Annotated in this window: 87 protein-coding genes and 11 pseudogenes (2 of these 98 running past the window's edge); 42 read left to right on the top strand and 56 right to left on the bottom strand. The window is 58.3% G+C overall.

Annotated elements, in window-relative coordinates:
• The 3 genes in view from MAFF_RS25330 to MAFF_RS25340 are tightly spaced (at most 8 nt apart) and all read right to left on the bottom strand, a layout consistent with a single transcriptional unit that may run on beyond the window.
• On the bottom strand, nt 1-311 hold the 5' portion of the coding sequence (locus MAFF_RS25330) for a Mov34/MPN/PAD-1 family protein (protein WP_244420607.1). 166 nt of this gene lie to the left of the window's left edge; 311 of the gene's 477 nt are visible here — the first part of the coding sequence; the start codon lies at nt 309-311; the stop codon falls past the left edge of the window.
• 8 nt (nt 312-319) lie between these two features.
• On the bottom strand, nt 320-937 hold the full coding sequence (locus tag MAFF_RS25335; RefSeq protein WP_010913845.1) for a putative metal-binding protein: 618 nt from the start codon (nt 935-937) through the stop codon (nt 320-322).
• Nucleotides 930-1214, bottom strand: coding sequence for a DUF2604 domain-containing protein (locus MAFF_RS25340; RefSeq protein ID WP_044549170.1), 285 nt, complete (start codon nt 1212-1214; stop codon nt 930-932). The genes MAFF_RS25335 and MAFF_RS25340 overlap by 8 nt, the downstream gene beginning before the upstream one ends.
• A gap of 723 nt (nt 1215-1937) precedes the next feature.
• Between MAFF_RS25340 and MAFF_RS25345 the strand changes: the two genes are divergently transcribed.
• From MAFF_RS25345 to MAFF_RS25365, 5 genes are all read left to right on the top strand, one after another.
• The gene (locus MAFF_RS25345) at nt 1938-2897 is read left to right on the top strand and encodes a DUF1403 family protein (RefSeq protein ID WP_010913847.1); all 960 of its coding nucleotides are present in this window, start codon (nt 1938-1940) and stop codon (nt 2895-2897) included.
• A 2-nt stretch (nt 2898-2899) separates the two neighbouring features.
• Nucleotides 2900-3622, top strand: coding sequence for an SMC-Scp complex subunit ScpB (scpB, locus tag MAFF_RS25350; RefSeq protein ID WP_010913848.1), 723 nt, complete (start codon nt 2900-2902; stop codon nt 3620-3622).
• A gap of 77 nt (nt 3623-3699) precedes the next feature.
• Nucleotides 3700-4284, top strand: a complete 585-nt coding sequence (locus tag MAFF_RS25355; RefSeq protein ID WP_010913849.1) for a DUF7686 domain-containing protein — start codon at nt 3700-3702, stop codon at nt 4282-4284.
• 781 nt (nt 4285-5065) lie between these two features.
• Nucleotides 5066-6391, top strand: a complete 1326-nt coding sequence (locus MAFF_RS25360) for a DUF4365 domain-containing protein (RefSeq protein WP_044551271.1) — start codon at nt 5066-5068, stop codon at nt 6389-6391.
• Entirely contained in the window at nt 6388-7842 is a 1455-nt protein-coding gene (locus tag MAFF_RS25365) for an argonaute/piwi family protein (RefSeq protein ID WP_044549173.1), read from the top strand. The genes MAFF_RS25360 and MAFF_RS25365 overlap by 4 nt, the downstream gene beginning before the upstream one ends.
• A 539-nt stretch (nt 7843-8381) precedes the next feature.
• Here MAFF_RS25365 and MAFF_RS25375 read toward each other — a convergent pair.
• A pseudogene (locus tag MAFF_RS25375) lies at nt 8382-9577 on the bottom strand (vitamin B12 dependent-methionine synthase activation domain-containing protein); the annotation flags it as partial.
• 542 nt (nt 9578-10119) lie between these two features.
• Entirely contained in the window at nt 10120-11460 is a 1341-nt protein-coding gene (locus MAFF_RS25380) for an MATE family efflux transporter (RefSeq protein WP_010913855.1), read from the bottom strand.
• 1354 nt (nt 11461-12814) lie between these two features.
• On the opposite strand from MAFF_RS25380, the gene MAFF_RS25385 reads away from it, so the two are divergent.
• Both MAFF_RS25385 and glnT read left to right on the top strand, forming a co-directional pair.
• Complete coding sequence (locus MAFF_RS25385; RefSeq protein WP_010913856.1) at nt 12815-13924, top strand: histidine decarboxylase; 1110 nt, start codon at nt 12815-12817, stop codon at nt 13922-13924.
• Nucleotides 13925-14108: 184 nt separating this feature from the next.
• Complete coding sequence (gene glnT, locus MAFF_RS25390) at nt 14109-15506, top strand: type III glutamate--ammonia ligase (protein WP_010913857.1); 1398 nt, start codon at nt 14109-14111, stop codon at nt 15504-15506.
• A 338-nt stretch (nt 15507-15844) separates the two neighbouring features.
• On the opposite strand, the gene alr is transcribed toward glnT, so the two are convergent.
• Complete coding sequence (gene alr / locus MAFF_RS25395; protein ID WP_010913858.1) at nt 15845-17038, bottom strand: alanine racemase; 1194 nt, start codon at nt 17036-17038, stop codon at nt 15845-15847.
• A gap of 860 nt (nt 17039-17898) precedes the next feature.
• Nucleotides 17899-18171, bottom strand: a complete 273-nt coding sequence (locus tag MAFF_RS39320) for a hypothetical protein (protein WP_157866076.1) — start codon at nt 18169-18171, stop codon at nt 17899-17901.
• A 967-nt stretch (nt 18172-19138) separates the two neighbouring features.
• Between MAFF_RS39320 and MAFF_RS25400 the strand changes: the two genes are divergently transcribed.
• Entirely contained in the window at nt 19139-20479 is a 1341-nt protein-coding gene (locus MAFF_RS25400; protein WP_010913862.1) for an MmgE/PrpD family protein, read from the top strand.
• A 77-nt stretch (nt 20480-20556) separates the two neighbouring features.
• Nucleotides 20557-21714 (top strand): M24 family metallopeptidase, encoded by a 1158-nt coding sequence (locus MAFF_RS25405; protein ID WP_244420608.1) that lies wholly within the window; start codon nt 20557-20559, stop codon nt 21712-21714.
• Nucleotides 21715-22479: 765 nt separating this feature from the next.
• Here the strand turns inward: MAFF_RS25405 and MAFF_RS25410 are convergent.
• From MAFF_RS25410 to MAFF_RS25430, 6 genes and pseudogenes are all read right to left on the bottom strand, one after another.
• Nucleotides 22480-23271, bottom strand: a pseudogene (locus MAFF_RS25410) (transposase); the annotation flags it as partial.
• 131 nt (nt 23272-23402) lie between these two features.
• A pseudogene (locus MAFF_RS40845) lies at nt 23403-23570 on the bottom strand (ATP-binding protein); the annotation flags it as partial.
• Nucleotides 23571-23574: 4 nt separating this feature from the next.
• Complete coding sequence (locus tag MAFF_RS25415; RefSeq protein WP_010913867.1) at nt 23575-25680, bottom strand: recombinase family protein; 2106 nt, start codon at nt 25678-25680, stop codon at nt 23575-23577.
• Nucleotides 25681-26137: 457 nt separating this feature from the next.
• Nucleotides 26138-26847, bottom strand: a pseudogene (gene istB / locus MAFF_RS25420) (IS21-like element helper ATPase IstB); the annotation flags it as partial.
• Complete coding sequence (istA, locus tag MAFF_RS25425; RefSeq protein WP_010913869.1) at nt 26844-28358, bottom strand: IS21 family transposase; 1515 nt, start codon at nt 28356-28358, stop codon at nt 26844-26846. The gene istA (MAFF_RS25425) and the pseudogene istB, both read right to left, overlap by 4 nt.
• 190 nt (nt 28359-28548) lie before the next feature.
• Nucleotides 28549-29098: pseudogene (locus tag MAFF_RS25430) on the bottom strand (transposase); the annotation flags it as partial.
• Between the two features lie 828 nt (nt 29099-29926).
• On the opposite strand from MAFF_RS25430, the gene MAFF_RS38225 reads away from it, so the two are divergent.
• Entirely contained in the window at nt 29927-30703 is a 777-nt protein-coding gene (locus tag MAFF_RS38225; protein WP_010913871.1) for a class I SAM-dependent methyltransferase, read from the top strand.
• 567 nt (nt 30704-31270) lie between these two features.
• Here MAFF_RS38225 and MAFF_RS25435 read toward each other — a convergent pair.
• The 13 genes and pseudogenes from MAFF_RS25435 to MAFF_RS25495 form a co-directional block, all read right to left on the bottom strand.
• Nucleotides 31271-31558: pseudogene (locus MAFF_RS25435) on the bottom strand (ATP-binding protein); the annotation flags it as partial.
• Between the two features lie 118 nt (nt 31559-31676).
• Entirely contained in the window at nt 31677-32705 is a 1029-nt protein-coding gene (locus MAFF_RS25440; protein WP_010913873.1) for a site-specific integrase, read from the bottom strand.
• Complete coding sequence (locus MAFF_RS25445; protein ID WP_010913874.1) at nt 32702-33679, bottom strand: tyrosine-type recombinase/integrase; 978 nt, start codon at nt 33677-33679, stop codon at nt 32702-32704. Before MAFF_RS25445 ends, MAFF_RS25440 begins: the two co-directional genes overlap by 4 nt.
• Nucleotides 33672-34241, bottom strand: a complete 570-nt coding sequence (locus MAFF_RS25450) for a tyrosine-type recombinase/integrase (RefSeq protein WP_197535286.1) — start codon at nt 34239-34241, stop codon at nt 33672-33674. The genes MAFF_RS25445 and MAFF_RS25450 overlap by 8 nt, the downstream gene beginning before the upstream one ends.
• A gap of 125 nt (nt 34242-34366) precedes the next feature.
• Nucleotides 34367-34900 (bottom strand): hypothetical protein, encoded by a 534-nt coding sequence (locus MAFF_RS25455; RefSeq protein WP_157866077.1) that lies wholly within the window; start codon nt 34898-34900, stop codon nt 34367-34369.
• A gap of 42 nt (nt 34901-34942) precedes the next feature.
• Complete coding sequence (locus tag MAFF_RS25460) at nt 34943-35551, bottom strand: ATP-binding protein (protein ID WP_010913877.1); 609 nt, start codon at nt 35549-35551, stop codon at nt 34943-34945.
• The gene (gene istA / locus MAFF_RS25465) at nt 35551-37056 is read right to left on the bottom strand and encodes an IS21 family transposase (protein ID WP_010913878.1); all 1506 of its coding nucleotides are present in this window, start codon (nt 37054-37056) and stop codon (nt 35551-35553) included. The genes MAFF_RS25460 and istA (MAFF_RS25465) overlap by 1 nt, the downstream gene beginning before the upstream one ends.
• Before the next feature lie 96 nt (nt 37057-37152).
• Entirely contained in the window at nt 37153-37434 is a 282-nt protein-coding gene (locus MAFF_RS40850) for a helix-turn-helix domain-containing protein (protein ID WP_044549182.1), read from the bottom strand.
• 404 nt (nt 37435-37838) lie between these two features.
• Complete coding sequence (locus MAFF_RS25475; RefSeq protein ID WP_341872705.1) at nt 37839-38993, bottom strand: GlxA family transcriptional regulator; 1155 nt, start codon at nt 38991-38993, stop codon at nt 37839-37841.
• A gap of 29 nt (nt 38994-39022) precedes the next feature.
• Complete coding sequence (locus MAFF_RS25480; protein ID WP_010913880.1) at nt 39023-39547, bottom strand: sarcosine oxidase subunit gamma family protein; 525 nt, start codon at nt 39545-39547, stop codon at nt 39023-39025.
• Nucleotides 39540-42506 (bottom strand): sarcosine oxidase subunit alpha, encoded by a 2967-nt coding sequence (locus tag MAFF_RS25485; protein ID WP_010913881.1) that lies wholly within the window; start codon nt 42504-42506, stop codon nt 39540-39542. Before MAFF_RS25485 ends, MAFF_RS25480 begins: the two co-directional genes overlap by 8 nt.
• Nucleotides 42506-42781, bottom strand: a complete 276-nt coding sequence (locus tag MAFF_RS25490; protein ID WP_010913882.1) for a sarcosine oxidase subunit delta — start codon at nt 42779-42781, stop codon at nt 42506-42508. The genes MAFF_RS25485 and MAFF_RS25490 overlap by 1 nt, the downstream gene beginning before the upstream one ends.
• Before the next feature lie 18 nt (nt 42782-42799).
• Nucleotides 42800-44050, bottom strand: a complete 1251-nt coding sequence (locus MAFF_RS25495; protein WP_010913883.1) for a sarcosine oxidase subunit beta family protein — start codon at nt 44048-44050, stop codon at nt 42800-42802.
• Nucleotides 44051-44144: 94 nt separating this feature from the next.
• On the opposite strand from MAFF_RS25495, the gene MAFF_RS25500 reads away from it, so the two are divergent.
• Nucleotides 44145-45134 carry a GlxA family transcriptional regulator gene (locus tag MAFF_RS25500; RefSeq protein WP_010913884.1) on the top strand — a complete coding sequence of 330 codons (990 nt, stop codon included), beginning with the start codon at nt 44145-44147 and terminating at the stop codon, nt 45132-45134.
• 479 nt (nt 45135-45613) lie between these two features.
• On the opposite strand, the gene qhpR is transcribed toward MAFF_RS25500, so the two are convergent.
• The gene (qhpR, locus tag MAFF_RS25505; RefSeq protein WP_044549184.1) at nt 45614-46669 is read right to left on the bottom strand and encodes an AraC-like transcriptional regulator QhpR; all 1056 of its coding nucleotides are present in this window, start codon (nt 46667-46669) and stop codon (nt 45614-45616) included.
• 571 nt (nt 46670-47240) lie between these two features.
• Here qhpR and tnpA point away from each other — a divergent pair.
• From tnpA to tnpC, 3 genes are all read left to right on the top strand, one after another.
• On the top strand, nt 47241-47693 hold the full coding sequence (gene tnpA / locus MAFF_RS25510; RefSeq protein WP_010913886.1) for an IS66-like element accessory protein TnpA: 453 nt from the start codon (nt 47241-47243) through the stop codon (nt 47691-47693).
• Nucleotides 47690-48043, top strand: coding sequence for an IS66 family insertion sequence element accessory protein TnpB (gene tnpB / locus MAFF_RS25515; RefSeq protein ID WP_010913887.1), 354 nt, complete (start codon nt 47690-47692; stop codon nt 48041-48043). The genes tnpA and tnpB overlap by 4 nt, the downstream gene beginning before the upstream one ends.
• Before the next feature lie 64 nt (nt 48044-48107).
• The gene (gene tnpC, locus MAFF_RS25520; protein ID WP_044549186.1) at nt 48108-49760 is read left to right on the top strand and encodes an IS66 family transposase; all 1653 of its coding nucleotides are present in this window, start codon (nt 48108-48110) and stop codon (nt 49758-49760) included.
• Here tnpC and MAFF_RS25525 read toward each other — a convergent pair.
• From MAFF_RS25525 to MAFF_RS25565, 10 genes are all read right to left on the bottom strand, one after another.
• Complete coding sequence (locus MAFF_RS25525) at nt 49730-50362, bottom strand: hypothetical protein (RefSeq protein WP_044549188.1); 633 nt, start codon at nt 50360-50362, stop codon at nt 49730-49732. The genes tnpC and MAFF_RS25525 overlap by 31 nt on opposite strands.
• Nucleotides 50332-50811: an MFS transporter gene (locus tag MAFF_RS39800; protein WP_162034362.1), complete on the bottom strand. Its 480-nt coding sequence runs from the start codon at nt 50809-50811 to the stop codon at nt 50332-50334. Before MAFF_RS39800 ends, MAFF_RS25525 begins: the two co-directional genes overlap by 31 nt.
• 59 nt (nt 50812-50870) lie before the next feature.
• Entirely contained in the window at nt 50871-52835 is a 1965-nt protein-coding gene (locus tag MAFF_RS25530; protein ID WP_010913891.1) for a primary-amine oxidase, read from the bottom strand.
• Between the two features lie 616 nt (nt 52836-53451).
• Nucleotides 53452-54324 carry a glutamine amidotransferase gene (locus tag MAFF_RS38230; RefSeq protein WP_080511940.1) on the bottom strand — a complete coding sequence of 291 codons (873 nt, stop codon included), beginning with the start codon at nt 54322-54324 and terminating at the stop codon, nt 53452-53454.
• 452 nt (nt 54325-54776) lie between these two features.
• Nucleotides 54777-56132 carry an MmgE/PrpD family protein gene (locus MAFF_RS25540; RefSeq protein WP_010913893.1) on the bottom strand — a complete coding sequence of 452 codons (1356 nt, stop codon included), beginning with the start codon at nt 56130-56132 and terminating at the stop codon, nt 54777-54779.
• A gap of 206 nt (nt 56133-56338) precedes the next feature.
• Complete coding sequence (locus MAFF_RS25545) at nt 56339-57049, bottom strand: gamma-glutamyl-gamma-aminobutyrate hydrolase family protein (RefSeq protein WP_010913894.1); 711 nt, start codon at nt 57047-57049, stop codon at nt 56339-56341.
• A 15-nt stretch (nt 57050-57064) separates the two neighbouring features.
• Nucleotides 57065-58198, bottom strand: a complete 1134-nt coding sequence (locus MAFF_RS36680) for a M24 family metallopeptidase (protein WP_010913895.1) — start codon at nt 58196-58198, stop codon at nt 57065-57067.
• 95 nt (nt 58199-58293) lie between these two features.
• Entirely contained in the window at nt 58294-60096 is a 1803-nt protein-coding gene (locus tag MAFF_RS25555) for an ABC transporter permease subunit (RefSeq protein ID WP_010913896.1), read from the bottom strand.
• Nucleotides 60093-61253, bottom strand: a complete 1161-nt coding sequence (locus tag MAFF_RS25560; protein ID WP_157866198.1) for an ABC transporter ATP-binding protein — start codon at nt 61251-61253, stop codon at nt 60093-60095. The genes MAFF_RS25555 and MAFF_RS25560 overlap by 4 nt, the downstream gene beginning before the upstream one ends.
• Before the next feature lie 411 nt (nt 61254-61664).
• Nucleotides 61665-62780 (bottom strand): ABC transporter substrate-binding protein, encoded by a 1116-nt coding sequence (locus MAFF_RS25565; RefSeq protein ID WP_010913898.1) that lies wholly within the window; start codon nt 62778-62780, stop codon nt 61665-61667.
• Nucleotides 62781-63588: 808 nt separating this feature from the next.
• Between MAFF_RS25565 and MAFF_RS25570 the strand changes: the two genes are divergently transcribed.
• On the top strand, nt 63589-64425 hold the full coding sequence (locus tag MAFF_RS25570; protein ID WP_063825845.1) for an IclR family transcriptional regulator: 837 nt from the start codon (nt 63589-63591) through the stop codon (nt 64423-64425).
• 211 nt (nt 64426-64636) lie between these two features.
• Here MAFF_RS25570 and MAFF_RS25575 read toward each other — a convergent pair whose 3' ends face one another.
• Nucleotides 64637-64888, bottom strand: coding sequence for a hypothetical protein (locus MAFF_RS25575; RefSeq protein ID WP_044549192.1), 252 nt, complete (start codon nt 64886-64888; stop codon nt 64637-64639).
• A 269-nt stretch (nt 64889-65157) separates the two neighbouring features.
• Between MAFF_RS25575 and MAFF_RS25580 the strand changes: the two genes are divergently transcribed.
• Complete coding sequence (locus tag MAFF_RS25580; RefSeq protein ID WP_010913901.1) at nt 65158-65370, top strand: cold-shock protein; 213 nt, start codon at nt 65158-65160, stop codon at nt 65368-65370.
• Nucleotides 65371-65615: 245 nt separating this feature from the next.
• On the opposite strand, the gene MAFF_RS25585 is transcribed toward MAFF_RS25580, so the two are convergent.
• Both MAFF_RS25585 and MAFF_RS25590 read right to left on the bottom strand, forming a co-directional pair.
• Nucleotides 65616-66065 carry a MucR family transcriptional regulator gene (locus MAFF_RS25585; protein ID WP_010913902.1) on the bottom strand — a complete coding sequence of 150 codons (450 nt, stop codon included), beginning with the start codon at nt 66063-66065 and terminating at the stop codon, nt 65616-65618.
• A 189-nt stretch (nt 66066-66254) separates the two neighbouring features.
• Complete coding sequence (locus MAFF_RS25590) at nt 66255-66551, bottom strand: hypothetical protein (RefSeq protein WP_010913903.1); 297 nt, start codon at nt 66549-66551, stop codon at nt 66255-66257.
• Between the two features lie 656 nt (nt 66552-67207).
• On the opposite strand from MAFF_RS25590, the pseudogene scpB (MAFF_RS25595) reads away from it, so the two are divergent.
• Nucleotides 67208-67553, top strand: a pseudogene (scpB, locus tag MAFF_RS25595) (SMC-Scp complex subunit ScpB); the annotation flags it as partial.
• 30 nt (nt 67554-67583) lie between these two features.
• Here the strand turns inward: scpB (MAFF_RS25595) and MAFF_RS25600 are convergent.
• Complete coding sequence (locus MAFF_RS25600; RefSeq protein WP_244420610.1) at nt 67584-68888, bottom strand: DUF5623 domain-containing protein; 1305 nt, start codon at nt 68886-68888, stop codon at nt 67584-67586.
• 401 nt (nt 68889-69289) lie between these two features.
• Here MAFF_RS25600 and MAFF_RS38235 point away from each other — a divergent pair, with 401 nt between their 5' ends.
• Nucleotides 69290-69937 carry a helix-turn-helix domain-containing protein gene (locus MAFF_RS38235; protein WP_010913907.1) on the top strand — a complete coding sequence of 216 codons (648 nt, stop codon included), beginning with the start codon at nt 69290-69292 and terminating at the stop codon, nt 69935-69937.
• A 121-nt stretch (nt 69938-70058) separates the two neighbouring features.
• Nucleotides 70059-70367, top strand: a complete 309-nt coding sequence (locus MAFF_RS25610) for a hypothetical protein (RefSeq protein ID WP_010913908.1) — start codon at nt 70059-70061, stop codon at nt 70365-70367.
• A gap of 20 nt (nt 70368-70387) precedes the next feature.
• Here MAFF_RS25610 and MAFF_RS25615 read toward each other — a convergent pair whose 3' ends face one another.
• From MAFF_RS25615 to MAFF_RS38245, 6 genes and pseudogenes are all read right to left on the bottom strand, one after another.
• Nucleotides 70388-70879, bottom strand: a complete 492-nt coding sequence (locus MAFF_RS25615) for a hypothetical protein (protein ID WP_010913909.1) — start codon at nt 70877-70879, stop codon at nt 70388-70390.
• Between the two features lie 453 nt (nt 70880-71332).
• A pseudogene (locus MAFF_RS38240) lies at nt 71333-71485 on the bottom strand (citrate/2-methylcitrate synthase); the annotation flags it as partial.
• Between the two features lie 216 nt (nt 71486-71701).
• Nucleotides 71702-72337 (bottom strand): dethiobiotin synthase, encoded by a 636-nt coding sequence (gene bioD / locus MAFF_RS25620; protein WP_010913911.1) that lies wholly within the window; start codon nt 72335-72337, stop codon nt 71702-71704.
• Nucleotides 72334-72459, bottom strand: a complete 126-nt coding sequence (locus MAFF_RS41195; RefSeq protein WP_280112123.1) for a hypothetical protein — start codon at nt 72457-72459, stop codon at nt 72334-72336. Before MAFF_RS41195 ends, bioD begins: the two co-directional genes overlap by 4 nt.
• Complete coding sequence (gene nadC / locus MAFF_RS25625; RefSeq protein ID WP_010913912.1) at nt 72456-73334, bottom strand: carboxylating nicotinate-nucleotide diphosphorylase; 879 nt, start codon at nt 73332-73334, stop codon at nt 72456-72458. Before nadC ends, MAFF_RS41195 begins: the two co-directional genes overlap by 4 nt.
• Complete coding sequence (locus tag MAFF_RS38245; RefSeq protein WP_080512101.1) at nt 73331-73501, bottom strand: hypothetical protein; 171 nt, start codon at nt 73499-73501, stop codon at nt 73331-73333. Before MAFF_RS38245 ends, nadC begins: the two co-directional genes overlap by 4 nt.
• A 160-nt stretch (nt 73502-73661) precedes the next feature.
• On the opposite strand from MAFF_RS38245, the gene MAFF_RS25630 reads away from it, so the two are divergent.
• The 4 genes and pseudogenes from MAFF_RS25630 to MAFF_RS25640 all read left to right on the top strand — a co-directional run.
• A complete protein-coding gene (locus MAFF_RS25630; protein ID WP_010913914.1) occupies nt 73662-75269 on the top strand; it encodes a Mu transposase C-terminal domain-containing protein in 1608 nt (535 codons plus the stop codon).
• A gap of 6 nt (nt 75270-75275) precedes the next feature.
• Nucleotides 75276-76154 carry a TniB family NTP-binding protein gene (locus tag MAFF_RS25635; RefSeq protein ID WP_010913915.1) on the top strand — a complete coding sequence of 293 codons (879 nt, stop codon included), beginning with the start codon at nt 75276-75278 and terminating at the stop codon, nt 76152-76154.
• A complete protein-coding gene (locus MAFF_RS41500; RefSeq protein WP_010913916.1) occupies nt 76151-77032 on the top strand; it encodes a TniQ family protein in 882 nt (293 codons plus the stop codon). The genes MAFF_RS25635 and MAFF_RS41500 overlap by 4 nt, the downstream gene beginning before the upstream one ends.
• A gap of 115 nt (nt 77033-77147) precedes the next feature.
• Nucleotides 77148-78213: pseudogene (locus MAFF_RS25640) on the top strand (IS256 family transposase); the annotation flags it as partial.
• A 48-nt stretch (nt 78214-78261) separates the two neighbouring features.
• On the opposite strand, the gene MAFF_RS37035 reads toward MAFF_RS25640, so the two are convergent.
• Nucleotides 78262-79695, bottom strand: coding sequence for a DDE-type integrase/transposase/recombinase (locus MAFF_RS37035; protein WP_157866078.1), 1434 nt, complete (start codon nt 79693-79695; stop codon nt 78262-78264).
• A complete protein-coding gene (locus tag MAFF_RS39325; RefSeq protein ID WP_010913921.1) occupies nt 79607-80158 on the bottom strand; it encodes a hypothetical protein in 552 nt (183 codons plus the stop codon). The genes MAFF_RS37035 and MAFF_RS39325 overlap by 89 nt, the downstream gene beginning before the upstream one ends.
• Before the next feature lie 112 nt (nt 80159-80270).
• On the opposite strand from MAFF_RS39325, the gene MAFF_RS41200 reads away from it, so the two are divergent.
• The 3 genes from MAFF_RS41200 (at nt 80271) to MAFF_RS25660 (ending at nt 84548) form a co-directional block, all read left to right on the top strand.
• Entirely contained in the window at nt 80271-80393 is a 123-nt protein-coding gene (locus MAFF_RS41200; RefSeq protein WP_010913922.1) for a hypothetical protein, read from the top strand.
• Between the two features lie 646 nt (nt 80394-81039).
• Nucleotides 81040-83652: an AMP-binding protein gene (locus MAFF_RS25655; protein WP_244420611.1), complete on the top strand. Its 2613-nt coding sequence runs from the start codon at nt 81040-81042 to the stop codon at nt 83650-83652.
• Nucleotides 83653-83705: 53 nt separating this feature from the next.
• Nucleotides 83706-84548: an L-proline cis-4-hydroxylase gene (locus MAFF_RS25660; protein ID WP_010913924.1), complete on the top strand. Its 843-nt coding sequence runs from the start codon at nt 83706-83708 to the stop codon at nt 84546-84548.
• Between the two features lie 78 nt (nt 84549-84626).
• On the opposite strand, the gene MAFF_RS25665 is transcribed toward MAFF_RS25660, so the two are convergent.
• Nucleotides 84627-86273 carry an MFS transporter gene (locus MAFF_RS25665; protein WP_010913925.1) on the bottom strand — a complete coding sequence of 549 codons (1647 nt, stop codon included), beginning with the start codon at nt 86271-86273 and terminating at the stop codon, nt 84627-84629.
• Nucleotides 86274-86444: 171 nt separating this feature from the next.
• Nucleotides 86445-87680 carry an NAD(P)/FAD-dependent oxidoreductase gene (locus MAFF_RS25670; protein ID WP_010913926.1) on the bottom strand — a complete coding sequence of 412 codons (1236 nt, stop codon included), beginning with the start codon at nt 87678-87680 and terminating at the stop codon, nt 86445-86447.
• A gap of 146 nt (nt 87681-87826) precedes the next feature.
• On the opposite strand from MAFF_RS25670, the gene MAFF_RS25675 reads away from it, so the two are divergent.
• From MAFF_RS25675 to MAFF_RS25695, 5 genes are read left to right on the top strand one after another with little or no spacing between them, the layout of a single operon-like run.
• Nucleotides 87827-88843, top strand: a complete 1017-nt coding sequence (locus MAFF_RS25675; protein ID WP_010913927.1) for a dipeptidase — start codon at nt 87827-87829, stop codon at nt 88841-88843.
• Between the two features lie 53 nt (nt 88844-88896).
• Nucleotides 88897-90747, top strand: a complete 1851-nt coding sequence (locus MAFF_RS25680; RefSeq protein WP_010913928.1) for an ABC transporter ATP-binding protein — start codon at nt 88897-88899, stop codon at nt 90745-90747.
• 37 nt (nt 90748-90784) lie between these two features.
• Entirely contained in the window at nt 90785-92380 is a 1596-nt protein-coding gene (locus tag MAFF_RS25685) for an ABC transporter substrate-binding protein (RefSeq protein ID WP_010913929.1), read from the top strand.
• 29 nt (nt 92381-92409) lie between these two features.
• Nucleotides 92410-93354 carry an ABC transporter permease gene (locus MAFF_RS25690; RefSeq protein ID WP_010913930.1) on the top strand — a complete coding sequence of 315 codons (945 nt, stop codon included), beginning with the start codon at nt 92410-92412 and terminating at the stop codon, nt 93352-93354.
• 11 nt (nt 93355-93365) lie between these two features.
• Nucleotides 93366-94208, top strand: a complete 843-nt coding sequence (locus MAFF_RS25695) for an ABC transporter permease (protein ID WP_010913931.1) — start codon at nt 93366-93368, stop codon at nt 94206-94208.
• A gap of 107 nt (nt 94209-94315) precedes the next feature.
• On the opposite strand, the gene MAFF_RS25700 is transcribed toward MAFF_RS25695, so the two are convergent.
• The gene (locus tag MAFF_RS25700) at nt 94316-95023 is read right to left on the bottom strand and encodes a GntR family transcriptional regulator (RefSeq protein ID WP_244420612.1); all 708 of its coding nucleotides are present in this window, start codon (nt 95021-95023) and stop codon (nt 94316-94318) included.
• 164 nt (nt 95024-95187) lie between these two features.
• Here MAFF_RS25700 and MAFF_RS25705 point away from each other — a divergent pair, with 164 nt between their 5' ends.
• From MAFF_RS25705 to MAFF_RS25725, 6 genes are all read left to right on the top strand, one after another.
• Nucleotides 95188-96096, top strand: coding sequence for a dihydrodipicolinate synthase family protein (locus MAFF_RS25705; protein ID WP_010913933.1), 909 nt, complete (start codon nt 95188-95190; stop codon nt 96094-96096).
• A 103-nt stretch (nt 96097-96199) separates the two neighbouring features.
• Nucleotides 96200-97777, top strand: coding sequence for a M81 family metallopeptidase (locus tag MAFF_RS25710; protein ID WP_010913934.1), 1578 nt, complete (start codon nt 96200-96202; stop codon nt 97775-97777).
• A gap of 730 nt (nt 97778-98507) precedes the next feature.
• Complete coding sequence (locus tag MAFF_RS25715; RefSeq protein ID WP_010913935.1) at nt 98508-99731, top strand: ATP-grasp domain-containing protein; 1224 nt, start codon at nt 98508-98510, stop codon at nt 99729-99731.
• A 164-nt stretch (nt 99732-99895) separates the two neighbouring features.
• Nucleotides 99896-100750 (top strand): glutamate 5-kinase, encoded by an 855-nt coding sequence (proB, locus tag MAFF_RS25720; protein ID WP_010913936.1) that lies wholly within the window; start codon nt 99896-99898, stop codon nt 100748-100750.
• 185 nt (nt 100751-100935) lie between these two features.
• Nucleotides 100936-101610: a GntR family transcriptional regulator gene (locus MAFF_RS38255; RefSeq protein ID WP_010913937.1), complete on the top strand. Its 675-nt coding sequence runs from the start codon at nt 100936-100938 to the stop codon at nt 101608-101610.
• A 71-nt stretch (nt 101611-101681) separates the two neighbouring features.
• Nucleotides 101682-102383: an IS6 family transposase gene (locus MAFF_RS25725; protein ID WP_044549200.1), complete on the top strand. Its 702-nt coding sequence runs from the start codon at nt 101682-101684 to the stop codon at nt 102381-102383.
• Nucleotides 102384-102408: 25 nt separating this feature from the next.
• Here the strand turns inward: MAFF_RS25725 and MAFF_RS25730 are convergent, their stop codons facing one another.
• The 3 genes and pseudogenes from MAFF_RS25730 to MAFF_RS25740 form a co-directional block, all read right to left on the bottom strand.
• Nucleotides 102409-102591 carry a hypothetical protein gene (locus tag MAFF_RS25730; protein WP_010913939.1) on the bottom strand — a complete coding sequence of 61 codons (183 nt, stop codon included), beginning with the start codon at nt 102589-102591 and terminating at the stop codon, nt 102409-102411.
• Between the two features lie 323 nt (nt 102592-102914).
• Entirely contained in the window at nt 102915-103742 is an 828-nt protein-coding gene (locus MAFF_RS25735; RefSeq protein WP_244420613.1) for a DUF3800 domain-containing protein, read from the bottom strand.
• Nucleotides 103743-103913: 171 nt separating this feature from the next.
• Nucleotides 103914-105209 (bottom strand): annotated as a pseudogene (locus MAFF_RS25740) (DUF2130 domain-containing protein).
• A gap of 191 nt (nt 105210-105400) precedes the next feature.
• Here MAFF_RS25740 and MAFF_RS38260 point away from each other — a divergent pair.
• The 4 genes from MAFF_RS38260 to MAFF_RS25760 all read left to right on the top strand — a co-directional run bounded on the left by MAFF_RS38260 (nt 105401) and on the right by MAFF_RS25760 (nt 109594).
• Entirely contained in the window at nt 105401-106021 is a 621-nt protein-coding gene (locus MAFF_RS38260) for a poly-gamma-glutamate hydrolase family protein (RefSeq protein WP_010913943.1), read from the top strand.
• Nucleotides 105928-106833, top strand: coding sequence for an MBL fold metallo-hydrolase (locus MAFF_RS25750; RefSeq protein WP_044549202.1), 906 nt, complete (start codon nt 105928-105930; stop codon nt 106831-106833). Before MAFF_RS38260 ends, MAFF_RS25750 begins: the two co-directional genes overlap by 94 nt.
• Before the next feature lie 22 nt (nt 106834-106855).
• On the top strand, nt 106856-107692 hold the full coding sequence (locus tag MAFF_RS25755) for a S1/P1 nuclease (protein WP_010913945.1): 837 nt from the start codon (nt 106856-106858) through the stop codon (nt 107690-107692).
• 72 nt (nt 107693-107764) lie between these two features.
• Complete coding sequence (locus MAFF_RS25760) at nt 107765-109594, top strand: phospholipase D-like domain-containing protein (protein ID WP_010913946.1); 1830 nt, start codon at nt 107765-107767, stop codon at nt 109592-109594.
• A 395-nt stretch (nt 109595-109989) separates the two neighbouring features.
• On the opposite strand, the pseudogene MAFF_RS38265 reads toward MAFF_RS25760, so the two are convergent.
• Nucleotides 109990-110344 (bottom strand): annotated as a pseudogene (locus MAFF_RS38265) (IS6 family transposase); the annotation flags it as partial.
• Nucleotides 110345-110753: 409 nt separating this feature from the next.
• Between MAFF_RS38265 and MAFF_RS25770 the strand changes: the two are divergent.
• A protein-coding gene (locus MAFF_RS25770) for a Ulp1 family isopeptidase (protein WP_157866200.1) crosses the window boundary here: on the top strand, nt 110754-115343 show its 5' portion. Its footprint extends 621 nt past the window's final position; only the first 4590 of its 5211 coding nucleotides appear in the window; the start codon lies at nt 110754-110756; its stop codon lies off the right edge, out of view.

Here is a 115343-nt window from a genome sequence, read left to right on the forward strand (position 1 = left end):
GCATCGTCGGTCGTCGAATGGTAGGCTCGGCCCGGATGGCTATGGATCTGGGCCAAGAGTTTCAGGCCGCTATTGTAGAGCCAGACATTAAGCCGGTGCAGTTCCTCGGCCGGAACCATCACGCAAACACCATCGCCCGTCCGAATGTGACGCTGCGCCGGGAGCACGGTCTCTGTTACGGCAAAATGCTGGTCTTGCTGAACGCCGACCCAGAGCGCCATCCCCTCATTGCCTTCGCGACCAACCGAGCGCAGATGCGCATGCACAGTCGAGATGCAGTGGCGCGGGAGCGTCACGGTCGTTACATCCATCAAAACGCTCATTCCGGGATGGCGGATGGGGGTACTACCATCGCTCCCACTGAGATTTGGAACTGATACTGTATCTGCTCCACGGGGCCGGTCCCGTACTTGATGATCTTGTCCAGGATAAAGGCCAAACAGCCTTCGCCAGAACCCCGGTGGAGAAGCCATGAGTCACCTGAATGGGCTGGATTGTCGTGGTATTCCCGGACGCCTGCCATGCACAGGAATGGCGTATGTTCCGCACTGTTGGCCTGGAGGAAGTCCGCTAGCGACAGAGCTTTCTGCTGCATGAGGACCGAAATCATATCCGGTGGGGTTCCGGGTAGATGCGGTCGTCTGAGCATACTTAGCAGTAAATCCTTGCGGGCAACCGGCCGGCGGGTAAAGGGGTCGACGAAGACTACCGACGGAGGTCGGAGGTCGTAATTGGAGAAGTCGATCTCGACAGCTGCACCGATTATCTGTGGCCTTATCTTGGGCGGTGCGAAGATGAAGAAGGCAGTAGGGAATCTCGCCTCGATCAGGAAACAACCCTGAGCCCGGTAAGCGCCCGCTTGTGTTTGGAACCAGCCGATCTGCCGATCGAATTTCGCTCGCGAGACCGCAGGGTCCACAGTCTGGATTTCAGGCACCTGCTACACCCGCCTTCAGGCTGAGGAACAGGGTCACAATGTTCGCGAAACCGAAATCGCCAACTTTTTTGTCAACGTCGAGCAGGTTGCCGGCCTCATCCTTGAATTCCCAATTCTCGGCCGGCTGGGCGACGTTCTGCGTGTTCTCAAGGGCTTTGGCACGAACGACGTGAAGCGGCTGGTTGGGATTGGCTTCGACCTGCGTGGGCTGGCCGTTCACCACCACCGTGATCTCGATCTTGCCGCCGTGATCGCCCTTACCCGAATCCTTCGACATTTGTCCTACTCCTGTGGCTTGCCAACCGGCCCCAGGCGCTTGTGCCCACCTGCTAGTGAGACCGGCGATCTTCAATCGTCCACTCGGCGCCACGGGCCGCGAGTACGCAAAAGACAGGGGATAAGCTACCGAATCGGTGCTACCTTCTTTTATGCGTGACTTGAGCGGCAAGTAAACGGGCTGAAATTGCGCTTCACAACTATAATCGATTAGAGCAATACGAAAATATTGGCGATACACCTATTTCATGTGCTCTTTCACGCGCCTGCTCCACTGACAGCCCCCGTGCAAGTCCGCCTGCCGGTATGATTTCAGGTTCGATTGGGCGGGCGCTGTGACCGTTTGGCTGCGGCGGCTTCTAGCCGCTGCAATCTTGACGGAGGGTTTATCGAATAGGCAATCACGTGGAGCTTTAGAGCTGGTGATCCGAGCTCGGCCTATTCGAAAGGTGGCTCGGAAGCAGGTCGCCGTGACCAACTCCGGGTACCGGGATAGTCGCGACGAGAAGACGGGACTGTCCGGATTGACGTGAGTGGCTGCACCGAACCGTCGTCCGGGTGTGCCCGAAGAGTGATGTTATCCAGCTAACTTGTTGCGAGTGGAAGAGTAGAGTTAAGCAACTGATAATGCAACATTATCATTCGTTTCGTGAGTCCGACAGGCTGTGCGTTTCGATGCGAAAATCATGGCATAAAGCGCACGCGGGCATTATCCTCGAAAATCATGATTCGCCTCGATCCCGCGACCGCCGAGTCCAACCCAACGGCGCCGCCGACCGTGCCTGCGTGGGCGCTCGCCGCCACCGATGCGCTCGGTGACGTCGAAGCCGCCTTCCAGGCCGGCGCCGCGCTGGGTGCGCTCGACGGTCTCGCCCGGGCGCAGCCCAGCTGGGCCGGCGCTTGGCGCCAGCGGCTGGCGGTGAAATCCGCCACCGCCAGCATGCGGCTCGCCGGCCGCGCCGAAGACGAAGCCGCCCTGCGCGACGCCTGGCATCTGCGCCCGCCAGGTGCAGACCCTGGGCCCGCCGGCACGATCTTTGGTGCCTGGCGGCAGCTGGCCGTGCAGCCGCCCGTTGCCAGCCCCGAGCGGCTCGAAAAGATCGTCGACCAGCTTGGCCTTCACTGGGACCGTGCCGCGGTCGCCGACCTTTGCACGCAGATCGAAGAACTCGCGGCATCCCAGCGGCCGGCGCCATTCGCCGCGGCGGCAATCGTCGCCCACGTTGTCGCCATGCGCCCCGATGCCGAGCTTTTCGGCTGGTGGCTCGCCGACCTGGTGCTGGCGCAAAGCCTGCGCTGGCCGCGGCCTTTGCCGCTGTTGATAGCCCAGGCTTTTGGCCCGGTCTTCCGCGCCGAGGGCGGCGGCACGCGCATCCGACCCGGGCAAAAAGGTTTTGAGCGCGCTGTCTGCGTCGCGCTGGTTCAGGGAGCGGCCGAGGCCTGTCGGTTGGCGGCTGAGTTGTCGCGCCGCGCTGAAAAACTGCTGGCGGTGGCGCCAAAACTGCGCGCCAAGGGCGCCGGCGACGTGATTTTTTTGCTCCTGAATGAAGATGCCGTGGCCGGATCGCTTGTGACGAAGACCCTGTCGCGCTTTGCGGCGCGACGGCTGTTCGAGCGGCTGCAACACCTCGATGCCGTGCGCGAGCTGTCGGGCCGCACCAGCTTCCGGCTGTTTGGGCTGTAGCGATGAGCCAAGCCTCCGTTCGCCGCAAGCCAAACGAGCAGCCGGCGCTGCTCGACACCGAGCTCGAGCACCTGCCGCCGGAATTGCGCTGGCGCGAGTGGATGGGGCGCGTCGAAGCCGTGATCTTTGCGGCAAATGAGCCGGTGCCGCGCGAGATGCTGGCGCGCGTCGTGGGGAAGAACTGTAATCTCGACCTGGTCATCGACGACATCCGCACCGAGCTTGCCGGCCGCCCTTATGAGCTGGTGTCGGTCGCCGGCGGCTGGCAGCACCGAACCAAAAAGGTGTTTGGCGACGTCATCCACGCCGCCTTCGGCCAGCAGGGCGCCGACGGGTCAAAAGAACTGTCGCAGTCGGAGGCGCTTGTCCTCATGTGCATCGCCTATTTCCAGCCGATCACCCGAGGCGAGCTGTCATCCTTCTTCGGCAAGGAGGTGTCGCGCGATCTGATCGGCGTGCTGCGCGCGCAGGAGCTCATTGCCTCGGGGCCGCGCAGCCCGCGGCCGGGCGCGCCCTACACCTATGTGACGACCAAAAATTTCCTGTCGCAGTTCGGGCTCGACACGCTGCGGCAGCTGCCGGATTTCGAGGCGCTCGAGGATGCTGGCCTGCTGTCGAAGGAGAAGTTGTTGGCTGGCGGCATCCCGGCACTTGCCGCGGGCGAGGATATCGCGGACGACGAGGCTCAGTCCGATGATGAGGCTGAGATGGTGGACGAGGGGTAGGTCGCCGCCGTGACCGACCTGCCAAAGAAAGGTTCCAGCACTACGCCGCATTCATCGCGGCCAGAAGTTGAGGCCCCATGCGGAAGACAAAATGCGTAGGCTGCGGCCGCCAGGCGCCGAGCTTCGAGATCGTCGAATACGGCTCGACCGAAGCCGGATATAAACGGCTTTGCCGGCGCTGCTTTAATCGCGAGGCAGCCGCGGCAGCTGGCCTGGACAGCTTCGAGCATGTCGACTTTGATCAGATCCGGCTGAAAGACGCCGACGGGAAATTCCACGAATTCCACTTCACGACATTCCTGTTCGGCACGGGCGTCGCCTTGGACGCATTCGAGCTCCGCAACGGCGACCCAGGGGGCTACCGGTTCCAGGTGATTGCAGAACCCGACGAAGACCCTCTCGCCATGCTCGGCCGGCTGATCGCGAAAATACGGCGCGCCCTGGCCGTAAAACATCTCGAGGACGGTGAGTACGGTTTGCAGATCGGACAGGCCGGGGTCGTTCGGGGCCTGATCGATTGGGACGCCGCGCAAGATGGACATCTGCCCCTCCTTGTCATCGATGGGCGGGAGATTTCTTGGGATGATTTCGGCCGCTGCCTGATGACCTTCGAAGGAGCTCAATTCAAATTGGAGATTAGAGACAAGAGTGAGGAACTTTGACATTCCTCATTTGAGGCTGAGATGAAAGATCGCGATGAGGCTTTGATAAAGCCCGACCTCCAGCACACGTCGATAGGCCGCCAGCAAATCGCAAGACTAGCTGCAATTCATGCTACTTCGTCCGGCTCACCGATACCATGGTGTGTCGGTCTTTCGGTTCGGTATTTGGGGCCAGAACTGGAGGACTTTGTGGCGACCCCGCACAAACGTATCGTCACCATGCGCGTCCACAGGCATTGCCGACTTCGGACGCCGTCGCCGCTTGCCACCGAGCGGCAGCCGGTACTTGACTGTGGTTTCGGGACCACGTCGCGAGGGCGCCTTTCGTTGGACGTCTTCGCACGCTTCGCCTCGGCCGCAGCCCTCTCTCCCGGCGTTACAAAACGAGCGTGAGCATCGATGGCGACCCTGTCACAATTCTCGGGCCGATCGGCTTGCGTACCGAGTGTCCCAGTCCTAGACCTCGATAGGCCGAGAGGGGTGGCGGTCCATCATGAACGGATTTAGTGGAATTGCGACCTGGTGGGCACGGTCGTTCCACAGGGCAGGAGATGGCATTTCAGGCGTCATGATCGTCACCATGGCGGGTGAGGCCGGCTCCCGAAACACGCTTTACGATTGCAGATCCAGCCTAGCCCCATCATCGCCCCAATTGACGCCGCAGCCGGTGCCCCGGGTTTAAGTGATTCAGAGCAATCGCGCGGGCCCTGGTCCTGTGCAAAGCGGGAACAGGGATAAGAATCCCATGGGGTCCGTTCGCATCCTGTTCTATGATGCACACATGGCAAAAACCATAACTCCGAATCAACTGCTTGGGCAGATTGGCGAGATCGCCGTTCAATTGCGGTTCCTCACCATGGGCTTTCAGTTCGACGTGCGCTCGCGCCTCGAATCTGGAATCGATGGGATCGCCGAGGTAATGATCGAAGGTCAGCCAACCGCGCGAATGATCGCGGTGCAGGTGAAAGCGACCGACGCCGGTATCTACGCGGGCGAAGATGCCAGCGGCTTTACCTATCTGCTGCGCAGTGAAGACCTCGCTTACTGGCGCGGGTCGAACCTTCCCATCATCATCGTCCTCTTTCGGAAGAGCGACGAGACCCACTACTGGAAGGAAATTTCAAGCGGCACGGGGCCAGGCGAAAGGCGGCTCACCTTCGACAAGACGCTGGACGTGCTAGATGCGAGGGCGGTCGATCGGCTCGCGGCCCTTACTATTCCCAAGACAGGCTTCGGCTACTACGTTCCGCCACTCGGCGGCGGCGAAGAAGCGCTGGTGAACATCCTTCCAGTGCGCCTTCCCGATGAAGTGTTCGTAACAACAACGCCGTACACGGCAAAGCAGGCGACCGCGATGCTCCTCGACGCCGGGGCGCCTGCGCGCTTTGATTGGGCGATTAAAGGCAGCTCGTTCTGGTCTTTCCACGATCCACGCATTTCGTCGTGCGACCAGATCGTCGATCTGGATCAGGTCGAAGCGATCGAGGTCGAGCACTTGGCCTTCCATGAAGACCTCGACGAGCGGAACAACTTTGCCTTTCTCCTCAATCAGGCGCTTCGTCATCAGGTACGAAGCGATCTGGGATGGGACAAGGAAGGACGCCTTTTCCATTTCAGGGCACGAGCCGAAAACGAGTCCCGCGCATTCCACTATCAGTCAGCGAAGAAGAAGGCTGAAGCTGACGTCGTCAACGTCGTTCGCAATAAGACGGACCCGACCCGCGTTGAGTTCGTACGGCACCACGCCTTCGTGCCGAGGTTCGAACTCCTGTACGATCAGTGGTTCTTGGTGATCAACCCGACTTACTACTTCACCACCAACGGGTTCATTCCGCACTCCTATCCGAGCGCGCTGCTGGCCGGAAAGAAGAGGTTGGACAAAAGTGCATCGCTTCGCGGTCAGGTAATCATGTGGCATCGCTTTCTCACAGAGGAAGAGCGCAAGGCGGACGATTTGTTCGCTGTTGCCACCGCTGATCCGCGCCTCATGTTCGGCGAGCCTCCAAACGTCAAACTCCCCAAGAAGGTGCCCGAGGACGTGTGGGGGACGCCGAAGAAGTCGAACGAGGACGCCGATCCCAACCAAGAGCTGCTGAGGTTCGCATGAAGTTCGAGACCAAGATCTTCGATGAACCGCTTCTCGAGTTTGGAAACCAACACTACCATCCCGATCCGCGCCTCGGTCTGTTCGAGGCTGGGCCGCTCCAGACGCCGCTTGGTGATGTCATCAACATTGCTGTCGTAGGGAGTGCGAAGACCGTCAAGGACTCTCGCGACTTCCTTCAAGCCGCTGCGGTCGGATTCGCAGGAAAATCGGAAAAGCATCCAAACCTGCATCCGCCGTTTCCGGGCCTCGGAAATCAGAACCCTTTCCGCTGCCGGTTCGAGATTCCGGATGGCGCGGTTACCGCGATCCCCCAGGCGCGCATTGAACGTATCAGGAAAGAACCCCATCACGGCAAAGCAGTCGAGATGGCGGTCGATGAAATCATTGAGCAGCTACAGACGATCGATGAGGGCAGCTCACGGCCGGATGTCGCCATCATTGCGCTACCGGTTGAGCTGATCGAGCGCGTTTGGAACGCCAAAGTCGATTCTGACGCGACGTTGGAGGAGGAAGATAGCTCGGGCTCTGATGCCCCCAATTTCCGCGGCATGCTGAAAGCCAAGGCGATGCACTTTCGCTTTCCCATTCAGATCGTCTGGGAAGACGTGCTCGACGAGCGTGCTGTTATCCCTCTGAAGATCAAAGAGAGCAGCGCCCGACAAATTCAGGATCAAGCCAGCCGTACCTGGAATCTCCTAACCACCCTTTACTACAAAGGGTCTGGGCGTGTGCCGTGGCGGCGAGCGCCTCAAGAGGGAGAGTTTTCGGCCTGCTACATCGGGGTGAGCTTTTATCGCGAGGCCGGTGGACAACAGCTCTTCACGAGCGCAGCTCAGATGTTCGATGAGCGCGGAAGAGGCTTCATCCTTAAGGGTAAAGGCGCGCAGACGGAAAGTCGTGGCAGGCATCCCTATCTGACGCAGGACGATGCGAAGACTCTGATTGCCGATGCTCTCGCCGCCTACAAAAAGCATCACATGAATTATCCGGCGCGGGTCATAGTGCTGAAAACATCGCGCTTTCGCGACGAAGAAGCCGACGGGATTTTTGAAGCGCTTGATGAGGTCGGCACCGAACTGCGCGATCTCGTGTGGGTTCAGGAATCGTCGTTTGTGAAGGTATTCAGGGACGGCAATTATCCCGTCATGCGCGGCACGTTCGTGAAACTTGACGGGAAAGGCTTGCTCTACACCAACGGCAGCATTCCCTATTATGGGACATACCCCGGCATGTATGATCCGAAGCCGCTGTTGATCTGCCCCTACAAAACTAGTGATAGCACGGTCGCGCAGATCGCGAACGAGATCTTCGGTCTAACGAAAATCAACTGGAACTCCACACAGATGAACCAGAAGCTGCCGATCCCCATTCGTGCAGCACGCAAAGTGGGCGAAGTCCTTAAGTACATCACCGATGAGAAGGTGAGTTCCGACTACCGCAGATACATTTGACCGGAATCTGCCGTTGCCTGCCGCTTCGACAGGCACGAGCTGGGTCTATCTCGTGCTCGACTGTAAGCCGTGGGCGGGTATTCCTCTTATCCAACGCATATTCGTAACTTGTGCTTCGAAAGTTGTCTAATTGCGATGAAGAGGTCAACCATCTTCTAGCGTTTCGACGTCACTGCTGGTTCCATGGTTGTCTACGCGGTCGACACGAGCCGCCGCACGATGGGCTTCGCAGGGAGGAGCCTTCCAGTGTCGTATGCGCACACCACTTAATCAGCGTGCAACTTTCGAAGCGGAATGACTCTGCCCACGTCCCGGCAGCGACGTCTCCAGCGCTCGGACGTTGAACGCTATTCACCGAACTACCATGCTGCCGCGCCTCCTAGCAACCGATCAAAGCGCGCACAAAGGACGTTGTGACAGTCACACCAACACCAGGGATCGACATGAGGATTCGACAGGTCTGGCTTTGCCGTGCATGACAGTGTAGCGCGCAAAACACCAGCACTGTTAAAGCGAAGAGACGACAGAGCTTGCCGCCCCTATTCCGCCGCCTCGGCATAGTGTGCCGGCACACAGTTGAGAATGGGGCCGAGCCAGCGCTCGACCTCGGCCAACGGCATGGCCTTGCGGCGCGCATAGTCCTCGACCTGGTCGCGTTCGACCTTGGCGACGCCGAAATAATAGCTTTCGGGATGTGACAGGTAGATCCCCGAGACCGACGAGCCGGGCCACATCGCATAGCTTTCGGTCAGGCTCACGCCCGCATTGCCTCGCCGTCGAGCAGCCGGAACAGTGTCGCCTTCTCGGTGTGGTCGGGCTGTGCCGGATAGCCGGAGCCGGGCGGATGCCGCGATAGGTCTCGCCGATCAGTTCGTCTGGCGCCAGGCGCTCGGCGAAGGCCTCGGCGAAGCGGTCGGCCAGCGCCTTGACCATGATCGAGGAATAATCGTCGTGCGCCCGTTCGAAAACGCTCGGCGATCGCCACCTCGATACCGGCGGTGACGATGAAGCCGCTGATGTAGTCGGGCTTGCCGCCGTCCGACGGGGCAACGAAATCCGACAGCGCGACATTGGCCTTGCCGTCGCGCTTGGTCAGTTGCTGGCGCAAGGTGAAGAACGTCGCCAATTCCTGCGATGGCGCCTCGTCCGTAAACAGCCTGATATCGTCACCGACGGCATTGGCCGGCCAGAAGCCGATGACGCCGCGTGGCGCGAACCATTTCTCGGCGATGATCTTCTTCAGCATCGCCTGCGCATCCTGGAATAGCGGGCGCTCGGCCGCCAGCCGCGCTTCCTCGGTGTCGGCGTCGATGAATTCGGTGATGCCATTGACCAGCGCATGGCTGATGCGCTGTTCGACCGGCAATTCGCGCCAGGCGAGATCGCGCTCCCTGGCCTCCTGGCCTGCGGTGCCCTTGAAGCGTTCGGCGATCTCCAGCATGCGTTCGGTGGCGGTACCGCCGGCCTTGGGGACGCGGTTGAGCACGACATCCTCGCAGGCCTCCCGCAGTTCCGGCTCGATCGTGTCGTAGACCGCAAGCTGGCCGGCATTGACGATGCCCATGTCCATGCCGTGCTGGATGGCATGGTAGAGGAACACGGCGTGCATGGCCTCGCGCGCGGAACGAGAAGGAGAGGTTCGAGACGCCGCCGGAAATATGGACATGCGCAGCGTCGCGGTGATCTCGCCGGTCGCCTCGATGAAGTCGACGCCGTAATTGTCGTGCTCCTCGATGCTATCGCTTTCGACAACTTTAGCCGGAAATATTACCAGATTGATGCCGCCGGCATGACGCAGCGACGGAAATGCAAGATCTGGCTGGACCGCATCTGCGAGCCGGTTGGCTACCACGCGATCCAGAAGTTCGGCAAAGCGGTTATTATCCTGAGCCATCTTCCAGAAATTCACAAAACGGCAGACGAACTGAACATTGCCAATCGAACCGCCGCGGATGCGAATTCGAATGGCCAGAAGGTCGCCAAGACCTTGAAGAACAAGGAACTCCATTGTTCCGAAGCCCCACATGAAAGCTCATCATGCCAACCTCTACAAGCAGCAGAAGGGGAAGTGCGCCATCACCAGCCTTAATGATGCATCTGCATGGCTTGGACCCAACCGTTCTGTTCAGATCGTCACCTACCCCCTTGCAATGCGGAGAACATCCACACACGACCCCAACTTGGTCCACCGCGTCGATCTTCCACTGCAAACCCATTATTAAACTCTTTGCAACACAGCCCACATCTCCCTTAGCGACGGACGTCATATCGACTGGTCTACGCAAAGACGGTGCTGGCGCGGCGGCGCAGTACCAGCAACAAGCTTAGCCCTCGCAGCAGTTGAAAAATGTGAAAAGCGGCCCAAAGTCCGTGATTGCCGAACAACTGGCCGAATGCAAACAAAGTTGTGATAAAGGCCACGAAGGATAGGAGCATCATATTGCGCACGTCGAGCCACCAAGTTGCCCCCACGAAGACGCCGGTCATCTGAAGCGCGAGCGCGCCGCTCGGTGCCGCGAAGGCCGCCCAAGGAAGATAGAGAGCCGCCTCGGCTCGCACATCAGCAGCCTTTGTTATGGCGCCAATGAGGTGTTCACCAAACGCGAAGATCACAACGCTCGCAAGAACCGCAACCGCAAGTCCCCAGCCTGCGGTCAGCTTAATGGCTTGCGAAAATGCCGGCTGATAACGGGCACCAAGAGCTCGCCCGACGAGTTGCTCGGCCGCGGCTCCAAACCCATCAAGAAAATAGGCCGCGACCAGGAAGATATGCATCAGGACCGCATTAGTGGCGAGGGTCAGCGCGCCAAGCTGGGCGCTCTGTCTCGTGAACAGCATATAGGCACCCAGGAGCATGCAAGAAGGGGTCACTATGTCGCCGCTGACGTAAAGCATTCGCCCTATTGCCACCATGTTGAACGTAAGCTGTCGCGACATTTTCGGCATCGCGCGGAAGCGGACCAAGAGAATTGTCATTCCGGCGACCATGGCGACGCCTTCACTGAAGACAGTCCCCCAGGCGACGCCTGAAATACCCCAACCGAGATAAAGACATAGAAGGATCGAGAGGGCGACATTCATCCCGTTCAGGAGAAGTTGCATCAGAAGGCCGAGGACCGAATTGCCGCTGCCTAGGAGGTAGCCGAGAATTGTATAGTTAATGAAGGCAGCAGGTGCTGCGATAAGGCGGACGCGAATGTACAAATCCATCGCGGCGGTCACCCGCGGTTCCGTGTTCATGAACCATTCGCCTACCACGGCAATCAACGGCGAAAACAAGACCAGGCCCAGGCCAGAAATTGCAGCGATGACAAGCGCCCGCCAGAAGACCGCCTTCTCTTCCAGAGCGTCGTTTCTCCCGAAAGCCTGGGCGACTAGTGCTGTCGTACCGGAGCGCAAGAAATTGAAGGCTGCGAAAACGATGTCGAAGACCGCCGCTCCGGCAGCAAGACCCCCAACTAAAGCTGCATCACCGAACCGGCCAACTACGGCCGTACCAACGAGGCCAAGCAGCGGCGTCGTGAGATATGCGAGCGTCATCGGAATGGCAATTTCCAGTACCTGCCGATGGGTTACCCTGAATGGCGCGGAGCCTTGAATCGACGTCTTCTTTGCCACGTTCGGCTCCTGCTGGATTGATGCATTTTGATTACAATCGGTGTGCTGAGCGGCCCCTGGACAGTTTCCGCAACTTGCGATTCTTGGGAGGCCATTTCGACTTGCCTCATTCTTGCTTCGAGCGAATTGGCACTTGGCCCGATCTCTCAGCTGATGTCATCTAAAAAGACAATGGCGCAGCGAGCCATTGGGCGATTACACCACATCTACAGCTGCACTGTTCGATTGTGCCCCTTCGGTAGCAAGCGGCACCGCCTGAAAGACATCTGGCATCTGCGGATGCTAATACCTGAACAGTCGTATCGAAGTGGAACTGTCGGGCCATCCAATGCCCGGCGTCTTAGCCGTGCCGGACAAAAAGGAAAATGAACGTACCATTGTCGGCAATTGGGAAGTGCAAAGATCCCGCAAAATTATTTGAAGGTTTTTTGAAAAGAGGACTGGCCAGCCGCTGGGCACGCGTCAGAGGGGGACTGCCTTGCGGGCCAAGTGATGGTGTAGCTGACTGTTGGTGTGGATATCGCTTCTGAATGTCGCCAGTCACGTCGTCTCGAGATTGTTGGCACTGGGGCCGGCGCTGCTGGTCAGAGGAGGAGAAGCTGCGGATCGTCGAGGGCTATTCGGCTCCGCAGCAGGCAGCCGCGACAGCGCGGCGTCACGGGATTTCCAACCCACTTCTGGTTGCCTGACGCAAGGCTCGGAGCGCCACACCCGCAGGTATCCTTTTTGAGGCAGCAAAGATCTTGGCGGCGGGGCCTACGGCCGATCTGACGGCGCGGTCATTGTGAGCGATCGCCGACAGGCTGATCTCCCGCCAACAGGACGTCCGGCCCTGGGGACGCTAGCGGGGACATCGCATTCGTCATGGCGCAACCCGCCCCAACGAGAGCGTCGCCCTGTTGCGCGCGACTTTTGGCTCAGCGCCTGCGAGATCTCCAACCGCCGGAAAGCTTCGATCAACGGAAGAGCGCTCTCCCACATTTCGCTCGAAAGAACTGGAGGCAGAACCTCTACGGAGAACAGGTCTGGTGGTTGGTTCGACATCGTCTGCGCTGCATGATGATCGCCGGACCGGCGTAAATCGCTTTTGGAGAAGCCTACAGACGCATCTCACGGCCAGGTGGGCACAGAGAGGTCCTGATGCGAGGTCAATCAGACAGCGAGGATTTCGAACGGTTTGTCGCGAACGTGACATTGCGTCTCTCAAAACACGGGCATCTAGCGTTGCGCTCATTGGTCCAAATCTTGCTGGTTCGGTGATAGTGCGCTCAAGGCAGGAGCTTTGTCCGCACGTGAACAAGAACCCGACTAGTTCGCAGGGTCTGTTAACTCCGGGCCCCGGAGGGCGCTCATCATGCTGGAACCCCAAGATCAAAAAAAACTGGATGAACTATTCTCATCCATGCAGGAGGCAAATGGCTGCTTTCTAGGCTATCCGTTTGCGAAGGACTTCGATTATGAACCGTTGTGGCGGTTCATGAGCCTCACAGGCAACAACCTCGGAGATCCATTCGAACCAGGGACCTATCGCGTAAACTCGCATGCTTTCGAATGCGACGTCGTCGATTTCTTTGCCAGGCTGTTTCGGGCATGTTCTTGCGAAGTCTGGGGCTACGTGACAAATGGAGGGACCGAGGGGAACATCTACGGGTTGTACCTTGCCCGCGAGCTCTATCCAAATGCTGTCGCGTATTTTTCGCAGGACACTCACTATAGTGTGAGCAAAGGGGTTCGGCTGCTCCGGTTGGAACACTCTGTGGTGCGTTCGCAATCCAATGGAGAAATAAACTATGACGATCTAGCCCAGAAGGCTACTCGTTACAGAACTCGCCCAGCGGTGGTTGTTGCAAATATAGGCACTACAATGAAGGAAGGCAAAGATGATACGTTAAAAATTCGTGCGGTCCTTCACGATGTCGGTATCAGCGCGATCTATGTCCATTCCGACGCGGCACTATGCGGGCCATACGCGCCCCTCTTAAATCCCAAACCCGCCTTCGATTTTGCGGATGGAGCGGACTCCATCACGCTAAGTGGACACAAGTTTCTCGGCGCGCCGATGCCTTGCGGGGTCGTTCTCTCGCACAAACTTCACGTTCAACGTGTGATGCGCAATATCGATTACATCGGCAGCTCAGATACGACGTTGAGTGGATCGCGAAATGCCTTTACGCCGATCATCCTCTGGTATGCGATCCGTAGTCTGGGGATCGAAGGTATCAAACAGACTTTCCAACAATGCGAGCGATTGGCGGCCTACACAGCCGATGAACTTAACGTTCGCGGCGTCAGCGCTTGGCGTAATCCCAATGCGCTTACAGTTGTACTCCCTCCTGTCGAAGACAGCATCAAGACAAAGTGGCAAATTGCGACTCAGGACGTTAGCCATTTGGTGGTCACGCCAGGCACGACCAAGCAACAGGCCGATGCGCTAATCGAAACTATCTCAAATAGAAACAGATAAATTCGGAGGGGCAGCGGGCAACTGGGTCTTGGCACTAGTCAGGGCGTGAGTGCGATTGTTCGGTACCTTGCGGTTCAACAGTTCAGGTGCGACCTCTTGCGGGCGCTATTCCGGTCATGCCCCCAATAGGCAACTCGCCAGACACAGGGCAACATAGCGAAAGTCAACCAAAGGAGAAATCCGAATGCATCTCCCAAACGCGTGGACTGGCGCACTGCCAGCCCGGAGCCTTGCGACACCTAAGGAGTTAGACGTCGCAGGGGCTCAAGCTTTCCTGGAGCAGGCGGACGTCCGCTATGTACTCGCGCAATTCGTCGACCTATATGGGGTCGCGAAGAGCAAAGCCGTTCCGGTGCAACATCTTGATTGCCTTTTGACGGAAGGCGCGGGTTTTGCTGGCGGCGCCCCGTGCGGGCTTGGCCTCCTTCCTCATGAAGCGGAATATATGGTGGTCTGCGAACTTGATACATTGACGGTGACGCCATGGGCTCCCGGATACGCTCGCATGCTAGGAGTCGGTACCGTTAAGGGGGCGCCGCATCCGGTCGACACGCGTAACGTTCTCAAGACGCAAGTCGCGTCCCTTGCTGAGCGCGACTGGACGCTCAATACGGGGCTGGAGCCCGAGTTCCTTCTGCTGCGGCGGGAGCCAGACGGGAAACTATCGCCGTTCGACCGCACGGATACGCTCACCAAGCCCGCTTATGATTATCGCGGCCTCATGCGCGGGCGAAACGTCCTTGAGCGCGTAACGGAATGCTTACAGGCCGTTGGAATCGATGTCTATCAGATTGACCATGAAGACGCGAACGGACAGTACGAAATCAACTTCAAGTACGCCGATGCACTAAAGACGGCTGACCAGATCGTCTTCTTTAAAATGGCGGTCTCGGAAATCGCGCATGATCTCGGCGCCATCTGCTCCTTTATGCCAAAGCCGCGCAGTAGTTCGACCGGCAATGGCATGCATATCCATTGTTCTATCGCCGACGGGGACGGGCGGAATCTCTTTCACGATGACGCTGACCCGAACGGAATGGGCTTGAGCAAGCTCGCCTATCATTTCCTGGGCGGTGTGCTCGCGCATGCGAAGGGGCTAACAGCGCTTCTGGCGCCAACCGTGAACTCCTACAAGCGGCTGGTCGTCGGTGGCACTGTCTCAGGCGCAACGTGGGCTCCTGCCTGCATCGTTTACGGCTACAACAATCGCACTGCCATGGTGCGAATTCCCTACGGCAGGCTTGAGATTCGCACTGGCGACAGCAGCATGAATCCGTACCTCGCAACGGCCGCGCTTATTGCTGCCGGTCTCGATGGAATTGAGCAGAAGCTCGAGCCAGGTGCACCCAGAAATGTTAACTTCTACGGTCTCACGCTCGAGGCAATCAAGGAGATGGGCGTAGATCTGCTTCCGCAGACGCTAACCGAAGCGCTCGATGCATTAGAGGCTGATCAGTTGTTTGCTGGCACTCTCGGGAAGCCTGTCATCGAACAGTTCCTATCCCTGAAGAGATCAGAGTGGCTGGAATACCACTGCCACGTGTCGGACTGGGAAGTTGAAAGGTACCTCAATTTCTTCTGAACTCAGCCGTCGTCGGCCGACCTGCGAAATTGACCCCGCATTCCTAGTGTCGCTTGACGCTTTCGGATCTCGGCCATGAGGTTCCGCTGATCAGCCCTACGTCAAGTCCAACAAGAATGACCGGAATGACGTTGAAGCGATTTGCAAGGCCGTTGGCCGGCCGGCGATGCGTTTTGTACCGTCGAAATCGGGCCTATCGATTGGCAAATCAAGTGGTTCATAGCATTCGCAGCCGTCTGGTTGCAGATCGGGTCGAGCTCGTCAATCGGGTTCGTGGACCTTCTAGCCGAGCACTGCGCAAGGTTGGCAGCCGGGCGGCCTGCCAGATAGCCTAACCGCTAGATGAGCGCTTGCTTGTCCATCGGTCGGCTCTTTGCTCTCGATGGGTTACTCATCGCCTCCGTCGGGCGGTTTGCTGTGAACGCTGCAGATGGAGGGAATAAATTCAGATACTTCCGTGTGCACCCGGCACCAAGCCGCGTCAGTGCCTCCTGTGGACTAACCCCAGCGGCCGCTCCGAGGTCATTGACGGTGAAGTCTTCACTTAGCAATTCCGCAAAGGTGCCCGGGCTGCAACGTCTCGCCGGAACGTCCGTTATATCAATTATCATATATTCCATGGAGATTCTTCCTATTGAAGGCGCTGAATATTCCGCCAACCGAACGAATATCTTGTTCGCGCAGGACCATGGAAGCCCGTGCTTGTACCCGATCCCGACGATTGCTACTCGGCTGGCTCGGTCCGTACGAAACGTTGCACCATATCCAACGGCTTCCCCCGCCGGAACGCTCCGCACGTCAAGTATTCTTGCTCTGAGTTTGACCACGGGCTTCAGGGGATTTGTTTGCACGCCAGCGTTATGGATCCCGTACAGCGCCGATCCTACACGCACCATGTCAAAGTGGTAGGACTTTCCGAGCCATACACCGGCGGAGGCAGAGAGACTGCCGCGCGTGGGTTTAAGAAGATCATAGACTGTCCGAAAACGGTCCCTCTGCAATTGATTCATTGGGTCCGAAATGCATTCGCCGCATGCGAGGTGGCTGAGCACGATCGAAGGGCGATACCTTTCGAAGGTGCGTAGCAGATACTCGCGCTGGATATCGCCAACGCTGAGCCCAAAGCGAGAGAATCCAGTTTCCACATTGAGAAAGTATGATTGCGGCTCTCCGGCTGTGCCAACTGCATGCAATTCCTTGCAGTTGTTCACCACAGGTATCAGGCCATGCGACCGGTACCATGTGCCAAACCTATCAAACTCATCACGAAAGACCGCAATTGCAACTCGACTAAAGGAAGATCTTAGAAGCAGGGCCTCATCCAAATTGGCAACAAACAGTAGGTCGCAGCCGGCATCTATGAGCGTCCTGGCAATGTCTACAAGACCAAGTCCGTACGCATCACTTTTGACGACTGCAGCTACCTTCACCTTATCCCCAACAAGTGTCGAGATCTTCTGGAAATTCGCCCGAATAGCCGCTAGATCGATTTCCAATACGACGTCGACTGACCGCACTATGGACAACATCATCAACTCTCTAAAAACTGTCTAGAGTACAGTTTCTTATTTCGAAGCGCGGCGACGCGACCCATTGTTTGTCATGTTAGCAAACACCGGCTATTGTACCCCCTATCTCCGCCATGGGTTTGAGCGACTCCGCACCGATAATATAACATGCGTATCATTTTCCAGACGTAATTTATTATTAATATCATATTATGTCGCCGCAACATTTATGAAATATCATTTCACAGAACGAGTAAGCAATAATTTCAATATTGGAGCGCAATGTTTAGACTAGTCGTTCAATTTTCTATGGGCGATGGGCATCATCCCGTCGTGTTGCCTTCTGTGGTTGCCGTCCGTTGCGCAAGGAGTTTCTGACTTTCTGAACGTGTGATCGAGTGCGGTCTTCTGTTAGGCCTTTGAATACGGCCATCGAGATACCCTCCGCCTACGGGAGCGCTCGCCGGGAGCCTGCGGTGGATGATAGCGCTTAGCCACCTTCGCACCGTCGCGTTGCTTTTGGCAGCCAGTTTGAACGAAGGCTGGAAGAAGTTCACGAACAGCCTGGATGCTCCGTAGAGGCGTGTGATCGCCCTGGCTGCCGCCCAAGAGCTTCCGAACAGCCGCCCCATATTTCTGCTCTATCCACGCTTGGTCGTTCTTACGGTAAGGCCGCGCGCGGGCGAGTTCGATGCCGTGACCAATGCAATATTCGATCAGCCTGCTGTTGACGAACTCGCCGCTATTGTCCACATCCCAGTGCTTTCAGGGCAAAGGGCAATGCCGCGCGTATCCGGTCGAGTGTCTCGAGTAAGCACCACGATGGGCGCGGCCTCTGTCCATCTGGCTCGCGATATCGGTCAGAACCAGGCTGTGAGTGATAGCTACTGCGTTTTGACCCAGCCCGCAATGAGCGACCAGGTCCATTTCCATGCTGTCGGGAAGCGGCTCGTTCCAGTCGGCAAAGGTGCGCATTTTGATGCGCCGCCGCGGCTATGGCGCAGCCCTTGGCGGCTTTTTCCAAGGCATGGTGCGCCTTGGAGCATGCGGTCGATCGTCCTGGCGCTGATCGACAGGTTCTTGTGACGTATCTCCTCTTCGAGCCTCAAATGTCCATTGCGTTCCAGCGTCGGGAAGAGAATGGGCAGCAGTGGCATTGAAAACGGGCTGCACTGGGTCCTCGATGTCGTAATCGCGGCTGCGACACGACCACGGCGCCGAAAAGATGGCTCTCGCCCTCAACCTTCTGCGCACAATGCCCGCAAAGCACTCCATCAATGGTGTGTTGTGGGAAGTTTCCGATCGAGTTTGCGGTAAGCGACTCGACGCCCCAATGGACTCTGGCGGCCTCGGCACGTCACAAACGCGACAGTAATTGTGCGCCTTGCCTCATTGCCGACGCAAGTTTCACCGCCTCTCTCTCTCCACACCGGACACAAGGTATTTCGGTCTTGTCCGGCTTTCCAGGTATCTCATGCTCTCACATCATCCTGAGCGATCTCAGTGGACGGCACCGGTTGCAGACGACGAAGGTCTTACGTCGGCGTGCTGCCATCCGTTTGATCCATGTTGGTCGCTCTCTGCGGCCCGATCGATCCACTTTGCGACAAGCCGGGCTTTTTCCTTGACCGCGCTCCCGTGTGATGCCCAACGCTGTTACGGTGATTCCTCGATCCTCTACCTTAACACGCAGGCGGCTGTCCTCGACACGGCCTCTATTCGACCTGGGTTCCTGCTGTTTTCCCTTCAGTCCATTGAAGCACAAGCCGAAGGTCTTTTTGGGGCAGTGTTCCTGTCAATCGGCATGATTTTTGCTCGTCCTAGCGGTGAACGGTCGGAACTGCCGACCTGGATGTGGGTGACCTCGAACGAGGATAAGGAGGCAGAATGTCATGTCTGGGTCAAATCGCAATTTGACTTTGTTGGGACGGAGCGTCTCGGTGCGTCTCAAGGGCCTAACTATGGTTGCACAAAGGGCTGCCGTGTTCGTCTATACCTCGGTTCCGTGGCCTCGCGGTAGGGCAAACCCGAATGAAGCCCGCATGACTCGCACGACCCAGCGCGCGTGCAGTTTCACACGTGGGGCGCCTATCTCCGTAGCCAAAAGAAAGTTGGAGTGCCCAAGTGCGAGCCATATCTGAACTCGCCAACTTTGTTAGCAGCTACCCAGCCAGTGAACTGCCGGCGGCTACACGGCGTACAATCTCGTTGCTCATATTGGACCTCATCGGTGCCACCGCTGCAGGTGTGCCATCGCCGTTAGCTCATGCTGCCCGAAAGGCAGCACTGGAAGCCTACGGCGAAGGCCTGATCAGTATTTGGTTGACTGATAATCACTCTAGTGTCGTCGGCGCCGCGATGGCGAATAGCGCTGCAGCGAGCGCACTGGATATCGACGATGGTCACCGCGGCGCAGGGGGCCACCCTGGTTCCGGCGTCATTCCCGCCGCCTTGGCAGTGGCTCAGGCTGTCGACGCGTCAGTTTCTGAAACAATGGTTGCAATCGCGCTCGGATACGAAATCGCGCTGCGAATTGCGAGCTCTCGTCCCGTTGAAACAATCGATACATACGCGAGTGGACGCTGGGTCGGCTACGGCGCTGCGGCCGCAGCTTGCCGGCTGCTGGGCTTGGGTGCAACAGAAACCGCTCATGCGTTGGCGATTGCTGGATCCGAAGGCCCCATTGTCTTCTTAACTGCAACCTCCAAGTTCGAGGGCAGCACGATCAAGGAAGGGATCCCCCCTGCCGTGGTTGCAGGTATCACCGCAGCCTACCGCGCGCGGGCAGCCGCAACTGGACCTCTTGATCTTCTTGATGACAATGATCGTTTCACTCGCCATGTCCTGACAGACAATCTTGGGTCGTCGTGGGAAGTTCAAAAATGCTATCTTAAGCCATATGCATGCTGCCGCTACATCCACGCAGCGATCGATGCGATCCTTGCCATGCGTCGAGACGGGCAAGAGATCCGAAGGCTTCGCATCGAGACTTTCCCTCAGGCGATGCGCCTAGCAAACGAGCGCGCGCCGAGCACATTGGAGGGGGGGCAATACAGCTTCTATTTTAGTTGCGCGCTTGCCACTTTACACGGTCGCGAAGCTCTACAACCCGTTCAACTGGAGCGTCTTACTGACGCGCGCGTGCTCGACCTGGCGGCGCGCATTGAGCTTGAGCCGTCGCCTGATTTCGCTTCGTCGTTTCCAGCCGAAACGCCTGCCCGCGTTGTCATGGATCAGGGCAAAGGGCCCGAAGAAAGGATCGTACGACATCCCCTTGGGGATGTCGCAAGCCCTTTATCCGCCGATCAGGTCGCGGAGAAATTCAGAAGCATCGGCAGAGAGAACGTTCATCCGCGGTGGCAGGATGAGATCCTCTCGATGATCGGTAACCTCGAAACGACAGGCTTTCGGCCACTTCTAGCTACCCTGTCTTCTCATCGCATTCACAGTCGTTGTCTATGCTAGCGTAGAAGCGATCCGCCAAGCGGGTGAACGGCGAACAGACTTAGTTGAAGTAGTCAATAATGAAGGAGCCTACTACAGTGAGTGAGTCCGCGAACAATGGGATTGATTTCCCCGCTGAAGAATATCGTACACGACTGCAGCGCACACAAGAAGAGATGGCCAAGCATGATCTTCCCGTCTTACTGCTGCACCAACCGGAAAACATCAACTATCTGAGCGGTCTGGATGACATTGGCTACTTTTCCTATCACGCGTTGGCGGTTCCCAGTCGCGGTGACCCCGTGCTGATCGTGCGCGATATGGAAGTCCCCACGGCGCACAGCACCTCGTGGGTCAAGAACCATACGGTCTATGCAGACGCCGCCGATCCGATCCCCGCTTCGCTAGACGCGGCGCGAAGGGCCCTCGATGGTCTTGGGCTGGCAGGCGGGCGCGTCGGCGTGGACGAGCACTCATGGTTCTTGACCGTGGAACGCTGGAAGATGCTTCAGGCGCAGCTACCGAATGCAACTTTGGCCAAAGAGCCGCGCATTGTCGACCACCTGCGTCTGATCAAATCGCCGCGGGAAATAGAATATCTGCGCGGCGCTGCCCGCCAAGTCGAAGTGGGCATGCTCGCTGGCATCGAGGCCATTGCGCCGGGCGTCACGGAGCGAGATCTTGCTAGCGTAGTGTCAAGCGCATTTGTCAAGGCCGGCGCGGACATGCGGAGCGGTGGCATCATCACCTCCGGCAGTCGAACGAATCTCATACACGGAGGCTCTTCCAACCGGCGCCTCGAACGGGGCGATCCTGTCTACTTTGAGCTCGAAGGAATCCATCGAAAGTATTACTCACGCTTAATGCGCACCGCAGTGGTTGGTCCGGCGAGCGCTGAGCAGCAGCGTGTCGCCCAGACAATCATCCGTACCCAGGACGAGGCCATCGCGTTGATGCGTCCGGGCACGCCGGCCAGCGTGATCGACCGAGCCTGCCGCGAGCCGATTCTGACGGCTGGTCTGCGCAAGACATACACGAACCGCACCGGCTATTCGCTCGCTCTCTGTGAAAGCCCCTCCGCCGGTGAATTCATCCGTGAGTTCGTGCCAGGTGTGGAATGGGTTCTAGAGGCTGGAATGGTGTTTCATATGCTGATGATGGCGGCAGGCATGGGCTTTAGCGAGACGGTCCTAGTGACCGAACGAGGCCCGGAACGCCTAACTACCATGGAGCGCAAACTCTTCTCGCGTAATTGAAGTCCATCCACGATGGCCACGCTCATGCGAGCGGTCATAGTCATCGTCAGCGAATTCGATGGACTCTGTGACAAACCATATGTAGTCGCAATCGAAACGCCGGCGCAATACGGCTTCTATCTTAGTTTCTGCTTGTGCCGTCGCCTGATTTTGCTTCGTCGTTTCCTGCCGAAACGTCTGCCTGCGTTGTCATGGATCAGGGCAAGGGGTCGGAAGAAAGGATCGTTCGACACCCACTTGGGTTGCGCTCAACCCGCTGTTGAACCATTGGCTGAGGGCCGAGTGTGGTTGGTGTCGCAGTCACAGCCAGGCCATCTGTACTATCGTTCCTCTCAGCGCCCTGGCAGAGCGGTTCTGTCGATCACGAGCAGGGCATCTCAAAAGCAGGCAATCCGCGGGGCGTGGTGATGGAGCGCGCCATCATCGAGCCGGCCTGATCTGCAGCCAACCAAACCTCTTTCGCCATCTGACGGGGCCTGATCAGCCCGGGTGGATCCAAGTCGACGAACCGGCCTGGCATATGGTCTCGACAACTGCCCCCAAGAATGGTCACGCCCCCTGAGCCTAGACTAGTGCGCGTCCATAAACGGCTGTTTTCCCGGAGTTTTCAGGGGTCTTTGGCCTGCTGAAGCGATGTTTTGCGGACGCGTGATGGTACAAGGGCATGGAGGTTGCGGCCGGGGGTCGATCTGGCGGCATTGGGGTCATAGGGGTATCGGCCGGCGCTGGCCGGCGTGCTCCTGAACGCAGCCCGATGACTGGGGGTCAGGTCGATTTGAGGCGGGTGAAGAGGGCGAGATTGTAAGCGACCACCGAGGACCAGACGTAAGCCTTGAAGTGGTTGAGCCCGCGCCAGGTGCAGCGGGCCAAGCCATAGGCGCGCTTCAGGCAGGAGATGCTGGCCTCGATACCAGCGCGGAAGTTGCGCAGCTTGCGATAGACCCAGCGGCTGCTGACCATGTCTTCGATCCTGAGGGCGCTCTTCTTGTGGAACGCCATATCGCGCACGCCCCAAGCCTTGGCTTGGCGCAGATTGGCGCGGCTGGCATAGCCGCCGTCGGCCGCCGCCTGACGCGGCGGCTCGCCGTAAAACGCGATGTGGCGCTCCAGCATTAGCAGCAGACGCTCGCTGTCGGCTGGGTTGCCCGCTTCGATGACGAGATCGAGGATCAGTCCGCTGCGACCGGTGGTCAGATTGATCTTGTGACCATAATCGACGTCGCGGCTGCCCTTGACGATGATATCGGCATGCGGCTCGAACAGGCTCACCAGCTTCTCGCCGGCCGGGACCGGCTCGCCTGCCAGGACCCGCCGTTCGGTCTGGGCGATGATCCGCTCGATCAGCGGCCAGTAGTGGCGGACTTGGGCCTGCCACAGTTCAACGGCCGGGCTCGCCGCCAGGGTCGGTTGCTCAGCCGCCTGCTGGAGATAGCCCAAGGTGGTGCGTGTGATCCTGAGCAGCTCGCGGTAGTGCTTCACCCGTTTCGGGCGACCGCGGGTATATTCGATCGCCCGGGACCGCTTCTTCGCCGCGCGGCAGTGATCGTGCCATGGGATGGTATAGCGCGACAATCTGGGAGAGAAGCGCGCGACAATCTGGATGAGAATCTGGTGTCGCGGCGATGGTGATAATCTCGGCATTGATTGTCGCGCGCAAGAGGTTTTATCGGTTTGATTGTCGCGGCGCGTCAATCAGGAGCGACGTTTGCGGGCGTCGCATATGACGCCGGCCTGCCTGGCCCCCGCTTTCGCTCGATGGCCTCGCGCCGCCGATAGCTCTCGACATTCAGCTCGAAGATTGTGGCGTGATGGACGAGGCGATCCACCGCGGCGAGCGTCATGGCTGGATTCGCGAATGCTTCATGATGCACCTTTCCTTGATCGTCTGGTCCGTTGCAGTCGGCGTTGAAGTTGATCGATCTGGTCGCTGGAAAGGCTGATCTGCCAAGGCTGGCCTTTCGTGCTTTGCCGACCGTGGACAAGGCCCTGGGCGAGGTAGTCGAAGATGGTTTGAGCCGTCACGCCGATTGCAGCGGCTGCGCCCTGTACAGAGTAGGTTCCATCAGGCCAGCGCGGCGGATTGGCTGCGACGCCGTTGATCTTGGCTGTGGGGATTCCCCAACGGTGGCGTAAGAGCCAGATGTTCTCATAGCTGAACAGCTTGCCTCGCGCCGAGCGGACGCCCTCTTCATTCAATATTTTAGCGATTTGCCTGTCCATATCGCCCGCAGCATTGAGTTGCGTGATCCGCTCACGCACAAGCTCAAGTTCGCCATAGTCTCGATCGTAAGATTGAACTCGGCGTTGGATTTGATGTTCGCTGGTTGCGCCGGTCTGCCAAAGAATCCTGATGGCGACCTGGCCGCGTATCTTCTTCTGGTCGAGAACGACCTCCTGCACGATGAAGCGCAAGATACGTTTGCGGTCTTCTGGCTGGGTGGTTTCTGAGTGCCAGATAGCCGGCAAATTCTCGGCGAGTTCCTGAAGCGCCGCGTGATCCTGTGCCTGTAACACCAAGGGCTCTCGGTCTCTCCACCGACGATATTCCTGCTCGATCTCATCGACCAAGCGCAGCTTGTCTTCCCATGCCTTTTCCAGGGTTCTGGCGACGAGACGATTTTCCGGTTCCACGGTGTCGTATTGTCGTCGAGCCCGCTCGGCGTCATACCGCGCACGTTCCCGCCGTAGCGCCCATTGTTTCTCGAGGCTCCGCGTTTCCTCCGCAATCTCGTCGAGCGCAGCGATGGCGATGGCGATTTGGTCAGGTTCCAACGCCTTCAGGAGGATCCGGGCGACCAGTTCATCTACTGCGGGCGCCCGAACCTCCTGACAGAGAGAGCTGCCGGTCTGGTTGCGGTCCGCCAGGCAGCAGTAGACGGGGCATGCACTGTCGGGGCCGCTATAGCGCACGGTCATCCGCCGTCCGCACTGGCCGCAGACCGCTAAGCCCTGCAGCAAAGCAATGCCCTTGCGTGGCGCGCCGCGGTGGCCGGCCTCGTATTGATTGGTGTTGTCGGCGAGGCGTCTCTGATTGGCCATGAACTCCTCCCAGTTAATATAACCAGGGTGTGCGTCTTTGATGCAAACCTCCCAGTCGTCAATGGCCACCTTCGAGGTTGCGCGGTGCGAACCTGGACCTTGGCGGACCGCATTTATTCGGCGCCGGCCGTAGACATATGCGCCGGCATAGGCCGGGTTGTGCAAAATATGATGGACATGGGCGATGGTGGCGTCTCGCCACACCAGCTCATGGGGCGCCGGCCCGCGAAGCGGCCGCACCGGTACACGTAGGTCATGCGTGCGCAGGTAACGCATAACGCGTCGCGCGGTCCCAAGCTCTCTAAATTTGTCGAAGATCAGACGCAGCCGAGCCTGAACCTCTTCATCAGGGTTGAACACGATCTGGCCGGAGCGGTTGTAGGTCAAGCCACCTGGCAGCGGTATGCGAAGCTCGCCCCGCGCAGCCTTCTGCCGCTCCCCTTGATGCAGGCGGATGCGGATCTGGTGCAACTCCGCTTCACTCATGATCCCCGAGAGCCCTAACAGTAGGCGGTCGTGATAGGCGCAGGGATCGTAGAGGCGCTCGCCATCGGCGATGATAACGCCGAACAATGAACACAACTCGAGGAGTTGATGCCAATCCCGGTTGTTGCGCGCCAATCGAGATGCATCGAGGCTGACCACCAGACCGGCGTTGCCGAGCCCGATCTCGGCGATGAGCCGTTGGAAGCCGCCACGCTCGACTTGGCCGTTTCCCGATTTTCCAAGATCCTCATCGATGACGACTACACGGTCCGGCGGCCAGCCCAACCTGACGGCGCGGTCCACCAAGCTGTACTGAAGTTCGGTGCTTTCCTGATGGTGGCGCACCTGGTTTATCGAGGATTGGCGCACATACACGTAAGCGAACTTTGAACGCCGGACGGTCGTGAGCCGCTCGTCAGAACTGCTCGGAATAGCCAACATCAAACCGCTCCCTCGCCGCTGGCGCGTTCGGCGGCATCCGGCGGATCAGAGTCGCGAGCATCTGCGCGACTTGGTGCTGAGATACTGGTGGGAGATTGTTCCAAAGGCTGGGCGTATCTGGCTTGATCCTTACCAGTGGAATACTGGTCTCCGGTAGAGACACCGCAATCCGATGCGCCAAAGCATGAGCAACCATCGCAACTCGCTATTGAGTTACCAAAGGTGATTCGCGCATAATACACCAAAGGAAGCAAAGTCCGAACGGATATTACCTTTCTCGCTGCGCTACGATGTTCAAGATCATCATTGCTAGCAGGCGACAAATCCGTCACTGACCGGCGGATATTGCGTGACCGACCATCCGGAAGGCGGATGACAATAAAGGCAGGTCCGCGCCCCGACCGAAGTGATGCCACCTCAAACCGCTGTCCACAGAGCGCATGTCGACGGTCAACTACCGTGACATGAGACACCAACCGATCAACAACAGGGGTATCTTGCGTTGCTTGGGTCGGGGAAGACCTTTCCCCATTCGCCGAAGGGCTGATTGGCGGTGATCAGCAGGGAACGCCGCTCGTAGCGGGCGCTGATGAGCTCGAACAGCACGCTCGTTTCGGCCTGGTCCTTGGTGACATAGGCGAGGTCGTCGAGGATCAGCAGATGGAAGCGATCGAGCCGGTTGATCGCGGCCTCGAGGCCGAGTTCGCGGCGCGCGACCTGAAGCTTCTGGACGAGATCAGTGGTGCGGGTGAACATGACCCGCCATCCGGTCTCGATAAGGGCAAGTCCGATGGCCGAGGCGAGATGGCTCTTTCCGCCGCCGGGCGGGCCAAACAGAAGCAGGTTCGCTCCCTTCTCGAGCCAGCTGTCGCCGGCGGTGATGGCCATCACCTGGGCCTTGGAGATCATCGGAACGGCTTCGAACTCGAATGTGTCGAGGGTCTTGCCCGGCAGGAGGCGCGCCTCGGCGAGATGGCGTTCGATACGTCGCCGGTCGCGCTCAGCCAGTTCATGTTCAATGATCGCAGCCAGGAAGCGAGCGGCCGGCCAGCCTTCCTTGTCGGCCCGTTCGGCAAACTGCGGCCACATAACCTTGATGGCCGGCAGGCGCAGTTCGTTGAGGAGCAAGCCCAGCCTGGCGGAATCGACAGCGGGGTTCGTCTTCATGCCGCATCTCCTGTCAGGTTGGCGCCAAGCAGGGCTTCATAGGCGTTGAGCGGAGCAAGACGCACGACGACACTCGGCAGCCGGGCGGGATCCGGCGCGAACCGTTCCCGCAAAGCAGCCATGTTGGGCAATCGCCGTGCCTGTAGCGAGGCGGTCAGTTGATCAGCCAGTTCGCTCTCGCAGCCGCGCTCGTGCGCCATGGCGAGAAGCTCGACCATGGTGCGGCAGGCCTGCCGCTCAGGCAGTCGCTCTATGAGCACGTCGAAGGTTCGCCGGTAGGCCTCGCGGGGGAAGAGCTGGTCACGATAGACGAGGTTGAGCAGCGCCATCGGCTTGCGGCGCAGCGAATGGATGACATGCCGATAATTGACGACCTGGTCGTGCTTGCCGTTTGAAGAGGCGCGCCCGCGCGGCAGCGTCATGAGCTGCGTGCCGCCGATGAAGATATCCAGCCGATCATCGAAGAGCCGCACTCTGAGGCGGTGGCCGATCAGGCGTGAGGGCACGGTGTAGAACACCTTGCGCAGCGTGAACCCGCCCGATGACGTTATGCGCACGGTGACCTCCTCGTAGTCGGAAGTGCGCCGGACGGGCAGTTCCTGGAGTTCGGCCCGCTCGATGTCGATGCGCTTGGAGTTGCGAGCATTCACGCGGCTGACGATCTCGTCGACAAAGCGACGGTAGGCTGCCAGGTCGTCGAAATCGCTCGATCCCCGCATCAGCAGCGCGTCATTGATCGCCCGCTTGAGATGGCCGTGCGGGCCTTCGACGGAGCCGTTCTCATGCGCGATGCCGCGATTGTTGCGGGAAGGGGTCATGCCGTAGTGGCCGCACAGTTCGTCGTAGCGGCGCGTCAGGTCCTCCCGGGCGTCCTTGTCCAGGTTGCGGAACGCCGCCGACAGGCTGTCGCTGCGATGCTCGCGGGGAGCCCCGCCGAGCGACCACAGCGCGTTCTGCAGGCCTTCCGCCAGAGCGACGAAACTCTCGCCACCGAGCACGACATGCGCATGCTCGAAGCCGGAATAGGCGAGCCGGAAATGGTAGAGCCGGTGATCGAGTGGCTGGCCCGCGATCGTGACGCCGGCGGCTGCCATGTCGGTGAAATCCGACAATCCCATGCGCCCGGGTACGTGAACCTGCCGGAAGATGACCTCCTGTTCCTCGCCATGGACGGCGCGCCAGGCTCGGACGCGACGCTCGATCGTGCGGCGAATGCCGGCTCCAAGCTCGGGATGACGCCGGATCATCTCGTCGAAGATGGCGATCGCCCGAATGCCCGGAGCTGCCCTCAGCATGGGCGCGACCTCGGCTTCGAAAATATCGGCGAGAGGGTCGGCACGGCGCCGTTGCCGCGGCGCCTTCTTTTGTGACGGCAGTCTCGAATCCTTCTCGATGCGATAGGCCGTGGCGATACTGATCGACGCCTTCGCCGCCGCGACGGCCGTCGTATTGGTCTGCCGGAACTTCATGAAAAGCCTCATATGGTGATCGGTTACGTGGCGGCCGGGCACAAAGCGATTCCTCCCCAACAGGAAAAACCACCGGCATACCCGGTCGACCGTGATCACCAGACGAACGCTCCCGAAAAGGAACGCGCCGCCGGCGGATTGAAACTCCGGTCGGGCTACGCCCTCCCTGCGTTCCAATCCGCCGGCATTCTCATCCTGATTGACGCTGCGCACTCACGTTGATTGCCGCGCCGCAGGATGGCGCTGCCCAGTGCATCCGCGTGCTGCAACAGCCGCACCATCACCCGCACAGCGTCCCATAACAGGCTGCTGTCGCTCGGCTCGTGGACGAGCGCGGCGGTGACGGTGCTGTCCACGCGCACGACCTTGCCGCTTTCCAGCTTCTCTCGCCTGGCGCTTGCCAGCAGTACTTTGTTGATCTCTTCCCAGGTCGGCGCCCGGATCGCGCTGATCGTCTTGTGCAGGACTGATTTCTTTGGGCTCCACCCCCATGGCAGCCGGGCAAAAGCCCGGAACGAGGCGGAATCCTCCAAGTGAAAGGCCAGTTCCTGATAGCTTAGTTGGCGATGCTGCTTGAGCAGCGCGCAGCGCAGCACAGCCTCCGCCGGCAGGCCCTCGCGGCCGGTCTCCTTGAGACCGTGCCGGCGCAGGTCCCGCGTCACCAGGCTCAAAAGCTCGCGATGCTCGTCCAGCCATTGCGACATGGCTTTCAATTCACAGCCGATCTCGTGTCGGGCGAAAAGATCAAATACACTGGATTGGACGGTGCGTTCTTGGCGCATTGTCGGCTCCGGCGGTGGCAGAAACGCTTTGGAATCAGTGGCTTGATCTCGAAGTGTATCTGAAACCGCCGGGCCTTGCCTGCCCAAAATCAGGATTCATTCAATAATATCAGCAGCTTGCCGTTTATGGACGCGCACTAGACTAGCCGCCGTATGCGGGATAAGGGTGCAGCCGCAATAGAAGCACGCCGACAGGAACGGTGAGAAACTGCGGCGGACGCGGCCTACGCCGTTCGCCCCGTAACGCCGACGTGAGCATGTCGCTGCGGAAGCCAGCCGTAGCCGTTCCGTCCAAGACACTCACCTACCCCGATGCCTGGGACTCTTGAGCCCATGCTCACCACCACGGCTCTGTACCCCAGCAACTCCGACTGGTTGGGGGCTGTTCCTCAAAGCCGATGCCAAGGGACCCGCCCTCATCATCATTTTTCACGCAGAGTTCACAAGCCTTTACGATCCGCCAGGTCATTCCTGTCCTTGGACAATCTGGCAGAGAGGATTTCGCCGTGATTGTCAGTTCGTGCCGGAGCGATTCGTTCGCCACGCGCGTCCAGCACGGCGAGATGCACTTCGCTCCGGCGAACGATGAAAAACTCACATGCTCAAGGCCGATATACGTCGCCCGGTCCGAACCTTGGCGAGCTTAGAGAGCAGTGTCTCAAGAGGCCCAGTCCCGCCCGAGGCCCAATCTCGAATGCGGAAAGATCAATGAACTGTTGCGGAGATATTTAACAACGGTATGAAAATTTTCACAAATGTTTTCTTTCAATATTACCCGCCGTATGCAAAAATCGCTATAAATTGTAAGCTCATCATGAGGGCAGACACATGAATGACGAGGTCAGTAAAAACATATCACTGTCCGATTTTGAACCATACTTCAAGGAAGATTACTTTAGAGAGGATTACTTTTATTTTGACAATGCGGTCAATTCTCCAGAAACGAGTGATCGACAAGCAGGGGTAATTTGGAACCTGCTTTCCCTTGGGCAAGGCAGCTCAGTTCTTGAACTTGGATGCGGCTATGGGCGGATTACAAACCGGTTGGCAAAAAAAGGAGCGCATGTAGTCGGGCTTGATATCTCACCGATCTTGCTAAAAGAAGCCGAAACGGATGCGGCTGAACGTGGAGTAAAGGTTGAGTATGTCCTCGGCGACATGCGCTCACTTCCTTGGCGAGATCGATTCGACGCGGCTTTTCTGTGGTACACCACGTTTGGCTATTTCGATGACGCGGACAATGAGAGAGTTCTTCGTGAAGCCGCTTCTTCACTTCGAAAGGGTGGGCGTCTGCTAATCGATCACCCCAATCGCATCGATTTCCTGCGCCACAAGTCGCCTGTCTGTTACGTTACGCAGCGTAACAACGATGTAAGGATCGATATGTTTAGCAACGATGTGCTAAGCGATCGCTCGAACCTCGAAAGGCTTATCGTCCGTGATGGATGCGTTAGACGAACGCACCTTTCTTTCAGACAGTATGGGGTCTCTGAGTATGTTCGCATGTTGCGAAGTGCCGGGTTCGAGACCGTTGAAGCTTATGGGCAGGAAGGTGAAGCGTTTACATCAGATAGCTCGCGCCTCGTGGTTGTCGCATGCAAATAATACCAGCGGCCATGGGACAAGCTCCTGCTGATTATTTTCCGGACATGTCGCCCCGGGGGTCACTCGCTTCTGTCCGATAAATCGTCGGAATCTGCATCGAGAGCGCACCGATGTGGTCGGGGGACGCCCGCACAAAAACTATGGTCACGGCAAATCGGTTGAAGAATGAAGAATGGGAGGTTGTGCATCATGCTTGACGTCCCAAATATCTGATTGTATTGTATTATTTCGACTGCCATTGCAGACTGGTGCCGTTAATTGGGGTAGGCATCGAATGGGCAAATCGGGACCATCATTTCTGATCACCAAAGCTCCCGATGGGTCGCTTCGACGCACAACAAGCGACGCGGTTCTGTCCATCTGTAGCGCGACGATTAAGGAGACCGGTCGGCGGCGATAATGATGGCCGGTGGAAGGCGGCGCCGAGTGGTGTGATTTGGGTATCACCGGGTCGGTTGTCTGGCAACTGGCCGGCGACAATTATCGGAGTTGTAATTGTCGCTGGGGCATCGTGGCGGGCGGAAGGCGCCCCGCGGATCTGCGGCGAGTAATTGTCGTCAGCGGCAATTACGATGACCGGTTGGGCGGGTCCTCTGGTTCGTCGTTGGCGTTTTGCGTGCTGGCGCCGCGGGCGACGGCGGCTCGCTTACGATAGCTCTCACCATTCATCTCGATGATGGTGGAGTGGTGCACGAGGCGGTCTATCGCCGCGACTGTCATGGCGTCCGACCATCCGGAGAAAGGCTCGTTGGCGGTGATGGCGATGGAGTGTCGTTCGTATCGGTGAGCGATGAGCTCGAACAGGGCACTGGTCTCTAGCTGGTCCTTTCGCACGTAAGACAGCTCGTCGATTAATGTTGAGCTCAACATTAGTCGACTCATGTGCAGTACGCAGAGATGTGGAGTCGCCCTCACTGGGAGCCACTTTTGCGCGGCGCGTGGCGCGTTGAGCGTCGGACAACTCCACATAATATTAGAGGCGGCGCAGCCACCCGGTGATATCCTCCCCCCGGAAGACGAAGGCTCCGCCTTTCGGTGGCGCCAGTATCTCCGGGAAGACTTGGGCGAGAGCCTGTCGCTTCAGATCAATATCGGCGCGCGCATATCGCATAGTGGTATTCAGACTGGCATGCCCGAGCCATTGGCTGATCGTGACGAAGTCGACTCCGGCCTTGAGTAGGTGAATCGCCGTGGTGTGCCGGAGGGAATGTGGGTGGATCCGTTTGTCGCTCAGGGTTGGCGCAACTTCGGCGCCGGCGGCAACGCGTTTTTGGAGGAGGTATCGAACTCCGAACCGGGTCATCGGAGCACCTCGGCCGTTGAGGAAGATATGTTGGTCTGCCGGATCTTCGTCATTGGTCTGCTTTTGGATCAATTCCTTCAAAAGCTGTGCGGTGCGGGGCCAGATCGGACACAGGCGTATCTTGTTGCCCTTGCCGGTGAATCGCACCTGGTGGGGCGGCTCCAGGCGAACGTCCCGGACCCGAAGGTCGATGACCTCCTGGACGCGCGCGCCGGTGTTGAACATGAGCGAGAACATGGCGTAGTCCCGCCTGCCTGCCGGCGTCTTTCGATCGATGCCGGCCAGCAAAGCCTCGACCTCCGTGGTCTCCAGATATTCGATCGGAGCCACACGTGCGCCCCTCTTGAACGGGATTCCAAGCACTTGCTGGAGAGTGGCCATATGCTCCGGGGTCTCAGCGATCAGGAAACGGGCAAAGGTATGCAGCGCGGCCAGGCGAGTGTTCCGGGTCGCGATGCTGTTGCCCCGCTCGCTCTCCAAGGAAGCCAGGAAACGGCCGACACGGTCGGCGGTGATGTCGGCGATCGTCAGCGATTCGATCGGGCGCCGGCAATCGGTCGTGGCAAATCCCAGGAACAGGATCATGCCGTCGCGATAACTTCGGATCGTGTGACGGCTCATGCCACGCAGCGTCGGAAGGTATTCCTGGAAGAAGCGGACGATGGGTCGGCCAAGGTCTGTGGGCTGATAGGCCTTCATGGTTTCGCCTCCACCACGATGTTGCCGAAGGCGGCCTCGAAGCGGCTGCTGGCAAGTTCCCGCATCGTGGGTACGAAGTGGAGGTAGTGGGCGGTCGATACGACCGAGACATGGCCCATATAGATTGCCAGGCTGGGCAAGCAGGACTGAACATCGGCACCAGCGCGATACCAGCGTATCAACGCCTGGACGCCAAAACTGTGTCTAATATCATGGACGCGCGGCAAGCGACCTTCGCTGTCCCGCACGTCGGCAGTGACGAACAGACGATTGATGGCCTGTCCCAATCCGGCCCCGGTGTAGCCGCGTCGACCAGCTCGTCCGCAACACAATAATGCCGAGGATGGATCGGCATTGAATGAGGGCGCGAGACGGAGGTGTAGATAGGTGCGCAGTGCACCTGCCGCGTCCGGAGACAGCGGCACGAGCCGGGACTTGTGGAACTTCGATTGACGAATGCGGAGCAATCCGGATTGCGGCTCGACGTCGTCGAGCGTCAGACGTGCCAGCTCTCCACGCCGCAGACCGGCGGTGTATAGGATGATGGTGGCCAGCCGCATGACGGCCGGCAACAGCGGCGAGTTCGTCGTAGGCGCCAGGCCGTCGGCTGCTGCAAGCATCCGAGACACCTGAGCTGGCTCGAGAATGACCGGCCGCCGATACGGCAACTTGCGCGCGAAGTAAATCGAGTCCGGTACAAAGCAGCCTGGTTCCGCCCGTCTTCGGAAGAGACAGAGCTTGCGGACAACAAACTGTCGGCCACGCCGGGTCGTCGGCGACAAATGGCGAAGGGAAGCACACCAGCGATCAAAGCCCTTTTGGTCGAGATCGCCGGCCTCGCTTGACACGATGAATCGCCGCAGATGCCCGAGGATCCATCCTTCGTTGTCGTAGGCCCGACCCAGCGCACGTTGATGCGCCAGCCATGCGTCGATCCAGCGATCCAGTGGGGTCAGATGGAGGGTCTCAAGCATGATCGCCTCCCTCGACAACCATGATTCCCGGGACAGGCAAGGCGACCTTCCGCAACATGTCGACGTCGGCCCGCAAGTAGACACAGGTCGCTTCGAGGCTGCGATGCCCAAGCAAATCGCCGATCGCCTTGACATCGACACCGCGCCGAAGCAGCCTCATGGCGAAGGCGTGACGCAGCGAATACGAAGACACGCCACCGAGCGATAATCCACTCTTCTGCGCTCGATAGGTGAAGACCGTGATGACGCCGTAATGCTTGAGCGGCTTGATCGGGCTGCGGATTCGCAGGAATAACTGCGGCAAAACACTGTCCGGTCTGCCGACCTGGAGATACCGATGCAGGAGCCGTAGCGTTCGTCCGGCCAACGGCAGGACAAGGACCGATCGGGTCTTCCGTTGCTCGACCCGCAAGGTTCTCGCTTTCCAGTCGATCGAGTCCAAGCGAAGGGTGGCAACCTCCGACGGTCGGAGACCGTAGTACGCCATGAGATGCAAAATGGCGTAGTCGCGCCAATCCCGGGCAGCTCGCCGCCGGATCGACGCCAGCAGGCGGCGTACCATTGTCCAATCCATAGCCCGCGGCGGCAACTCCCCTCGATACACGCGCGGCATGTCGATGACATGCAAACCGCCAGCCGCCTCGCCGTGATCCCCGCAATATCGCAGGAATGCTCGTAGATGCGCGATCACATGTTGGAGCGATTGTTCTCCTTGCTCTTGAGCTGGACGAAGGCCTCGACGTCGGCTGCCGTTACGGCGGACAGGCAGTGGTCGGCTGGAACACCCCGTAACAGGAAATCTGTGGCCGTCTGTCCGTGATGATAGAGCGACTGCTCCGAGAGCCCCCGTACCTCAGCGAGATATCGATGATAGCGGCGACAGAGCTGGCTCGCCGGGTCCGACTGTTCGATCGGAATCAGGCGGCCGGTGGCAGCCAGGAACCGGGTGAAGATCCGTCCCGTGCACTCGCCCAGGTACTTCGTCTGCGCGGAAACTCCGGACACGACGAATGCCTGTCGCACATCGGCTTCGTGAAACACGGCCCCGGGCTGGAGGCGATCAGAACGACCCAACGCCTCCCGAACCCGATAGAGATGAAGGCGAAGCGGATGCCGCAGATGGCCTTGTTCCGTCAACCAACCGGCGAATGCCGCCAACTCGCCGCAGAACTGGGACTTCTCGTACCGTTTGTGGTGCCTTGGAAATAGATCACGCAGCATAGTGTCCTCCTTGTTGTGGATGGAGAACACGATACGGGTGGTTCACTTATGTTGAGTCGCTCGCGCCACGCGCCGCGCAAAAGTGGCTCCCAGTGAGGGCGACTCCACATCTCTGCGTACTGCACATGAATCGAGTACGATGAGGTCGTACTTGTCGAGTTTGTCGAGCATCGAGGGGAGACTGAGCTCGCGGCGAGCGGCCTGAAGCTTCTGCACCATCTCGGTGGTTGTGGAAAACAGGACGCGGCGACCGGCATCGATGAGGGCGTGGCCGATGGCGGCAATCACGTGAGTCTTGCCGGTGCCGCTCTGACCAAAAATGAGGATGTTGCCGCCGCTTTCGATCCAGCCTTCGCCCGTAGCCAGGGAAAGCAAATGGGGCTTTCGGATTCCGGAAGGGAAGTCGAAATCGAAAGTGGCGAAGGTCTTGCCGGCAGGCAAGCCGGACTGTTCGCGATGGCGCTGGATACGTCGAGAGGCGCGCTCGGCCATCTCGATCTCGAGCAGGCAGGCGAGAAGGTTGGCCGCGGGCCAGCCATCGCGATCGGCCGTGTCGGTCAGATGCTTCCAGTTGCGGCTGATGCTGGGCAGGCGCAGTGCCGACAGCAGGGTGGGCAGCACGGCGGCGGCCTGATCCTTGGTCCTGCTCATCACAGCACCTGTGCGTTGGCGAGCAAATGGTTGTACCCGGCGAAATCGGGCGGCGGGATGGTGACGTCGACACGGCTTCTGACCGTGGGCAGGAACTCGCTCTTCAGCTTGGCGACATTGGGGAGTTTGCCTCTATCGAGCGCGGCCTCGATACGCAGGGCCAGAGCATCGACGCAGTTGCCGTTGGCGGCAATATCGAGGAGAGCGACCATGTCGCGGCAGGCCTGCCGGGCATCGAGCGCGGCATCGAGCGCCTGCCATGCCCGGGTATAGGCATGGGTGGGGAACAAGGCATTGCGGTAGACCAGATAGCGCAGGGCCTGGGGCTTGCGCTTCAGGTTGCCGATGAAGTGCCGGAAATCGATATTGTGTCCTCGCTCCGCATGTTTGACGCGGACCCGGTCGGCGGTCATCACCTGGTCCGGCCCGAGGAAGAACTCAACCCGGTCATCATAGAGATGGGCATGGAGGCGGTAGCCGATGAGGCGCGAGGGTACCGAATAGGTGACACGGTCGACGCTGATGGTGCTGTTGCGCGTGACGTCTGCGCTGACCAGGGTAAAATCCGTGGTTCGCTTCGGCGGCAGCGACTTGAGTACGCGGCGCTCATCATCCACGAGCCTGGCCCGGCGTCGGTTCTGCTTGGCCACCTCCTGATCGACGAAGCGGCGGTAATCCTCGATGCTGGGGAAATCGCGGCTGCTCCGGCGGCGCAGGGCCTGATCGAGCCGTCGCTTCAGGTGGCCATTGGGAGCTTCGATTGAACCGTTCTCATGGGCGACACCTTTGTTGTTGCGCGTCGGCGTCATGCCATAATGTCGGCACAGCGCTTCATAGTTGCGGGTGAAATCACGCTGGGCGTCGGCGTCGAGGTTCTTGTAGGCGGCCGATAACGAGTCGCTGCGGAGCTCGGCGGGTACGCCTCCCAGCTTCCACAGCGCATCCTGCAGATGCTCGGACAGAGCGGTGAAGCTCTCTCCACCCAGCACGACCGCTGAATCCTCCCAGCCGCTGCTGGCGAGGCGAAAATGAAAGAGGCGATGGTCGAAGCGCTGGCCGGCGATGGTGACATGCAAATCGTCAGCGACGGTGAAATCCAAGAGGCCTTGCCGGCCGATCTCGTGATGCTGTGGGAAGAAGATCTCCTTCTCGCCCCCATTCAGGGCTCGCCACCGGGCAATCCGGCGCTCGAGGGTCCGCCTGACGCCATCGGGGACGGCGGCCTCCCCGAACTCGTCCTGCACAGTCTCGAAAATGGTGACGGAGAGGATGCCTGCGATCTTCAGCAGCTCCTCCACGCGTGGCCATATCTGTTCGAGGGGGTCAGGCCGGGTACGCCAGTGCCGCTCGCGCTTCTTCTGGGATGGCAGCTGCGGATTCTTGTCGATCCGGCGTGCACTACGTTCGCTGATACCGGCCTTGGCCGCCGCAACGGCCTGGGTGTGGTGACGACGCTGAGACATGTAACGATGTACCTGTTGATCGGTGATGTGGAGGCCAGGCATCGGTACCTATCGCTGCTATGCTCGATAGGTTCCGATACCACCACTCGACGCGCCCCGATCAGAGCCCCTCGCAGGGGCTTGTGTCGCGCCCGCCCGTCAGACCCGCTCTCCGGTCGGGGCTCCGCCCCTCCCTACGACCGGGCCCGACGGGCGATCCCACCGGCCATCATAGTCGTCGCTGGACCGGCCACCGTAGTTGTCGCCGCGCAGTCCATCCCAGGCATCAAACTCAGCGACTGGGTAGAGCACCGTTTTGCCGATCTTGACGAAGCTAGGCCCAACGCGCATTGAGCACCAGTTTCTCAACGTGCCGAGAGAAATCTCCCCACGATAGCGTTCTGCCATTTCGTCTGGTGTCAGAAATTTGACCGGATCCATGAGCTACTCCTCTGTAGCGGCCATGAGCCAAAGGCCCATGAACGCTGAACGCATGCCACGAACTGAGGTTCAGCGGTCGCGTCACGGCTTGGCCAGGAGACGAACAACTGCTCATGCTCGTTCACGGCATCAGATGGATTGCGGTCGGCTTTGATGGAAGTGCCCGCCGGTCATCGTCGTAATAGCGGACACAAAGGGCGGCAAATCGGTCGGGAGGCACTTGAGTGTGTCTTGCAAAGCGGGTCGGATGTACGTCAGGCGGTCTGTTTGCCGCAATGCGTGCTTTCGACCCGCTTCAAGCCCGAGGCTATAAACAATTGGCGCGATCCACATTGGCCAACAATGGCTTGTGATAGAAAGTGATTGATTGGGGGTGTAAGTGCGACTCCACATGGGCAACAAGATCAAGCGTTTTGAGCGTGTTTCCTCACGTGGCAGGCTGCAAGGCCGCCCTGAGCAACATTCCCAGTAGGTCGGGCGGCAGGCCCGTTCCGCCGGCGTTCTACGGCTTCCGAGCGAGCCTCCCTTGGAGTCATTCCATAATTCTCGCGATATGCCTTTGAAAAGTGTGAGGCCGAGATGAAACCACAGGCCATCGCGATCTCAACGACCGGGAGTTGCGAGTTCACGATCAGCAAGTGCGCGCGCTCAAGTCTCATCTCAAGATAGTATCGTGCAGGCGAACGTCCGATTTGTTTCGAAAAGATGCGCTCAACTTGGCGCCGAGACAAACAGTTCGAGGCAGCCATGTCTTCAAGCGCTACTGGCTCGTCGAGATTCCTCTCCATCTGCTCGATGATCTTCAACAGGCCCTCATGGTGAATGGCCGCGCCTGCATGCCGAGGGAGTCTCTGACGATCTCCAGGTTGACGGACCCTCATAGCGGCGGCCTTCTCGCACACCCGGCTGGCAATGGAGGTATCATAGTCCTCTATGACAAACTGCACGAACATATCGAAAGCAGCATCCCCACCTGAGCAGGAGTACGTGTCACCATCGATCTCAAAAGCAGATTGAACCGCAGTGACACCTGGAAATTGCTCGACGAATGAAGGGAACTGTTCCCAGTGCACTGCGCATCTTCGTCCATCTGCCAGACCAGTCTGCGCGATGCTGAAGACCCCGCTTGCGATTCCAACCAGACACAGTTTTCTAGCCCGGCAGTCCCGCAACCAGCTATTCAGGGCCCGATTAACGGCAAGGGGGTGGCTACCCCCGCAAATTACCGCGACCGAAGGGAACGAGCCCATTCTGCCACGAAGGCCGCGTTCCTCCTTGAGCGACGTATCGACGGAGATCGTAAGTCCGCTGTTCGATCTTACAGGGTGTCCGTCGTCAGATACAACTCGCCAAGCGTAGCTCTCTGTTTCAAGCACTTCGTTGGCGAGCCGTAGGGCCTCTACTGCAGACGAAAAAGCCTGTAGTGAAAATCCAGGCCACAGATAGAGACTGAACAGTCGTTTTGCCACCTTCATCTTTAGAATCTCAACGCCTCTCGGAGGGCCTGGAGCCCGTCCGACTTTGGTTCTGAGGCCCTTTGGGTCGAAAAGGCCTCGCATCAGATGCAACTCTTGCGACAGACGCTCACCTATCGAAACCCAGCGCTGACCCTTGTGAGATCATCCCAAAGGCTTTCCGCGAAGCTCCTGAGCACAATTAGTTCGAAGGAGTCGCTGCCGATGCGGGTGATGTGCGCGGCGATGTGGCCGATCAGGGTTGTTGCTGATTGGCCGACGCGAAAAGACTCGGCAGAAAGGTCGATGGCCGTACCCGTTGATAGGATGCGCTCGGATTGTCTGCCGTCGATGCGGATACGGACGCGGCCGCCGCTCTGGTCGACGCCTGTCGCGCGCGGTTCGAGCATCTCGAACAAGGCCTTCATAGAGGAATACGTCATCGGCTCGTCGCCAACGATAAACCACTGCCCTGGCGAAACGGCATGGACGTGGCCTTTGCCAAGTCCGACCAGGAAGGATGCCAGGTCCTGTTCTCGGGGCGCGGCAAGCACATGGACGATCGCGCCTTCGGGTAGCGCCTTCATGGCGAAGGCGTCTGAGCCCTGCAGTGGTTCGGTGCTGATCGCAGGGCGGTGGATGAGATCGAATTCAGACATGGAGCTTCTCGTTTGCTGGATCGAAGAAGACCGGATTGCACAGGCGTGCAGCGGTGAATTCCTTGCTCAGGCCATTCCACACCATCACCTCTTCGCCATGTCTGGCATGGCCGCTCTTCACTAGCGCCAAACCGATGGTAGAGCCGACATGCGGTGAGAAGCCACTCGACGAGACGTAGCCCTGGTCGTTCTCAAGGGTCGGCGCGGCGTCCTTGGCGAGAATGTGCGAGCCGGTGCGGAATGTGGTCGCGGGGTCGAGCGGCACGACGCCGACAAGGCTCGGACGATCCTGGGCCAACAGGCCCTCGCGACCGAGCATTGCCTTGCCGATGAAATCCGGCTTGGCCGTCGACACCATCTTGGCGAAGCCGAGATCCGACGGGATTACCGTGCCGTTGATCTCGTTATGCGTCACATGGCCCTTCTCGATGCGCAGCACGCTGAGGGCCTCGACGCCATAGGGCTGGATGCCATGTTCCTTGCCTGCCTTGAGAACGGCGTCGGCGACGCTCTCGCCATAGCCGGCCGGCACGGCAAGTTCGTAAGCCAGTTCGCCCGAGAACGAGATACGAAACAGGCGGCCATGCAGCCGGCCGCCGAACAGCGAAACTTCCCTTGCCGCAAGAAAGGGGAAGGCAGTGTTGGAAATATCATCATCGACGATTGCCTGCAGCGTCGCGCGCGCCTTTGGCCCGACCACCGACATCTGTGCCCATTGGTCCGTGACCGAGGCGAGCCGCACGTCGAGCTCCGGCCACAGCACCTGGGCGCAGAATTCGAGATGCGTCATGACGCCGGCGGCATAGGCGGTGGTCGTCGTCATGAAGAAGCGATCGTCAGCCAGGCGGCTCGTCGTGCCATCATCATAAATGAAGCCGTCCTCGCGCAACATCAGGCCATAGCGCGCCTTGCCGACCGGCAGTTTCAGGAAGACGTTCGAATAGACCCGATTGAGGAACTCCGCCGCATCCTTGCCGCAGACCTCGATCTTGCCGAGCATGGAGACGTCGCAGATGCCTACATTCTTTCGAACGTTCACGACCTCGCGGTCGACGCTCTGTCGCCAGTTAGTTTCACCCGCGCGCGGGAACCAAGACGAGCGGTACCAGAGGCCGGTCTCGACGAAGACCGCGCCGTGCTTCTTGGCCCAGTCATTTAGAGGCGACTTGCGCACCGGCTGGAAATGATGGCCGTGATGCGGACCGGTCAACGCGCCGAAGCTGATTGGGGTGTAGAAGGGCCGGAAGGTCGTCGTACCGACTTCGGCCGGAGAGACGCCACGCGCTTCTGCCAGCAGGCCTATTGCGTTGACATTGGAGAGCTTGCCCTGGTCGGTGGCCATACCGGACGTGGTGTAGCGCTTGGCAAGTTCGACATCGCCATAGCCTTCCTGAACTGCAAGGCCGAGATCCTTGCGGCCGACATCGTTCTGGAAGTCGACGAAGGCCTTGCCCTTCACGCCCCGGATATTCCAGAGTGGGCGGGCCGGTGGAGCAACGACGTCGCCATCGACAGGACCGGCCTCGAATGGCTGGGCGGCGAACCCAAGCTCTTGGGCGATGGCAGCGCCTCGCGCCGCACCCTCTGCGAAGCTTGCCGACAATCCGGTCGTGCCCGTGACAGCGCCTGCGAGCGCGAGGCCCCTTCCCTCCGGCGGCGCCAAGAAGGCGCCATGCGCATCCGACCACTGCGGCTTGCCGCCGCGATGGCAGGCAAGGTGGATAATCGGGCTGAAGCCGCCGGACATGGCGAGCGCATCCACTGCTATGGTTTCGGTGGCACCGTTTGCGGCCGTGAAATTGACGCTGGAGAGTGCCTTGCCACCCCTGGCGTCAGACACGACAGCGCCCTTGATAACGCGAGCCTTGCCGGTATAGGCGAACTGGGCGTCGGCGCGGCTATCGATGATTGCGGTAAGCTCGACACCCGCGGCCTCAAGATCGCTTGCGAGTGCATAGCCGCTGTCATTGGTGGTGAAGATGGCGGTGCGCTGACCTGGGGCCACGGCAAAACGGTTGAGATAGCTGCGCATTGCACTCGCCATCATTACGCCGGGAATATCGTTGCCGCCGAATACGAGCGGCCGCTCCTCGGCACCGGTGGCGAGCAGCGCCTTCTTTGCGCTAATGCGCCACATGCGCTCGACGGGCTTGTTTGGATCGGGGTTGCGCACATGCTTCTGGGCGCGCTCCGCAGCCCCGAAGACATTGCCGTCATACCAGCCAAAAGCGGTGGTGCGGGTCAGGACGCGCACATTCGGCAGCGTTTCAAGCTCGCCGGCCAGCCGCTTGGCAAATGCCGGCGCGCTTTCTCCGCCGACGGTCGCGGTCTCCGACAGCAACGATCCGCCCGCAAGGCTGTGTTCGTCGAGGATGATAACACGTGCCCCTGCACGGCCGACGATCAGCGCGGCGGCCAGCCCGGCTGGGCCGGCACCGATCACCAGGAGGTCGCAATGCGCCCAGCTCTTCTCGTACCGGTCCGGATCGGCCTCGTAGGTCGCCTTGCCGAGACCGGCGGCGCGTCGGATGAAGGGCTCGTAGAGACCTTCCCAAAACTTCGCCGGCCACATGAAGGTCTTGTAGTAGAAGCCAGCGGCGAGGAAGGGCGAGAGCAGGCCGTTCAGCGAACCGATATCGAAATTGAGCGAGGGCCAGCGGTTCTGGCTGCGGGCTTCGAGACCATCGTAAAGGTCCTGCATCGTAGCGCGGGTATTGGGCTCGGTGCGCCCTCCGCTGCCGATGGTCATCAATGCATTCGGTTCGGCGGCGCCCGCGGTCAGGATGCCGCGCGGACGATGGTATTTGAAGCTGCGGCCTACCAATTGGCGGCCATTGGCGAGCAGAGCGGAAGCCAACGTATCGCCGGCATGACCCGTGAGTGACTGGCCATCGAAGCTGAAGCCGAGGCGTGAGTGACGATCGATCAGGCCACCGCTGGGCAGTCGATAAGAGGTCATCAGAGCGCCTCCGCCGTCAGGTCGAGCACCGCGTCGCCGGAGCCCGAGATTTCATGCGTCGCCGTATTGCGGCTGACCACCAGCCAGCGCCGGCAGCCCGACGTATGATGCCAATATTCCTCATAGGCGCCGCGCGGATTGTCGCGCAGATAGACATAGTCGATCCACAAATCCGTGTCGGCATCGGGTGCCGGTCGGGCAACTGCCGCGCCCTTCACGGTGAATTCCTCTTTGGGTCGAGAGCCGCAATGAGGGCATGGGATAAGGCTTGCCATGTTCAGGTATCCTGGAAATCAGTGAAGGTTGGGCTGGGCGCCCTGGCCCTTTTCGTCGAGGATATGGCCACGCGCGAAGCGGTCGAGCCGGAAGGCGCGAGCGGTTTCGTGCGGCGTGCCCCGTGCGATCAGGTGCGCAAAGCAGAGGCCGGATGCGGGCGTGGCCTTGAAGCCGCCATAGCACCAGCCGGCATTGAGGTAGAGATTGTCGATGTGGGTGCGGTCGATGATCGGCGAGCCGTCCATCGACATGTCCATGACGCCGCCCCAGGAACGCAGCACACGTACACGGGAAATGCCTGGGATCATCGCCTTGCCCGCCTCGGCGACATGCTCGACGGTGGCGAGATTGCCGCGCTGGGCATAGGAATTATAGCCGTCGATGTCGCCGCCGAAGACCAGCCCTCCCTTGTCCGACTGCGAGACATAGAAATGCCCCGCGCCGAAGGTGACGACGCAATCGATGAAGGGTTTTAGGCCCTCGGAGACGAAGGCCTGCAGCACATGGCTTTCAAGCGGCAGCTTGATATCGGCCATTTCGGCAACACGGGAGGAATTGCCGGCAGCCGCGAGTGCCAGCTTGCCGCAGCCGATGAAGCCGCGCGTGGTCTCGACGCCAACGACCTTGCCGTTTTCCCGGCGGATGCCGGTCACCTCGCAATGTTGGATGATGTCGACGCCGCGGCTGTCGGCGCCCCGCGCATAGCCCCAGGCCACAGCATCATGCCGCACCGTGCCGCCACGCCGCTGCAGAAGGCCGCCCTGGATGGGAAAGCGGGCATTGTCGAAATCAAGGAAGGGCAGTTTGGCGCGCACCTCCTCGCGGTTGAGCAGTTCGGCATCGACGCCGTGCAGCAGCATGGCATTTCCGCGCCGCGTATAGGCGTCGCGCTGCGCATCGGAATGGTAGAGATTGAGCACGCCGCGCTGGGAAATCATGGCGTTGAAATTGAAGTCCTGCTCCAGGCCTTCCCAGAGCTTCAAAGACAGTTCGTAGAAGGGATTATTGCCCGGCAGCAAGTAATTCGAACGGATGATCGTCGTGTTGCGGCCGACGTTTCCGCCGCCGATATAGCCTTTTTCCAGTACTGCGACGTTGGTGATGCCGAATTCCTTGCCGAGATAATAGGCGGTCGCAAGGCCGTGGCCCCCGCCGCCGACGATGATGACATCGTAATGGGACTTCGGTTCCGGCGCGCGCCAGGCGGGGCCCCAGCCGGTGTTGCCGCGAAGGCCGTTGAGCAAGATCGAGAGAGCCGAGTATCGCATAGCTGGCCATATCCAAGCTGGGACTTGGGTCAACCTATGCCCGTCGACCAGATTTCAGTTCCACCTATGGGACGGTTTATTATATAGATCGGACATGACGCCTGAATTGGACAGACAAACTCAGCAGTTCGGTTTTCTGCTGCTACCGAATTTCGCCCTCATGTCCTACGCATCGGCGACCGAACCCTTACGCGCCGCCAACCTCCTCGCGGGCCGCAGCCTCTATGTCATCAGGCAGCTTTCGCAAGGTGGCCGTCCCGTGCAGAGCTCCGGCGGTATCGACATCGCCTGCGATGATATTTCGTCAGTGGGTGCGGAATTCCATACAGTGTTCGTCTGCGCGGGCGGCGATCCCGGCAACTGGGCGGAAGCGGACAGGCTGTTCAAAACGTTGCGGCGGTTGTCGCGCCTCGGCGTCCGTCTTGGCGCAATCTCGAGCGGCGCCTATCTCTTGGCTGCCGCCGGTCTGCTCGACAACAGAGATTTCACCATTCACTGGGAGCATGCCCCGATCCTGCGTGAGGCCTATCCGGCTTTAGCGCTCCGGCAAGCCCGTTATGTGATCGACGGCGATCGCATAACCTGCGGCGGAGGCGTGGCTCCGCTCGACATGATGCATGCGCTGATCGCCGAACGCATGGGAGCGCATTTCGCGAACCGCGTCAGCGACTGGTACCTTCACACAGCGATTGCCGACCCCTCAGACCCGCAACGCGGTTCTGCGGCCGAGCGATTTGGCACCCACAATCCGATCCTGCTGGCCGCGCTTGAGAAGATGGAAGCGACGATTGAAAATCCGCTCGATCGCGAAGCAATGGCGCATTTCCTCTCGATCAGCGCCCGTCATCTGGATCGCCTATTTACCCAGCATCTGAACGCCGGCTTCCTGCAAAGCTACCGCCGGATTCGGCTTGATCACGCGCGGCGGCTGATCGAACAGAGCCCGCTTGCGATCGCTGAAATTGCCTTCGCCACCGGCTTCTCCAGCACCGGACACTTTTCCCAAGCGTTCAAGGCCCAATACGGCAGGCCCCCTAGCTCTTTGCGATCCAATCGTCCCAAGGGGACAGGTCCCTTTGCGTGATAGAACGCTCACATCTATCGGGGAATTGCCGAAACACGCAGTCAAAAAGCTGCAGCGCGCGGGGTTCGGCCGCCGTTCCGAGCAGCCGGGTCCTGTTCAACTGGCGCTCGGACTGGAGAACCTCGGAAGCGACCCTTGCCCTAGAAGAGGGAAGAGGGAAGCCCTCCGCGTATTGAGAAGCAGCAGACCGAACGACCATCCCGGCGCAAGCCCCCGCCCGATCGTATGGTGCGTGAGGATGTCTACAACCGGTGCGGCGGCGCGCTACGTCTCATCGGCGAGAGCGTGAGCGAGATACTGGATTTGAGGCGCTCGATCTCACTATCTCACCCACCTTGGCGGTGTTGGGCGGCGGGGCAAAGCCCAGGATGTCTCAGTGCGACATGGCGCAAGCGATAAGACCATGATCGCGGGCCGTCTCGAGATGCGGGGACCAGACTTCAGCAACGGACCGAGACGCAAACACCTCTTGCTTTGCTTCAGCGGGCCTCTCGCCGGTTTTTCTTGGAATATGCGCGCGGAGATTGACCGGTCCACGTCTTGAATGCGCGCGACATGGTGGCCGTGTCTGCATAGCCAAGATTTCCCGCAACAACACCCAAGGCAATCCGTTCGTCTTTCAAGAGCACCGTGGCTGTGCCATGACGTTGTTGCTGAACGATCTCTCGGAATGTCCGACCCGTTGCAGCTAGCCGTCTTTGGAGCGTTCGTGGACCAATTCCAAGCCGCGACGCAACGAGTTCCAGCGTAACCTCTCCCCGTTTCATGCAACGCATGATTGCTTGCAGAACAGCGTCCTCAAAGGCTGGAACGACGCCATCTCCAATCAAATCGTTCAGGTGCTGCTCAATGATGGCAATTGCCGCTGGATTTGCGGACGCAAAGGGAAGATCAAGATCCTCAGTTCGGATCAGCATCCGATTTATCGGCTGATCAAATCGAATGACCGCTCCGAAGAAGTGGGCCATGTCGCGACCATTTGTCGGGGCAGAATGCTCAAAATGAATCTCCTCCGGCGCCCAACCGCGCCCCAAACGGCTACGCGTGAGCGCGCAGATAAGGGCTAGGGTAAACTCGGTGTCCTGACGCCTTGGCCAGATTGTCTGGTCCTCAATCTGATATTCAAGCCAAGTTGCGTCACCTCTCACCGAAAGGCCAAGCTTCGTGCTTCCTTGCAATGCTGGAAAGAAATGGCTGAACCGGACGATTGCAGAACGGAGAGTCTGCATCATTGTGTAGAGTACGCCAACAGGTCCCAAATCCTCGGCCTTGATCGCGTTCCCCAACCGTATCCCCAACATTGGCTGGCTGCTCATTCTTGCGGCGTCCTCGAAGAACGCCACATAATTCTTGAGAGACACCGGGTTATAAGGATCGTCCAAAGTCAGTCTGGACAGCCCATGCTGGGCCAGCAAATGGTCGGTTGAAACCCCCGTTGCCTCGAGCGCACCGACCACCACGCTTAGAACAGAGGAGCGGATACTGGCTATCGGCTGGGAGCTTGCCTCATAGGATTTGGTAAGACGAGGGACCATATCTCTCACCTGACGGTTCGGTGAAACCCGTAAATTGCCCCATTTTGCATCGGTATCGTCACGTTTTACAAATTTCGTGAGTAGCTACGCAGATTGCAAAATTGCGCAACAATTGCGCTGAAAATGGGGTCGCAATGACTCGAGCCTTCAAGCTGATTAAGATCGTGGTCCTCAGCTGATGACCGAGGCGGACACCTCGACGCGCAATGGCCGGCCGGGAAGGCCTGATAAGGTTCCAACCTCATGGGCAACCTGTGATTCAGGATAAGAAGAAATCCTGCCATGAGGCACAGAAGTCCGCCGATACCGAAGGCCAGAGGATTGAACGCGGGGTCGGCTGCACCGACCACGAATGTAGTGGCCGCTGCCGCTCCGTGATGGACCACCACCAGGATGGACATGCACGGTCCAATACGACGCGCACCAAAATGCTGCGACGCGATGCGCATAAGAGCAGGCATCGTTGCCGCCCAGTCCAAGCGTATGCGCAGCCCACACCCCATTGATTTCGCTTGTTTCTGAACATTGAGGTTTCTGCCAGAAGGTTTTCGGCAGGAGCTGGAGATTTGGCATGGCGGATGGCGAGGGATTTGTTGGGCGATGCGAAGTTGTCGAGCCTCGTCGTGGAAACCGACGATGGCCTAATGATCTGAAGGCGCGGATTGTCGCGGAGAGCCTTCAACGCGGTGCGCGGGTTGTTGATGTTGCGCGTCGTCATGATCTCATTGCGCATCAGCTTTCGGACTGGCGACGGCAGGCGCGTCAGGGTCTTTTGGCGCTGCCTGCGGAACTGATGCCGGTGCCTTGCGAGAATAGCGGCCCATTCGAGCCTGCCTTCGTGCCCCTGGCGATTACGACGGAGCCGAAGGAGGCTGCCGATGCTTTGCCGGTTCCGGAGCCGGTCGAGATCACTTTGGGGATCATGACCGTGGAAATAGGCGCAGACCTCGTGGTGAGGGTTCCCGGCGATGAGCCGGTTGACCGGGTTGCGGCCTTGGTGCGTGCGATGCGCGGGACGGCATGATCGTCGCGGGCCAACGATTGCCGATCCTGATCGCGACGCGGCCGGTGGACTTCCGCTGTGGCCATCAGGCGCTGGCATTGATGGTGCAGACCGAGTTGAAGCTTGATCCGCATTCCGGGGTCACCGTGATCTTCCGGTCGAAGCGCGGGAATCGTGTAAAAATCCTGGTGTGGGATGGCACCGGAATGGTGCTGACCTACAAAATCCTGGAACAGGGCAGCTTTGCCTGGCCCAAAGTGCAGGATGGGACGATGCGGCTGTCGCGGGGGCAGTATGAAGCTTTGTTCGAAGGTCTCGACTGGCGACGCGTGGTAGCGCGGCGGGTAGCGCCGCCCGCTGCGGCAGGGTGACTCACCCGTTCGGTTTTGGCGTTGTTTTATTGGGCTTTTTTGCTTCGATTTGCTACGAAGGCGCATGTCTGCGCCCATTGATCTCAGCCAGTTCCCGGACCTGCCTGCAGAGGTGGTGAACGCCTTTGCGGCCGTACAGTTCGAGCTGTCGGTCGAGCGTGCGGCCCGTCAGCATGAGCAGGCGGTGGTGGCTGAAAAGGACGCCTTCATCACCGAGTTGAAGGAACTGATCGAGAAGCTGGAGAGCCAGGTTCAGGACTACCGCCGCACGAAGTTCGGGCCGAAATCGGAAAAGCTCGATCCGACGCAGATGGAACTGGCGCTGGAGGACCTGGAGACGGCAATTGCCGAAACACAGGCCCAGATCGCCTTCGTCGAGGAAAAGATCGCGGCCAGCACAGCCAATTGCGAAAAGACTGCTTCACGCAGGCAACGCAAGGCGCGTGCTCTGCCCCAGAGCCTGCCGCGCGTCGAACAGGTGATCGAGCCTGATAGCATTGCCTGCCCCTGTGGTTGCGGCAACATGGTCCGGATTGGCGAAGACCGGACGGAGCGGCTCGATCATATCCCGGCGCGCTATCAGGTGATCGTCGCGATCCGCCCGAAATATGCTTGCCCCAAGGGGCGCACGGGAGTGGTTCAGGCCAGGGCGCCGGCGCATTTGCTGGAAGGTAGCTGGCCGACCGAAGCCCTCTTGGCGCAGATCGCCGTGTCCAAGCATTCCGAACACATGCCGCTGAACCGGCAGGCCGCGGTCATGGCCCGACACGGAGTGCCGATCGACCGCACGGTCCTGGCCGACTGGCTGGGTCGGACGGGCGCCGTGATCGCGCCGGTGGTAGACCACATGGCCATGATCCTGAAACAGGGTAGCTCACGACTATATGTCGACGAGACCACGGCTCCGGTGTTGGATCCCGGGCGCGGCAAGACGAAAACTGGCTATCTCTGGGCTATTCTGCGCGACGACCGCGGCTGGAACGGATCTGCGCCGCCGGGCGTGGTGTTCCATTATCGGCCTGGGCGTAAAGGTGAATATGCCGCAGGTATCCTCGACGGCTTCAACGGCACGATCCAGGTCGATGCCTATGGCGGCTACTCCCACCTCGCAACGCCAAAACGCACGGGCGGCGATCCGTTGAGGCTGGCCTTCTGCTGGGCGCATGGCCGCAGAAAACTGATCAAGTCCCAGCCGAAGAAGGGTTCGCCCATCGTCGACGAGGCGTTGTTGCGCATCGCCGCCCTCTACAAGATCGAGGACAGCATCCGAGGTTGTGACCCCGATCATCGCCGGGCTGTCCGCCAGCACCTGTCCCGCCCCCTGGTGGACGAGTTCTTCACCTGGCTGACAGTTCAGGGCGCGCGCGTATCGCGCAAGTCCGACCTCGGCGAGGCCATGGCCTATATGCTGAAACGCCAGGTCGGCTTCCGGCTGTTCCTGAACGACGGCCGCGTCGACATCGACTCCAATCTCGTCGAAAACGCGATCAGAAGTCCGGCCATGAACCGCCGCAACGCTCTCTTTGCCGGCCATGATGAAGGCGGCCGTAATTGGGCCCGTTTCGCCAGCCTGATCGGCACATGCAAGATGAACCGCGTTGAACCATACGCCTACCTGCGCGATCTCTTCATCAGCCTCGCAAATGGCCACCTCGCCAAAGACATCGACGCCCTCATGCCCTGGGCCTATGCGCAACGGATCAGCGCATCACAATGAGCACGTCCGGGATTCCCCAACGTGCTCATAGGACCAGCTGCAAGCGCTCCACCTGACCGTTGCAACAAGAAAATCAATGGGGCGGAGACGTCGCATACGTCCAAGCCAAAGAGCACCGCGAACTGGGAAAGCGTTTCAAAGCTCAAAGAGCTCTGCGGCAACCAGAACAGAAGAAGCGCGCGTGCGATGTAGTAGGCCGCGAGAAGCCGGATGCCGGTGAAGCGATCAGCGGCTACGCCGAATGCCAGCCCGCCAAACGCTGCGATGATTCCAGTCAGCGCGACAGCCTCGACACCCGCCGTTGCAGGCAGGCCAGCCGCCCGACAGATGCTGATGAGATGGTTACCAACCAATCCCGACGACGTCACGCCGCAAACGCATGTCAGGAACGCCAGCATCCAGAACAGCCTGTCCCCAGCCACGGCTCCAAGGGGCTCGAACGAGGGACCAAGACCGCCTCCGTCCTGAGAGCGCGAAGAGGTCTTCGGGATCACGAGGTCGACGCCGAAAATGGTGGCGGCAATCGCACCTGCCGCGACAGAAATGGCGGTAAACCATCCAAAGCCTGCGATCAGCAACGAGAAGAGGGGAAGAGCGAGCATGGGTGCCGCGGCGGAGCAGGATAGAAACAAACTCGACGCCGTCGCGCAGTGCTGCGGACACTGATCGATCCGACGACGATTGGGTTGAGACAGCCACCTGCTGCCGCAGCGACTACCCAGATAAGAGCCAGCTCGCTCGCCGAGCCTGCCAGACCAGACAGGATCAGCGTCACGAGCAGGATGGACAAAACGCATATGGTCGTCTGTCGGAGCCCAAATCGCGCGATCAAAAGCGCCCCCAGCGGCGCGGTAAGTGCGGAAATGACCATGCAAATCGAAAGGCCTGCGTATAGTGTGGCTTGCGACCACCGAAGTTCGCGCACAAGGACATCGGTGAAGACGATCGGCAGCGCATTGACGGCAGCGCTGACTGCGGCCGCACCCGCACTGGCTATGATGATGGCGTGCGAAGCCATTGCCCCAAAATGAAGGCCTTGGGCATTCCTCATGGCATTATCCTCGGGAACACGGGGAAGCGGGTCTCGCTTCCCCGCTGGCGCAGCCGACTTTAGCGGTCGGCGCTCGCGTGGCAGCTGGCAGCGTTGGTCTCGCCCACCAGATCGATGCCAGGGTTCTGATCGAAGAAGCCGCTCGGCATCAGCTTGAAGCCGGTGAAGATGCAAGGCTGGACAGGAAAGTCCTCTGGCCGAACCTGGTGATGCACTCCGAAGGTGTGCCAGAGGACAAGATCCTCATCGACCAACGGCCTGTCATTCTTCACGAAGTCCGCGACACCGCCGGAGCCGTCAGAATGGTTCATGTATTCACCAGCTGGATAGCGTTCCTCGGGATCAAAAGCCGTCACCCACAAATGATTGCTGGTAAAGGTTGAACGACGGCCCGACGGTGAGTGTGCCGCAACGTATGGCGTTACGGGATGAGTGGCCTCTAGCTTATAAGCAGTAGGCTCGCCAACATGGTTCTTCCGGTCGGCGCTTGCGATTTTCCATGCCCGATGAGTTTCAAGGTTTGCCCGCCGGCAGGCCTGGAGTTCGGAAGGCAGCACGGTCTCTTCTTCGTAAAAGGCATTGCCGTGTGGATTGTCCGGACCCTCAGGCGCGGCATAGGTGTTTAGCTCGACAACGCTATTGCGATCGCCGTCGACGCTCATGTCCAGCCGGGCGCAGAAGATATGCTGGTGGATATGTCCGAGAACGCCAGGCGAGACCTCTTTGCCATAGCGCCCAGGCTTTCCTGGCTGGCAAGCCGTCGTGTTGATGATGCCGGTTGCCTTCAGCTCAAATTCGATCGCGCCATCCGTGTGGAGGTACCAGAAAATGCCATATTCATAGTTTGCCACTGTGCAAATACACGAGACAACGAACTTGCGAGCCCGACGAGATTCAACGTGGTTGGATCGGAAGTCCCAGTGCTTCCAGAGAAGACCGGCATCCTCTTCATGAATGCAGATGGCATTCTCGATCGTCACGACATCGCCGGTCATCGTTGCAAGATTTGCATCGAGGTACTGGATCGCTCCAAGGCAGTCGCAACCAAGCTTCAAAGAGTTCGCCAGCTTGCCAATGCCGTATTCCCCGATGTCGAAAACATTCTTGCGGAAATGGCCACGATCAGGCGTGCCGTAGGGGACGACCATCTCGACAAGCGATGCGCGATAAACGACCGGCCGCCCATCGTAGCTGATGTCGTGAAGCGTCAAGCCTTCCCTGGCATTGAAGCCAACACGAAACGCCCACTTGTCCCAGCTTAGCTGATGGCCGTCCAGGTTGAATGAAACACCCTCGGGTTGCGCGATATTGAGGGGCTTGTAAGGCTGACGCGGTTCCTTAATGAACTCGGCTTCGTAGTTGGCCTCCTTCATCGGAATTGGAATAATCTCGTGATCGTCGACACGCAGAACACGGTTGGTCCTGATATCGACGATTGCGTTCAGTCCCCCGATGGGATGCGCATAGAAATTTTCGTTCTCCCGCAGGCGCAACCAGGCGAAGACGTGGGCGATATACCGGCCCTCCTCATCCGGAACGCCGAAATTTCCAGCCGACCACGGATCAATGCAGACCTGGCTCATATCGTTGATACCCCGCCGACTGCAGGCGGCGATAAAATCGGGAGCGTCCCTGACTGCATCTTCGATGGCAGTGAACTGTTCGAGCTGGATCATCGGCTTTGCCGATGCAAGGTACTCCGACTTCTCGACCTTGTTTTCGTCGAGCGATACAACTAGGCGCCAGACACCATCGCGATCGATCCGGAACAGATTCACGCGCGCTTTCCTGGAGATCGGATTGCCTCTCCGAAAGGATCGAACACTCCCCTTAGCCGGCTCTAGTAGTTCCACAGTCTCAAAGTAAAAATCCTTGCCGAAGGCAGCATCGTCACGAACGATCTCGAAGACACTCAGCAGTTCGGCCTTTGAAAGCGGATCAAGCGGATGCGCTGACGCCGTTGCATCGGCGGGTTTCGAACATCCGCATACCGCTTTCGTCGGCACAGTCATCTTCGTATTCATTTTGAAATGTTTCCTCTCTTTAGCTAGCCGACAATACGTCCGCGATCTATCCGATCAAAGCCATATCCTTGACAATGTATCAGATTTATAAGACCAGACATCCCGGCATGAACCATAAGATCCAACCCATGGGCCAAAAAACGACAGATAAATGCAAGAATTGTATGCCGCTAGCGGCGTTTTTATTAGGATATGCGTTTTATATTAGCAGAGTGGATCTTTAAAAATATTGCAAAATGCGACAAAATGGATGCAAAATGTGCCGGCGTGCATTCGTTAATTTGCATAAGATAACGGCAATTGGCCGTGAACAGGTCCTTTGACGCTCTGATCCAACCGTGGTCGGCCCTTTACAACAGGAACGGTCTGAGCACAGATCGGTTTTCGATTTGAGCGCCCGCTCAATTGGCGAGTCCGAAAGCCACTTGTCTCCTTCGCCAGCCAGACCGCGATGATGTGATTGTCGTCGACGCCGTCAGCGAACTCGAGCAGGGTCACGACAGTCGCTGCCAAGAGCGAAGAACCCCGAGATCAGTGATTTCCAAGTCAAACACGCCCGGGCTTATTCAGTCGAGCTGCACTCCTTCAACAGCTTCGGGTCATCCTTGCCCTATGCTCAACGACCACGACCATATTCTTTGACGCCAGCCAGCCACGCTATCCATGGGCTAACAGACGCCCATATGAGGTTCAGAAAAGTACCTCCGAAGATTAGGCCGCAGATCCGCGTTACAGAAGAAGGAGGAGGGCGCCCTGCTACATAGGTTGCAAAGTTCCGCAACACTTCGGTCGAATAAGGAGTTGCGGTGACCAGGGCCTTCAACTGATTGACGTCGTGCCCCTCTGCTGAGAGCCGAGGGTCAAGAAGATCCAGATACTCCGTAACGATGGTTTTCGAAATCTCAGGGTGAAACTGCACACCCCACGCACAAGGTCCAACTCGAAAAGCCTGATGTGGCTCTGAGAGGGAATGTGCCAGGACGACCGCCTCAGGTGGTAGTCGTACCGCAGACTCCCAGTGGATGAGTTGCGCGGCAAATGTCGGCGGGATTGAATCAAAAAGGGGGTCCTTACCCCCTTCCTTAGTTACTGTAATCGGGATGCTCCCGATTTCGGCGCCGCTAGTTCTTGCCGTTACCACGCCGCCCAAACATTGGGCCAATAGCTGATGGCCGAAGCAAATTCCCAATATCGGCACTTGATGAATGAGTGCCTGTTGGAGCCAGCGAGATAGTTGGCGAATCCATGGAACATCCTCCCTGACCGTAGCGTGCGATCCCGTGATCACAATTCCGGAGACGAAGGAAAATTTTGGAAGTTTTCCGCCAGAACGGGGATCCACTACTACGATGGATAACTCGCAGCCGCGCGACAACAATATATTGCTGATCCAGTCCTCGAAATCACCATGCCTCTCGCCGATCTGGTCGTACGTATCGCCGGTCTTGATTATCACCATGGGGTGAATCGAGTTACGATTATCGCGCATTTTTGACAATCCGACTGATGTTATTTTTAGAGCTGGGCAAGCGGCACGCTTCTTCACAAGGCGAGTGGCTATTGCGCGCACGTGAGAAGGTCATGGGTGATGAACATATAAGCCAAAATCGAACTCACTCTGCAGCCGGTGGCGCGGGTGATCACTGGGCTCCGTATTCTCGCGGTCAGCGCGTTGCCGCTTAATCCAAGATACATCTGCGCGGGCCGACCGATAAGCTCATCGAGTCGCAGCTTTGGGTTAAAGTGCGGTGTCCTTTCACCCACCACCGCGACGAAATCTATCCCGTTGTCCACAGGCTCAATCACTGTCTTAGGCTCCTTCATTGTTGACTGACCGCTTACGCATTAGGTTCAAAAGAGGCCCCAACGAGGGACGACGTTACATCCACAGAACAATGCCAGACCCGATTTTGTGCGGCGTCCTTGCCTTTCGGCGATTTGTCAAGCGACTGCTGTTGCGGAAATATCCGCAACCTCTTCGGATGCGGTCGGGGAAAGGGAGGCGATGAGGGATGCCAGGCCGAGTTTCTCGAATTCAAGCGTCGCAGAAATAATTCGCAACTGCCAGTCTGCATCCAAGATCTTCGTGATGTTCTTGAACTTCTGAACGATCTGATCCTTGGAGAGGGGGTTCGCTACGTCGCCGAGAGGGTGAAGCACCACGGTTTCTTCCGGGCCTTTGCCTTGGTCGATTACCACCCGGGCTGGGGTTCCAATGGGGAACGATTTGGAAAATTCGGCGGCCGGTGCCAGTTCAACGCGGCGGGCCAGTTCAAGCACCCGTTCATCTTTCAGCCACTTTGGATCGATTGGCTGCAGCGCGTCAGCGCCAAATAGCGCCGCCAATGCGCAACTGAAATAGAAGCTGTACTGCGCGCCTTCGAGGTTGGCAGGTTGCCGTTCGTTGGCGAGCTTCATAGCCTGCGGGAATGTGTCGATCCGAAGCGACTTTATCGCTTGACCGGGGCGACGCATCGCGGAGATCGCATCAATTGCTGCGTGTATGTAGCGGCAACAGGCATATGGTTTTAAATAGCAGTTCTCCAGCTCCCAAGAAGTTCCGAGATCTCTCAAAAGGATATCTTGATCGAAACGGGTTTCGTCATCGAACAAATCGAGAGGCCCGGTCGCACCTTCACGCGCACGATAAGCCGCTGTAATCCCAGCGACGACAGCTGGCGGAATTCCTTCCTTTATGGTGCTGCCTTCAAATTTAGGAGATGGCATCGTGAAGACGATCGGACCCTCGCCACCGGCAATTCCGAGCGCATGAGCAGTCTGGTTGGTGTCAAGTTTGAGGAGACGTGCTGCCACCGCCGCCGCTCCGTAGTTGACCCAGCGACCGCTTGCATATGTATCGACGCTCGCCGCGGGCCGGCAAGCTGCCACGCGAAGCGCGACGTCATATCCAAGCGCGGTCGCGATAAGAACTTCAGAGTTGGAAGCGCCGACGGCTTCGGCTACTGCCAGAACTGCTGGGATAACACCCGCACCGGCATGTCCAGCTGCACCGCGATGGCCGTCATCAATGTCAAGTGCGCTGGCCGCCGCACTATTGGCCATTGCGGCTCCCACAATGCTCGAAGTCTGCCCCGTAAGCCAAACGCAGATGTTTCCTCTCCCATAAGCATTGAGCGCAGACGATCTGGCTGCGGTTGCCAAGGGAGAATGAAAGCCTGCTGCCGTTGCGCCAATCAGGTCGAGCATCAACCGGGAGATCATCTCTCGAGTCGACGGTGGCAACTCGTCCGCCGGAAAGGCTGCGACAAACTCGGCGAGTTGGGTAAGGGGCTGCACGCAATGCTCCGATATTTCTCATAGCGGTCCAAACCGCCCTGGCCCGACTCGGCCTGAACCCGGCTCTATTGAAATAGAAAGTGGCCCGCTCTTACGTGGTGCTGCGCTCGCAAACTTCAGCCAATAAAGACAAGCTTCAGAATGAAATGCTGCTCCGCGAAAAAGTCATGACCGCATCGACAACTGCCAGGGCGGTTGATGTTCGCTCACCTTGTCGCGCAAGCCTTCGTAAAGTTCTCCAACAAGGAGAGGCAGGCAGGTTGAGTGTCGACCATCCATTCGGGATGCCACTGAACGCCGACAACAAAGGGGCGGTCGGTAGCCTCGATCGCTTCAACTACGCCGTCATCAGCACGCGCCGACACCACGAAGCCCGGCGCCAACCGGCTGATCGCCTGATGATGCATGCTATTCACTTCGAACGCGGCAGCATGCTCCCCACACAAGCGCGACAATTTTGTATTGGGCTCGATATGTACTTTATGCACCATTTCAGAGAGTGGGGTGCCGTCGCGGTGGTCCCTCGCGTCAGGCAATTCATCGAGGGTATGAGGATAAATCGCTCCGCCGCTCACGACGTTTAAGAGTTGCATGCCCCTGCATATGCCCAAAATTGGCATGGACTTCTCCAAGGCTGACCGAGCGAGGGCGAATTCGAACGTGTCTCGCGCCGGGATCATCGCCTGCAGAGTTGAGTGCGGATTTGCACCATATAGTTCAGCGGGAAAGTCGCCTCCGCCGCTCAATACGACGCCCGACAGTAATTCCAACACAGAACTGACGCTTTCAGCGTTGGTGTACGGCAGAATGACTGGAAGCGCTCCAGCTTTCTCAATCGCCCGAACGTAATTCGCAAGGCAGACGTAGCCGTCTTTTTCCACGTCGAGGTCACTGACAATTCCGATAACTGGTTTCATGGTGTTCACTCCCATTCATTTGCGCGCGAAGAGCTTACGTTCCATTGTTGTGAGTCGCTCCGGACCGTTATCCGTGATCAATACGGTTTCGCTGAAGCCAATGCCCTGTGCCATCATCAGGACATGGAAAACCATTCCTGCCTCAAAGGTCCATTCAGCCCCGGGAACTAGTTCTCGTTCGAATTCACCCGCTGACGGCTTGTTATTAAGGCCTAGAGAATAGGCGGTTCGGTTCGTATAACTCTCTCTCGCACCGGTCGCGAGCAAGCCGTGTCGCATAAATCTATCTACATCGCCAGCAACTGCGCCAACTTTCATTCTGGCTATACCCGCATCCTGTACTAATATAATCGATTCCGCGACCCGCCTTTGAGCATCAGTCGGCGTACCGTTAATGACGGCGCGCATGCATCGCGCCAGATACCAGTCTACGCTGCCAGTTAGCTCGAAATAGACCTGATCACCTGCCTGAACGCGCCGGTCCGTATGAGAGCCATGCAATTCAAAAGTCCGCTCTCCAGAAGTTATGACGCAGTCAACGCCCACCTCACCGCCACCAAAGACAAGTCCCGAATAGACAGCCGCAGCCAACTTTCGCTCGCTAACTCCGGTTTCCACGGCATCAACAGCACTCTGCATTGCCGACATGGCCGCCTGAGCTGCCCGACGAACTACCTCGATCTCCGGCGCCGACTTCACTAACCGGAGATGATCAACTATCTTCGGCTCTTTAATGAACGTTGTATGCGGTGCCTGTCTCCTTAACTCCTCAAGTCGCTCAGGCGTTAAAAACCAGGAGTGGTAATCGACCCCGATTTTCCCACCGGCGAGACCTGCTTGATCAATTGCGCGGACCGCCGCTGCGATCTGCGGTGGGAGAGGTTCCTTTGCGTCAGAATATGTTGTCCATTCTTTGACCCAAGCCGTTTTCTTCGCAGCATTTTCTTCCTGATCGCGAATGACCAAAATGGGGTTACCGCGTGCTGGCACGAGTAACGCATGGTACGTAAAGTAACCCATGGTATGGAAACCACTCACGTACCGAATATTCTCCGGTTGGTGCAAGAGTATCGCCGGAAGATCGTTTAACTCGAGCTGCCTCTGAATCTCAGCCAAGCGCCGGCTGTACTCCTCTGCGACAAAGTCCATGCTACCGCTCTCCTAAAGGTTATGATGCTGTCCAGTTGGTACGAACGAAGTGCAACACGCTCTGATCGCAGATAACGTTCGATACACAACCAATTTCACTTTGATTTACGCTTGTTTCTTAGGCGAACGACTTCAATCGTTCCATATAGAATAACTGTGAAGCCAATCAGAAGGCTAGATACCGCTGCGATGGTTGGCGTTATGTCTTCACGAACTCCAGACCACATCTTGATCGGCAAAGTCATCGTATTCGGCCCGCTGACAAAAAGCGACAAGACCACTTCATCAAACGAATGAAGGAACGCGAAGAACCCCGCCACGAAGAGCGTGGGTCGAATGAGCGGCAGGACCACCTTCCGAATAGTGACGATCCTAGAAGCGCCCAGGCTCGCAGCTGCGTGCTCGAGGCGAATGTTCTGAGATTGGAGGCTCGCCGCAACGATGAGGACCACCAAGGGGGTTGCACCGATGCTATGTGCAAGCACCAACCCCATCGTGGTGTCGACCAACCCCAATTTTGAAAACAAGAAGTAGACCGCCACAGCGCTGACGATAGAAGGCACGATCATAGGCGCGAGTAGCAGTTGATACCCAATCCGGCGCATGCGGGCGCTCCCGCGAACCAGAGCCAAAGCCGCAGCTGTTCCGACTGTGAGACTAACAAATGCCGTCGCGAAACCAACAATGAGGCTCTGCCGGGTAGACGACAACCATAAGCCGTTGGTGAAGTATGCTTCATACCACTGTAGCGAGAGGCCTGGAGGGGGAAAATCGAGGAAGCGCGAGGAACTGAACGATATCGGTATAATAATAAAAATCGGGCATACAAGAAATGCAACGACTGCTAGCCCGACGCAGTAAAATATGATTCTTCCTATCGCCGCCCTCTCCCAAACACTCGAAAAGGATGACGGGATGAAGTACGAAATCACTCTCACAGCCGAACTAAGCGTATCGACAAACTTTACATATCCACTTGTCGATCGGCCGATGGTCGACGGCTTTGAAGAGGCCACAAGATGCCCGGAACCAAGAAGTCTTTCTGTACCCACGAAGCGGTTTGAGACCGTATAAAGGAAGAGCGTAATGAGAAGCAGGACCGTTGCGACAGCGGCCGCAAGCGGCCAGTTCAAGGTGCCGTTGACATAGGTATCGATCAGCATGGGCAACGTGACGTTGCGCGGACCACCTAGCAATGCCGGTGTTATATAAAAACCAAGCGCAAATACGAAAACGATCAGAGACGATGCCACAACACCGGGCATGCTAAGGGGGAAAAATATTCGCCAGAAATTCTGGCCTGGCGCTGCACCAAGCGATGATGCCGCTCTTGTGAGACTCGGCGAGATCCCTCTCATCACACTTGAAAGCACCATCACCGTAAAGGGCAACAGCATATAGACCATTGCAACGTCTACGCTGAATTGATTGTAGATCAGGTCCAACGGGCGCTCGGTAAAGCCAACTTTCATCAAAAACTGATTGATGATGCCAAATCGACCGAGCAGAACCATCCAAGCGTAACTTCTGACCAGATAGCTTGTAAAAAAAGGCAGGACTACTGCAAATACAAGCAGGCCTGAGACCCAGGCGCGGGCCGAAACGATCCAGTAGGCGAGCGGATAGCCAAGCAATAAGCAGATACTGGTAACGCTCAGTGCAAGAGAAAATGTCCGTCCGAGTATTACCCAACTTGTCCAGCTTCCAAGAAATTCCTTGTAGTGCATCAGCGTTGGTTCAGGACTAAGGAAGCTGAGCGCGACAAGGCCGGCCAGTGGGATGAAGAAACACACGCCTAGAATGACAGTTGCCGGAGCGAGGAGCACGAAGGCCTCTCGGCTTGTGTTCGGCGCTAGTTTCGCGCCGCGAAGTGCCAGATTAAATTTGGCCATAGTCATGAAACCACCCGCTCAATCCCCTGACCGATGAGCAGTTCGGGTTCTGGCGCATTTCCAGCTTGACGTTCGCTTTCATCGACGAGAAGGCGGGAATCTCGAGCATCCCAGCCAACTCGAATTGTTTCGTTTAGTTGAAACTTAGGCGAGGATGAATGATAGGGGAGCGCTACGGTCAGAGAGACAGACTTCGCTTCACGGAGGTGAACGCGATATTTGATGATATTTCCCCAGTAGATTGCCTCTTGGACTACTCCCTCAAACTCATTGTCCGCTTTGCCGGACGAGCCCAGGGGGATTATCTTTTCTGGCCGCACCATCAGAGTGCCAGCAGAGCCTTTAGGTCGCTTCCCTTGGGCCCATGTGGCGCGTACGCGTAGCCCATGTACATCCAGTAAGGGCCCATTTTTAGACGCCTCAATGATCGTTGCTTGAAGGAAGTTTGATTCCCCTATGAAGCTAGCTACGAAGCGACTGCTGGGAGCCTCGTAGATCTCTTCCGGCGTCCCAACCTGAGCTATTCGACCTTCGTTCATTACAACAATGCGATCTGACATTGTCAAAGCTTCGCTCTGGTCATGAGTAACAAATATTACAGTTGTACCCAAAGAGCGCTGAAGACGCTTGAGTTCAACCTGCATGTGCTCGCGAAGTTGTTTGTCTAGAGCGCCGAGGGGTTCGTCCATGAGAATTACTCCAGGACGAAATACTAGCGAGCGCGCCAGCGCCACCCGCTGCTGCTGTCCTCCCGAAAGTTCGTGTGGCATTCGGGTTTCATAGCCAGAGAGCTGCACGAGGTTTAGCGCCTCCGCAACGCCTCGGCTGATCTCGTCGCGCGCGACGGCCCTCATCTTCAGGGCAAATGCAACGTTCTCGAAAACCGACAAATGCGGGAACAGTGCGTAGTTCTGAAAAACGACGCCGATATTGCGCCTATGCACCGGGAGGCTGGTGATTGCTCGGTCGCCAACAATTATTTCGCCTGAAGTTGGCGTTTCGAAACCAGCAATCATCATCAGCGTCGTCGTCTTGCCGGAGCCGCTCGGCCCCAAGAACGACACGAACTCTCCAGCCTCGATTTGAACCGAAACGTCTTTGATCGCGTGGTAGTCGCCATATTGCTTACAGACGCGCCGCAATTGCAGCGATTCACCCTTAATCATCCCAGTCTCCGAAAAACACCGTTGCGAATAACGCAACGGTGTTGCTACAATCGCATTGTAGGGCTCAAATGTCAAGGCAGATCCGAAATTGAAGGTCGCTGAGGCGAGCAAGCGGGAGATGCCGACAACAACAGGGAGTCGGGACACAACCGTACGTCGAGCGTCTTGCAATCGTTGCGGAGCGCTGTTGCCAGGTCGCACGGTACACCCGAGATGAGCTTCTAGGTCGAGCCCACGCAGGACCCGGCAAGGCCCGGTCGTGTCTGGCTCGAGCAAGCTGGAGCCGAGATCGGTGCGTTCGATGTAAAGAAAGATCCGGAACAGCAGCGCCTCAATATCAATCAAGGCGCTTCGCCTGATGTGAGCGGCCACGCTATGGCCGCCCACAAGGCGTATTACAAAGTGGTGCTAACTAGCCACCCACTCGGCCCAGCGATCGACCAGGATGTCGGTATTACTCTTGCCGGAAGAGGACTGGGTCTGCCAGTATTCCAGATTGGCAAAATATTGTTTGTTTAGATTGTCGGGCGCCGTGGGCAGTTGCGCGGCAACCTTAGGTTCGATGTATTTGAAAGCGGCGCGATTGAGCGGTCCATAAAAAATGAGATTGTTGAGGCGAGCCTGCGCTTGGGCCGAGGCTTGGTAGGCTGCAAACTTCATGGCCGCGGCCCGGTTTTTCGCGCCCTTGGGCACAACCCAGTGGGTCGGGCTAAGCTGCGCTTCGTTCCACTGGTAATCAATGCTAGCGCCCTGATCCTTGAGCGCTTGCATACGGCCGTTCCAGGCCGAGCCCATGGCGACCTGACGATCGGACAGCATTTGGCCCGGTTCGGCTCCCACACTCCAGAATTTCGCAATCTGCGGTTTGATGCGATCGAGGGACGCGAATGCCTTGTCGAGGTCAATTGGGTACAGCTTGTCCTTCGGCACACCAGCGGCCAGCAACGCGAATTCTACCGTGGCAGTGCTACCATCGGCACATGTTTCAAGCGTGCGCGGCCCAGGAAACTTGCTAATATCCCAAAACTCGGCCCAGGAGGTCGGGCGAGGCTTGTCAACCGGGTATTCGACCGTGGAGAACGCCATCACCGTGCTATAGACGAACGAGCCTACCCCATATTTCGTCTTTGCTTCAGGAACGAGGTTGTCCAACGTTTCCTTGTCGAACGCCGCATAGTCGATTTCCTCGAGATACTTATTCGCATCGGGTCGAAAAGCGGGATTGGATAGCTCCATCACATCCCACTGTACGTTGTTGCTATCGACCTGCGCCTTGAGTTTCGCCTCGCTGGCCGGAGTCACATAAGTCACACTGATACCGGTCTCTTTTTGGAAGGGCTCAATAATCGCTTTGCGGATCGCGTCCTCGTACGATCCGCCACCGGAGACTACAACGAGAGGGGATTCCTGCGCCCTCAAGATGCCGGGAGCGCCAATTGCGAGCGCTGCACCACCGGCCGCGACACCCATTCCCGTAAGCATTTGACGCCGGGTAGGTCTGCTTGAGTTGATAAAATATTTCATGAGTTCTCTCCCTTGCTTGTTAATATTACTCGATCGCGATTCGGGCTGAATATGTGGCGGCGCGTAAAGGAGCCGACCCGATTATGTCGATTAGGCTCGATCATCTGGTTGAGTATTACGCGTCGGTCGAAATGAACGATCCGGCTACGTAGTCACTCACAACAACTCATCACTTTCTCCAAACTTCGAGCCGGAGAGGCTGCATTGCGCGGCTACTGCTATCGTAGGATCACGAACGGGAGCAGGCGGACGGACTGGGCGATCAAAGACGTTTCCGTCGATCCGTCGCCATGCTGCCGTTCCCTTGGCCGAAAAAAAGATGATGCAATCGCGATTGCTCGCGTCCGCTTGAATTCTGCGGATCGTCTAAGCACTCGCACCAACTGGCGCCCCTGACCTCTAAACATAACGACCCTCGGCATGGCGTTGCAACTAGCGCAATGGCGTTGCGCAATGTGGCAGGTGCGTCTACGCTTGTCAAGTGGACGGGGACTGGTCGAGGCTTCTGAGAGAGTTTGCCTAACTGGGATGAGCGGCGCCGTTTGCGTCCGAACATGGCCAGCGACTAAATGGCGATGCGGCTCAATGAGTTCGCGCATGACATTAGAGGAGCAGGAACGAGGCGGATTCGGCTAAGTTGCGTTCCGGCCAACGCAGGTGTGAACTCCAACTCGGTCATTGCCACCCCCGAGAGAGCAAGCCATACCCGGGCCCCAGGTTCACCAAACGCGCCCTCTAAGGGCGAGCACCCGCGATGGAATGTCAAATTGCAAATAATGCAGCGGTGTTGCAAACTTCACGAAAATAGATGCGCAATTGGACTAAGGAGCCTTCCGTGAGTTCTGTCAAACATTCCCCAAATGACCAGGACCGAGCTCCCGGTGAGGTTTCGACGGTACAGAGAGCATTGAACTTGCTGAAACTGCTCGGCACAACTGAAAAGCCGATAGGTGTGAATGAGATCGCGCGCCGGCTAGGGAAGCATGTAAGTGCAGTCTCAAGGACGCTGGCCACGCTGGAGCACAATGGCTTCGTCGAGCGTGACGAGGAGACTGGGCGGTTTGTGCTCGGAGTTGAGCTTATCGCGCTTGCGAGCAGACTCCTTGCTGAACACGACGTGGTTCGTGTGGCGCGACCCTACCTCGAGGAACTTGCCGAGAGCACGAGGGAAACGACCTCCCTCAGTCTTTGGAATAAGACACACGCTATCAACGTTGAGCATGTGCTTGGCCCCGGGTCGATCAAGCACATCGCTGCACCGGGGCGCCGTAACCCGGCACACTGCACGGCTACTGGAAAAGCCATGTTGTCACACATGCCAGACTCCACACTGAGAGAAGTATTAGCGCTCGGACTAGAACGTTACACAGATCGTACGACTACTGAGGTGAGCGCTCTTGAAAGTGAGTTGGACCATATTCGCAAGCAAGGATACGCGTTGAATGTTGGGGAGTTCATTCCTGAGATTGCCGCCGTCGCGGCCGTTATCCATGACCGGAGGGGACGAGTTGCCGCTGCAATTGCCGTTACAATGCCGGTTTTTCATTTTACTCAGCAAATTGAACAACAGCTGGCGCCACTTGTCATAAATGCGGCGGCGGCTATCTCTAAGCGTTTAGGATATCACAGTGCCCAGCCAATTTAGCTTGCAAATGACGATACCCCGTGGCCCTACCATGCGGGTACCCAGTCTTCGCTTCCGCCATATCGTTGTTCGCTATGGCGGCCAGGTCAATGCCGTCCCAGATTGACTGTGGCCGCTTGACGAGCCCACGCGTCTATTTGATCTCGTCGACAAAGGGTCGCTGCTGCTTCATAGTGCTCTCGGCAGTTTTTGGGGGAGTTGCGGATGTCGTCTAGCCCGATTGCACGCTGTCGTCCACCCGTTCCCAAATATTCTCCAACGGTTTTCGACGACGTTGCTGTCGTCGAAGCCACGACTGGAGCGGCTCACCGCCGACGCCTTGGTCCGCCCTCCTGATCTCTTGTCCTTTAGTCAGCATGACCGCCGAGACGATCATATCGCCCACGCACTCGCGCTTGTTGGGCCCATCGCCAAGCCGCAGAATATGCAGAATGCAATGAAGATGGTCGCCGCCCTCGTCCATGCTCCCATATTCCCGAGGATGTCAGACCCGTCCAACGCATTTTTGGAATCGGTCACGAGCGACCGATTCATGCTGCTGATGGATCTCCAACTCAGCATGCCGGATGTCATGGGGTGCGTTTTGTCACCATCGGTCCAACTGGCTGCAAGCGCTTACCCTAGCGTGTCGCTCCCGGTCTTGCGGTCTTTCGCATTTGCTGCGTTATGCTATGAACCGGCCCGGCATGATCGCCGAACCAAACGTGTGGCAATTTTACAAGGAATACGCATATGGCGATTGGAACCGTGAAATGGTTCAACAGCACGAAGGGATTTGGATTCATCCAGCCCGACAATGGCGGTCAGGATGTTTTCGTCCACATTTCCGCTGTCGAACGCGCGGGCCTCTCCACCCTCACGGACGGCCAGAAGATCAATTATGAGGTCGAACAGGACCGCCGCACTGGCAAGTCTTCCGCCGGCAACCTCAGCAAAGCTGGCTGAATTTTCTCCTGCGGCCAGGCAATAGTCGCGTGGGACGCGGCACATTGTTGTGACGGCGGCCGCTCGAGAAGAGTGGGCGAGAACACGGCTCGTCCGCAGGCTGGGGGCAACAGATTGCTGCGCGGCCGCGAATTTCTTGGGAAACAAGGGATTTGCAACTGAAGGCGGGTTGGTCCCCGCCTTCTCATATTCTGTGCAGATGCTGCGGCGGCTGCGCGCTCCGGAACGAAGCTTGGGCGATAGTGTCAGGCAGCGGCCTTCTTGCGGGTCCGCGCTTCCGGCTCTTTCGGTTTGCGGCCGAGCCCCATGGTCTTGGCCAACGCCGAGCGCGCCGCGGCGTAGTTCGGCGCGACCATGGGATAATCCGCCGGCAGATGCCACTTGGCGCGATATTCGTCCGGCGTCAGCCCATGGTGGGTCGACAGATGGCGCTTTAGCGATTTGAATTTCTTCCCGTCATCCAGGCAGATGATGTAGTCCGGCGTGACCGACTTCCTGATCGGCACAGCAGGCTCAAGAGCCTCCGGCTTTGCTGCGGAAACGAAGCCGGCCGTGCCTTTCAGTGCTGCATGCACCTGGCCAATCAGGGCAGGGAGATCACCCACCGGGACCGGATTATTCGAGACATAGGCTGAGACGACATCGGCGGTGAGCTCGATGAGGGTGTCGATGTTTTTGTCTGCTTCTTCTGTCATGCAACTCTCCAGGCGGCTTAAAACACAGTGGGAAGTGGTGGTTCTAGTGTCGGCTGCCCCTGGACGCAATGAATGTTTCGGCAGCTTTCTTGTACAGGAGTTGAGCGGCTCGCTGTTGGCAGACACGTGACCGGCTCAGAGTTGGCTTCGGCGATCTGAGGACAAATGTTAAGTTTCGAGCTGCCATTTTCAATGGCGATTTAGGCGGATCGGGTTACCGCCATCAGGGATACCTGTCTGCTGCTCAATCTCGACATAGCGTCCGATCGACCGCAGATACGCAATTATCTCATCCATGAGATGATCGCGTTCGCCGTAGGTTTCGGCAATCCAACGCAGCTGTGGCACGATGGCCCTCTGTTTCGCGGGTGTCAAATCGCCATCACCAAAGACGTATCCCAAGTGGTCAATCGCGTGTATGTCGCAGCCAATTTCGACAACTGCTTGCACGAATGCTGAAATGACCTTTTCTTGCATGATCTTCATGTCGACTTTCTCGTTCAAGGGCGTGTTACCGTCTTTCCATGCCGTTGGCTTCGTCTAGAACGGCGCAAGCGATTAGCATGATTGCTCCAACCCAACCTCGTCCCATGCGGCTCTTATTATCGCAGCCACCAGCCTTCAATGGCACTGACGTCACTCTTACCGCTACCGCGTCCGGTTTGATCTTGGCCGAGGCATCATGAAGTTTGGCCGGTACTCCCGACACGGGAGGACCTGAAAGCCAAGAGGTTAAGGTGATTTTTGTCCAATATCGCAAATCTCCCTCGTATCGGGAGCGGCGATCTGCCTCGACTCCAGGCCAGGAGCGAGAAGACAGCGCAATTGACTTTCTTTTCGACGCCACTGCCTAGAACGAGCCTTATCCAGGGCAACACTGGCATTTCGCCGTCCGCCACATCCTTTGGGTCCAACGCGGCCAACTGGGCAAACATCCTCATAGGTCAGATCTGCCATTGGCTGATTAGGTATCGCATGCGTCAGCCCTGGCTACCTACCGATTGTGGTAGGCCATTTTAGGTTCGCTGGCTCATAATGGACGCAGCATCGGCAAGCTTCTTTTCGGTAGCTTTCCATCGCGAGGGGGCCGGATCTCGGCCACTACTCAGCGCCAGCTCCTCCATGACAGCGAGCCCGTTGGGAGTGAGTCGGAGGTGCTTGTCGTGATGATGAACGCCTTCTTCCAGCCGATCGCGCGCCGAACTGCCGTCCTTCTTCGGCACGGAGATCAGCCGCGACCGGATCGGCAATTTGCGCTCCTTCGGCTTGATCGCCTCCGGCCCGCGCAGCCCGACGCCAGGCGCCCCCTATACCTATGTGACGACGAAACATTTCCTTCTGGAGTTCGGGCTTGAAACCTTGCGCGATCTTCCCGACTTCGAGGCGCTCGAGGATGCGGGGCTGCTGTCGAAGGAAAAGCTGCTTGCTGGCTACATCATGCCGGGGTTTTCGGGCCCCGGCGAGATTGGTGCCGACGCCAACGAATAGAGGGCCTGGGCCGCAGACGACCAACCATCGTTACCGCAGCTTCTCGAGCGATCGGACAGCAAGATCGATTTTCCCTACGAGTTCCCTCAACGGCGCACAATCCGGATAGTGCTGCATCAGCACCGACTGTGCGAGGCGCAGGTTCTCGATGTGCTGTTCGCCAGCTTTTGACGTTCCTCCCGCGGAATGCTCTCCGTAATAGAGGTCGAAAAACACGGCATCGGACATAGCCTGCCGATCGTGTTCGCATTGAACCCAGTCATCAAGCTCGCTTCGGACTGCATCAACGCGCTTGTACACGCCGGCGCGCGCTCGCGTGTCGGTAAGCACACCCTTCAGCAGGGTGCCTATCCTGACATGCGCGTCCACAGGCATCGCCGCCTTCGGACGCCGGCGCCGCTTGCCGCTGAGCGGCAGCCGGTACTCGACAGTGGTTTTGGGACCACGTGGCGAGGGCGCCTTTCGTTGGACGTCTCTCGCGAGCTTCGCCTCGGCCTCCGCCTTCTCTCCCGGAGTCACAAAAGGAGCGTGATCATCGGTGGCGACCCTGGCACAATTCTCGGGCACGATAGGTGAAGGGGCTTTGGCAAGCACCTTGAGGAGCCCATCCAGCGAATATCCCTTCGATGCGTCGGCATACAGATAGAGTTCACTGCTGCCTTCCGGATAGTACATCCCCGCCCATTCCGGTTTTGCAAGCGACCAGTTGTGTTGCCGCGCCCAGGTATTGCGCTCGGCAATTTTCGACGCGACACTCGCTGCGTAAGGTTCGTCGGCTCCGACGTGATGTTTTGCGACTGGATCGTACCAGACACTTCCATGATCATGTCCAGTCAGGCGGGCCGAATACCCCCCTCGGGGTTCGACGCGCGCTTTGGATGGCCGCAGTCCGGTGATATCCATGAACTGCAATACCCTTGCAGCCCCGCATGTACGCGCCAGCGCCGCGTTCGCCGAGTCTGGCCTGTATTCATCGATCACATGGTCCGAGGCATGGCGCCGGAAACGACCGAGCTTATGAGCATATCGATACTGAGATGGCTTGATCAGCTCATCGAGTGGCATTGTTAAGAATACCCGGATCGTCTCACGGCCGGAGGTTCGTGTTTGGCCATCGCGCCAGAAAGTGGAAATGTAGACGGCATGGCGCGCCGGAGCGGATTCCGCTGAATACGCGGTCAACGATCGGCGTGCATGCTGAAAATTGCCGAAGCCCGATGCCTGCGACGCGGTGTCGAGGGCTTTGTTATGCGAGATTGAATCTCGCTTTGAGATCGCCTTGGCAAGGCGCTTGATGCCCTCAATCGAGGACGGCTGAACATCTGTCTTGGACATGCCAGTTCTCCTGGCTCGTAGGGAAGTGTCGCCCGTCAACCACCTCGCGAGCCCGAACATGACATGAACGGGAGGGTCAGCATCGGCAGTGCTGTCAACAGCTTCGCAACGACGGGCGGCGCGCTCCTGCCAGAGCACCGAATCGTAGAATACAACTGATTTCTTTTCGGGAGAAGGGTTTGAACCACTGCCTCGATTGAGCAACATGTCGAGGCTCAGACGGACCTGCCGCGGCTCCGTGCTGGTCGCCATCCGGAGCCAAAGAGCCGGCAGACCAGGCAACGCCCGTCGGGCTATAGTGGTCTGCTCGGCTACATCTGGCGAGCGGGTAACATTCTTGGTGAGGCAGCCGGGAACAAAGTCGTGTGAGGCAACACGACATCTCTACCCGGACGTGATTGATGGAGAATAAAAAGGCATTGTTGAAACCGAAACGCTCCGGCCTCTTCCAGGCGAAGGCGACGCTCAACAGCAAGAGCAGACCTCATCCCGCCGATCAGCATGTAGGCCGGCAGATCGCCACTGTTCGCCTCCAATCGGACGTTTCGCAAGCTCAGCTTGCCCGAGCGATAGGCGTCAGCTTTCAACAACTCCAGAAATATGAGAACGCAAGAAACCGCGTCAGTGCATCAATGCTTTACGAAATCGCGAGGTCGCTGGACGTTCCTGTCAGCCGCTTCTTCGAAGGCCTGCTGGGAAACGAGATCAGCGGTGAAACTTCGCCTCTGCCGATCGATGAACGCATAGAGTTTATTGCGAGCGCGGAAGGCCGGCGCCTGATTGAGGGGCTGATGCGCCTTCATCCTCGGGTGCGGTCGCGTGTCGGCTCTGATCTCTGCATTGGGCGAAGAATTGGCTTCATTCGACCTGAAGAAAGACAACGACACGGCCGGCTGAGTCGCCTAGGAAGCCCCAGCGCCATCAATACACGAAGGGGCTGGCCCGCAACGGGCGCAGCGTTCGCTGAAGCTTTCGGCCGACCGCGCAGTGCATTTCGGGCGTGGTTGCTTGCCTTTGGATTGCATCTGCCGAAATCCCGCGTATCCTGATTGTGCGCATGTGAGCATAAGGTGGCGCCTGGCGCCTTGATTGGCCACCACACTGAGAACCACCGTCGGATGGCGACCGATAGGCTGATGTCACAAACGCCACTCAAAGGAATATCCTCTCATGGATTCCAATGTCATTATCGCGTCCCTGCCAGTGACGGGGGCTGATCGTTCTGTTCTGATCGAAGTCGCGGACGCCGCGTTCGAGGCCGTCATTGAGCGGATCGAACCAAACAATGAGGAGCTGACGCGTAGACTTTGGGACGCCGGCGACTATATCGACAATTGCGTGTTCCCCGACCTAATCAGCCCTGACAAGTTGCCGATGCCACGCGACGAGGTTGCGTACCTCATCGATGTGTTCCTTGTGCATCATGTCCTTGATTTGGCGGTTGCGGCTGACAGAGAGGCCGCGGAGCCGCGGTATTGACCAACAAAGCAGCAACGGGGTTAGGCCTTGCCGGCCGCGGCCGTGGCAACCTGCTGCGGAGTTTGTGGGGACAGTGCCATCAATACGGTGACTTTTACCGCCACCTCCTCGAGGGTGGCGGTAAGGCGGTTTATCTGCGAGGCGGTCGCCGCCAGTTCCGGGCCGTAGCGGGTGACGAGATATTCCCGATTCTGGCTGAGGGACTGAAGATGCTTGGCGGTTTTCGCGCGAAGGCGCAGCCCCGCTTCCAGGGCCTGCTCTGTCCGCTTCGACAGGTCATGCTGCATTTTGCGGATTTGATTGGGGTTGTGCCCCCGGTGGAGCAAAAGCGCGGTCAGATAGAGCTCGATTGCGTGGATTGCCGATAATCTGAATGGTGCTCGAGTAAGCGGCTTGCCAGGTCGGCCGAGCTGCAGGAGCAGGCTTGCGGCCTTGCGGTATTCTTCCGCCAACTCGTGGACTTGTCGCGGGGAGGCCAGCTCTCCCGGATATTTGCGTTCTTCGTTCGTCATCTATGCAAAGTAAAATGCTAACAGGCAGATTTCGTAAAGGGGCAAAACCATGGTATTCGCAGGCTTCGGACGGCACGTTCTACCATAACCATATTCACTACGAGACAGCTTCTGCAAAAAACGATGCCAGGAGACAAATGCGCCCTGTCCCAAAAGCAATTTCTGAATTCGAACGGGCCGGGCTCTCGGCTACAGGGGGCCTATCTTCTGATGTCGTCCCAGGATGAAATGGGGCAGGCGCAAAACAATCGAACTGACACATGAGAACATTCTGAACCCGGCTGAGCATATGCGCGCTTCGCGTGGGTGATCGATCGGCTTGCTCAGGGATCATCGAGCGTAATTTTCCTACAGGTTTCCGCTTTCTGGACCCGATCTGATAGGACGCGAGGCGCTGGATCCGGCGCCGTCAACTGGCCCTCACTTGCCTTTACGATCAGACATCGGTACCTACTAGCGTTCTGTAGCGCCAGTGAAGAGCGGCCGGGGGCGGCCGATCTTCTGGTGCGGATCCTCGATTATTTCCTTCCACTGCGCGATCCAGCCGACGGTGCGGGCGACCGCGAAAAGCACGATGAACATGGTGGTGGGGAAGCCCAGGGCTTCAGCGTCTGGTCGAGGCACGCCGAGGTCGGCTCGATGGCCTTCATGATACGGCGATGGTGGTGGCCGTGGGTGACGACCCACCAGGACGAAATGGCATCCAGGACACGCGCACTGTCGGCCTTGTGGAGGGTAGGCGACTTCCCTCCGGACGATCTCGGGGATTGCCGGCTCGAGTACGTGCTTGCGTGAACGGATGCCACAGACGAGACTGCGACATCATTGGCGTCCGGCAATCAGGTCTAGGTCGAAGCTGGCAATCATCGCTTGCCTCAGCGTTTTGGGCGTCAGTGGATCGAGGTGCGGCAGCCTGCCGAGTTGTGGCACATTGCCCAACTCAGCGATCGTCCTTTGGCTGTCGGCCACCTCGTCGCCGATGAAAGCAACGCCCATGATTGGGATGGAGCGAGCCTTGAGCGCCTCGATCGATAGCACAGTGTGATTGATGGTGCTGAGCGCGGTGCGTGCGCAAAGGATGACGGGTAGTTGCCATTCCCGGAAAATATCGATGAACGTTGTCTGTCGGTTGAGCGGCGCCATGAGCCCGCCGGCGCCTTCGATGACGAGCGGTGTCGGCAGGACCGGAAATGAAAGATCGGCAGTCTCGATCGAGATGCCGTCGATTTCGGCCGGACGGTGCGGCGAAAGCGGGCTCTGCAAGCGGTAGGCTTCCGGCAGCACGCGGCCTGGCGGCAGGCCGGCAAGCCGTGCAACGACCTCGCTGTCGGTCTCGGCGTCGAGATCCGATTGCACCGGCTTCCAGTAGAAACCGTCGAGCAGGCCGGCGAGCCCTGCCGAAAACACGGTCTTGCCAATTCCGGTGTCTGTCCCGGTGATGACGATACGCTTGGTCATGCCTTGCCCAACACCTCGAAGAGCGCGTCGATCATGGCGGAAATGTCGGGTTCGTCGACATGCAGCCGCGACCCGGTGGCGCCGGCCGGCGTGCCCAGCTCTATGTTCGTCGTGCGAGTCATGCGGGTTTGCTCGCAGGTGATAACGACGCTCGAAAATCAAGTCCGATATCGAGGATCGGCGCGCTATGAGTCAGCCAGCCAATGGAAATCAGATCGACGCGGGTGGCGGCGATGGCTGGCGCCGTTGCGGCGGTGATCCTGCCCGACGCCTCGGTGATGGCTCGACCGGCAACCATCGCCACCGCCTGGCGCAAGTCGTCGACTGACATGTTGTCGAGCAGCACAGCGTCAGGAGTAAGCGTCAGGGCCTCTTCCAACTGGGTCAGCGTGTCGACCTCGACTTCGATTTTGACGAGATGGCCGGCACTTGCTCGCGCGCGCTTGATGGCCGCACGGATCCCGCCGGCGATGGCGATGTGGTTGTCCTTGATCAAGATCGCGTCGTCGAGGCCGAAGCGGTGATTGGCGCCACCACCGGCGCGCACGGCGTATTTTTCGACCGCCCGCAAGCCGGGTGTCGTCTTGCGGGTGCAGGTGATCTTCACAGGGTGGTCGCGGATGGCATTGACGATCGATGCCGTCGCCGTGGCGATGCCGCTCAGATGGCACAGGAAATTGAGTGCGGTGCGTTCGGCGGTGAGAATGGCCCGGGCCGGGCCAACCACCGATGCGATGACCTCTCCTTCCACGACACTGCAACCGTCTGGCCGCTCCACCAAGATTTCAACGTCGGGACTGATCAGGCGGAAGGCGAGCATGGCCAGATCGAGCCCCGCGACAATCCCGCGCTGGCGCGCCGCCAGCACGGTCCTTGCATAGTGGAAGGGTGTTACAATGGCTTCCGTGGTTACGTCGCCGGCCCTGCCGAGATCTTCGAGGAGGGCTGCCCGCACCAGCGGTTCGAGCATGATAACGGGAAGCGGGCTGAGGTTCATCGGGTGGCCCTTTCCACCGCTGAGGAGTGCGCCAGCTCCCGCGCTGCGCCCAAGGCGGCTTCGAGGGTGATTTCGGACCGTCTGGCGTCGGGTGCAGGATGGGGAAAATCCGTCCGGTAGTGGGCGCCACGACTTTCCTTGCGCCGCATGGCGGCAATCGCCATCATCAGCCCGACAGCAGCCGGGTCTGCTGCCGCGTCGTTGCTTTCGGCGATCGGCAACAAGGCAATTGAGAATTTGCATTTGATTTGAGATTCGCGCTTGGCCCGCTGCAGTAATTGTGAGATTCTGACGGCCTAACGTTAGCTTGAATTGTTCGCAGGCGGCATGGGCGACGACACCAATGATGATTACGGAGACCGAGCGCGTTGGAACGAGGCGTGCCGGCGCGAAGAGGCAATCCGCAAGCTCGTGGAGCGCTATCCAAAAGGTCTGAGCGGGCAGGCTGTAGCGGATCTGGCGTGGGAACTGGACCTCAGCCGGGCCACCCTCTACAGGATGATCAGGCTGTTTCGAGCGGGTGGCACTGTAAGTTCACTGATGGACCGAAAGCGCGGTCGGCGCCAGGGACATCGCGCCCTCAACAAAGATCGAGAAGCCCTCGTGCGACGAACGATTGAAGGCTTTTATCTCAAGCCGACACGCCCGTCCTTCGCGCAGCTGGTTCGCCAGGTCCAAATCGCCTGCGCAGCGGCCGGCCTTACTCCACCAAACTGGCGCACTATCAAATCCCGGGTTGAAGAGGTCGATCTACGGGTGAGGGGGCGTAAGCGCGGCGAGAGCGAGGTCGTCAAAGCTACAACGGCCACGCCAGGTGCCCTTTCGGCGTCGCGGCCGCTTGAGCTTGTTCAAATCGATCATACCAAAGTTGACGTATTCGTTGTCGACGAAGACACGCGTCAGCCGCTCGGACGGCCCTGGCTGACACTAGCGTTGGACATCTTTTCTCGGATGGTGACGGGCCTCTATCTGACCATGGAGGCGCCCTCGCGATTATCGACAAGCCTATGCATACTGCACTCCGTGTTCGACAAGACCCCATGGTTGCAGGAGAGGGGTATCCATGAAGCGTGGCCAGTGGCCGGTTTGCCGGGAACGATACATGTCGACAACGGCGCGGATTTTCGTAGTCATGCATTCGAACGTGCTTGCCGGGACAACGGCATACAGATCGATTGGCGTCCGCCGGGGACGCCCCATTTCGGCGGCCACATCGAACGGTTGATTGGCACGCAGATGGGCGCGGTTCACCTGCTGCCAGGATCGACCTCGAGCAACATCGAGGAACGGCGCGAGTACGATGCCAAACGCCATGCGACACTGACGCTTCGAGAGCTTGAGCGCTACATCGCACTCGAGATCGTTGGGCAATACCATCATGCTATCCATGGCGCACTCCGTCGGCCACCGATTGCGGTCTGGCGGCAGCACGAGAGCGAGTTGGTGTTGCGCCTGCCGAACGATCGTATGCAATTCTGGATCTCCTTCCTGCCGGAGGCAGAGAGAACGTTGCGCCCGACCGGCATCCATCTTTTCAACATCCGCTACTGGTCTCCCGCCTTCGCCGCCGATATCGGACGGGCCAAGGCCCGCCTGATTGTGAAATACGACCCCCGCGATTTGTCGCGCGTTTTTGTTAGGCGTCACTCCGGCAGCTTTGTTGAGGCTCGCTATGCCGATGTGACACTCGCGCCCATTACGCTGTGGGAGGCGCAGGCTGCCCGGCGCAAACTCAACGCCCAGGGCAAACGCGAAATTGACATGCACGTCCTTGTCCGTACTGCGCTTTCGCAGCGCGAACTGATCGAGGAGGCGAAACACAAGACACAAGGGCGTCTGCGGCTTGCGAAAACGAATGTGGATGACGATGAAGTGGGATCGCTTCGAGGCGTCGATTCAAGCAAACCTGTTCCCTCCGTTGAAGATCTGGATTGAGCCCCTTTGAGCACGGATAACGTCCATCTGACGCAGGCGGCCAAAGACCTCCTAGGCGAGCCTGATATTGTGCGAGTTCGCGCAATTCAGGCTCGGCGCTGGATTTTTTATCCGCGCGCCAAGCAGGCGCTCGATCGTCTCAACCTGCTGATCGACCATCCTCGCGGCACGCGCATGCCCTCGGTGGCCATCTACGGCGACAGTGGTATGGGCAAGACGATGATCCTGGAAAAATTCTGCGACAACAACCCCGCCCGTTTTGATCCGACGACCGGCGTACAGACTATACCGGTCCTGGCAATCGAGATGACCGGGAAGCCAGGTGAGCGCCGTTTATATGCCGGCATTCTGGCTGCACTTGGCGCGCCACAGGCACCCCGCGCCGACATCGTACAGATGGAGCAAGCGGCGTTGCGGCTTCTGAAAACGGTCGGCGTCCACGTTCTTGTGATCGATGAAGTACATAACATTCTCGCCGGCTCGTACCGCGAACAGCGGGTCGTGCTGAACACGCTGCGATTTCTCAGCAATCGGCTTCAGATCTCCCTCGTTTGCTTCGGCGTTATCGAAGCGCGCGAAGCGATAAGTGGCGACGTACAGCTTGCCCGCCGATTCGGCGAGCTGACCTTGAATAGGTGGGCGGCCAACGAACAGTTCGAAGCACTAGTTTCGTCCATTTTGCGGAATATGCCGCTTCGCCGACCGACGGTGCTGACGCCGAAATCTCTACGCCGAATTCTGCAGATCAGCGGCGGCATCACTGCAAATATTTTCCAGGCGATCACGAGCCTGTCCGCCGAGTCGATCGAGAGCGGCTTAGAGCATATCACCGATGAAGCTGTGGAAAGTTGGCGGCCGCCAGTTACCGAAACAGCATACGCATGATCCGAGAGCTCAACGGCACACGGCCACTTTCAGTCATTCTCAAACCCGTCCCAGATGAGCTCCTGTCGTCGTGGATCACGCGCCATGCCGATTTCTATGGTGTTCCACCGCTCACGATGCTTCGCCATGCCCTTCCTGAGGCAACATCTTTGCGGCAAACCGATACAAACTTGGGGCCAACCGCCGCCGTTCACATTGCGAGGCTGTTTCGATCCCAATCTTCGACAATCTTGGCAATGACCACGTCTGGGTTCCCACAATCGGCAGCGCGGCTCGTCGCGCCACGCGTCATTCAATGCTGCGTCGCCTGCTCCGAGCAAAACAGCTTGCGAGGTGCCTCAACTGCGGTACAGCGAAGCTGGATCGAGGGTTGGCGGATAACCTGTCCCGTTTGCAGGCAACGGCAGCAAGGAACGAGGGAGGGGGCATCTGCCCTCCCAAGCACGTCATCGCCGTTCGAGGATCTTTGGGTAAATGCCGTCCATGGGGAGGAGCTCATCGATAAGTCGCTGCGGGGAGCATCTGTCGGTGGGGTATCGCCAATCGATATCGCCCGGTTGCTGCTCATCAGACGATGCCCAAAGCGCTCCCGTCATCAGGCATCGACACGCCACTCCACCATCCTTGGCGCCGTCGTTCAAGGTTTCGATGAGCTTGTAGCCGAACAGGGTCTCCCAAGACCTACGATTGCAAGACCCATCTTGCCTATCGGACTTCGCATGGCGCTGCTCGCTGGTATCTCAATCGTCTATGAGGCAGGGCCCACGTTAGTCTCCGAACTCAAGCGCCAAACGCTTGGGCCCCATTACACGCGATTCGTTGCAATCGGCGCCGGCATGTCGGCTTCGAGAAACTCTCAGCCGCTGCAGGTGAATTGAGACTCAGGGGCATTGAATCTCATCATTAGGTACAGTGGTCGCGAGAGGTCGGCGCAATCTTACATTTAAGTGCAGTGCGACACCTGCCAGAACTTCTCATGGAGAGCGATACGCCATGAACGAGACTACCAATGTTTTGCGTCTTCGTCAGCCCGACGAAATTGATGATCCCCTGACGGATGTGCTCCGCACCGGGGGGCGCAAATTGCTGGCGCAGGCGATCGAGATCGAGGCCAAGACGTTTCTAGCCGAGATGCGGGCTTAAGCTCGGCGACGGCCGTGAGCGGATTGTGCGGCATGGTCACGGCCCGGAGCGGAGCATCCAGACGGGGATCGGGCCAGTGCCAGTCAGCCGGGTGAAGATCCGGGATCGCGGCGCGAATGGCGAGGTTGATCGGGTCCGGTTCTCCTCATCGATCCTGCCGAAATGCGCTGCTTCCCGTTCTCTACCTGCGCGGTGTTTCGACGGGCGATTTTCAGGAAGCGCTGAGCGCGCTTGTGGGCAAGGACGCGCCGAACCTGTCACCCTCGGTGATCACGCGGCTGACGGGAGAGTAGAACGCCGACTACGAGCGTTGGCAAAAGCGCGATCTTTCGGCGCGCCACTATGTCTATGTGTGGGCGGACGGGGTCTATCTGCAGGCGCGGATGGAAGACCAAGCCGAATGCATGCTGGTCCTGATCGGCGCCACGCCCGAGGGCAGGAAAGAACTCGTCGGTTTCCAGACCGGCGTTCGCGAGAGCGCACAGAGCTGGCGCGAGTTGCTGGTCGACGTGAAGCGGGGTGGCCTGAAGATCGCGCCCGATATTGCCGTCGGCGATGGTGCGCTCGGCTTCTGGAAGGCGCTCGACGAGGTCTTTCCCGGCACCAGGCACCAACGTTGCTGGGTGCACAAGACAGCCAACGTCCTCAACAAGGTGCCGCTCTCGGTGCAGGCCAACATGAAGACGGATTTGCGCGAGATTTACGGCGCGAAGTACGATAAGGCGCTCGACTGCCTGAAGAAGGATCGCGAGACGTTGCTTTCGTTCTACGACTTCCCCGCCGAACACTGGGATCATCTGCGTACGTCGAATCCGATCGAGAGCGTCTTGCCACCGTTCGCCACCGCACGGTGCGCACGAAGGGCTCCCTGTCATCGAAAACCGCCAGGCTGATGGTCTTCAAGCTCGTCATGGCTGTCGTGTTGCCTCACCTAATTTTGTTACCGGCTGCCTCACCAAGAATGTTACCCGCTCGCCAGACGTGCGGAATCTGAAGCGACATACGGCGCTAGGCTGCTGACCTCGCCGATGAGCCGCTGCACGGCTTGTTGTCGCCACGCCCTTACTCGCTTCTGCAACGTGTGAAGCTGGTGCAAGCTGTATCGTCCGGGATAACGGACCTGGAACTCGACGAGAAGTTCAAGTGCGGTCTGATCCGGACGCTCTTCAAGGCATCGTGCCATCTCTTCCCAATGGTCCTTAAAGATGTCGGGACGTCGGCCGCGCGGTTTGTCGTTGAGCCGACGATAAGTCTTTGGCCCAACGACAACACCGCGCGCGCGAGCCGCTTGGCGCCAGAGATTGACCCGTTGAACGAGTGTTTTGTACTGCTTGCGGGTAAATCGACCTGGAAACTGGACGCACAGCTCCTCGAAGAGCTGCGTGGCGTTGATGTTGGGGAATTCCTCCAATCGGCGACAAACGATCGGCCACACCATGCGGAGCGCCTGGACGCGGGCTTGGCCAGGCTCGGCGTAGACCGGCTTCGGCTTCTCCTGCATCGTCGCGGGAGGAGTGGGTGGGATCACCGGTTTGAGCGTCGGCGAGGGACTCGCAATAAGGGTTTGTGTCGAGACCTTTTGTAGACTTCGCAGGTAACGCGGTTTGGCTTCGATGGAGAAGGTCGGACGGATTTCGCCCGCATGCCAGGCGCTCGATAGGCTGGCTACGAACGCGGCCAGGTTGGGCGGTTCCGATGTCGCCGGTGGCGGTGTTTCGCCGTCAGCCAGCGCCGCCAGATAAGCCTGCACAGCTCGCATCTCCTCCAGCAGCTTCAGCGGATCGAGGTCGCCGGCGATCTCGCGCAGCTTGTTCTTGGCGGCCATCGGCATAGCCTCCGCCTGCAGGAGACGCTCGCAGGGAGTCTGCGGTGGATGATAGCGCTTGGCCACCTTCGCTCCGTCGCGCTGCTTGGCAGCCAGCTTGAACGAGGGCTGGAAGAAGTTCACAAACAGCCGGGATGCCCCGTAGAGGCGCGTGATCGCTCTGGCTGCCGCCAAGCCCTCGAAGCGTCGATAGCCCAGGAGCTTCCGAACAACCGCCCCATTTTTCTGCTCGATCCACGCTTGGTCGTTCTTACGGTAAGGTCGCGAGCGAGTGAGTTCGATGCCGTGACCAAGGCAATATTCGATCAGCCTGTTGTTGACGAACTCGCTGCCATTGTCCACATCCAGCGCTCTAAGGGCAAAGGGCAAGCCCATGCGGATGCGCTCGAGTGTCTCGACCACGAGGGTGCCTTCTCGGGCCACGATGGGCGCGGCCTCCGTCCATCCGCTCGCGATATCGGTCAGAACCAGGCTGTGAACGTAGCTACCGCGGTTGGCCTCTCCGCAATGAGCGACCAGGTCCATTTCCATGCTGCCGGGAAGCGGCTCGTTCCAGTCGGCAAAGGTGCGCATTTTGATGCGCCGCCGGGGCTCTGGCACAACCCTTGGCTTCTTTTTCGTACGTATGGTGCGCCTTGGCATGGAGCAAGCGGTCGATCGTCGCGGCGCTCATCGACAGGATCTTGTGGCGGATCTCCTCCTCGAGCTTTAGATGTCCATTGCGTTCCAGCGCCGGCAATAGAATGGGCAGTAGAGCCTTGAGCCGCTTGCCGCAAACTCGGTCGGAAGCTTCCCACAGCACAATCAACGCGGCCCGAGCGGCCTCATCATAGAGCGACGGGCGTTGGCGGGTCTGACGGTGCTTCCGCTCCGGGTGGCTGTTCAGGACACGGATTGCGGACTTTTCGTGATATCCCGTCGCCGCGATGAACTCCTCCAAGATCCGGCGCTTGTCCTTGGTCGTTGCGGCCGCATAGCGATCCCTGACCGCATTGGCCAGTTCCATGCGCATGGCATGGGTCATCTTCGTCTTCATGTTGCCTCCCTGGTGGTGAAGGCACCATGGCGACATGCGCCTTCACGGGTAACATTTTAGGTGAGGCAACGAGCCCGCGCGGTAACATTTTCCTTGAGGCAATGCGACAGTCATGGCCGCCGCCAAATCCTGGCGAAGATTGAAGGGACAAAATCAGTTGCCCAAACTGCTCGCGGGTGCCAGGTTCCAGGACGGCATCGAGGCCATCGAAATGAAGCCGCAAAGCGCCGCTTGATCAACCCAGCCACCCAAATTCCGTTATAGCTCTGCTTGACGGCTATCTGGTCCATAACCATGATCCGCCTACCAGCAACATGGTTGTGTGGCGCGGCATGACCGGCTTGCACGACATCGCCTTCGCCATCTCCATTGAATTAAGCCGATGATGTGGGCAATCGGAAGCCACCCCGGATGGCTACAGCGGAGGGCGAGAGCGCCGAACCATGCTCCGGCGGACAGGACATGCACGGCATCGTTGAGCGGATGAACGACGCCTCTCGATCGCTCTGCCATCGATCGCCATCTGCAAAGGTACATCACGACGGAATCTAAGAGTAGCCGACAAGCCGACAGCATCGGCAATTGTCGGCAACCCGACAACTGCTGTCGGGTTTATCAAAGTCGCGACTGGATAGGGCTAGACCCGACGTTCTGCCATACACCATTTAACCCATTGAATGCTTTGCGAACAATTTGTTCTGACGCAATCTTGGCGCAGTTGGCACGATTGTTGAAGCTCCGAAGTGTCGACGCTAGACGAAATGAGATTGGCCGCGCTAACGCGGCCTGCCGACTGCGACTCTTCACCGCGAAACGTCCCATGCAAACCTCTGGGCGGAAGACGGAAAACTGCAATGGACATGCCTACGATGCAGACTCTAATGCCTACCCTGTCCGGTCCGCGCCGGTCATTACGTTTTGGCGACGACAACATAGGCGATGTCATTGCCAAAACCCTGGATAAATTTGCGTCCAACACGGCTGTGCGGACGAACGAGAACGGCGACGTAAGCTATCAGGAATTGGGGATGTCCGCGTCCAGGCTTATGGGGCGCTTCGTGGCTATCGGCATCCGCCCTGGCGATGCGATTATACTTAAATTTCCCCGATCGGTGGATTTGGTCACAGCTATTCTCGCCACCCAAATGCTGGGCGTTGCCTTCGTGCCTGTTGATCCATCGGAGTCCGATCAGCGGTTGGACCACATAATCCGCAACACGAACGCCAAAGCGATCGCTAGTCCAGATCCTAGTGGTTCGATGCGCGTAGAGCCTATTCCGACACGCGATGATATCCACTCAGCGTTCTCAAACATTGCGTACATCATGCACACCTCTGGGAGCACCGGTATCCCGAAAGGGGTGCCGGTCTCCCAGGCAGCTCTCCTGAATTTGGTCGACTGGTATGTCGACATGATCGATTTCTCGGAAGGGATGAGCATCTCCCAACTCACCCGACCCTCATTTGATGTCTCGATCCCGGAGTTCTTCGTGCCATTTGCGACCGGTGGGACAATTGTCTTGCCGACTACGCAACTGCAAGCACAGGTCATTCAAACGGTCGAGTTCCTAGTTCAAAGCGGCACGAACGTCCTTCAGATGGTTCCAACCCTGTTGCGGCGCTTCCTGGGAGCACTTGAACGTCTTCCCTATGTAGCGGAGCGGTTCACGGATCTCAAATATGTTGTCTGCAATGGTGAATCCTTGCCAGACTCGCTTAGGCGACGATTTTACTCGGCTCTTCCTGACGCTACGCTGGTAAACAGCTACGGGCCAACCGAGTGTTGTGTTGCCGTTAGCTATCACTATTGCCGCCGTGGCGACGCAGAACTCCCAATGTTCATCGGTAAACCAGCATGCAACGTTGATTTCTATGTTCTTGACGAAGGCAACTCGGAGGTTGGTTTTGAAGTCGAGGGCGAGCTCTGGGTGGGAGGAGTGCAAACGTCCCAACGTTACGTGGCGGACGAAGCACAGTCGAAACTTCGCTTCGTGCCATTCTTGACGGCTAACGGTGAACAAATGCTGTACCGCACGGGTGACTATGTCGTGGCGTCGGAAGAAAACGGATTGCGGTTTCTCGGACGAAACGATGATCAGATCAAGTACCGAGGAACCCGGCTGGAGAAAGGAGAGATTACCAGCGCCCTCGATAAGACGGGCCTATGCACGGATTCAGCTGTGGTCGTGGTCGATAGAGACGACGACAAGAGCCAGGATCTGGTCTGCATGGTGACGCCCGCGGACGCTGACGTGGAAGAAGTTCATCGGCGACTTTCGGATATCCTGCCGAATGATCGCGTTCCGAGGCTCGTTGTGCCTCTTGTCGGGCTTCCTTTCACAGCTAATGGAAAACTCGACCAGATCGCCCTCCAGAGAATTGCCAAGGAGGCGATCAGGGCGAACATGAACCATGCCACATCTCGGAAGGAACATTCGGCGGGGTCACCGCTAGATCACTTGCTGGAGGCGGTACACGCCGCAAAGGGAAGATGGGCATTTCCCAGCTTAACAGCTCGGGAGTGCGACATAGATTCACTGAACTTCCTCGATATCCAACTCAAGTTGGCCGAAGCCGGCCTCATGTTTGGCGAGGACGTCTATCAAGAGCAAGACCTATCGCTCGAGGAGTGGGCAAGGAGAATTCAACCGGTGGGTCGCAACCAATCTCATGCGAGCACCACGGGCAAGAGCGGGAAGGGTGCCGAATTTAGGGACGAGTTGGAGCAACTTATTGAATACATTGAAAATAAAGCTCCAAGCACGGTTGTACTGCACTCATCGCTTGTAGCTTTAAGGAATATGACCCCCAAAGAGATAACAACCATTCTCCTTGAAGGGATCGAGCGCGTCTCCGCGTCGTCCACCGTTATTCTCCCGGCGTTCACGCCGAGCTACTGTACTACGCAGCGCTTTCATTGGACGGAGACCAGGTCCGAAGCCGGGGTTTTGGCGGATCTTGTGATGCGAGAGCTCCCTGCTGGGCGCACCAAACATCCAGCTTATTCCATGGTCGTGACTGGCCTGAGAGCGCAGGAATTATGCGAAGCCGATTGGTGGAAATGCAGTCCGTTCGGTGACGATTCGATTTTTGGATTGATCAGCCAGCTCGGGGGCTTTGTCATGCGCCTGGGCACACCGGTTGTTACTCATGTGCACCGCTGCGAATTGTTGGCGCAAGTGCCGTACATGAAGACGACCGATATCGAGGGAGTTGTTGATTTCGGGACCGGGCCGCTTGACGCCTCATCACCGGTCTATGTTCGCGATGTCATGGGAAGGCCCGAGTATAGGTTTCTGGCGCGTGATGTCGCTCGCGACGACTATGAGTTGAAGGACGTCATACGTGACTTCGCGCTGGGTGGAACCTACGCAAGGCTAGTCGACGTGAAAGACATGGAGTCCATTTTGGTTCGCGCCATGCGGAATGAGCCATATGGCTTCCTTAGGGAGGAGGGCAGGAACGAGGCACAACGCGCATATCCCCTTGGATAAGTCGCGCAGATAGCTGCCTGATTTTCGAAGTGAACTAATTCGGAGGCTAGACAATGACAACGCGGATATTGGGTGTGGTCCAGCTTGATCAAAGGCGACTGACAGACGATTTGGCTGTCTTAGCGAAGTCCAACTTCTCGAGCGAATATTCGGATTTCGCCTGCGGGCGGTGGGAATTCTGCATGCTCCGCAATCAGTCGGGGAAGCAGGAGGAGCAGAGAGTGGTCGTCCACGAGACCCCAGCGCTGGCGACACCTCTGGGCCAATCCTTACCCTATCTCAATGAATTGTTGGACAATCACTTTGATAGGGACTCTATACGCTACGCGCGGATCATCCGGATATCAGAAAACGCGTGTATAATACCTCACCGTGATTACTTGGAACTAGAAGGGAAATTTATCAGAGTGCACCTAGTTCTAGATACGAATGAAAAGTGTTCCAATACAGAAGAGAATAATATATTCCATATGGGACGAGGTGAGATCTGGTTTCTTGACGCAAGCCTGCCGCACAGCGCGGGATGTTTCTCACCAACTCCACGCTTACATCTAGTGGTCGACATCGAGGGGACTCGTTCCCTGGAAGAGGTTGCAATCAATGTCGAACAGCCGTCGGCAAGGAATGCCACGGTGGATACTCGCAAGGAGTGGACTGATGAAACGCTCGAATCCGTTCTGGGATTTTCGGAGATTATCAGCGAGGCCAATTATCGAGAGATCGTCGCGATTCTGGCGAAGCTCCACTTTTTCCACAAGGTCCACTGCGTGGATATGTATGGCTGGCTTAAGGAAATCTGCCGACGTCGTGGCGAGCCGGCGCTTATAGAAAAGGCCAACTCGCTTGAGCGATTTTATCTCATTGACCGTGCTGCTGGCGAGGTCATGACTTATTGATCGGTGTGACTGAGTTGTCCGTCGGGGGCGAGTAGTTGCTTTCCGCGCACCAAGCCGAGGATTCACGTAGGGCAGTGGTCAATGCCGGGGAAAATATGGCACTGTTTGCTCTGGCTTGCGGGTCGAACGTGTCGGCCGCTCAATCGAAAGTGTCATTTGAGGTGGGTGCTCTCCCGCATGCAAATCGCGAGCACGTTCGTCCAGTCCCTTGTCTGCTTCCGTGAGACGATGATTGAGGCGAAGGTAGTCCGTCCAGGTCGGGGTATGGAATGTCTCTGTCCACTGCATAGGCTTCTGAAGGTTACGCTGGAGCGTCCAGTGCCTCGCACCAACGCGGCTGTGGACATGTCGGCGCTCGCGCATGAGATCGAGGAAAGCCTCAATATTTTTCTCGAGGATCATATACTCGACTTTGACGACGATCGGACCGCTTCTCGGCCTGAGATCGAGTGCAACCGCCGGGGTGTCGAATTCCTCCAAAGGGTCGGGGTCGGAGTCGCGGCGGTCGCGAAGAGGAAACAGGACGCCAACTGCGGCGACGAGCAATAGGGCGCCAGCGGAGCATTCGAGCGCCAAGGTCAGGGAATGGTTCTGGGTCACCGTGCCCCATATCCAGCTGCCCGCCGCGATGCCGCCGTCTATCAAAGCATAGTAGATCGAGATGGTGCGCCCCACGACCCAGCGCGGACTTGCCAGTTGGACGCTCACGCCAAGCCCGGACCATGCGGTGACCCAGCCCGCACCGCCGAAGGCGAGCGCAATTGCTGCCACCGCAATCGAAGAGGTCAGTGCAAGGGAGAGGCAGCATGCCGCGCAAGCGACGCAGGCAAGCCTCATCAGCCGCTCTAGCTGCAAGCTCCGTCTGAGCATGCTGTTGGAGACCCCGGCCAGGACGGCGCCTGTCCCAAAGCCGCCCATCAGGGTGCCATAGGCGATGGGGCCTCCTCCCAGTTGATCCCGGACAACCAGCGGCAGAAGCGCGAGTATCGCGATGCTCGCCAGGCCAAAGAGGGTTCCGCGCGCGATCGACGCCTTGATTTCCGACGACATCGCCGTGAAGCGCAGACCGTCATGGAGCGCAGTCCGCAGCGGTTCGCGCGGGAGAGGCGAAGAGCGAACCTTCCATTTGCTGCGCCATATGGTGCACACAGGTACCAGGTAGCTGAGCGCGGTCACGGCGAACGCCGTCACAAGCCCGAACGAGGCAACGACGAGGCCGCCAAGCGCCGGGCCTACGGTCCGGACAGTGTTGAAGCCGACGGTGAGGAGGGTGACCGCGGCGGGAACGTCGCGTCGGTCGACGATATCGCCAACCGACGCTTGCCAAGCGGGATCGTTGACCGCGCTGCCGCACGCGATCAGGAAGCTGAAGCCGAGGATCATCCATGGGGCGACAAAGCCGAGCGCCACGGAAGTAGCCAGCATCGCAGATGCTATAGCCATAAGGCACCAACCGGCGAACATGACCCTGCGACGGCTGAAGTTGTCGGCGATGGCCCCGACGAAGACAGACAATATGAACGCAGGTAGAGTCGCTGACGCCTGCACCAGCGCAACCATCACATCGGACGTCGAGATCGTTGCCATCAGCCAGCTGATGGCAACGGCCTGCATCAACCAGCCGAGGTTGGCAACCTGTATGGCGAGCCAGATCGAACGAAAGGTCGAATTCCTGAGCGGCGCAAACGCCGCGGGCGAAGTTGCTTCCTGATTTGTGCACGCCACCTTACTCAACTCCCCTCAGTGTTTCTAACGCCAGCTTGGCTCGCATGCACGGGGCCGACACATCCTTCTTCAGTGAATATACATGGCAAGGTTCCAGCCAACAGGACCCGCGCGGCTTCCACAAGGGCGACAGCGCAGAGAAAAGCCGGCGGATTAAAGACGTTTCCTATTCTAAGAAAAGCGGGCCACAGAAAAAGGCTCCACATTCAGGCATGGCTTTCGTTCGAAGAGGAGGTCCCCGACGATTTTGCCGGTTGTTGGCCCCTGTGTCAGTCCAAGATGACCATGACCGAACGCATAGATGATACGCGGGCTCGGGCCAGACCGGCCTATGACTGGGAGGCTATCTGGCGTGGCAGGCCGATGACCGCTCCACTCCACGCCTCCCTCTTCCTTGATGCCCGGAAGATAGAGCTTGGCAAGCGTCACGAGGGCTTTCGAGCGGTTGAAGTTCGGCGCAGCCTTCAATCCGCCAAACTCGGCCGCTCCGCCAATCCGCAAGCCGATCGAGAGCGGCGTCGCCACAAATTTCCGATCTGCGAATATCACTTCCCGTTCCAGGACAACCCCCGGCGAGGCGATCGTGGTGTTGTATCCGCGCTCGCTCTCGAGAAGCACGCGATCCCCCAATTGCTTGGCGAGTTGTGCCGACCAAACGCCCGCTGCGATGACGATCTTTGCTGCCCTCAGTGTCTTGCCGCCGTTTAGCGTAAGCGCCGCACCGTCGGTTCTAGGCTCTACACGGTCAACCTGGTCTTGCAAGATTTCCGCGCCGTTATCGGCAAGCCAGCAGCGCAAAACGTCCACGATCCTCTTCGGATCCGAAACATGCGACCACTGAGGCGTGAACACCCCATTTTTCACTATCGGACCGAGCGCTGGTTCCATGTCCCTGACCTGCGAAGCCGATAACTCTTGGCTCTCAACGCCGAGTGCACGCTTTGCATCCCACTCCGGCCGGTCGCGTCTCAGACCGCTCTCGCTCTCGTAGACGGTCAGCGCCCCCTTGCGAAACAGATCGTTCGCAAGGCCGACCTTGTTGAAGAGCGGCACGAGATCGTCATAAACGCGGCTGTTGATCTCCGCGAGCGCGCCAGAAATCCGTCGCACTTCGGATGCTGAGCCCACTTTTGCGAACCGCCAAAGCCATGGGAATAAATGAGGCGTATGCCTGATCCGGACCGCTAGTGGGCCGAGCGGATCCAGAGCCCAGAAGGGCACTTTCTTCCACAATCCCGGGACAGATAAGGGTATCACTTCGGTTACGGCGATGCCGCCGGCGTTGCCGAATGATGCTTTGTCGCCCTCAGGGTCTCGGTCGATGATAGTGACCGCCGCTCCGCTTAGTAGCGCCTCGTAGGCGACACTCAGTCCGACAATGCCGGCGCCGACGACAATCACACTCATCCCAGCCATCTAATTTCTCTCTTCCAGCCACCAGATATGCATATTGGCAACTGTATCCAATCTACAACGCCTTGACAATTCTGGATCCAAGTGGTTTGTATTCAGATGCTCATTGGCCGGCTAGCGAACTTTCTGGGAGGAATGGCTTGGACGCCGAAAGAATTCACCGCGATGCGGTCATTATCGATGCCGTCGCCCCGCTTCTTGAGAAGAAGAGATATGTAGAGTCCTACAAAGCCGGCGGCGTTACCTGCGTGGCTCCGACTGTCAACGCCGGCGAAGGTTCTCCTGCCGCAGCGCTAAAGGAGATCGGCAGTTGGCTCCACTTTATACGGTCTAGGAAAGACCTGAGGCTGGTGCAAAAAGCATCTGACATCGACGCAGCCAAGCGCGATGGTCATGTCGGTATCCTATTCCATTTTCAGGGCACGGGACCGTTCGAGACAGATCTTAACCTCGTCGAAGCCTTCCAGGCGCTTGGCGTGCGGATGGTGCAGCTGACCTACAACAGGAAGGATTACGTCGGAGACGGATGCGAAGAAGAAATCGACGGCGGGCTTAGCAGGTTTGGCAAGGCTCTTGTACGCAGGCTGAATGAGAACAGGGTTATCGTCGATTGCACCCATACCGGCTACAAGACGACAATGGATGCCTTGTCGCTGACGACGAGACCTGCAGTCTTCTCTCATTCCAATTCTGCCGCGGTCTTTCCCAGCAAGAGAAACATCCAGGACGATCAAGCGAAGGCAGCAGCGGGAACGGGGGGGCTTGTCGCCGTGACCGCTGTCCCGCAATTCGTTGTGCCCACCGAAGGCGATGCGGCGCGTCCGTCGCTTGATGATCTAATTGCGCATATCGATCATTTCGTCGCGCTCATCGGCATCGATCACGTCGGCCTGGGGCTCGATTACTGGTGGGGAACTCTCCCGTTCTCCGACCTCGACACAGTGATCAGCCAGTGGGAGCAGGCTATCAGCGGGGGGTCTTGGAACCCGGAGGCCTACCCACGCCCACCCCACTACAACCCGCCTGAAATTGAAACGCCCGAAATGTTCCTAGGAATGACCGAGGGGCTTATTCGCCGTGGGTACAAGGAGGACGATGTCCGCAAGATACTGGGATTGAACTGGTTGCGTGTCTTCCGAGACGTCTGGGGAGAGTGATGGAAGACCTCCGGACGCCTGTACCTAAACTTCTCGCGGTGACTAAACAGCAGATGAGTCCTCCCATCCTTTCAGTTTCTCATTTGGTCACCTCCTTCCGTGTGGGAGGGCGCTGGAATCCCGTTGTGAATGACGTATCGTTCGAGATCGGCGCGGAGGAGACTGTCGCTGTCGTCGGCGAATCCGGATCCGGCAAGAGCGTGACTGCGCTCTCGATCATGCGGCTCAACCCCGAGCGCTTGAGCGAGATCAAAGGGTCAATCAAGCTCGAGGGTAAGGAACTGCTCACCCTGCCGGATGCCGAGATGCGCCGTATCCGCGGTAACGAAATCGCCATGATCTTCCAGGAACCAATGACTTCACTGAACCCGGTGCTGACCATTGGCTTTCAGATCGCCGAGGCACTGATTCTGCATCGTGGGCTATCACGGTCCGAAGCTGAGACAGAGAGCATTCGACTCTTGGATAAGGTGCGCATTCCCGCCGCGAAGGCGCGCTTGCACGAATATCCAGATCGCTTCTCGGGCGGCATGCGTCAACGCGTGATGATCGCGATGGCACTAGCCTGTCAGCCGAAGCTGCTGATCGCTGACGAGCCGACGACTGCGCTTGATGTGACGATTCAGGCGCAAATCCTGGAACTGATCAAGGAGCTGCAGGAGGAGGAGGGCATGTCCGTCCTCTTCATCACGCACGATATGGGCGTCGTCGCCGAGATCGCCGACCGCACGGTGGTTATGTACAACGGCCAGGTGGTCGAGGCCGCGCCGACCGAGAACATCTTCAATAGCCCCGACCACCCTTATACGCGATCGCTGCTTTCGGCCGTTCCAAAACTCGGCTCGATGAAGGGTCGAAGGCGGCCGATGCGCTTCCCGGTCGTCGACCGCGCGACTGGCCAGTCCGACGTGCCGGCCGAGGTGCCGGACACCACCAAGGAGGCCGAGCGCCCCGTGCTGGAAGTCGCCGGCTTGACCAAACGCTTCGAAATCCGTTCCGGTCTGTTTTCTTCGGTAAAGGGACGGGTCCATGCGGTTGAGAATGTGTCGTTCAGCGTCAAGAGCGGCGAAACCTTGGCACTGGTAGGCGAGTCAGGCTGTGGTAAGTCGACGACCGGCCGCGCGGTGATGCGATTGACCGAGCCCCTTTCGGGCTCAATTTTGCTCGACGGCGTCGACTTTCTTAATCTTAGCCAACACGAATTGCGCAAGCAGCGTAGTCGCATGCAGATGATCTTCCAGGATCCGTTCGCATCGCTCAATCCGCGCATGAATGTCGGCACTGCGATCGTCGAGCCGCTGCTAATCAATAATCTCGCCAGCCGTTCAGAAGCACGCGACAAGGTCGCCGACCTCCTGCAGCGAGTTGGTCTTTCGCCCGACATGGTCAACCGCTTTCCGCACGAGTTCTCCGGTGGCCAGCGCCAGCGCATCTGCATTGCGCGTGCGCTGGCGCTCGAGCCGCGGCTCATAGTGGCAGACGAAGCCGTCTCAGCGCTCGATGTTTCGGTGAAGGCGCAAGTCGTCAACCTGATGCTGGATCTGCAGGCCCGCATGGGGCTCGCCTATCTCTTCATCTCGCATGACATGGCGGTGGTCGAGCGCGTCAGCCACCGCGTCGCCGTCATGTATCTCGGAGAGATCGTTGAGATCGGCCCGCGCGAAGCGATCTTCCAGAATCCGCAGCATCCTTATACCAAACGACTGCTCGCGGCAGTGCCGATTGCCGATCCGGGGCGGCGCCTGCAGAAGCGTCTGCTCACCAATGACGAGATTAAGAGCCCAATACGGCCTGCGAACTACGTCCCGCCGGTGCGCCAGTATCGCGAGGTCTCTCCCGGCCACACCGTCATGATCTGGGACCCAGAATGGGACAAGAAGGAAGCGCCGGCCGTCGCTGCCTGACGTCGTTGTGAACGGCCAGAAAAAGGGGAACTAAAAAATGAAGATGAGCGCGAATAGCCGCAAAAGCGTGGCGAGGCGGATAATGCTTTCGTCGTTGTTTGCCGGGGGTTTTTTCACCAGCACGGCAATGGCCGATACGCTTCGCGTGATAGCTGACACAGATCTCAAAACCGTAGATCCTATAGTAACGACATCTGGCACGACCTTGGTTCACGCCTATCTGATCTACGACAAATTGTTCGAGTTCGACAAAGACGGCATCGCCCGTCCCGAGTTGGCTGACAAAGTCGATATTAGTGCCGACAAGAAAAGCTATACGATCACGCTTCGGAAAGGCCTGAAATTTTCCGATGGAGGCGCGATCACGACCGACGACGTTCTGCAATCCCTCAAGCGCTGGGCTTCCCGGGACCAAACCGGGCAGTTGTTGGCTGCCAGGCTCAAGGAAATGACGAAAGTCGATGATCTGACATTTCGCGTTGAGCTGAGCCAGCCGTTCGACGTGCCCGCTGCGCTTGCCGGTATCACGGGCAACCCTGCTTTTATCATGCCCAAGCGGGTTGCGTCGTTGCCGCCAACGGACCAGTTAACGGACACGACAGGCTCCGGACCCTATCAATTTGACTATACGTCTTGGAAACCAGGGCAGACACGCATCTATATCAAAAATCCCAATTACGTTCCGCGGAATGACCCGCCGAGCTTCTTCGCCGGCAAGAAAGAGGCGACTTTCGACAAGATCGAAATGTCTTACGTGCCGGATGCAAACACCGCAATGGCGCAGATGCTGACGGGGCAACAGGACATCTGGCCAGGTCCTCCAATGGATAATGCTCTGGCCTTGAAAGCTAATCCGGACCTCGTGGTAGCGAAGGGATTCTTCACGCAAGGCCTTTACGTCATAAACCACGTTGTGCGTCCGTTCGATAACGTCAAGGCGCGTGAAGCCCTCACCTATCTGATTGACCAGGCTGAGATCAATCGCGCCGCAGTGGGAGACCAGGAATTTTGGCACACGTGCTATGCCTATCTGACCTGTGAGGGGACGTACGGCGACGAGTCCGCCTATACCGGCCATCGGGGGGCAGCCGATTTTGACAAGGCGAAAAAGCTCCTTGAAGAGGCCGGTTACGACGGAAAGCCGATAGTGGTACTCGACCCCACAGATTGGTCTGAAGCCCATGCAAGGGCTCTGTACATGGCGCAGCAACTGAGAAAGGCCGGTGCTCAGGTTGACCTGCAAGCGATGGATTGGTCGACTCTGACGTCGCGCCGTACGTCTAAGGCGCCGGCTTCCGAAGGCGGCTGGAACCTGTTCCCTAATATCATGGAGGGCCAGCCAGCCTCGTCTCCGCTTACACATCTCATGCTTGCCGCTAACTGTGACAAGGCTTGGTTCGGATGGCCCTGCGACAAGGGTATCGAGGACTTGCGGGCGGCATTCATCAGCGCCGGGGACCTTAGTGAGAAGAAAAAGATCGCCAGTGAAATCCAGGCCCGCGCATCTACCTATCTGCCCTTCATCATGACGGGAGAGAACACCGCGGCCGTTGTCTACCGAGCCGACATCGAAGGGTTTAACCCCGAAACGCCTGAAGTGTACTTCTGGAATATCCGGCGCAAGAGCAAGTAGCGCGCCCAATCCGCGGCCGAGAGGTTATTGTGATCAGGTATCTCATCACCAGAATGCTTTCCATCATACCGGTGATGGGGGTCGTAACCGCCGTTGTTTTCGGGCTGACTTATTTGAGCCCGGGAGATGCGGCGGTCGTACTGGCGGGCGACTATGCGTCGCCCGCCCAGATCGCTGCTATTCGAGAGCGGCTTCACCTGGATGCTCCAATTGTACCCCAGTACTTTCATTGGCTGGGGAGCGTCCTGCGGGGCGATCTCGGAAATTCGATCTTTTCTGAACAGCCGGTATTGGCTCTCATCCTCTCGCGAGTCGAACCGACAATCATTCTGGCAATCGCCGCAACTCTTGTCTCTGTCATCATCGCTGTGCCGTTGGGGCTGCTTGCTGCGCGGAAAAGGGGCGGCATTGCCGATCAACTGGTATCGTTCTTCGGTATTGCTGGAACGGCAATACCCGCCTTCCTGATTGGCTATTTGCTGATATTTACGTTCGGGGTGTACTTTGGATCAATGCCCATCTCGGGGTTCCCTGGGCTCGATAGCGGAGCATGGGAAGTTTTGAGACATGTGCTTCTGCCTGCAACCATGTTGGGATTTGCGCAGACCGCGCTGATCACTCGGATCACGAGAGCGAGTGCGATCGAGGTCCTTAACCAGGACTTCATTCGGGTCGCGCGGGCAAAAGGCCTCGATGAGTTCACAATTATCATGCGGCACTGCCTTAGGCTCATCGCCGTGCCTCTCGTTACGATAGTTGGAATGTCGTTTGCCTATATGCTTGGCGGCGTGGTGATCACCGAGACAGTGTTTGCCATCCCCGGGGTTGGACGTCTCTTGGTCGATGCCATCCAACACAAGGATGTCCCAGTGATTCAGGGTGTCTTGCTAATAAGCTCGTTTGTATATGTTCTCATAAATCTGATGGTCGACCTGTCATATCTGTTTTTCGACCCACGAATTAAATACACTTAAGGAGGTAGGCGATGACGATTTCTATGTCGTGGCGACAAGACAGGCGCCTACCGACTCCTTTGCTGGTGGCCTCAATTTTTGTGCTCGTTGTTGCATTGGTGTCGTTTTCGGCGCCGATCCTCACCAGCGTTGATCCCTTGTCCATGACGCCGGATGCAAGGCTCAAGCCACCTAGCCATAGTCATTTGCTGGGAACCGATATGTTCGGGCGCGACATTCTCGCGCGTGTGCTTTACGGGGGGCAGATTTCGCTCGTGATCGGATTGGCTACAGCGGCTCTAGCGACAACAATCGGAACGATACTGGGCCTTGTCGCCGGAGCCGGGCAACTCTCAGACAAGATCTTGATGAGGATCATGGACGGCATGATGGCTATACCCGGGATCCTGCTTGCGATTGCTTTGGCGACGATCTTTGGTGGTGGGGTCTTGACCGTGATCGTAGCTTTGGCCATCCCGGAAGTGCCGGGTGTCGCGCGCCTGGCTCGGAGCTTGACGCTGACACTCCGTGAGCAAGTTTTCGTCGAGGCAGCTCGGTCCTACGGCGCTGGGCCTCTGCGTATTCTGTTCAGATACATCCTGCCGAACGCGTTGGCGCCAATCGCTGTGCAGGCCACGTATATCTGCGGCGTGGCGATCCTTTATGAGGCTTACCTCAGCTTTGTGGGTGTTGGGGTTCCACCCGAGCACCCGAGTTGGGGCAACATTGTTGCCGAGGGGCGGTCCTTTGCCCTGATCGCCCCACATATGATCCTCTATCCGAGCGTGCTCATTGCGGTTGTCGTGCTCGCAATCAATCTGATCGGCGATGGAGCACGGGACATGCTCGATCCGCGATTCGCCTTGCCTGATTGATCGTCTCGGGAGGGACAAATCATCCTTCGACGTATCATCTATGCGAACAAGCAAAACGCCTGTGATGCACAGATGCAATCAGGCGCTTCTTTGACCGTGAGGTGCGATTATACAGCGGGGTCGTTCACTCGGCGCTTATTGAGTGCTTCCAAAAGGTTATGGCCAGCCCTGATTATGTGCCCTCGCATAAACTCCACGACTTGACGGTCGCGTTCCTTGCACATGCTCAGAATTTGGCGATGTTCGCGCTCTGCTTCTTCGAAGCCGGAAGTCAAAAGTAGCTGAATCCTGATATATCGATCAATCTGGACATTGATGCCTTGGAGAATGGCGAGTGTCTGAATGCGTCCCGCGGGCCGATAGAGACTGCGGTGAAACTCCCAGTTCAAAGCGCCTACTCGGGCAATGTCCCGCTTGTGATATGCCTCTTCGAGTCGCTTGAGAATCTGCGCGGAGTGAGCCAACTCTTCGTCCGAGAGATGCTCTAGCGAGCGGCTGAGAATATCGCACTCCAGCGTTGCCCGAAGTTCGAACAATTCCATGATCTGTTCGGATGGCAATGTCGAAACAATAGCACCCTTGTGAATCTTGGAAACGATCAATCCTGCTGCTTCCAACTGGCGAAATGCCTCGCGCACAGGCATTCGGCTGCATTCGTATTCGGCTGCGATCGCTTCTTGTATCAGGGGGTCGCCCTCTTTGAACTCGCCACTGAGAATGCGTTCCCGCAACGACTCCGATAGCGCCTCCGGTAGGCTCTGCCTCTGAAGGCGATATTTCGAGCGCGGCTTCTTCTGTTCCAACATGTTGTCCATCGTTTTTTGGATCCCAAAACCCAAAATTGAAAAGCCGCCTCTTTCGCTTGTGCTAATGATCGGCTCGTCGAGAGTATCCCAAAAAAGGGTGACATCAAAGGGTAGACATGTTGTTTGATGCCATGTAGATTGGATCCAGTTGGATCGCTTATGGATGGAGAACCATGGCAAAGTGGGCTGGTGTATTCCCCGCAGTGACGACGAAGCTGACGAGGGATGGCAAGGTTGACCTTCGGGCGACCAAGGACAGCCTTGACCGCCTCGTCAAGGCAGGTGTTTCCGGCGTCATTGTGCTTCCCATGCTAGGCGAGAACGCTTCGATGTCGCTGAAGGATCGTGAAGACATCATCGGAGGTGCTGTCGAAGTCGTAGCTGGTCGTGTTCCGGTTCTCTCCGGCCTCGCCGAAATCACACTCGACAATGCGAAGGCAAACGCCAAGCTCTACGAATCGTTCGGCGCCCAGGGGCTCATGGTATTCCCAAGCCTTGGCTACAAGACCGACGATCGCGAAACGGTCGAGTGGTACAAGGGGGTCGCCAGCGCTTCCTCGCTTCCGATCATGATCTACAACAACCCGATCGCCTACGGCGTCGACTGCACGGTCAATGTTCTCAAGCAACTTGTCGACACCCCGGAAATCGTCTGCGTTAAGGAAGAAACTGGCGACATTCGTCGCGTCACCGACATGTTTGTCGAGCTCGGCGACCGCTTCAGCATCTTCTGCGGCGTCGACGATCTGATTGTGGAAAGTTGCGCGCTGGGTGTTACCGGCTGGGTCTCGGGCATGACCAACGTTTGGCCGTCAGAATGCGTCGAGCTCTTCAACCTCTGCATCCAAAACAGGTACGAGGAGGCGCGCGCGCTTTACCACATCCTGACGCCGTCCTTCCATCTCGACACCCACGTGAAGCTGGTTCAGTACATCAAGCTCGCCGAGAGCCTGGTCTACGGCGCACCGGAATGGACCCGTGCCCCGCGCTTGCCACTCGTCGGCGAAGAGCGTGACTTTGTCACATCGACGATTCAGCTAGCAATCGAGACCTTGGCCAAGCGGGTGAAGAAGGCCGCCTGATTTGGATCGTAGGAAAATCGGGGCGTCGCAATGATCCGATCGCGACGTCCGCTCGAAGGGTGGCTCGTTCGGAAGACGGCAACTGAAGTTCAAAGGTCAAGATATGGTTCATTCAACGCCGACAACCTTCGCCGGCTCCAAATCGGCTCGCCCACGAGTAGCCATTGCTGGTTTTCAACACGAAACCAACACGTTCGCACCGTTCGGCGCACCATTTGATGATTTTGTTCGGGGCGGCGGCTGGCCCGCTATGACTACCGGTGCGGCCATTCTCGATGTCTTTCCTCCGATTGAAATTCCCATCGGAGGGTTCATCAGCGCTGCGAAGGATACGTATGAGTTGATACCTTTGGTCTGGGCTGCTGCGGAACCAACCAGCTTCGTCTCCGATGACGCCTTTGAGCGAATTGCAGGAATGATTTGTGATGGGATCGCCCGCGCAGGTCCTCTCGATGCGATCTATCTCGACCTGCATGGCGCGATGGTCGTTGAATCTTATCAGGACGGGGAAGGGGAACTGTTAAGGCGCGTGCGAGAAATCGTCGGCCGAGATATTCCCATCATGATCAGCTTGGACTTTCATGCCAATGTCACCGAGGCCATGGTCGAGCTCTCCGACGGTATTACAATTTTCCGCACTTACCCTCACATAGACCTGGCTGACACAGGCGGACGCGCCTTCAGTTTACTGGAGCAGCGCATTCGCCGCGGGAGGCCCTTCATCAAGGCGTTCAGGAAGACTCCATTTCTGATCCCGCTACCTGCCCAGTGTACTGATCTAGAGCCATGCATGTCTCTTTATGCTGGGCTGCAAGAACGAGTCAAAGGACCAGTTCTGAACGTGGACGTCGCGCTGGGCTTTCCGTTGGCAGATATTCGCGAATGCGGGCCGGCAGTTGTCGCTTATGGGATCGACGAGGTAGCGGTCACAGCGGCGGCAGATATGCAACTAAGCGACATGCTGGAGGCCGAAGGACGATTCCATATGTCGCTCCTTGATGTAAAGGAAGCTGTCGAACATGCTGCGCGCAACGGGCGCAAAGGCTCGCTCATAGTCCTTGCCGATGTGCAGGATAATCCCGGCTGTGGGGGTACGTCAGACACCATTGGGCTTCTCAAAGGTATGGTCGAGGGCGGCCTTCGAAATGGCGTACTTGGCCTGCTTTGGGATCCAGAAACGGCTGAAGCAGCCCACACCGCAGGTCTAGGCGCTGAACTCGATGTGCGGCTTGGTGGACGCTATGGTTACGATTCGGAACCATATCTTGCCAGGGTTCGTGTGGAAGCACTTTCCGACGGGGTGTTCAAGGCTAATGGGCCATGCCTAGGCGGTGTGCAAGTAGATCTTGGCCGCATGGCGCGCTTGCTTATCCTTAACCCTGGATCCAGCGTGCAGGTCGTCGTATCAAGTGTCCGCTTTCAGTGTCTCGATCAGGATCTGCTACGGGCGGTTGGGGTAGAGCCGAGAGACCAGTCGGTTGTGGCAGTCAAAAGCGCAGTTCACTTCCGGGCCGACTTTGCACCTATCGCCGAAGAGATACTTACGGTGGAATCCCCTGGAGCGCATTGGTGCCGGAATGATATCCTTGACTATAAGAACCTGCGCGATGGCGTACGCAGGATGCCGATCTCGCTAGCTACGCAGCCGAGTGAGGTCAAGATTGCCGAGAGGCGACACTAACAGCGCTTGGATCGGGGCTCGCCAAATCAGTCCCATTGGAGAAAATGGCCGACCGTACGGACGCTGTGTCAGCCTGAAGCGTTGGACTCGCCCCATGCGAGGCGCGTTTCGAGAAGCCCATCCAAACGTACACTGGGGCGCTTGTCGCCCCAGCGCTAACATCGGATCCCACCCGCGTACCCGCCTGAGGCTGCCCAAAGAGGGAAAGGTGCCAAGCCCGGTCAATCCACCGAGTGGCTGCACCTTTCACCCGCGCGGTCCGCTCGCGATTGAACATTGTCGCAGGGTCGCACCGAAGTTCCACCGTTCATGTCCCCTTAGGTTCTGTAGCCGCTTGCAAGCGCGCCGCTAGCAGCGAGTGAGCGGCGTAGCAGCCTACGCGCGTCGTCAGACTCGTCGTCTGCGACGCCGGGGAGCTATAGAGGCGGCCGCCACGAAGACGCTGTGCACACATACACAGCAGAGGGGCGGATCCGCTTCATAAGGAACGTACCGGCCCATGCCTGCAAGAGTGGCCGCAGGCTTTTCTCAGCCTTCATCGCCACCGCTTTCGCCTAGGATCCAGCACCGTATTAAACGCCGTTCACAATAAATTCACACAATCTTAGCGATCGCAAATCGCCGACGATGATAGCTTCACGACAAGGTCTGAGATTAGGCGCGTCCAAAAGGGCTGACGTCGATTTGCGCTTCGACTGACGCACAGCATGCAACTCGGGATCGAAAGCTGATGGCCAAAAGAGCGCTTATCCTGGTTGAAGGCTCGAGGACTGGTCTGCTGTACGTCCAAGCGGCCCAGCGGCTTGGCCTTTCTCCAATTACTCTGTCGGCTGATCCGACGCAGTACGACTACATTGCGGCGGAAGGGATTGAGGCAATTCATGTCGATACAGCCGATCTCGATGCTTTGATCGGCGAATGTTCCCGGCTGCGTGCGACCTATGAGATTGCCGGAATTACGTGCGCCAAGGAGTCGGTCTATGCGACGGTTGCCAAGCTTTGCCGGCATTTCGATCTACCGGGACCAAACCCTACATCGATTGAACGATGTTGCGACAAATTCACCCAACGTCAACTCCTCGCGGAGGCCGGCGTTCCAGTACCGTCGTATCGCTTGGCAGCGAATGCGGCGGACATAGAAAGCTATGCCGCTGAAATCGGGCTGCCGGTAATTCTTAAGCCAGCCGTGGGTGTCGGCAGCAGCGGTGTCCGATTATGCCGCAACGGCGATGAGTTGGCCGAACACACGACCTATCTGTTGGGCGGGAAGCACATATGGCGATCTTCGCCGCGGATACTGGTCGAAGAATTCGCACAAGGCCCATACTATAGCACCGAGATAATGGGAGATGAGGTCATCGGGATTTACGCCGGTGAGTTCGGCCCCGAACCGTATTTCGTGTTTCGTGAATTCACCCTGCCGGCCCTACTGACTGACGAAGAGCAAGAGCGTATCGTCGACGTTTCGCTGGGGTGTTTGCGCGCTCTCGGCCTTGGCTGGGGGCCAACCTGCATAGAATTCCGATGGACGAAGCGTGGCCCAGTCGTCATTGAAGTTAATCCACGTCTTGGTGGCGCGCCCGGTCCTCAACTGGTTCAGCTAACTTACGGGCTCGACCTTGTCACCGAGCACATCAAGCTTGTCATCGGCGAGAAATGGGATTTGCGCAGAAGGCACTCGCACACGGCCGCCGCGCGAATCCTAGTTCCTGATCGCGATGGCACCCTTGATTGGATCGACGGCGACAATCGGGCAACTGCTGTACCAGGCGTCGCCGAGGTCGAATTCTACATTGGACCCAATACGCCGATCGTCAGGAAAGGCGATCACCGGGACTGGATCGGCCATGTTATCGTCGCCTCACCCAGTCGTGCGCTAACCGAAGCGACACTTCACCGGGCCGTCGATCTGATCGATTGGTCGATCGCACCATTTCCGACTCTTGGCGAATAGAAATTATCAGCGGCCCTCACCTTTCCGACCAGGGCAAGGCGGCGCCAGATTGGAAGGTGATCGTCATCCGAAACGTTGATGCAATTGAGAGCACGAAAGAGAGAGGCAAGTCGACGAGATGCCAAACTTTGCACCTGACCGCTCGCGCAACTGAATGCTGTTGAATGCAAGAAAAGATTAGAGAGACATGTCTTGCAACGAAGACGGTCAAATTGCTTTCGGCTCGCCGACTGATCGTGAAGATTGGCTCCGCAGTGGTTGCCGATGCGGAGACCGGAGAGATACGCGGTCCTTGGCTTGAAACGTTGATAAAGGATGTCGTCCGATTTTTCGCGCGCGGCCAGCAGGTGATCATAGTCACCTCCGGTGCTGTCGCGGCTGGATCACGTCACTTCAAGCAGTTGGACAGATCTTTGCGAATTGAGGAGAAGCAAGCGGCCGCCGCGATTGGTCAGATCCGACTGATGATCGCTTATGAACAGAGCTTGAAACGCCATGGGTTTGGCCTGGGGCAGGTGCTATTGACCAGCGCAGATGTAGACAACCAGCGTTGCCGCCTCAATGCGCGGTCAGCCTTTCAACAACTCCTCAACGTTGGCGCTGTACCCGTTATCAACGAGAACGACGCGACCGCAACGCCCGAGGTCTGTCTTGGCGACAATGATCGGCTGGCGGCAAGGGTCGCGCAAATTGCAAAGGCCGACCTTCTCATTCTGCTTTCCGACGTAGATGGCCTCTTTACGGAAGATCCACACGACAACCCGTTGGCTCGTATGATCCCAGAGGTGCGGCGCATTACCCCGGAGATAGAAATCATGGCCAGCCTTTCCCCCGCGCGCCATGGTTCGGGCGGCATGGTGACAAAGTTGATGGCAGCAAGGATAGCGATGGAAGCGGGCTGCAACGTGGTCATTGCGAAAGGAAGCAAGTCTTATCCGCTCGCCGCCATCGAGAACGGTGCGCCATCAACATGGTTTATTCCGCCCGCCAGGGAGACGGCAACACGCGGGGGCCGTTGAAGAAATCCTCGGTTTGAATTGTTCGTGCAATCATCGCTTGAGGGAGCGCCTGCAGTGATAGGAGGCAGCTAGCTCAAGCAGAGACCATCGCCGTGGTGGCTTGAGGCCAGGCCGCCACTTATCCGCACTTCAAACAATGTGACAGCACCATTCGAACGAATGCATGCACGAAGAGGGACCAAGGGTTGGCAACTCCCATCGCGCCGAAAGCAAAATGTCCAATCAGACGACAAACTTTACCCGACATCCTCGTTGAGGCTTTGCGAGAGCGCATTCTTAGCGGCGAAATCCGGGACGGCGACTCCCTTGTGCAGGAAACTATCGCAAAAGAGTATGAGGTGAGCCGAGTGCCAGTTCGCGAGGCGCTCCGACAATTGGAGGCGCAAGGACTGGTCTCCCGCAGAACGCATAAAGGCGCCGTCGCCATTTCAACGAAGCGCGAGACAGTCATCGAACTGCTAGATCTCAGGATCCTTTTAGAATGCGATATTCTATCGCATGCACTTTCACGTTATCAGGAAACAGACCTATTGGCCGCCGAGGATATTCTCGATGAACTTGATAAAAATTATCATGACAAAGACATGCCTAAACGCGGGGAGATGAATTGGAAATTCCATAAATGCCTATACCTTCCGTCTGGCCGCTCAGAAACATTGTCGATTGTTGAGAAAATACACCAACGCACCAGTCACCTCGTTCTGGTACCGCTTGTAGAATCTGGTCGAATTAATGCTTCCGTTGATGGGCATCGAGAGCTTCTACGTCTATGCACTGAGCGCAATTCCACCGCAATAGACTGTCTTAGACGTCATATATATAGTTTTATCAAGTCGTTGCCAGAAGAAGGATTTTTATAGGTTCTGTTGCAAACTTTTTCGTTACGGGTTGTCTGGCAAGTGACCTCCGACATTTTTTTAGGAGGTTTGTGATGTTCAGAGGCCGGCATTTCGACCGATCGGTCATCCTGGTGTGCGTTCGCTGGTATCTGGCATATGGACTGAGCCTGCGCGATTTGAAGGAGATGATGGCCGAGCGTGGCATTAGCGTTGATCATTCGACGATCCATCGCTGGGTTGTTCACTTCTCGCCCTTGCTGCTGGAGCGCTTCAACCGGCGCAAGCGCGCAGCGACCGGCAAATGGCATGTTGATGAAACCTACATCAAGGTCCGAGGGCAGTGGATGTATCTCTACCGCGCTATCGACAGCGTCGGCGACACGGTCGAATTCTATTTCAGCGAACATCGGGGTTTGCCGGCGGCCAAGCGTTTCTTCAGGAAAGCGCTGGAGCGCCATGGGCGTCCCGATCGTGTCGTCATCGATGGTAGCCAGACCAACCAGGAGGCGATCGTTTCCTGCGATACGACACATCGATTGCAGGATCGCTGCAGGCGCCGACCGAAGCCGATCCGAATCCGCCAAAGCCAATACTTGAACAACCGGATCGAGCAGGACCATCGGCGGATCAAGCGCCGTGTTCGGCCGATGCTCGGCTTCAAATCTCCCGCAGCCGCAAGCATCATCCTCGACGGCATCGAAATGCTTCACATGATGCGCAAACGACAGGCGAGGTTCGCCTTCAACCCAAATCCGTCATTGGCCGAGCAGTTCGATATCCTCGCCGCCGCATAAGCACCGCCCGCCATCTCTTCTTGCTTCAGTTCAACAAAAATTTGCAACAGAACCCCTGCTGCTTCTCGATGATGATGTTCGGGAAAGCGCTCCAGCCTGTGGCCATGAGTGCCTTGGTCCACTTCTTCTCATTGGTGCGTAGCTTATCGACGTCTGCTTTGGCGGTTTCTGGCTGGGCCATCTCGGGCTTCCCTGTGGTGAACTGCATCCAGATATGGTGGTTTCCCGTGATGACGCAAGGGCATCGGGGACGATTCTGGATTCAGGGGGAGGGTGTTTCAAGGTTCATCCGGCCTATGTCCTTGGATTCAGGGGCCGGGGAACCGCGCTGCACCCAAAGAAGAGGACTTGATAATATGAGATATCGATTAGACGAACCGTGCTATATGCAAGCGATAAGATAGGGCCCCCCGACCAGAGGTTCACCCGGGGGTGTTGACAAAGAGAGCGTCAATACCCATACTTTGCAGGTGAGCATCGCTCCGGGGTTGGCGCCAGGCGCCAGCCGACCATTTCAAAACGAAGGCCCGGCTAGTCCGGGTCTTTGTTTTTTATCCGTTCAAAACAGCTGTATTTGATGCCGCAGGATGCCAGGTCCTCGGGCGGCAGGTGCGCGTCGATGAGACGCTTGTGGTCCATCAGGGCCCTGTAGGGCCGGTAGGACGGGTCATAGCCGCCCTTGGCCATCGGATAGAGGTAGAGATCGGCGATCTGCAACATCGGCGTGGCTTTGGTTCTGCCGCGCGGCTCCCCGCGCACGATGTCTTTGAACTCCTCAGCGGTTAATGACCCGTAGCTGGCGGAGTTGACGCCATCGAACGGCATCCCCTGCGTCTTCAGGATCCGCGTGTAGGCTATCAGGTCGCGGTCCTCGGCTTTGCCAGCCCTCTCGAAGAACACGCGCAGCTTGCGGTCCTGGCTGCGGGCATATTTGGCGGCGCGCTCGATCAGGATGCAGTAGGCGGTCTTGCACATGAACCAGAGCTGATCCTGATACCGGTCCCGGTAACGGGCAACGTAGCCCGGTCGGTCGATCACCGCGGCGATGCCGATCACGGGCAGCGCGAGAAGCATCCCCTGCAGATCGCCCAGGAATTCAAAAGCGGACTCCGGCTTCTTTAGCCAGCCGAAGTCGCCACGGCCGCCGCGGATGGCCCAGGAGTGGAGCGGGTAGGTGATGCCGTGCTTCTGGCAGAAGGCCTTGTGGCGGGCATAGAGCTCATCGACGTCTTCCTCGTTGATGAGGATGCCGCCGAGGGCGAAATAGTCCATTTCGTCCCGGCGCTTCTCTTTAGGCTCTCGGTCTGGCTCGCGGCTGCCGCTGTCATCGAGGTAGAGGTGGATTTCACGGTCTGTCACGGGCAGGCTTTCATTGTCCGTACAGCTTGGCGCAAAAACCGGAGGCTGCATAGCACACTGATGACCCGTCCGGGCCAGGGATCAGTGCGGCGGCTTCTTGGCGTTGCGATCCGCTTTCAAAGAGCAGCTTGCCCTCGTCTCACACCCGACCCCAGCCCAGATTCGCCTTTCTCAATCGGGGATGGACGCGGACGCTTCGATAGCCAACACCTCCAGGCCCGCGATCTCCTGCATCACCTTGCCCGCAATGCCCTGCAGATCGCCGTACATTCCGACGGTTGACTCGATGACACCCTGGATCTGAGCCTCCCGCTTGGCCCACAGGCGGATTGTGGTTTTCCGTTCCTTAGCAAGGTCGTCCTGCATATCGGAGAACTTCTCGACGATCGCCTCGACCCGGTGGCGAAACCTGGGGCCAGTCAGATAGCCGTAGACCTGCTCCATCTTGGTGGCTTGGCCGTCCTGGGCGATGCGGGAGTTGGCGAGCTCGACGAGGGACTGCCGGAGCATGATCGCGATCGGAATCGCGCACTTGGGATGGGCGATGTAGACGCCATCGACCAGATCGAACGTTTCGACCCCCGCAGGCAGCGCCTCGGAGATCATCAACGCAATGTCAGCCTTGGCGGCACGCTGGTCCGCCCGTAGCTTTCCGAGCCAGCCCGCGCTCCAGTTCCTGGTGCGTTTGGATTCCCATAGGATCGCGCCGCACGGCTGGCCGGCCGGTCCCACCACGCGTTGCAGCACGTCACCACCGAACTCACCCTTGGCGACCGGTTCGATGATGTCCATCGGGAAGCGGCTGGCGATCAGCGACTCCAACTCGAGCTCAAGGACTTCGCCCTGAAGCTGCTGAGATCCTTGCTCGGCGCGGCGCTTCAGCTCCTCGATCTGGCGCTGCATGCCGGCGATCTGTTCTTCTTTCTCGGCTACCTTCATCTTGAGGCCGTCTTCGGCGTCGGTCCTGGCCTTGATGCGGACGGCGTCCAACCCTTCCTAGATCCTCTTTTCGATGGTCAGCGCCATTTCCCGCTTTTCATCGTCGAGCGCCCGCTGCTGCTTCATAAATTCGGCCTGCTGCAACTGCGCCGCAGCGAGCTTTTCGTCCCGTGCCCTCAGCGTCGCCTCCAACTCGCCCAGCTTCCGGTCCTTGTCCTCCAGGTCGGTGGAGACCAGAATTTTTGCCTTGCGGGCCTCTTCAACGGCTATCCCGGCACGCTCGAGCTTGAGTTTTTCGGCGACCTGCCTGTCGATGTCCTCCCGGGCGGCGTCGATGGCCGCCTGCTTGCGTTGGAGCTCCTCCTCCCGGGCCGTCATGGCGGCGTTGCTCTGCGCCAGTCGCCGTTCGTATTCCTCGCGCGTAGCCGCAATCAGCGGCGCCGCGAGCGACTCGTTGAGCTTGATGTCGGTCTTGCAGCTCGGGCAACTGATTGTCGGCTCATTGAGAGTCCTGGGCTGGACAGTCATCAGGCAGATCCTCGCGAGGGAACGTGGTGCAAAAGAACGCCTCGAAGTATACAGGATTGGAAGGCGACCGGATAGAACAAAGAGTGAACTTACCAGTTATCCCCCGGAGAGGTCGCTTGCCGGTGCCGCATCGGCCATTGGCCGTGTTCGTTGCGATCGGGAGGATCTAGGAACCGGACAGGGAGCTAGCGATGAATCAATCTCCAAGCATTCTGCGGAAGACCAGAAAAGGCGAGTACATGGCTTTCGCTGACTTGGCAGCCGAGAAGACGCAGGGCGTTGACTACGATTTCCTGGTTCTGGATCGAGCTTCGGCCGTGGCAATTGTCGCGCCGCATGGCGGCTGGATTGAGCATGGCACGTCTGAATTGGCCACCGCCGTCGCGGGAGATGATTTCTCGCTCTACCTGTTTGAGGGGCTCAAGCCGAAACGACCGCATTCCGAACTGCATATACCGTCCGAGTATTTCGACGAAAATCGATGCGTCGACCTGGTCAGCAGGGCCCGGATTGTAATCGGCATGCATGGCCGTGCCGACGGCGACGACCCGGAAACGATCTGGCTCGGAGGCCTAGGCAAGGAGTTGCGCGACGCGATCGCGGCGGCACTGGAGGCAGCTGGCTTCAAAGCCATCACCTCGGGCCACCGGCTGCCTGGCGAACACAAGAACAACATTTGCAATCGCGGAATCAACCAGGCCGGTGTGCAGCTTGAGCCATGCCGTTGGTCAAATCGTTGTCTGTCGGCAACGGAGACACATTCTACATCCGCCACAACAGCGATAATTTCACGATTATCGATTGCTGCCTGAATGACGACCAGAAGGAGGCGATCGTCGAAGAACTCAAGGAAGCGTCTGCCGAAAAAGGCATCACGCGATTCATTTCGACCCACCCCGATCAGGACCACATCCTCGGCCTGGAGTACCTGGATGAGAAGCTCGGTATCGTCAACTTCTATTGCGTGGCCAACAGCGCTACCAAGGACAGTCCTACCACGTCTTTTGAGCACTACTGCAAGCTGAGAGACTCAAGCTCGGCCTACCATGTCTATAAAGGGTGCAAGCGCAAATGGATGAACCAGAGCAGTGATGAGCGCGGCGCGGCTGGGATCAGTATCCTGTGGCCGAATGTTTCTAATGAAGCTTACAAGGCTGCCCTGAAGGACGCGGCGGACGGGCTGGCCTTCAACAATATGTCGCTGGTCGCCCGTTATTCAATCGAAGATGGCGCCACATTCATGTGGATCGGAGATCTCCACACCAAGTTCATGCAGGAGATCTTCGACGATATTGAGCTCACGAAGACGACGGTCGTGTTTGCGCCCCACCACGGGCGCGACAGCGGCAAGATCCCGAATTCCTGGTTGGAGAGGCTGGACCCGCAGATCATCGTCATCGGCGAAGCGCCCTCCCGCCATCTAAACTACTATACCGGCTATAAAATCGTGACACAGAACGATGCCGGTGACATCACCATGGACTGTATTGGCGACAAGGTTCATTTCTACGTCTCAAACAAAAACTATAGTCGTGAGGACGTCCTCGATGACGAGGGAATGACGACCTATCCCAACTACGTCGGCTCGATAACCGTCGAGACCGAATACACCTTGGATGGTTAGGCACATCAAACGGAGGACACCCATGAAATCTTTGGTGCTGGGGATCTTGCTCACCGGCGCGGCTTGCAGCCAAGCATTTGCATGGGGTCCGGAAGGGCATTCGATCGTGGCAGAAATCGCCCAACGGCGTCTTTCCTCCACAGCGCTGATGGAAGTCAAGCGCATCCTGGGCGGAGAAGTGGCGATGGCATCTGTCGCGAGCTGGGCGGATGACGTCCGTTATGCAATCCATCCGGAAAGCTACAATTGGCACTTCGTCGACATTCCTCTGGCCGACAGCAAATACGACCCTGTGTCCCAATGCGCCGCGAATGTGCAAGGTGATTGCGCCATCGCTGAGATCGATCGCGCCGAGCATGAAATTACCTGCGCAACAGACCCTTTGCAGCGCAGGGATAGCCTGCGCTACCTCATTCACATCGTGGGAGATCTCCACCAACCGTTCCACACCGTGGCTGACAACACCGGCGAGAACGCGCTCGCAGTCACCGTGAAGTTCGGTGGGTTGATCAAAAGTCCGCCTAAGACCCCTGCCGACAACCTTCATGCGGTGTGGGACAGCACAATCATCAAACAAACCACCTATGCCTGGGGATCCTATGTGGATCGCCTAGAAACTGACTGGCTGCTCAAGCATCCCGAGGCCTCTGAGACGCTCGACCCGGTAGCCTGGGCGCTAGAAGCCCACACCTTGGCGCAAGAGATGGCCGCCGGCATCACTAACGGCGCAAATCTCGACAACGACTATTACGCAAAAGCTTTGCCCGTCGTGGATGAGCAGCTCGGCCGCGCGGGTTTAAGGCTTGCTGCGGTTCTGAACCGCTGGTTGGCCACAGCTCCCGCATGCTCCCTGCCTTAAAGCCGTTCTGGCGCCTACGCGCGCTCGTGATTTCGTGCCTCCCTGCCTGTCCGGTTCAATGAGGAACGTTCCATGAAAGCTCTGGCATTCTCCAATAACGACATTGCCCTCGTCGCGTGGACCTATGATCGCCATCTCGACGGCTGCCTAGGGTTTGCGATATTCCGGCAGGACCTGACTGCTGGTACGGAACAAGCGCTACCGGCGATGGCACGCTTCGCCGGGTTCGAGGATCAGAAGGACGCGACAACCGAAGACGCCCCGATCCAGAAATTCTGGTGGAAAGACCTCTATGTCCGGCGAGGTTCTCAGGTGCGCTATCGAATAGTGCCGATGGGTGGAACACCTGGCCAATTGCAGCCGCTAAAAGACGCCGAACCGCTTTTGTCCAATTCGGTGGCCGTCACCGCGGATAGGGGCATTTTCGAAGCCTATTTCAACCGCGGGATTGTGGCGACGCAGGCCGTGACACGGGCCCTTGGTGACAAAGCGAACGGAAACCTTTTGCTCAAGCGCGTCGCCGATCCCCACGACTCGGTCAGAATCGCGCTCGAGGGAGAGTTGTTCAAGGGAGTCACGTCTCTGCTAGACCAGGCTGACCGGACGGCTGGCGCCGAAATCTTCAGCGCACTTTATGAACTCAACGATCCGCGGGGCCTCGAAGTTCGCCTCCAGGCCCATGACCATGGCGATCCTAAGATTCGAAATGTCGTGCTTGGAAACGAGCGTGGCAAAAAGAATGGCGTAGAGGTCGACGATGCGGATTCCGACAATCGTCACAACCTCCATGCCGCCGGCGTGAATGTGACGGACCGCATTTTGCCCGATGGCAGCATTCCTCACAACAAGTTCATGGTGTTGGAGGAAAACGGCAAACCAACGAAGGTGCTGACTGGCTCCACCAATTGGACGAGCACCGGGCTTGCCACGCAGACCAACAATACATTGATCATCAAATCGCCACTGGTCGCTGCCCGCTACAAAGAGTATTGGACCTCGGTTAAGCATTTCAGTGAACTGGGTGCTGATGCCCCAAAGAAGCTGCAGGATCCGGCGTTTCGGCAAGCCAACCGCGAGGCCAATGCCAAGGCGATCGCCAACCCCATGACTCTTGAAGACGGCAGCGCTCACATAGAGGTGCTGTTTTCTCCCAACACCGAGGATTTGCTGCAAACTCCTCCTAAAGAAATTCCCAATGACATGGCTCGGCTCTACGAGCTGGTCGGCGCGGCGAAACATGCCGTGCTCTTCTTGGCGTTCGATCCGGGGAACAACTCCATCCTCGATGCTGCCGGCAACGCGCTTCGGAACAACCCAAACCTGTTCGTGCGAGGCGCCCTGACAAGCACGGTGCGGGCCGCAAACTTCGCTGAGGCCTTGCATGCAGGCTCAGGTGACGAACAGCCTGGAAAAGCCGGTTTCAACGTCGGGGTGATTGGCGAGGACGGCGGCGTAAAGAAAGCCAAGGGCAAGGTGGGAGCTGCGCCTGATTACCGCGCGATCCCTGCTGATGCGATCGATGATGCCTTCGGCCGGTGGGAGAAGGAAATCTATAAGGTTGGGTTCGCCATCATTCACAACAAAGTCGTGGTCATTGACCCATTTAGCGACGAGTGCGTGGTTATCACCGGTTCGCACAATCTGGGCTATCGCGCCTCCCATAACAACGACGAGAACATGGTGATCGTGCATGGTCATCGTCCCTTGGCCGAGGCCTATGCCTGCCATGTGCTCGACCTCTACGACCACTATGCCTACCGCTATTGGCTGAAGAAATACCCGGACACGTTCGGCAAGCCCCTCAGCGAGAAAGACGACTGGCAGGAGCGCTACATCAAGGATTCTGAAGAAAAGTCGCCTGAGTTGAGGTTCTGGCTGGCCGCAACGGCGAGTGCCGGCTAGGCCGGACTTGCGCTCGAATTTTGTCGACCACGGTGCCCTCTTTCGAAGCCAGGCCTGCGTGACGGACGCACACACCCGCCATCCGCATTCTCGCCTTTGGGCCGATTGCACGACGGCGCCGCAGACGCTGTCCGCTCGATACAAAGAATCTACCGCCTTTTGGTCGACCCGTGATGAGCCTCAGCGTACGGCGTGGTCGTTTTCATCGGGTGCGATGGGGAGCCGGCTGATCCGGCGATCGTTCACGCCTTTTATGCCGATGTTCCAACCTCAGCCGATGCCGTTTGGGGGCAATGGCGAAGGTTGATGACGCGATCTGGAGACAACTGCCGCGGCGCATTGACGAGGTCGCGTTGTTCTCGGACGGTATCGAGAACCTGGTGTTGCACCAGGCTTGCCGCCTTGACATTGCGACGGCTTTGCACCGACACGTCGAGAACAAACCCGTCCTGATCAACGGCGCGCCAAAGCCAGTGTTTCTTTCCACCGATGGTGATGGCAACTTCATCGAGATGCCATGTGTCGCCGAGCTTGCCGGCCGATCACTTCCGGATATCATTTGGCAAAGTGTCTGCCAAATTTTTCAGCCCAAAGTCGCACGGTCTGGCGAGAGACGATGACGCCACGAGCTGCCGGCATATCCTCGACCATCCGCAGGCTGAGCGGAAACCGGAAATAGAGCCAAACGGCACGGGCAATCACCTGCGCCGGAAATCGGTGGCGACGATAATCACGGGAAAATCTGGTCATGCCGCCAGATCCCACATTTTGATCGATGCCCGGTTAACGTTACGGTGCCCGTCAGCTTGTCGTAAGCCAACCCGCCTAGCATGGGTCATCCAGATGACACTGAAGGTTAAGCGCCCGTCTCGCGTATCCCGTCCCTTGGCGATCAGAAACTCCACTACAGGTGAACGGCTATGGGAATTTGCATCTCCAAATCCTCCGGATCGACTCGACATGCCACATATGACACGGAAGAGTCGCAAGGCAGACAGGCGCCCTCCCGGAGCCGGCACCCTTGACGGAAGCAGAGGAGGGATTCTCCGCAGAATCTCGACTCGATGAGCCGCTGCGCGGATTGGCGCAGGACTTTGACGATACAGTTTGATGCGAGGCTAGTGTGGACCAGCGAAAAATTACATCCCGTGTAACAGCTTTGCCGCAGGTGCAGGACGCCGGCTTGGAAGAGGGGCAAGCGGTCCAGGCCCGGCAAGTGGGCTTTGAGCAGCACCTTGCCGAGGCCCGGAGGCTGTTCGATCAAGCTGACGAGTCGCCAACCAATCCAGAGGAGCTTCTGCGACTGGAACAGGGGTTCCGCGAAGTGCTTCAGCGACGGCAGGATGATCAAGTGGCCGAGGCGCTCCGGCCGCTGTTCGATGATCGAGCTGACGAGCCGCCAGCCAATCCAGAGGAGCTTCTGCGACTGGAACAGGGGTTCCGCGAAGTGCTTCAGCGACGGCAGGATGATCAAGCCGTCTCGTCTTTTTTCAGCGACCCAGGGATGCCCGCTGGACCGGGTGACCACAACAGCATCGTGACGGACGCTTTCGCAGCGGCCGGCTCTGGGCACGCCGGAGTTGAGGCCGCCGCCCCGCCAGTCTTGGCTGCCAGCCAACAGCAGATCCGGCCCTCGCCGGATGCGCTTGACCAGGGCAACCACCTGCCACCCCAGGGGGGCATCATCAACAATGAACATTCGACGGCGCCGTTGCGGCCAGCGAAGAGGCAGAGGGCCGTGGATAGGCCGCAAGCCGTCGCCATTCAGCAGCAGCTGAGCGAAATCGGCAATTCAGGCGGCCGCGTGCCGATACAGCCCCCCACGCAGCAGTTGGGTGAATTGCCATTGCAAGGGGTACCGGTTCAAGGGACAGGGTCCGAACACATCGGAAGGCTGCATGCGGGGGCCGCGCCCTCAGCAAGGTCCGAGGCGCCCCCGGCTGCGATCGAGGACTCCATAAACGTTTCGTTCGCCGTCCCCAAAGACTTTTCCCATGGGACTCAACGCGTCCCAGACGCGATGCTCCCTTTCTTGGACCGCCCTGGCCCCTTGCCGGATGCTGGCCAAGCGCGGCAAGCGGGCTTTGAGCAGCACGTGGCCGAGCCGCGCCGAGCCGACCCGGTTGCGAGTGGCGCCCGTGCTTCCCGCTATCACCATCTGTCCGACGAACACCGGGACCTTATTGATAGAGCGATCGCCCACTCCCAGGAAAAATATAGCGAGACCACGGCCCGAAAATACACGTTTGCACTTAGCCGGTTGGCGAATGATCTCAGCGCTCGTGGCCAAGCAATCGATCTAAGAAATCACAAATCCCTGGTCGATCACGTCGGTGCTTTCTTTCCGAAAGACGTTGATATGAAGAGCGCTTTGAAGGCCCTGCGTGCGTATCATGAGCCGGGCTATTCAGCGACTGCTGGCGGCCCTGCTGCCAGCTATCCCCATCTGTCCGCCGAACACCGGGACGTTATTGACAAGGCGATCGACCGCGCTGCGGCTCAGCAAAACCAGAGCGCGGACACGCTGCGAATATACTCGAATGCGCTTCGCCGATTGGCGAATGATCTCGGCGCTCGTGGCCAAGCGACTGATCTAAAAAATCACCAATCCCTGGTCGATCACCTCGATACTTTCTTTCCGAATGACCAGAACATTAAAACGGCGTTGAACGTCCTACGTGCGTATCATGATCCGGGCAATGCAGCGACTGGCTGGTGGCCAGCGGCGGTGCCGTCAAAGGCAGATGCGCGTATCCTGGAAAAATTAAGCAGTGACAGCGGGTTGGCCTTAAGCACCCGTGTCGTCTATGGTCGTCTTCTTCGCAGATTTTCTGAGGAGCTCGAGAGTCGGGGCCAGACGATCTCTGGGCTGGATCACAATTCGCGGACCGAACTCGCCGAGGCGTTGTTTCCAGGCAACAAGAAACTCCGCTTCGCGCTGCAGCGGGTTCACAATGCGGAGGTTCCCGAGGCCTTGCGGCCGCTGTTCGATAATCGAGCTGACAAGCCGCCAACCAATCCAGAGGAGCTTCTGCGACTGGAACAGGGGTTCCGCGAAGTGCTTCAGCAGCGGCAGGGTGATCAAGCCGCCTCGTCTTTGTTCGGCAACCCAGGGATGCCCGCTGGACCGGAGGATCCTAACAGAAGCGTGTCGGACGCTTTCGCAAGCTCTGGGCACGCCGGAGTTGAGGCCGCCGCCCCGCCAGTCTTGGCTGCCAGCCAACAGCAGATCCGGCCCTGGCCGGATGCGTTTGACCAAGGCAACCACCTGCCACCCGAGCGGGTGATCATCAACAATGAACATGACACAGCGCTGTTGCGGCCAGCGGAGAGGCAGAGGGCCCTGAATACGCCGCAAGCCGCCGCCATTCAGCAGCCGCTGAGCGAAATCGGCAATTCAGGCGGCCGCGTGCCGATGCAGCCCCCCACGCAGCAGTTGGGTGAATTGCCATTGGAAGGGGTACCGGTTCAACGGACAGGGTCCGAACACATCGGAAGGCTGCATGCGGAGGCCGCGCCCTCCGCAAGGGCTGAGGCACCCCCCGCTGCCATCGAGAACTCCATAAACGTCTCATTCGCCGTCCCCAAAGGCTTCTCCCATGGGACTCAACGCGTCCCAGACGCGATGCTCTCTTTCTTGGACCGCCCTGGCCCCTTGCCGGATGCTGGCCAAGCGCGGCAAGCGGGTTTTGAGCAGCACGTGGCCGAGCCGCGCCGAGCCGAACCTGTCGCGAGTGGCGCCCGTGCCACCGGCTATCGCCATTTGTCCGACGAACACCGCGACCTTATCGATAAGGCGATCGCCCACGCTGCGGCTCAGCAAAAATATAGCGAGAGCACGGTCCTAAAATACAGGTATGCACTTCGCCGATTGGCAAATGATCTCGGCGCTCGTGGCCAAGCGACTGATCTAAAAAATCACCAATCCCTGGTCGATCACCTCGATGCTTTCTTTCCGAAAAACGATGATATGAAGAGGGCGTTGAACGTCCTGCGTGCCTATCATGAGCCGGGCTATTCAGCGACTGTTGGTGCCCCGGCTAACCGCTATCCCCACTTGTCCGACGAACACCGGGACGTGATTGATAAGGCGATCGCCCATGCTGAGGCTCAGCAACACCATAGCGCGCCGACGCTCCGAATATACTCGAATGCGCTTCGCCGATTGGCGAATGATCTCGGTGCTCGTGGCCAAGCGACTGATCTAAAAAATCACCAATCCCTGGTCGATCACCTCAATACCTTCTTTCCGAAAGACACTGACATAAGGGATATAAGGCCGGCGTTGAACGTCCTGCGTGCGTATCATGAGCCGGGCTATTCAGCGACTGGCCGGTGGCCAGTGACGGTGCCTTCAAAGGCAGATGCGCATGTCTTGGAACAAGTGACCAGTGACAGCAGCTTGGCCCCAAGCACCCGTGTTGTCTATGGTCATAGTCTTCGCAGATTTTCTGAGGCGCTTGACAGGCGGGGCCGGACGATCTCTGGGCTGGATCATGATTCGCGGATCGAATTCGCCGAGGTGTTATTTCCAGGCAACGATTATCTCCGCTGGGCGCTTGAACGGGTTCGCGATGCGAAGCCTGCGTCAGACAGGATCGTGGCGGACGCTTTGGCAGCGGCCGGCTCTGGGCACGCCGGAGTTGAGGCCGCCGCCCCGCCAGTCTTGGCTGCCAGCCAACAGCAGATCCGGCCCTGGCCGGATGCGCTTGACCAGGGCAACCTCCTGCCACCCGAGCGGTTCATCATCAACAATGAACATTCGACGGCGCCGTTGCGGCCGGCGGAGAGGCAGAGGGCCCTGAATACGCCGCAAGCCGCCGCCATTCAGCAGCAGCCGAGCGAAATCGGCAATTCAGGCGGCCGCATGCCGATGCAGCCCCCCATGTGGCAATTGGGTGAATTGCCATTGCAAGGGGTACCGGTTCAAGGGACAGGGTCCGAACACATCGGAAGGCTGCATGCGGGGGCCGCGCCCTCAGCAAGGTCCGAGGCGCCCCCGGCTGCGATCGAGGACTCCATAAATGTTTCGTTCGCCGTGCCCAAAGGCTTCTCCCATGTGACTCAACGCGTCCCAGAGGCGATGCTCTCTTCCTTGTACCATTATGGCCTCTTGCCGGACGCGGACAAGCCGGAATGGAACTACGAGATTAAAGGCCACGGCTACACCGCCCGGAGGCCAGAGGAGGGCAACGACGTTTGGCTCCTCCATCGCGGAGCGATAAGGGAAGCTGGAGCGGCAGCAGTACCGGCAAGGGCTCCGGGACCCGCCTTGCCAGCGACCGCCAGGCTCTCAGACACCCATCTCGGGGTTCCGTTGGTCGATCTGACCACCTCCTCCGATGCACACATCGAAGCCCTTCCGTCAGGCTCGTCCAATCTCCCCCGGGGGGCGGTGCTCGGGGCCACCCAACTGCTGGGCGACGAACATATCCAGAGGGATTACGAATTCCTCGAGCAGCAGCTGCAGCAGGCCGATCCAGCGCTCGCCGCCCGGACGCGGCTGGTCGATCCGTCGGTCTCCCATCTGCTGCGCCACATGGAGCAGCAAGACGCGCGAGGCACATTGCAGTCGATTTATAATCGAAACGCCGGCCCATCCGACTTCCTGTTCGTGCCAGTGAACGATGGGGTGGGTATTGACCGCGGCACCCATTGGTCGCTGCTCCTCGTAGATCGCCGCGATCCGGAAAGAGCGGTCGCCTATCACTACGACTCCATCCAGCAAAATGAACAGCGATACAACGAC

The organism is Mesorhizobium japonicum MAFF 303099, assembly GCF_000009625.1.
GTDB classification, from domain to species: Bacteria; Pseudomonadota; Alphaproteobacteria; order Rhizobiales; family Rhizobiaceae; genus Mesorhizobium; species Mesorhizobium japonicum.

Excerpts from the sequence above, each read along its gene's own strand:
- MAFF_RS25340 (WP_044549170.1), bottom strand. The coding sequence starts at position 1,214 with ATGTCGAAGGATTCGGGTAAGGGCGATCACGGCGGCAAGATCGAGATC.
- MAFF_RS25345 (WP_010913847.1), top strand. The coding sequence starts at position 1,938 with ATGATTCGCCTCGATCCCGCGACCGCCGAGTCCAACCCAACGGCGCCG.
- scpB (WP_010913848.1), top strand. The coding sequence starts at position 2,900 with ATGAGCCAAGCCTCCGTTCGCCGCAAGCCAAACGAGCAGCCGGCGCTG.
- MAFF_RS25355 (WP_010913849.1), top strand. The coding sequence starts at position 3,700 with ATGCGGAAGACAAAATGCGTAGGCTGCGGCCGCCAGGCGCCGAGCTTC.
- MAFF_RS25360 (WP_044551271.1), top strand. The coding sequence starts at position 5,066 with ATGGCAAAAACCATAACTCCGAATCAACTGCTTGGGCAGATTGGCGAG.
- MAFF_RS25365 (WP_044549173.1), top strand. The coding sequence starts at position 6,388 with ATGAAGTTCGAGACCAAGATCTTCGATGAACCGCTTCTCGAGTTTGGA.
- MAFF_RS25385 (WP_010913856.1), top strand. The coding sequence starts at position 12,815 with ATGCTGGAACCCCAAGATCAAAAAAAACTGGATGAACTATTCTCATCC.
- glnT (WP_010913857.1), top strand. The coding sequence starts at position 14,109 with ATGCATCTCCCAAACGCGTGGACTGGCGCACTGCCAGCCCGGAGCCTT.
- alr (WP_010913858.1), bottom strand. The coding sequence starts at position 17,038 with ATGATGTTGTCCATAGTGCGGTCAGTCGACGTCGTATTGGAAATCGAT.
- MAFF_RS39320 (WP_157866076.1), bottom strand. The coding sequence starts at position 18,171 with ATGCCACTGCTGCCCATTCTCTTCCCGACGCTGGAACGCAATGGACAT.
- MAFF_RS25415 (WP_010913867.1), bottom strand. The coding sequence starts at position 25,680 with ATGTTGGCTATTCCGAGCAGTTCTGACGAGCGGCTCACGACCGTCCGG.
- MAFF_RS38225 (WP_010913871.1), top strand. The coding sequence starts at position 29,927 with ATGAATGACGAGGTCAGTAAAAACATATCACTGTCCGATTTTGAACCA.
- MAFF_RS25440 (WP_010913873.1), bottom strand. The coding sequence starts at position 32,705 with ATGAAGGCCTATCAGCCCACAGACCTTGGCCGACCCATCGTCCGCTTC.
- MAFF_RS25445 (WP_010913874.1), bottom strand. The coding sequence starts at position 33,679 with ATGCTTGAGACCCTCCATCTGACCCCACTGGATCGCTGGATCGACGCA.
- MAFF_RS25450 (WP_197535286.1), bottom strand. The coding sequence starts at position 34,241 with ATGGTACGCCGCCTGCTGGCGTCGATCCGGCGGCGAGCTGCCCGGGAT.
- MAFF_RS25455 (WP_157866077.1), bottom strand. The coding sequence starts at position 34,900 with ATGCTGCGTGATCTATTTCCAAGGCACCACAAACGGTACGAGAAGTCC.
- MAFF_RS25460 (WP_010913877.1), bottom strand. The coding sequence starts at position 35,551 with ATGAGCAGGACCAAGGATCAGGCCGCCGCCGTGCTGCCCACCCTGCTG.
- istA (WP_010913878.1), bottom strand. The coding sequence starts at position 37,056 with ATGCCTGGCCTCCACATCACCGATCAACAGGTACATCGTTACATGTCT.
- MAFF_RS40850 (WP_044549182.1), bottom strand. The coding sequence starts at position 37,434 with ATGGATCCGGTCAAATTTCTGACACCAGACGAAATGGCAGAACGCTAT.
- MAFF_RS25475 (WP_341872705.1), bottom strand. The coding sequence starts at position 38,993 with ATGCGAGGCCTTTTCGACCCAAAGGGCCTCAGAACCAAAGTCGGACGG.
- MAFF_RS25480 (WP_010913880.1), bottom strand. The coding sequence starts at position 39,547 with ATGTCTGAATTCGATCTCATCCACCGCCCTGCGATCAGCACCGAACCA.
- MAFF_RS25485 (WP_010913881.1), bottom strand. The coding sequence starts at position 42,506 with ATGACCTCTTATCGACTGCCCAGCGGTGGCCTGATCGATCGTCACTCA.
- MAFF_RS25490 (WP_010913882.1), bottom strand. The coding sequence starts at position 42,781 with ATGGCAAGCCTTATCCCATGCCCTCATTGCGGCTCTCGACCCAAAGAG.
- MAFF_RS25495 (WP_010913883.1), bottom strand. The coding sequence starts at position 44,050 with ATGCGATACTCGGCTCTCTCGATCTTGCTCAACGGCCTTCGCGGCAAC.
- MAFF_RS25500 (WP_010913884.1), top strand. The coding sequence starts at position 44,145 with ATGACGCCTGAATTGGACAGACAAACTCAGCAGTTCGGTTTTCTGCTG.
- qhpR (WP_044549184.1), bottom strand. The coding sequence starts at position 46,669 with ATGGTCCCTCGTCTTACCAAATCCTATGAGGCAAGCTCCCAGCCGATA.
- tnpA (WP_010913886.1), top strand. The coding sequence starts at position 47,241 with ATGGCGGATGGCGAGGGATTTGTTGGGCGATGCGAAGTTGTCGAGCCT.
- tnpB (WP_010913887.1), top strand. The coding sequence starts at position 47,690 with ATGATCGTCGCGGGCCAACGATTGCCGATCCTGATCGCGACGCGGCCG.
- tnpC (WP_044549186.1), top strand. The coding sequence starts at position 48,108 with ATGTCTGCGCCCATTGATCTCAGCCAGTTCCCGGACCTGCCTGCAGAG.
- MAFF_RS25525 (WP_044549188.1), bottom strand. The coding sequence starts at position 50,362 with ATGCTCGCTCTTCCCCTCTTCTCGTTGCTGATCGCAGGCTTTGGATGG.
- MAFF_RS39800 (WP_162034362.1), bottom strand. The coding sequence starts at position 50,811 with ATGAGGAATGCCCAAGGCCTTCATTTTGGGGCAATGGCTTCGCACGCC.
- MAFF_RS25530 (WP_010913891.1), bottom strand. The coding sequence starts at position 52,835 with ATGAATACGAAGATGACTGTGCCGACGAAAGCGGTATGCGGATGTTCG.
- MAFF_RS38230 (WP_080511940.1), bottom strand. The coding sequence starts at position 54,324 with ATGCGCGATAATCGTAACTCGATTCACCCCATGGTGATAATCAAGACC.
- MAFF_RS25545 (WP_010913894.1), bottom strand. The coding sequence starts at position 57,049 with ATGAAACCAGTTATCGGAATTGTCAGTGACCTCGACGTGGAAAAAGAC.
- MAFF_RS36680 (WP_010913895.1), bottom strand. The coding sequence starts at position 58,198 with ATGGACTTTGTCGCAGAGGAGTACAGCCGGCGCTTGGCTGAGATTCAG.
- MAFF_RS25555 (WP_010913896.1), bottom strand. The coding sequence starts at position 60,096 with ATGACTATGGCCAAATTTAATCTGGCACTTCGCGGCGCGAAACTAGCG.
- MAFF_RS25565 (WP_010913898.1), bottom strand. The coding sequence starts at position 62,780 with ATGAAATATTTTATCAACTCAAGCAGACCTACCCGGCGTCAAATGCTT.
- MAFF_RS25570 (WP_063825845.1), top strand. The coding sequence starts at position 63,589 with ATGCGCAATTGGACTAAGGAGCCTTCCGTGAGTTCTGTCAAACATTCC.
- MAFF_RS25575 (WP_044549192.1), bottom strand. The coding sequence starts at position 64,888 with ATGGACGAGGGCGGCGACCATCTTCATTGCATTCTGCATATTCTGCGG.
- MAFF_RS25580 (WP_010913901.1), top strand. The coding sequence starts at position 65,158 with ATGGCGATTGGAACCGTGAAATGGTTCAACAGCACGAAGGGATTTGGA.
- MAFF_RS25585 (WP_010913902.1), bottom strand. The coding sequence starts at position 66,065 with ATGACAGAAGAAGCAGACAAAAACATCGACACCCTCATCGAGCTCACC.
- MAFF_RS25590 (WP_010913903.1), bottom strand. The coding sequence starts at position 66,551 with ATGAAGATCATGCAAGAAAAGGTCATTTCAGCATTCGTGCAAGCAGTT.
- MAFF_RS25600 (WP_244420610.1), bottom strand. The coding sequence starts at position 68,888 with ATGTCCAAGACAGATGTTCAGCCGTCCTCGATTGAGGGCATCAAGCGC.
- MAFF_RS38235 (WP_010913907.1), top strand. The coding sequence starts at position 69,290 with ATGGAGAATAAAAAGGCATTGTTGAAACCGAAACGCTCCGGCCTCTTC.
- MAFF_RS25610 (WP_010913908.1), top strand. The coding sequence starts at position 70,059 with ATGGATTCCAATGTCATTATCGCGTCCCTGCCAGTGACGGGGGCTGAT.
- MAFF_RS25615 (WP_010913909.1), bottom strand. The coding sequence starts at position 70,879 with ATGACGAACGAAGAACGCAAATATCCGGGAGAGCTGGCCTCCCCGCGA.
- bioD (WP_010913911.1), bottom strand. The coding sequence starts at position 72,337 with ATGACCAAGCGTATCGTCATCACCGGGACAGACACCGGAATTGGCAAG.
- MAFF_RS41195 (WP_280112123.1), bottom strand. The coding sequence starts at position 72,459 with ATGACTCGCACGACGAACATAGAGCTGGGCACGCCGGCCGGCGCCACC.
- nadC (WP_010913912.1), bottom strand. The coding sequence starts at position 73,334 with ATGAACCTCAGCCCGCTTCCCGTTATCATGCTCGAACCGCTGGTGCGG.
- MAFF_RS38245 (WP_080512101.1), bottom strand. The coding sequence starts at position 73,501 with ATGATGGCGATTGCCGCCATGCGGCGCAAGGAAAGTCGTGGCGCCCAC.
- MAFF_RS25630 (WP_010913914.1), top strand. The coding sequence starts at position 73,662 with ATGGGCGACGACACCAATGATGATTACGGAGACCGAGCGCGTTGGAAC.
- MAFF_RS41500 (WP_010913916.1), top strand. The coding sequence starts at position 76,151 with ATGATCCGAGAGCTCAACGGCACACGGCCACTTTCAGTCATTCTCAAA.
- MAFF_RS37035 (WP_157866078.1), bottom strand. The coding sequence starts at position 79,695 with ATGCGCACCTTTGCCGACTGGAACGAGCCGCTTCCCGGCAGCATGGAA.
- MAFF_RS39325 (WP_010913921.1), bottom strand. The coding sequence starts at position 80,158 with ATGAAGACGAAGATGACCCATGCCATGCGCATGGAACTGGCCAATGCG.
- MAFF_RS41200 (WP_010913922.1), top strand. The coding sequence starts at position 80,271 with ATGGCCGCCGCCAAATCCTGGCGAAGATTGAAGGGACAAAATCAGTTG.
- MAFF_RS25655 (WP_244420611.1), top strand. The coding sequence starts at position 81,040 with ATGCCTACCCTGTCCGGTCCGCGCCGGTCATTACGTTTTGGCGACGAC.
- MAFF_RS25660 (WP_010913924.1), top strand. The coding sequence starts at position 83,706 with ATGACAACGCGGATATTGGGTGTGGTCCAGCTTGATCAAAGGCGACTG.
- MAFF_RS25670 (WP_010913926.1), bottom strand. The coding sequence starts at position 87,680 with ATGAGTGTGATTGTCGTCGGCGCCGGCATTGTCGGACTGAGTGTCGCC.
- MAFF_RS25680 (WP_010913928.1), top strand. The coding sequence starts at position 88,897 with ATGAGTCCTCCCATCCTTTCAGTTTCTCATTTGGTCACCTCCTTCCGT.
- MAFF_RS25685 (WP_010913929.1), top strand. The coding sequence starts at position 90,785 with ATGAAGATGAGCGCGAATAGCCGCAAAAGCGTGGCGAGGCGGATAATG.
- MAFF_RS25695 (WP_010913931.1), top strand. The coding sequence starts at position 93,366 with ATGACGATTTCTATGTCGTGGCGACAAGACAGGCGCCTACCGACTCCT.
- MAFF_RS25700 (WP_244420612.1), bottom strand. The coding sequence starts at position 95,023 with ATGGACAACATGTTGGAACAGAAGAAGCCGCGCTCGAAATATCGCCTT.
- MAFF_RS25705 (WP_010913933.1), top strand. The coding sequence starts at position 95,188 with ATGGCAAAGTGGGCTGGTGTATTCCCCGCAGTGACGACGAAGCTGACG.
- MAFF_RS25710 (WP_010913934.1), top strand. The coding sequence starts at position 96,200 with ATGGTTCATTCAACGCCGACAACCTTCGCCGGCTCCAAATCGGCTCGC.
- MAFF_RS25715 (WP_010913935.1), top strand. The coding sequence starts at position 98,508 with ATGGCCAAAAGAGCGCTTATCCTGGTTGAAGGCTCGAGGACTGGTCTG.
- proB (WP_010913936.1), top strand. The coding sequence starts at position 99,896 with ATGCAAGAAAAGATTAGAGAGACATGTCTTGCAACGAAGACGGTCAAA.
- MAFF_RS25725 (WP_044549200.1), top strand. The coding sequence starts at position 101,682 with ATGTTCAGAGGCCGGCATTTCGACCGATCGGTCATCCTGGTGTGCGTT.
- MAFF_RS25730 (WP_010913939.1), bottom strand. The coding sequence starts at position 102,591 with ATGCAGTTCACCACAGGGAAGCCCGAGATGGCCCAGCCAGAAACCGCC.
- MAFF_RS38260 (WP_010913943.1), top strand. The coding sequence starts at position 105,401 with ATGAATCAATCTCCAAGCATTCTGCGGAAGACCAGAAAAGGCGAGTAC.
- MAFF_RS25750 (WP_044549202.1), top strand. The coding sequence starts at position 105,928 with ATGCCGTTGGTCAAATCGTTGTCTGTCGGCAACGGAGACACATTCTAC.
- MAFF_RS25755 (WP_010913945.1), top strand. The coding sequence starts at position 106,856 with ATGAAATCTTTGGTGCTGGGGATCTTGCTCACCGGCGCGGCTTGCAGC.
- MAFF_RS25760 (WP_010913946.1), top strand. The coding sequence starts at position 107,765 with ATGAAAGCTCTGGCATTCTCCAATAACGACATTGCCCTCGTCGCGTGG.